Annotated in this window: 75 protein-coding genes, 2 tRNA genes and 1 riboswitch (1 of these 78 cut by a window edge); of the genes, 41 read left to right on the forward strand and 36 right to left on the reverse strand. The window is 72.1% G+C overall.

The genetic code is table 11. The annotated features are described in order from the left end of the window. The 3 genes from FFT09_RS20245 to cobN all read right to left on the reverse strand — a co-directional run. Positions 1 to 2,350: the 5' portion of an arabinosyltransferase domain-containing protein gene (locus tag FFT09_RS20245; RefSeq protein ID WP_138383672.1), read on the reverse strand. The gene continues 671 nt to the left of window position 1, outside the view; the window shows 2,350 of its 3,021 coding nt (coding positions 1-2,350); its start codon is at positions 2,348 to 2,350; its stop codon lies off the left edge, out of view. Between the two features lie 77 nt (positions 2,351 to 2,427). After that, a complete protein-coding gene (locus FFT09_RS20250) occupies positions 2,428 to 3,228 on the reverse strand; it encodes an adenosylcobinamide-GDP ribazoletransferase (RefSeq protein ID WP_138383673.1) in 801 nt (266 codons plus the stop codon). Beyond that, the gene (gene cobN / locus FFT09_RS20255; protein ID WP_138383674.1) at positions 3,218 to 6,814 is read right to left on the reverse strand and encodes a cobaltochelatase subunit CobN; all 3,597 of its coding nucleotides are present in this window, start codon (positions 6,812 to 6,814) and stop codon (positions 3,218 to 3,220) included. The genes FFT09_RS20250 and cobN overlap by 11 nt, the downstream gene beginning before the upstream one ends. 122 nt (positions 6,815 to 6,936) lie before the next feature. Between cobN and FFT09_RS20260 the strand changes: the two genes are divergently transcribed. The 5 genes from FFT09_RS20260 (at position 6,937) to FFT09_RS20280 (ending at position 11,109) form a co-directional block, all read left to right on the forward strand. After that, on the forward strand, positions 6,937 to 8,160 hold the full coding sequence (locus FFT09_RS20260; protein WP_244231434.1) for a precorrin-3B synthase: 1,224 nt from the start codon (positions 6,937 to 6,939) through the stop codon (positions 8,158 to 8,160). After that, on the forward strand, positions 8,157 to 8,810 hold the full coding sequence (locus FFT09_RS20265; RefSeq protein WP_244231435.1) for a precorrin-8X methylmutase: 654 nt from the start codon (positions 8,157 to 8,159) through the stop codon (positions 8,808 to 8,810). Before FFT09_RS20260 ends, FFT09_RS20265 begins: the two co-directional genes overlap by 4 nt. Then, positions 8,807 to 10,360, forward strand: coding sequence for a precorrin-2 C(20)-methyltransferase (locus tag FFT09_RS20270; RefSeq protein WP_081194269.1), 1,554 nt, complete (start codon positions 8,807 to 8,809; stop codon positions 10,358 to 10,360). Before FFT09_RS20265 ends, FFT09_RS20270 begins: the two co-directional genes overlap by 4 nt. 165 nt (positions 10,361 to 10,525) lie before the next feature. Continuing rightward, complete coding sequence (locus tag FFT09_RS20275) at positions 10,526 to 10,729, forward strand: ribbon-helix-helix protein, CopG family (protein WP_208544473.1); 204 nt, start codon at positions 10,526 to 10,528, stop codon at positions 10,727 to 10,729. Next, positions 10,726 to 11,109 (forward strand): type II toxin-antitoxin system death-on-curing family toxin, encoded by a 384-nt coding sequence (locus FFT09_RS20280; RefSeq protein ID WP_081194273.1) that lies wholly within the window; start codon positions 10,726 to 10,728, stop codon positions 11,107 to 11,109. Before FFT09_RS20275 ends, FFT09_RS20280 begins: the two co-directional genes overlap by 4 nt. 29 nt (positions 11,110 to 11,138) lie before the next feature. Here the strand turns inward: FFT09_RS20280 and FFT09_RS23385 are convergent, their stop codons facing one another. Continuing rightward, positions 11,139 to 11,888: a cobalt-precorrin-6A reductase gene (locus FFT09_RS23385; RefSeq protein WP_244231436.1), complete on the reverse strand. Its 750-nt coding sequence runs from the start codon at positions 11,886 to 11,888 to the stop codon at positions 11,139 to 11,141. A gap of 9 nt (positions 11,889 to 11,897) precedes the next feature. Here FFT09_RS23385 and FFT09_RS23390 point away from each other — a divergent pair, with 9 nt between their 5' ends. Further along, positions 11,898 to 12,968, forward strand: a complete 1,071-nt coding sequence (locus FFT09_RS23390) for a cobalt-precorrin-5B (C(1))-methyltransferase (protein WP_244231437.1) — start codon at positions 11,898 to 11,900, stop codon at positions 12,966 to 12,968. Positions 12,969 to 13,007: 39 nt separating this feature from the next. Here the strand turns inward: FFT09_RS23390 and FFT09_RS20295 are convergent, their stop codons facing one another. Further along, complete coding sequence (locus tag FFT09_RS20295) at positions 13,008 to 13,973, reverse strand: AraC family transcriptional regulator (RefSeq protein ID WP_138383677.1); 966 nt, start codon at positions 13,971 to 13,973, stop codon at positions 13,008 to 13,010. 80 nt (positions 13,974 to 14,053) lie between these two features. On the opposite strand from FFT09_RS20295, the gene FFT09_RS20300 reads away from it, so the two are divergent. Then, complete coding sequence (locus FFT09_RS20300) at positions 14,054 to 14,851, forward strand: NAD(P)H-dependent oxidoreductase (RefSeq protein ID WP_138383678.1); 798 nt, start codon at positions 14,054 to 14,056, stop codon at positions 14,849 to 14,851. 52 nt (positions 14,852 to 14,903) lie between these two features. On the opposite strand, the gene cobM is transcribed toward FFT09_RS20300, so the two are convergent. Both cobM and cbiE read right to left on the reverse strand, forming a co-directional pair. After that, positions 14,904 to 15,662 (reverse strand): precorrin-4 C(11)-methyltransferase, encoded by a 759-nt coding sequence (gene cobM / locus FFT09_RS20305; RefSeq protein WP_138383679.1) that lies wholly within the window; start codon positions 15,660 to 15,662, stop codon positions 14,904 to 14,906. After that, entirely contained in the window at positions 15,659 to 16,855 is a 1,197-nt protein-coding gene (gene cbiE, locus FFT09_RS20310; protein ID WP_244231438.1) for a precorrin-6y C5,15-methyltransferase (decarboxylating) subunit CbiE, read from the reverse strand. The genes cobM and cbiE overlap by 4 nt, the downstream gene beginning before the upstream one ends. Before the next feature lie 24 nt (positions 16,856 to 16,879). Next, positions 16,880 to 17,028, forward strand: a riboswitch (adenosylcobalamin (AdoCbl) riboswitch). 8 nt (positions 17,029 to 17,036) lie between these two features. Here cbiE and FFT09_RS20315 point away from each other — a divergent pair. The 4 genes from FFT09_RS20315 (at position 17,037) to cobC (ending at position 22,187) form a co-directional block, all read left to right on the forward strand. Next, positions 17,037 to 19,079 carry a magnesium chelatase subunit D family protein gene (locus FFT09_RS20315; protein WP_138383680.1) on the forward strand — a complete coding sequence of 681 codons (2,043 nt, stop codon included), beginning with the start codon at positions 17,037 to 17,039 and terminating at the stop codon, positions 19,077 to 19,079. Between the two features lie 141 nt (positions 19,080 to 19,220). Further along, entirely contained in the window at positions 19,221 to 19,823 is a 603-nt protein-coding gene (gene cobO, locus FFT09_RS20320; RefSeq protein WP_024876716.1) for a cob(I)yrinic acid a,c-diamide adenosyltransferase, read from the forward strand. Next, positions 19,817 to 21,160, forward strand: a complete 1,344-nt coding sequence (locus tag FFT09_RS20325; protein WP_081194283.1) for a cobyrinic acid a,c-diamide synthase CobB — start codon at positions 19,817 to 19,819, stop codon at positions 21,158 to 21,160. Before cobO ends, FFT09_RS20325 begins: the two co-directional genes overlap by 7 nt. Further along, positions 21,153 to 22,187 carry an Rv2231c family histidinol phosphate aminotransferase CobC gene (gene cobC / locus FFT09_RS20330; protein WP_138383681.1) on the forward strand — a complete coding sequence of 345 codons (1,035 nt, stop codon included), beginning with the start codon at positions 21,153 to 21,155 and terminating at the stop codon, positions 22,185 to 22,187. Before FFT09_RS20325 ends, cobC begins: the two co-directional genes overlap by 8 nt. 16 nt (positions 22,188 to 22,203) lie before the next feature. On the opposite strand, the gene FFT09_RS20335 is transcribed toward cobC, so the two are convergent. Then, complete coding sequence (locus FFT09_RS20335) at positions 22,204 to 23,211, reverse strand: magnesium transporter (RefSeq protein ID WP_138383682.1); 1,008 nt, start codon at positions 23,209 to 23,211, stop codon at positions 22,204 to 22,206. 335 nt (positions 23,212 to 23,546) lie between these two features. Here FFT09_RS20335 and FFT09_RS20340 point away from each other — a divergent pair, with 335 nt between their 5' ends. Then, positions 23,547 to 26,696: an ALF repeat-containing protein gene (locus FFT09_RS20340; protein WP_138383683.1), complete on the forward strand. Its 3,150-nt coding sequence runs from the start codon at positions 23,547 to 23,549 to the stop codon at positions 26,694 to 26,696. Positions 26,697 to 27,644: 948 nt separating this feature from the next. Here FFT09_RS20340 and cobT read toward each other — a convergent pair. Together cobT and FFT09_RS23170 are read right to left on the reverse strand one after the other, a co-directional pair. Beyond that, a complete protein-coding gene (gene cobT, locus FFT09_RS20345; protein ID WP_138383684.1) occupies positions 27,645 to 28,688 on the reverse strand; it encodes a nicotinate-nucleotide--dimethylbenzimidazole phosphoribosyltransferase in 1,044 nt (347 codons plus the stop codon). An 11-nt stretch (positions 28,689 to 28,699) separates the two neighbouring features. Beyond that, complete coding sequence (locus FFT09_RS23170) at positions 28,700 to 29,326, reverse strand: bifunctional adenosylcobinamide kinase/adenosylcobinamide-phosphate guanylyltransferase (RefSeq protein WP_081194293.1); 627 nt, start codon at positions 29,324 to 29,326, stop codon at positions 28,700 to 28,702. Positions 29,327 to 29,362: 36 nt separating this feature from the next. Between FFT09_RS23170 and FFT09_RS20355 the strand changes: the two genes are divergently transcribed. After that, entirely contained in the window at positions 29,363 to 30,307 is a 945-nt protein-coding gene (locus FFT09_RS20355) for a cobalamin biosynthesis protein (protein ID WP_138383685.1), read from the forward strand. A gap of 41 nt (positions 30,308 to 30,348) precedes the next feature. Here FFT09_RS20355 and FFT09_RS20360 read toward each other — a convergent pair whose 3' ends face one another. Next, positions 30,349 to 31,803, reverse strand: a complete 1,455-nt coding sequence (locus tag FFT09_RS20360; protein WP_138383686.1) for a glutamate synthase subunit beta — start codon at positions 31,801 to 31,803, stop codon at positions 30,349 to 30,351. Next, positions 31,796 to 36,328: a glutamate synthase large subunit gene (gltB, locus tag FFT09_RS20365; RefSeq protein ID WP_138383687.1), complete on the reverse strand. Its 4,533-nt coding sequence runs from the start codon at positions 36,326 to 36,328 to the stop codon at positions 31,796 to 31,798. The genes FFT09_RS20360 and gltB overlap by 8 nt, the downstream gene beginning before the upstream one ends. Positions 36,329 to 36,753: 425 nt before the next feature. Here gltB and FFT09_RS20370 point away from each other — a divergent pair, with 425 nt between their 5' ends. Then, a complete protein-coding gene (locus tag FFT09_RS20370; protein WP_138383688.1) occupies positions 36,754 to 37,938 on the forward strand; it encodes an acyl-CoA dehydrogenase family protein in 1,185 nt (394 codons plus the stop codon). 120 nt (positions 37,939 to 38,058) lie between these two features. On the opposite strand, the gene FFT09_RS20375 is transcribed toward FFT09_RS20370, so the two are convergent. The 9 genes from FFT09_RS20375 to FFT09_RS20415 form a co-directional block, all read right to left on the reverse strand. Beyond that, positions 38,059 to 38,328: a hypothetical protein gene (locus FFT09_RS20375; protein ID WP_138383723.1), complete on the reverse strand. Its 270-nt coding sequence runs from the start codon at positions 38,326 to 38,328 to the stop codon at positions 38,059 to 38,061. Between the two features lie 106 nt (positions 38,329 to 38,434). Further along, positions 38,435 to 41,296: an FAD-binding and (Fe-S)-binding domain-containing protein gene (locus FFT09_RS20380; protein ID WP_425273072.1), complete on the reverse strand. Its 2,862-nt coding sequence runs from the start codon at positions 41,294 to 41,296 to the stop codon at positions 38,435 to 38,437. Positions 41,297 to 41,301: 5 nt separating this feature from the next. Further along, a complete protein-coding gene (locus tag FFT09_RS20385; RefSeq protein ID WP_138383690.1) occupies positions 41,302 to 42,579 on the reverse strand; it encodes a hydroxyacid-oxoacid transhydrogenase in 1,278 nt (425 codons plus the stop codon). Positions 42,580 to 42,678: 99 nt separating this feature from the next. Next, entirely contained in the window at positions 42,679 to 43,395 is a 717-nt protein-coding gene (locus FFT09_RS20390; RefSeq protein ID WP_081194307.1) for a GntR family transcriptional regulator, read from the reverse strand. A gap of 45 nt (positions 43,396 to 43,440) precedes the next feature. Then, complete coding sequence (locus FFT09_RS20395) at positions 43,441 to 44,250, reverse strand: class I SAM-dependent methyltransferase (RefSeq protein WP_138383691.1); 810 nt, start codon at positions 44,248 to 44,250, stop codon at positions 43,441 to 43,443. Beyond that, positions 44,247 to 44,453 (reverse strand): 50S ribosomal protein L32, encoded by a 207-nt coding sequence (locus FFT09_RS20400; protein WP_138383692.1) that lies wholly within the window; start codon positions 44,451 to 44,453, stop codon positions 44,247 to 44,249. The genes FFT09_RS20395 and FFT09_RS20400 overlap by 4 nt, the downstream gene beginning before the upstream one ends. A 43-nt stretch (positions 44,454 to 44,496) precedes the next feature. Next, positions 44,497 to 45,714, reverse strand: a complete 1,218-nt coding sequence (gene mrf, locus FFT09_RS20405; protein ID WP_208544474.1) for a ribosome hibernation factor-recruiting GTPase MRF — start codon at positions 45,712 to 45,714, stop codon at positions 44,497 to 44,499. A 40-nt stretch (positions 45,715 to 45,754) separates the two neighbouring features. Next, positions 45,755 to 46,636: a phosphotransferase family protein gene (locus FFT09_RS20410; protein ID WP_138383694.1), complete on the reverse strand. Its 882-nt coding sequence runs from the start codon at positions 46,634 to 46,636 to the stop codon at positions 45,755 to 45,757. Positions 46,637 to 46,800: 164 nt separating this feature from the next. Further along, on the reverse strand, positions 46,801 to 46,968 hold the full coding sequence (locus FFT09_RS20415; RefSeq protein WP_138383695.1) for a toxin-antitoxin system HicB family antitoxin: 168 nt from the start codon (positions 46,966 to 46,968) through the stop codon (positions 46,801 to 46,803). 17 nt (positions 46,969 to 46,985) lie between these two features. Between FFT09_RS20415 and FFT09_RS20420 the strand changes: the two genes are divergently transcribed. The 4 genes from FFT09_RS20420 to mnmA are packed head-to-tail and all read left to right on the forward strand — an operon-like array spanning position 46,986 to position 51,963. Beyond that, entirely contained in the window at positions 46,986 to 48,131 is a 1,146-nt protein-coding gene (locus tag FFT09_RS20420; protein WP_138383696.1) for an RNA-guided endonuclease InsQ/TnpB family protein, read from the forward strand. Between the two features lie 16 nt (positions 48,132 to 48,147). Continuing rightward, positions 48,148 to 49,605 (forward strand): MFS transporter, encoded by a 1,458-nt coding sequence (locus tag FFT09_RS20425; RefSeq protein WP_138383697.1) that lies wholly within the window; start codon positions 48,148 to 48,150, stop codon positions 49,603 to 49,605. Between the two features lie 48 nt (positions 49,606 to 49,653). Then, positions 49,654 to 50,868, forward strand: a complete 1,215-nt coding sequence (locus tag FFT09_RS20430; RefSeq protein WP_138383698.1) for a cysteine desulfurase family protein — start codon at positions 49,654 to 49,656, stop codon at positions 50,866 to 50,868. 3 nt (positions 50,869 to 50,871) lie between these two features. Then, positions 50,872 to 51,963: a tRNA 2-thiouridine(34) synthase MnmA gene (mnmA, locus tag FFT09_RS20435; RefSeq protein ID WP_138383699.1), complete on the forward strand. Its 1,092-nt coding sequence runs from the start codon at positions 50,872 to 50,874 to the stop codon at positions 51,961 to 51,963. 22 nt (positions 51,964 to 51,985) lie between these two features. On the opposite strand, the gene rpsR is transcribed toward mnmA, so the two are convergent. Genes rpsR through rpmB form a run of 4 tightly spaced genes read right to left on the reverse strand, consistent with a single transcriptional unit; the run spans position 51,986 to position 52,940 of the window. After that, positions 51,986 to 52,225 carry a 30S ribosomal protein S18 gene (rpsR, locus tag FFT09_RS20440; protein ID WP_081194323.1) on the reverse strand — a complete coding sequence of 80 codons (240 nt, stop codon included), beginning with the start codon at positions 52,223 to 52,225 and terminating at the stop codon, positions 51,986 to 51,988. 7 nt (positions 52,226 to 52,232) lie between these two features. Continuing rightward, positions 52,233 to 52,538 (reverse strand): 30S ribosomal protein S14, encoded by a 306-nt coding sequence (gene rpsN, locus FFT09_RS20445; RefSeq protein WP_138383700.1) that lies wholly within the window; start codon positions 52,536 to 52,538, stop codon positions 52,233 to 52,235. Continuing rightward, on the reverse strand, positions 52,538 to 52,702 hold the full coding sequence (rpmG, locus tag FFT09_RS20450; protein ID WP_024876695.1) for a 50S ribosomal protein L33: 165 nt from the start codon (positions 52,700 to 52,702) through the stop codon (positions 52,538 to 52,540). Before rpmG ends, rpsN begins: the two co-directional genes overlap by 1 nt. A gap of 1 nt (position 52,703) precedes the next feature. Next, positions 52,704 to 52,940 (reverse strand): 50S ribosomal protein L28, encoded by a 237-nt coding sequence (rpmB, locus tag FFT09_RS20455; protein ID WP_138383701.1) that lies wholly within the window; start codon positions 52,938 to 52,940, stop codon positions 52,704 to 52,706. Between the two features lie 133 nt (positions 52,941 to 53,073). Between rpmB and FFT09_RS20460 the strand changes: the two genes are divergently transcribed. Further along, on the forward strand, positions 53,074 to 54,603 hold the full coding sequence (locus tag FFT09_RS20460; RefSeq protein ID WP_138383702.1) for an acyl-CoA synthetase: 1,530 nt from the start codon (positions 53,074 to 53,076) through the stop codon (positions 54,601 to 54,603). A gap of 17 nt (positions 54,604 to 54,620) precedes the next feature. On the opposite strand, the gene FFT09_RS20465 is transcribed toward FFT09_RS20460, so the two are convergent. Next, on the reverse strand, positions 54,621 to 55,658 hold the full coding sequence (locus tag FFT09_RS20465) for an MBL fold metallo-hydrolase (RefSeq protein ID WP_138383703.1): 1,038 nt from the start codon (positions 55,656 to 55,658) through the stop codon (positions 54,621 to 54,623). 67 nt (positions 55,659 to 55,725) lie between these two features. Next, the gene (locus FFT09_RS20470) at positions 55,726 to 56,559 is read right to left on the reverse strand and encodes a nitrilase-related carbon-nitrogen hydrolase (RefSeq protein ID WP_081194333.1); all 834 of its coding nucleotides are present in this window, start codon (positions 56,557 to 56,559) and stop codon (positions 55,726 to 55,728) included. Between the two features lie 130 nt (positions 56,560 to 56,689). Here FFT09_RS20470 and FFT09_RS20475 point away from each other — a divergent pair, with 130 nt between their 5' ends. Genes FFT09_RS20475 through ligA form a run of 3 tightly spaced genes read left to right on the forward strand, consistent with a single transcriptional unit; the run spans position 56,690 to position 60,614 of the window. Continuing rightward, positions 56,690 to 57,742 (forward strand): methionine synthase, encoded by a 1,053-nt coding sequence (locus tag FFT09_RS20475; RefSeq protein WP_275528151.1) that lies wholly within the window; start codon positions 56,690 to 56,692, stop codon positions 57,740 to 57,742. Between the two features lie 11 nt (positions 57,743 to 57,753). After that, complete coding sequence (locus tag FFT09_RS20480; protein ID WP_138383704.1) at positions 57,754 to 58,449, forward strand: hypothetical protein; 696 nt, start codon at positions 57,754 to 57,756, stop codon at positions 58,447 to 58,449. Positions 58,450 to 58,475: 26 nt separating this feature from the next. After that, positions 58,476 to 60,614 (forward strand): NAD-dependent DNA ligase LigA, encoded by a 2,139-nt coding sequence (gene ligA, locus FFT09_RS20485; protein ID WP_425273073.1) that lies wholly within the window; start codon positions 58,476 to 58,478, stop codon positions 60,612 to 60,614. An 89-nt stretch (positions 60,615 to 60,703) separates the two neighbouring features. On the opposite strand, the gene FFT09_RS20490 is transcribed toward ligA, so the two are convergent. Both FFT09_RS20490 and FFT09_RS20495 read right to left on the reverse strand, forming a co-directional pair. After that, positions 60,704 to 61,303: a hypothetical protein gene (locus tag FFT09_RS20490; protein ID WP_081194337.1), complete on the reverse strand. Its 600-nt coding sequence runs from the start codon at positions 61,301 to 61,303 to the stop codon at positions 60,704 to 60,706. A gap of 150 nt (positions 61,304 to 61,453) precedes the next feature. Next, positions 61,454 to 62,113, reverse strand: a complete 660-nt coding sequence (locus FFT09_RS20495) for an ACT domain-containing protein (RefSeq protein ID WP_024876686.1) — start codon at positions 62,111 to 62,113, stop codon at positions 61,454 to 61,456. Between the two features lie 216 nt (positions 62,114 to 62,329). On the opposite strand from FFT09_RS20495, the gene gatC reads away from it, so the two are divergent. Genes gatC through FFT09_RS20515 form a run of 4 tightly spaced genes read left to right on the forward strand, consistent with a single transcriptional unit; the run spans position 62,330 to position 66,190 of the window. After that, positions 62,330 to 62,629, forward strand: coding sequence for an Asp-tRNA(Asn)/Glu-tRNA(Gln) amidotransferase subunit GatC (gene gatC, locus FFT09_RS20500; protein WP_024876685.1), 300 nt, complete (start codon positions 62,330 to 62,332; stop codon positions 62,627 to 62,629). Beyond that, the gene (gene gatA / locus FFT09_RS20505) at positions 62,626 to 64,134 is read left to right on the forward strand and encodes an Asp-tRNA(Asn)/Glu-tRNA(Gln) amidotransferase subunit GatA (protein WP_081194339.1); all 1,509 of its coding nucleotides are present in this window, start codon (positions 62,626 to 62,628) and stop codon (positions 64,132 to 64,134) included. Before gatC ends, gatA begins: the two co-directional genes overlap by 4 nt. Then, positions 64,131 to 65,636 carry an Asp-tRNA(Asn)/Glu-tRNA(Gln) amidotransferase subunit GatB gene (gatB, locus tag FFT09_RS20510; protein WP_138383706.1) on the forward strand — a complete coding sequence of 502 codons (1,506 nt, stop codon included), beginning with the start codon at positions 64,131 to 64,133 and terminating at the stop codon, positions 65,634 to 65,636. The genes gatA and gatB overlap by 4 nt, the downstream gene beginning before the upstream one ends. Positions 65,637 to 65,638: 2 nt before the next feature. Beyond that, on the forward strand, positions 65,639 to 66,190 hold the full coding sequence (locus FFT09_RS20515) for a hypothetical protein (protein ID WP_244231439.1): 552 nt from the start codon (positions 65,639 to 65,641) through the stop codon (positions 66,188 to 66,190). On the opposite strand, the gene FFT09_RS20520 is transcribed toward FFT09_RS20515, so the two are convergent. Continuing rightward, positions 66,150 to 67,334 (reverse strand): PQQ-dependent sugar dehydrogenase, encoded by a 1,185-nt coding sequence (locus tag FFT09_RS20520; protein WP_081194343.1) that lies wholly within the window; start codon positions 67,332 to 67,334, stop codon positions 66,150 to 66,152. The two genes, FFT09_RS20515 and FFT09_RS20520, sit on opposite strands and share 41 nt — an antisense overlap. A 72-nt stretch (positions 67,335 to 67,406) precedes the next feature. On the opposite strand from FFT09_RS20520, the gene FFT09_RS20525 reads away from it, so the two are divergent. Both FFT09_RS20525 and FFT09_RS20530 read left to right on the forward strand, forming a co-directional pair. Then, positions 67,407 to 68,327, forward strand: coding sequence for an NAD(P)-dependent oxidoreductase (locus tag FFT09_RS20525; protein WP_138383707.1), 921 nt, complete (start codon positions 67,407 to 67,409; stop codon positions 68,325 to 68,327). 75 nt (positions 68,328 to 68,402) lie between these two features. After that, positions 68,403 to 69,032: a DoxX family protein gene (locus FFT09_RS20530; RefSeq protein ID WP_138383708.1), complete on the forward strand. Its 630-nt coding sequence runs from the start codon at positions 68,403 to 68,405 to the stop codon at positions 69,030 to 69,032. A 49-nt stretch (positions 69,033 to 69,081) separates the two neighbouring features. Here the strand turns inward: FFT09_RS20530 and FFT09_RS20535 are convergent, their stop codons facing one another. From FFT09_RS20535 to FFT09_RS20560, 6 genes are all read right to left on the reverse strand, one after another. Beyond that, positions 69,082 to 69,549 carry a hypothetical protein gene (locus FFT09_RS20535; RefSeq protein ID WP_138383709.1) on the reverse strand — a complete coding sequence of 156 codons (468 nt, stop codon included), beginning with the start codon at positions 69,547 to 69,549 and terminating at the stop codon, positions 69,082 to 69,084. Then, on the reverse strand, positions 69,546 to 70,004 hold the full coding sequence (locus tag FFT09_RS20540) for a hypothetical protein (RefSeq protein WP_138383710.1): 459 nt from the start codon (positions 70,002 to 70,004) through the stop codon (positions 69,546 to 69,548). Before FFT09_RS20540 ends, FFT09_RS20535 begins: the two co-directional genes overlap by 4 nt. Positions 70,005 to 70,022: 18 nt before the next feature. Further along, positions 70,023 to 74,513: a DUF6531 domain-containing protein gene (locus FFT09_RS20545; protein WP_138383711.1), complete on the reverse strand. Its 4,491-nt coding sequence runs from the start codon at positions 74,511 to 74,513 to the stop codon at positions 70,023 to 70,025. Next, complete coding sequence (locus tag FFT09_RS20550) at positions 74,513 to 74,866, reverse strand: type VII secretion target (RefSeq protein WP_081194355.1); 354 nt, start codon at positions 74,864 to 74,866, stop codon at positions 74,513 to 74,515. The genes FFT09_RS20545 and FFT09_RS20550 overlap by 1 nt, the downstream gene beginning before the upstream one ends. A gap of 97 nt (positions 74,867 to 74,963) precedes the next feature. Continuing rightward, entirely contained in the window at positions 74,964 to 76,808 is a 1,845-nt protein-coding gene (gene ilvD, locus FFT09_RS20555; RefSeq protein ID WP_081194357.1) for a dihydroxy-acid dehydratase, read from the reverse strand. A 52-nt stretch (positions 76,809 to 76,860) separates the two neighbouring features. Then, on the reverse strand, positions 76,861 to 77,517 hold the full coding sequence (locus tag FFT09_RS20560) for a PH domain-containing protein (RefSeq protein ID WP_244231440.1): 657 nt from the start codon (positions 77,515 to 77,517) through the stop codon (positions 76,861 to 76,863). 286 nt (positions 77,518 to 77,803) lie between these two features. On the opposite strand from FFT09_RS20560, the gene FFT09_RS20565 reads away from it, so the two are divergent. The 13 genes from FFT09_RS20565 to FFT09_RS20625 all read left to right on the forward strand — a co-directional run bounded on the left by FFT09_RS20565 (position 77,804) and on the right by FFT09_RS20625 (position 90,566). Next, positions 77,804 to 79,666 (forward strand): acetolactate synthase large subunit, encoded by a 1,863-nt coding sequence (locus FFT09_RS20565; protein WP_081194361.1) that lies wholly within the window; start codon positions 77,804 to 77,806, stop codon positions 79,664 to 79,666. Between the two features lie 55 nt (positions 79,667 to 79,721). After that, positions 79,722 to 80,228 (forward strand): acetolactate synthase small subunit, encoded by a 507-nt coding sequence (gene ilvN, locus FFT09_RS20570; RefSeq protein WP_081194363.1) that lies wholly within the window; start codon positions 79,722 to 79,724, stop codon positions 80,226 to 80,228. Positions 80,229 to 80,276: 48 nt separating this feature from the next. Beyond that, a complete protein-coding gene (gene ilvC / locus FFT09_RS20575; RefSeq protein ID WP_138383712.1) occupies positions 80,277 to 81,290 on the forward strand; it encodes a ketol-acid reductoisomerase in 1,014 nt (337 codons plus the stop codon). 111 nt (positions 81,291 to 81,401) lie between these two features. Then, entirely contained in the window at positions 81,402 to 81,686 is a 285-nt protein-coding gene (locus FFT09_RS20580) for a DUF397 domain-containing protein (protein ID WP_024876669.1), read from the forward strand. A 213-nt stretch (positions 81,687 to 81,899) separates the two neighbouring features. Further along, a complete protein-coding gene (gene serA / locus FFT09_RS20585; RefSeq protein WP_081194369.1) occupies positions 81,900 to 83,495 on the forward strand; it encodes a phosphoglycerate dehydrogenase in 1,596 nt (531 codons plus the stop codon). 268 nt (positions 83,496 to 83,763) lie between these two features. Further along, the gene (locus tag FFT09_RS20590) at positions 83,764 to 84,804 is read left to right on the forward strand and encodes a 3-isopropylmalate dehydrogenase (protein WP_024876667.1); all 1,041 of its coding nucleotides are present in this window, start codon (positions 83,764 to 83,766) and stop codon (positions 84,802 to 84,804) included. Between the two features lie 53 nt (positions 84,805 to 84,857). Then, positions 84,858 to 85,106, forward strand: a complete 249-nt coding sequence (locus FFT09_RS20595) for a hypothetical protein (protein ID WP_024876666.1) — start codon at positions 84,858 to 84,860, stop codon at positions 85,104 to 85,106. A gap of 189 nt (positions 85,107 to 85,295) precedes the next feature. Beyond that, positions 85,296 to 86,903 carry a citramalate synthase gene (gene cimA, locus FFT09_RS20600; RefSeq protein WP_081194373.1) on the forward strand — a complete coding sequence of 536 codons (1,608 nt, stop codon included), beginning with the start codon at positions 85,296 to 85,298 and terminating at the stop codon, positions 86,901 to 86,903. Positions 86,904 to 87,081: 178 nt separating this feature from the next. Continuing rightward, positions 87,082 to 87,861 carry a fumarylacetoacetate hydrolase family protein gene (locus FFT09_RS20605; protein WP_081194589.1) on the forward strand — a complete coding sequence of 260 codons (780 nt, stop codon included), beginning with the start codon at positions 87,082 to 87,084 and terminating at the stop codon, positions 87,859 to 87,861. Positions 87,862 to 87,912: 51 nt separating this feature from the next. After that, entirely contained in the window at positions 87,913 to 89,394 is a 1,482-nt protein-coding gene (gltX, locus tag FFT09_RS20610) for a glutamate--tRNA ligase (RefSeq protein ID WP_081194375.1), read from the forward strand. A 176-nt stretch (positions 89,395 to 89,570) separates the two neighbouring features. Continuing rightward, positions 89,571 to 90,269: an HAD family hydrolase gene (locus FFT09_RS20615; protein WP_081194591.1), complete on the forward strand. Its 699-nt coding sequence runs from the start codon at positions 89,571 to 89,573 to the stop codon at positions 90,267 to 90,269. Between the two features lie 101 nt (positions 90,270 to 90,370). Then, positions 90,371 to 90,442: transfer RNA gene (locus tag FFT09_RS20620), tRNA-Gln, on the forward strand. 51 nt (positions 90,443 to 90,493) lie between these two features. Continuing rightward, positions 90,494 to 90,566: transfer RNA gene (locus FFT09_RS20625), tRNA-Glu, on the forward strand. Positions 90,567 to 90,754 lie beyond the last annotated feature (188 nt).

The raw sequence follows: 90,754 nt of genomic DNA on the forward strand, positions 1-90,754 counted from the left end.
CCCCGTCGGTGTCGTCGGTGTCGCCGGCTCGGTAGCTGCTCCACATCGGTGTGGCCTCGGCCGTGAACCCGTGTGGAGGGCCGTCCAGCGGGTCGTCGGTGCCGACCGGGCGGGAGTGGAAGCCGTTGCCGGTGGCGGTGGAGCCGGGCAGCGGATCGGCCACCCCGGCCGCCGGGTCCCGCTCCACCATCACCTCGTCGCCGAGGCCGCACCGCTGGCCGGTGAGGTGGGCGAGGTTGGCGGCGCCGAGGCTGTAGGTGCCCCGTTGCTCGGCCATCACCTTGACCATGCTGCCGATCTCGGCGAGCACCACCAGCCCGCAGATCACCACGATGGCCGCCGAGCCCCGGCCCAGTGCCGCGCGCCTGCGTTCCGGGCGGGCCGGGGCGCCGGGTCTGCCCGCGCGCACGTGCTCCGCGAAGGCGATCAGCCCGGCGAGCACGGCGGCGATGGTGAGCAGGGTGGCCAGCGTGACGCCGCCGAGTTCCGGTGGCCGGTCGAACCAGGGCACGCCGATCTGGGAGACGAACCAGTACGCGTTGGGCCCGGTCGCCGAGGCCGCCGCCACGAGCAGCAGCCCCGCGAGGAACGCGGCGCGGTTGCGGCGCGAGCGCAGGACCGAGGCGCTCGTGGCCAGCGCGGTCAACGCGGCCATGGCGGCGCCCACGGCGGCGAACGCGCCGAAGTGGTGGGTCCACTTCGTCGGGGTGAGCGCCAGCAGCACGAAGAAGACGACGACCGTGCCGATGAGCCTGCGGCTGGGCCCCAGCGCGGCCCCGGGAATGCGGCCCCGCCGCAGCAGCACGGCCAGGCACGTCGCCGTACACAGCACCAGCAGCAGCACGGGAAAGCGCCGGGTCAGCGCGCCGTCGGCGCCCTGGCCGAACAACAGCTGGTAGCGGGCCAGCTCCTCGTACCACGACATGCTCGGCCCCACCCGGTCGCGCAGCCGGATGGCCTCGGTGACGCTCGCGTAGGTCTGGTCGGCGAACACCACCAGCAGCACGAGCAGCCCGGACGCCGCGAGCGGGACCAGCGTGGCCGCCCGGCCGTGCCGGGTGTGGTGCCGCACCAGCGTCAGCAGTGGCCGCGCCGCGACGAGGAAGGGCGCCACGGCGATGAGTCCGGTCGGGGTGGCGGCCAGGGTGAACGCGGCCACCGCCACCCCGAGGCAGACGGGCAGCAGTCGCCGGGTCGCGAGCGCGCGCTCGACCGCGCAGAGGGCCAGCAGCGAGCCGACCACGGCGACCGGTTCGGGTCGCACGCCGTTGTCGTACGGCAGCCACCACACGCAGAACACGGTGGCGGCGGCCCAGCCCGCCGCGCGGCTGCGGCGCACGGGCGCGCCCAGCCGGGGCAGCACCGCCCTGCTGACCAGCAGCCAACTCACCACCCCGAGCAGGAACGACGGCAGCCGGATCCACGGTGGCGCGACACTGACCCGCGCCAGGAGCTCGTAGACGTGGTAGAACCAGCCGAACGGTGCCTCGGCCACCCCGAACCAGCGGTGGTAGTTGGTGAGGTAGCCCGCGTCCTCGGCGACGCGCGCCATCGTGAGGATGTAGCCGTCATCCGAGGTGACCGGGCCGATGAACACCCATGCGCCGAGCACCCCGATCACCGCGAGGTCCCGGCCGGTGGGCCGCCACCAGCCGCCGGCCGCCCACCGGGGCGCGCGGCGGGCCAGCAGGGCGTCGCGCCGGTTCACCGCACCGAGACACAGCAGGGCCGCGACGACGCCGAGCAGGGCGACGGCGCCCTTCGTCGGCGTGGGCGACGACTGGTACCGCGTGTCCGGGGTGATCGACACGGTGGTTCCGGCCACGGGATCGCGCGCGCCGTCGAGATCGGAGTAGACGCCGATGATCCGGGGCCGCACGTCGCCGTCCTGCCGGGAGGCCGGGACACCGCCGACGGTGATCGTCGTGCTCCCCGGGTCGGAGAGCACCCCGACGTCACAGCCCCGGTCGGGCAAGGTCAGCCGCACCACCTGCTCGCCCCGGTTGACGGCGGCGAGTTCGCCGTCGCTGACGGTCAGCCGCAACCCCACCCCGGAGTCCTCGCGCGCGGGCGGGACCGTCGCCAGCAGCAGCGCGGAGCCGGAGGTGCGCGCGTCGAGTGAGCGCACGGCGGCGCAGGGCAGCTCGGCGCGCGCGTCGAGCGCCCAGTACCCGGCCAGCGGTGTGTTCACGGCGGTGGTGTCACCGCCGGTGGGCCAGGTGATGCGGGCGCTGTCCTGCACGACGGGCAGGAACGGGAACGCGAGCGCGCACAGCACGGCGACGAGCCCCGAGACGGTGGCCGTCCGTCGCAGGCGGCCGTCCCGGACGGCGGCCTGCGACAGCTCCATGGCAGTTCACGCTAGCCGCGCGCTTCCGGGTTTTCGGCGCGACGGACACCGCCCGGGTGACCCTCGTCAGGTGCGGGTCAGGTGCTGAGCCCGACGAACATCGCCAGCGCGGCGGCTTCGATGCACGCCCCGAGGACGTCGCCGGTGATGCCGCCGAACCGCGTCACACAGCGGTGCAGCAGCGCGCCGGCCGCGGCGAACCCGAGCACGACCGCGACTGGTCCCTGCCACCACGGCAGGCCGGGCAGCAGCGCGGCCACTGCCGCGAGCACCACGCCGACCGTGACCGCGACGAGCGGCGGCACGGTGCCCGCGACCATCACGCCCAGCCCGGAACGCTGGGCGGCTGGCACCCCGCGCGCGCAACAGGCCGGTACCACCGCGCGGCTGGCGACCAGTGCCAGCACGACGGCGGCGACGCCGTGCCCGGACGCGACCGCACCGGCCAGCGCGGCGCACTGCGCCAGCAGGACGAGCACCAGCGTCGCGGCGCCCATCGGGCCCGCGTCGCCGCGGTGCATGACCTCCAGCGCGCGTTCGCGGTCGTAGGACGCGGCCAGCGCGTCGGCGGTGTCCGAGAGCCCGTCGAGGTGCAGGCCCCGGTTGCCGAGGCAGACCGACCCCACGGCGAGGGCGGCGGTGAGCAGCGGCGGCAGACCCAGCACGTCGCCGGTGTACACCACCAGGCCCGCGAGCACGGCGAGCGGAATCGCCGCCATCGGTGCCAGCAGCATCGCGACGCCGCCCACCGCGCGGTCGATGGCACGCGGCGCGGGCACGCGCCACGCGGTCAGCGTGCCCAGTGCCATCAGGGCGCCGTCGGCGAGGACCCGCCTGCCCGGGGCGGACGTTGCGGCGCGCGGCGCCTCAGCGGCCATCTTCGAGATCTCCCTCGATCCGCAGGTACACCTCGCGCATCGCCTCGAGCAGCTCGGGATCGGGTTCGGACCACAGTCCGCGCTCGGCCGCCTCGGACAGCCGTTCCACGATGCCGCGCAGCGCCCACGGGTTGGACTGCGCCAGGAAGTCCTGGTTCTGCTTGTCCAGCACGTAGTCGCGGGAGAGCCGCTCGTACATCCAGTCGTCGACGACCCCGGCCGTGGCGTCGAAGCCGAACAGGTAGTCCACGGTGGCGGCCATCTCGAACGCGCCCTTGTAGCCGTGCCGCCGCATGGCCGCGAGCCAGCGCGGGTTGACCACCCTGGCGCGGAACACCCGTGCCGTCTCCTCGGCCAGCGACCGGGTGCGCACCGAGTCGGGGGTGGTGCTGTCACCCACGTAGGAGGCCGGTGCGCTGCCGGTGAGGGCCCGCACCGTGGCGACCATGCCGCCGTGGAACTGGAAGTAGTCGTCGGAGTCGGCGATGTCGTGCTCGCGGGTGTCGGTGTTCTTGGCCGCCACCACGATCCGCCGGTAGGAGCGCTCCATGTCCTCCCGCGCCGGGGCACCGGCCAGCCCGCGCCCGTAGGCGTAGCCGCCCCAGGCGGCGTAGACCTCGGCGAGGTCGGCGTCGTCGCGCCAGTTGCCCGCGTCGATGAGCTGCAGCAGGCCCGCGCCGTAGGTGCCGGGCTTGGAGCCGAAGATCCGGGTGGTCGCACGCCGCTCGTCGCCGTGCGCGGCGAGGTCGGCACGGGCGTGGGCGCGCACGAAGTTCTCCGAGTCCGGCTCGTCGAGCCCCGCCACCAACCGCACGGCGTCGTCGAGCAGGTCGACCACGTGCCCGAAGGCGTCGCGGAAGAACCCGCTGATCCGCAGTGTGACGTCCACGCGCGGCCTGCCCAGCTCCGGCAGCGGGATCGCCTCGATGCCCGTGACGCGGCGCGAAGCCTCGTCCCACACCGGCTGCACGCCGAGCAGGGCGAGCACCTCGGCGGCGTCGTCGCCCGCCGTGCGCATGGCCGAGGTCCCCCACGCCGACAGTCCCACCGAGCGCGGCCACTCGCCGTGTTCGGCGCGGTAGCGCTCCAGCAGCGAGTCGGCCAGCGCCCTGCCGGTCTCCCAGGCGAGCCTGCTGGGCACGGCCTTCGGGTCGACGGTGTAGAAGTTGCGTCCCGTGGGCAGCACGTTGACCAGCCCGCGCAGCGGTGACCCGCTCGGTCCCGCCGGGATGTAGCCGCCGTCGAGCGCGTGCAGCACGGCGTCGAGTTCGCCGGAGGTGCCAGCCAGCCGGGGCACCACCTCGGTGGCGGCGAAGCGCAGCACGTCGGCCACGGCGGCGGGGTGCCCGGCCGCGACGCCGTCGACGCCGTCGACGGCCTCGACGGCCCAGTCGCGGGCCTCCATGCCCTCCACCAGCGACCGTGCGGTGGCCTCCACGGCGTCGACCTCGGCGGTCGCCGCGCCGTCGGCCAGCCCGAGTGCGCTGCGCAGTCCCGGCAACGCGGCGTGGGTGCCGCCCCAGATCTGCTGGGCACGCAGGATCGCCAGCACGAGGTTGACACGCGGCTCGCCGGTGGGCGCCTCGCCGAGCACGTGCAGGCCGTCGCGGATCTGCGCGTCCTTCACCTCGCACAGCCAGCCGTCCACGTGCAGCAGGAAGTCGTCGAACTCGGCGTCGTGCGGGCGCTCGTCGATGCCGAGGTCGTGGTCCAGTTTCGCCGCCTGGATCAGAGTCCAGATCTGCTGCCGGATCGCGGGCAGCTTCGGCGGGTCCATCGCGGCGATGTTGGCGTGCTCGTCGAGCAGTTGCTCCAGCCGGGCCATGTCGCCGTAGGTCTCGGCGCGCGCCATCGGCGGCACGAGGTGGTCGACGATCGTGGCGTGGGCCCGCCGCTTCGCCTGCGCGCCCTCGCCCGGGTCGTTGACGAGGAACGGGTAGATCATCGGGAGGTCGCCGAGCACCGCGTCGGGCGCGCAGGCGGCCGAGAGCCCCGCGTTCTTGCCCGGCAGCCACTCCAGCGAGCCGTGCTTGCCGAGGTGGACCACGGCATCCGCGCCGAACTCCTCCTCCAGCCAGCGGTAGGTGGCGAGGTAGTGGTGGCTCGGCGGCAGGTCGGGGTTGTGGTAGATCGCCACCGGGTTCTCGCCGAACCCACGCGGCGGCTGGATCATCAGCAGGACGTTTCCGGCCCGCAGGGAGGCCAGCACGATGTCGTCGCCGTCGACGTACAGCTCGCCGGGCGGCGGGCCCCAGTGCTCGACCATCGCCTCGCGCAGCTCGTCCGGCAGGGCGGCGAACCATTCCCGGTAGCGCGCGGCGGGAACGCGGATCGGGTTGCCCGCGAGGTGCTCCTCGGTCAGCCACTCCGGGTCCTGACCCCCCGCTTCGATGAGGGCGTGGATCAGCGCGTCGCCGTCGGGCTGGTCGGTGCCAGTCGGTGCGACGCCGGGTAGCGCGGCGACACCGTCCTCACCGAAGTCGTAGCCCCGCGCGTGCATGCGGCGCAGCAGCTCCACGGCCGATGCGGGCGTGTCCAGCCCGACCGCGTTGCCCACGCGGGAGTGCTTGGTCGGGTAGGCCGACAGCATGACGGCCACCCTGCGCCGTTCGGGTGATGTGTGCCGCAGCCGGGCGTGGGCCAGTGCGATCCCGGCGACCCGGGCGGCGCGCTCGGGGTCGGGCACGTAGCGCGGCAGGCCGTCGGTGTCGGTCTCCTTGAAGGAGAACGGCACGGTGATGAGCCTGCCGTCGAACTCGGGCACCGCCATCTGGTTGCCCGCGTCCATCGGGGACAGACCGTCGTCGTTGTCCTCCCAGGTGGCGCGGTCGCTGGTCAGGCACAGCGCCTGCAACGTCGGCACGTCGAGCGCGGCCAGCTCGGCCACGTCCCACGACTCGTCGTCCTCGCCCGCCGAGGCGCCAGCGGGGCGGGTGCCGCCCGCGGCGAGGACGGTGACCAGGAGCGCGTCGGCACCGCGCAGCTCGGCCATCATCTCCGGCGGGCGGGACCGCAGCGACGCGCAGTAGATCGGCAGCGGCCTGCCGCCCTTGGAGCGCACCGCCTCGGCGAGCGTCTCGACGAACGCGGTGTTGCCCGCCAGGTGGTGTGCCCGGTAGTACAGGATCGCGACCACCGGCCCCTGGCCCGCGTCGGCCGGGTAGCCGTCGAGAATCCCCCAGTCCGGCTGCGGCACGGGCGGGGCGAAGCCCTCGCCCGAGAGCAGCAGCGTGTCGGACAGGAACCGGTGCAGCTCGGTGAGGTTGTCCGGACCACCGTGGGCGAGGTAGGCGTGCGCCTCCGTCGCGATCCCCGCCGGCACGGTGGACAGCGCCATCAGCTCCGCGTCGGGGGCCTGCTCACCACCGAGGACGACGACGTGCGCGCCGCTGTCGCGCACCGCGCGAAGGCCCTCCTGCCACGTGCGTTCGGTGCCGAGGATGCGCACCACCACGATCGGGGCATCCCGCAGCAGCTCCGGTAGCTCGGCGAGGTCCAGCCTGGCGGGATTGGCCAGGCGGTATCCGGCACCGCTGGCACGCGCACTGAGCAAATCGGTGTCCGATGTGGACAGCAGAACAAACACGTCGGCCCTCCCTTATCCGCTTCACTGTCGTGGCTGCGCAGTCGTGGCGTCAAGGTGATCTCGGTGGGTGACGGCTCACGCGCGGCCCCGGCGCCCCCATCCGACGCTCTACAGTGGGGGCCGTGATCCCTGTCCCCCGATCGCGTGACTCGCGCGCCGATGCCTGCCCCGGTGTCGTCGCCACGCACGACGCCGCTGACGGAGCCCTGGCGAGGGTGCGGTTGCCGGGCGGCGTGCTGACGCCCGCGCAGGCCGGGCTTCTCGCGGAGTGCGCCGACGAGTGCGGCGACGGTGAGATCCACCTCACGTCGCGGGGCAACCTCCAGCTGCGCGGCGTGCGCGACGCGAGCGAGCTGGCCGGGCGGCTCGCGGCGGCGGGGTTGCTGCCCAGCGCAACCCACGAGCGGGTGCGTAACGTCCTGGCCTCCCCACTCAGCGGCCTGGCCGGGGGCCGGTGCGACGTCCGCGCGCTCGTGCCACGCCTGGACGCGGCGATCTGCGCCGCACCCGGCCTCGCGGAGCTGCCGGGGCGCGTGCTGTTCGCGCTCGACGACGGGCGTGGCGACGTGGCCGCCGAGCGTCCCGACGTCGGCTGGCAGGCGGTGTCTCCTGGGGCGTCGCCCGGGGGCACTCTCGGTGCGCTCCTGCTGGCGGGGCAGGACTGCGGGCTGCGCGTCCGGTGCCCGGACGCGGTGGCGGCGCTCGTGCGGGCGGCCTCGGAGTTCGCCGTGGTGCGCGGGACGGCATGGCGGGTGGCCGAACTCGACGACGAGGCCCGCGCGGCGGTGCGCGAGGCGGTACGGCCGCTGGCCGCCGGAGCGTCGCAGCGGCCGGGCGGGCTCGCGCGAACGGAGCCGCCGCCACCCGGGCCCGTCCGTGTCGCCGACGACGCCGGTGACGCCGGTGACGCCGTGGTGGCGGCTCCCGCGTTCGGGCGGCTGAGCGCGGAGACGGTGCGGCGGCTCGGCCGCCGCTGTGCCACGCCGCTGCTGGTGACTCCGTGGCGCTCGCTCGTGGTGCGCGGTGTGCCCGCCGCCGAGCTCGCCGCCCTCGGTTTCGCGGTCGACGCCGCCGACGCCCGTGCGAGGGTGAGCGCCTGCGTCGGCGCACCCGCCTGCGCGAAGTCGCGGCGCGACGTGCGCACGGAAACCGCCGCCGCGTTGCCCGAGCTGGGTGACGCGGGCGCGGTCCCCGCTCACGTGAGCGGGTGCGAGCGGCGCTGCGGGCGGCCCCGGGGACCGCACGTCGACGTCCTCGCCGAGGACGACGGATACCGGATCGACGGGCTTCTCGTCGGAGTGGACGAACTCGCCGCAAGGCTGAAGGGAACGAGGGACACGCTGTGACCGACCCGACTGACGCGATCGGCTCGATCGACTACCTCCGCGACGGCGCGGAGATCTACCGCCACTCGTTCGCGACGATCCGGGAGGAGGCCGACCTGGCCGCGCTGCCCGGCGACGTGGCCACCGTCGCGGTCCGCATGATCCACTCGTGCGGGATGGTCGACCTGGTCGGCGACCTCGCCTACACCGCCGACGTCGTGGCGGCGGGCCGCGCCGCGCTGGAGGCGGGCGCCCCGGTGCTCTGCGATGCGCAGATGATCGCCAGCGGCATCACCCGCAAGCGGCTGCCCTCGGACAACGACGTGGTCTGCACCCTCTCCGATCCCCGCGTACCCGCGCTGGCCGAGCGCCTGGGCACCACCCGGTCGGCCGCCGCGCTGGAGTTGTGGCGCGACCGGCTCGACGGCGCGGTCGTGGCCATCGGCAACGCGCCCACCGCGCTGTTCCGGCTGCTCGAACTTCTCGGTGAGGGCGCGGGCGTCCCTGCCGCGATCATCGGGGTTCCGGTGGGCTTCGTCGGAGCCGTGGAGTCCAAGGAGGCGCTGGCCGGGGCCGCGCCCGCGCCGTACCTCGTGGTGCGCGGGCGGCGGGGCGGCAGCGCGATGGCGGTCGCGGCCGTGAACGCGATCGCGACGAAGGAGGAGATGTGAGCACCGGCACGCTCTACGGGGTCGGACTCGGTCCCGGTGATCCCGAGCTGCTGACCGTGCGCGCGGCGCGCCTGATCGGTGCGGCCGACGTGGTCGCCTACCACTGCGCCCGGCACGGCCGCAGCATCGCCCGCTCGGTGGCCGAGCCGTACCTGCGGGAGGGCCAGCACGAGGAACGGCTGATGTACCCGGTGACCACCGAGACCACCGACCATCCCGGCGGCTACGAGGGCGCGATCGCGGACTTCTACGAGTGGGCGGCGAAGCGGCTCGCCTCGCACCTCGACGCGGGCCGCGACGTGGTGCTGCTGTGTGAGGGCGACCCGTTCTTCTACGGCTCCTACATGCACATGCACGAGCGGCTGGCCGGGACCTATCCCGCCGAGGTGGTGCCCGGCGTGACGTCGGTGAGCGGGGCGGCGGCGCGGATCGGCGCGCCGCTGGTGGAGCGCGACGAGGTGCTCACCGTGCTGCCCGGAACGCTGCCCGCGCCGGAGCTGGCCCGGCGGCTGGCCGACACCGACGCCGCCGCCGTGCTCAAACTCGGCCGCACGTTCGGTGGGGTGCGCGACGCGCTGGCCGAGGCGGGCAGGCTCGACGAGGCCGTCTACGTCGAGCGCGCCACCTGGCGGGCGGAACGGGTGGAGCCGTTCGCGGAGGTGGACGCGGGCAGCGTGCCGTACTTCTCCGTGGCCGTGGTGCCCAGCCCCGCCGCCGCCGCGAAACGGCGTGGCGAGACCGTGGGTGCGCCGGAGTCGGCGGCTGCCGCGGCCTCGAAGACGTCGACGACATCGGAGACGGCGGGCGAGGTCGTGGTCGTCGGCCTCGGCCCGGCGGGGCCGGACTGGGCCACGCCCGAGGCGGAGCGCGAACTCTCCCGCGCCGAGCACCTGGTGGGCTACGGCCCGTACCTGGCGCGGGTACCGCAGCGGGCGGGGCAGCGGCGGCACGCCTCGGGTAACCGCGTGGAGGCCGACCGCGCGGCCGAGGCACTCGACCTCGCGCGCGACGGCGCGACGGTGGCGGTGGTGTCGTCGGGCGACCCCGGCGTGTTCGCGATGGCCTCGGCCGTGCTGGAGCGGGCGGAGGACCCGCGCTGGGCGGACGTGGCGGTGCGGGTCGTGCCCGGCATGACCGCCGCCTCGGCAGCCGCGTCGCGCGTGGGTGCCCCGCTGGGCCACGACTACTGCGTGCTGTCGCTGTCCGACCGGCTCAAGCCGTGGGAGGTCATCGAGCGCAGGCTGCGGGCGGCGGGGGAGGCCGACCTGGTGGTGGCGCTCTACAACCCGGCCTCCCGCAGCCGCCGCGACCAGGTGGAGACCACCCGGCGGGTGCTGCTGGAACACCGTGATCCCGGCACGCCCGTGGTGCTCGCCCGCGCGGTCGGCACCGACGAGGAGTCGGTGCGGGTGGACACCCTGGCCGGCTTCGACGCCGAGGCCGTGGACATGCGGTGCCTGGTCATCGTCGGGTCGTCCCGCACCCGCGTCCGCGAGCAGCGCGACGGCACCCGGCTGGTGTGGACGCCGCGCAGCTACCCTCCGGAGTGAGGAGGTGGCGATGAGCGAGGACGACGCGGATGCTACGGAGCCGAGGTCCAGCAGAAACGCCCCGTGTCCGACTAGCCCGCGAATGTGGGCGAACTGAAGTGGTTCGGCCTGCGATTCGCTCCCTGACTGACACCCTCGCGGTATCAGATCTGATACCATTGTGCTATGCCTATGACATTGCGTCTCACGGAAGACGAATCGGTGGCGCTGCGCCAGCAGGCCGAGCTCGAGTCACGGTCGATGCACGAGGTCGCTCGGGAGGCAATCCGCGAATACGTGGAGAACCATAGTCGAGCTGAACTTCTCGACCGGGTGCTCGACGAGGGACTGCCGCGCTACGCCGAAGCGCTGGAGCGCCTAGGTCGATGATCTATCTGCGGATGCCCGAACTGTTGCACGTGCTACGGCGAACACTCGGTCACGATGTGACGGTCCGCGATCACGGGCTGCTGGAGGCGGCATTGGCAAGGCCGCAAGCCACCGTTTTCGGCAACGATGCCTACAAGACGCTGGCGGAGAAGGCTGGGGCGTTGCTGCACTCGCTCGCCCGCGATCACGCCCTGATCGATGGGAACAAGCGCCTCGCCTTGGCTGCCACCGTCGCGTTTCTCGGTGTCAATGGTCGCATTATGACCCTGTCCAATGACGAAGCGTACGAACTCGTCATGTCGGTGGCTACTGGTGAACTTGACGATGTCGCAGTGATCGCCAAGCACCTCGAACAGGGGAGCCGAACACACAGGTGGTGAGCGCCACACCGTCCCCGCCCGGGTCGATCTCAGCGCGCCGGGGTCGCGGCCCACGTGCGGGCGGCCTCGACGTCGGCCACGGTCGGCACCTCCGGGCGTGGCGGGCGGCGCACCACGACCACGGGCAGGCCGAGCCGCCGGGCCGCGACGAGCTTGCCCTCGGTAAGGGTGCCGCCGCTGTCCTTGGTGACCAGCACGTCGATGCGGTGCTCGCGCAGCAGCGACTCCTCGTCGTCGGCGTGGTAGGGGCCACGGCGCAGCAGCACCTCGGCCTGGGGTGGCAGCGGCGGGCCGGGCGGGTCGACGCAGCGGACGAGAAACCACACGCCGGTGACGCCCGCGAACGCCGCGAGTCCCTGCCGACCGCTGGTGAGAAACGCGCGCGAACCGAGGCGGGGCACGAGCGCCGCCGCGTCGGCCAGCGCGTCGACCCAGTGCCAGTCGTCGCCGTCGGCCTGCCGCCAGCCCGGTCGTGCGAGCCGCAGCAGCGGCACGCTCGTGCTCGCGCACGCGGCGGCGGCCGAGGCGGAGATGCGGTCGGCGAACGGGTGGGTGGCATCCACCACCGCCGTCACGCGGTGTTCGTCCAGCCACCGTGCCAGCCCGTCCGGGCCGCCGAAGCCGCCCACCCGCACCGTGCCCTCCGGTAGCCGGGGCGCGGCCACCCGGCCTGCCAGGGACGACGTCACCGGGACGCCGTCGGCCACGAGCGCGGCGGCGAGCGCGCGGGCCTCGGAGGTGCCGCCGAGGACGAGGACGTGCTGGGCGATACTGGACACGGTGAGAGTGTGACCGAACTGCGCTACGGCTGGACCACCGGTGCCTGCGCGACGGCGGCGACCACGGCCGCCTGGACCGCGTTGCTGACCGGTGAGTTCCCCGACCCCGTGCCGGTCGAGCTGCCGAAAGGCAGGCGGCCGGGTTTCGCGCTGGCCACCGAGGAACTGCGCGGTGACCACGCCAGTGCCGGGGTGATCAAGGACGCGGGCGACGACCCGGACGTCACCCACGGCGCGCTGGTGGTCTCCACCGTGCGGCGCGGTGAGCCCGGCACCGGGGTGACGTTCCGCGCGGGCCCCGGCGTGGGCACCGTCACGCTGCGTGGCCTGCCGCTGGCGGTGGGCGAACCGGCGATCAACCCGGTGCCGCGCGAGCTGATGACCGACGCGGTGCGCCGGGTCGCGGCCGAGCACGGCGCCGCCGCCGACGTGGTGGTGGAGATCTCCGTGCCGGACGGCGAGGAGCTGGCACGGCACACCTGGAACCCGCGCCTCGGCATCGTGGGCGGGCTGTCGGTGCTCGGCACCACGGGCGTGGTGGTGCCGTACTCGTGCTCGGCGTGGATCGACAGCATCCGCCGAGGTGTGGACGTGGCGCGGGCGCTCGGGCACGAGCACGTCGCCGCCGCCGTGGGCAGCACGTCGGAGAAGGTGGTCACCGAGCTGCACGGCCTGCCGGACACGGCGCTGCTCGACATGGGCGACTTCGCGGGCGCGGTGCTGAAATACCTGCGCCGTCATCCGGTGCCGAGGCTGTCGCTGGCAGGCGGGTTCGCCAAGCTGTCCAAGCTCGCCGCGGGCCATCTCGACCTGCACTCGAAGCGCTCGCAGGTGGACCTCGGCGTGCTCGCGGCGCTCGCGCGGCAGGCGGGGGACGACGCGCTGGCCGACGCCGTGGCCGGGGCCAACACCGCCCTGCACGCACTGGAACTCGCAGGCGAGCGCGGGGTGCCACTGGGCGACCTCGTCGCCGAGGGCGCGCGCGCCACCGCGCTGGACGTGCTGGCCGGAGCGCCCGTCGCGGTGGACGTGGTCGCGATCGACCGCGCGGGCACCATCGTCGGCCGCGCCGGACCGTGAGCGTCAGGAACCCGGGAACCGGAAGGTGCGACGGCGCCACTATCCGGCTTGGGCCACGAGCTCGCTTCGCCTGGCGATGTCGCGACGGTACTGGCTGGGGCGCACTCCGTACTCGCGATGGAAGGCCGCGCTCAGGGCGTAGGCGCTGGAGTAGCCGACCTCGCGCGCGACGGATTCGACCGTGATGTCGCCTCGCTCGAGAAGATCGGCGGCCACGCACAGCCGCCACCCGGCCAGATAGGACATCGGCGGCTCTCCCAGCAGCTCGGTGAACCGCCGTGCCAGCGTCGCTCGCGAGACGTGCGCCTGACGAGCCAGCAGCTCGATGGTCCACGGCTGGTCATACGTGTCGTGGATGGCCGCGAGCGCGGTCCCCACGACCGGATCCGAGGCCGCCTGGTACCAGCCGGGGGCCTGCACGTCGGGGAGCGCGAACCAGTCCCGCAGGGCGCCTACCAGCACCAGATCCAGCAGCCGGTCCAGAACCGCCTGTTGACCGGGCTCCTCGCGGGCGATCTCGGCTTCCAGCAGTCGCAGTCCCGCGGTGCGCTGGGCGCCCCGCGGTACGACGACCACTCGCGGTAGGGCGCTCAGCAGCCGGTCGGCTACGCGTCCCGCGACGGTGAAGGATCCCGTCAGCATGGCGTCATCGGCATCCAGTTGGGTTCCGCAGGTGCGCGTGCCCAGCCCGATGCTGTCGGCGGTATCGCCCGCATCGTCGAGGCAGATCCCGGCCTCGGTCTGGATGTACAGGGGCGCGGGGCTTGCGTCGGGGTCGCTGGTCACATCGAAGGCAGCAGGCCCCACGACGATGGCGATGTCGTGTGGCTCCAGCCGGTAGGAAGCGCTGCCGTCCACGATCCATGCCTCGCCGCGCAGCATCGTGACCAGGGAAAGGGAGGCCCGTTCCGCGAACGTGGCCGACCAGGGTGGGTTCGCCAGAGTCCGGCCCAGCAGTGCTCCGGACGAGCGGATGTGGTTGAGCACATCGGTCAGGGTGTCCACGACGCCAGCTTAGACGCTGGATTATCGATCTGATACCACAGGCCATTCTCCGTCTCACGGAATTCAGGTGTGCTGGACGCATGACCACGTTCCACGCACCGACCCCCGGCCGTGCTCACTGGGTCTACACCCACCCCCGACAGGATTCGCTGAACCGGCACCTGCTCCGCGCGGGACGTGCTGCGCTGGCCGAGCAGTATGAGGTGACCGTCTCCGACCTCTACGCCGACAAGTTCAGCCCGGTGCTCGGCGAGCGCGACCTGGGAAGCCTCTCCGAAACCCCCGGCAACCTCGCCGAGTTGACGGGCAGGGCCTATGCGCGGGGAGAGGTGGAACCCGAAGTGCGACGGGAACAGGAGCGGCTGGCCGCCGCCGAGCTGCTGGTACTCCAGTTTCCCCTCTGGTGGTATGGACCTCCGGCGATGCTGAAGGGGTGGCTGGATCGCGTGCTGCAAACCGGATTCGCCCAGGGCGAGTTCGACGAGACCACAGGTCTGCCGCGTCGATACGGGGACGGACTTCTGCTGGGTCGCAAGGCGCTGATCATCGTCACCGCCGGCGATGATCAGCGCACCCTGGGACCGCGCGGTGTCAGCGGTGACCTGGAATCGCTGCTGTTCCCCCTGACTCACGGGGCCCTCTGGTACGTGGGAATCGAAGCGCTGGACCTGCACGTGGTCCACGACGCGGACGGCGTCGACAGCGCGGGACGTCATAAGCAGGCCGAGCGACTCGGCAAGCGGATCATCGGCCTGTCCGGCGAGCGAGGCCGACCGTATCGCCGGCTGCTGGACGGCGACTACGGCCGACAGAGCCGCGCCCTGCGTGAGGACATCCACCCTGGACGCACCGACCTGTCCATCCACTACGCGGACTGAGAATCCAGAGCCACAGGCAGACGCGCCGCTGACGGTTCCGGGGTCCGGGTCCTCAGCCCGCCTCGCGGCCCGCCCGCTCCCGGCCCACCGAGTACAGGAAGCTGTCGGGGAACTTCTCCGCGGCCAGCACCGCGCCCACGATGATCACGGCAGAGCGGGTGATACCCGCCTCCCGCAGGCGGGGTGCGATGTCGCCGAGGGTGCCGCGCACCACGATCTCGCCGGGCTGGGTGGCGTGGGCGACCACGGCGGCCGGGCAGTCGGCGCCGTAGTTCGGCAGCAGCTCGGACACGGCCTGCTCGATGCGGTTGACGGCGAGGTGCAGCACCAGCGTGGCGCGGCTGGCGCCCAGCGTGGCGAGCGTCTCGCCGTCCGGCATCGACGTCGATCGCGCCTGGGCCCGGGTGAGGATCACGCTCTGGCCCACGGTCGGCACGGTCAGCTCACGGCCCAGCACCGCCGCGGCGGCGGCGAACGCGGGCACGCCCGGCGTGACGTCGTAGGGCACGCCCGCCGCGTCGAGGCGGCGCATCTGCTCGGCTACCGCGCTGTAGACGGCGGGATCACCCGAGCACAGCCGGGCCACGTCGTGCCCGTCGGCGTGTGCCCGCGCCAGCTCGTCGATGATCTCGTCGAGAGTCAGGTCGGCGGTGTCGATCAGCCGCGCGTCGTCGGGGCAGTGCGCGAGCAGGTCGGTCGGGGTCAGGCTCCCCGGATACAGGCACACTCCGCAGCGCGCGAGCTGCTCGCGCCCTCGCACGGTGATCAGGTCGGCGGCTCCGGGGCCTGCACCGATGAAATGCACGGTCATACACGCACGCTCCACTGGGTCACGGGGCGCGCGGGTTCCCAGCTCGTGAAGGTCCCGAGTGGGGCCGCGCGCTGAACGGACAACCTGGTCAACTCGCCCCCATAGGCGGTGTGGGCCTCGGCCAGCGCCCGCTCCGCCTCGATGGTCACGCCGTGGGCGACGATCCTGCCGCCCGGCCCGAGGACGTCGTGGCACGCGGGCAGCAGGCCCGGCTCGCTCACCCCGCCCCCGACGAACACCGCGTCCGGCCGGGGCAGCTCGCCCAGCACGCCCGGGGCGCTGCCGTGTGTGACGCGGACAGCCGCGCCGTGCCGTTCGGCGTTGTGGCGGATGCGCTCGGCCCGGTCGGCGCGCGCCTCGACGGCCACGGCGCGGTTGGCGGGATGCAGCCGCGCCCACTCGACGGCCACGCTGCCGGAGCCGGACCCCACGTCCCACAGCAACTCGCCCGGCCGGGGCGCCAGTGCGGCGAGTGCCGTGGCGCGCACGAGCGACTTGGTGAGCTGGCCGTCGTGGGCGAAGGCGTCGTCCGGCAGGCCGGGTGTCAGCGGCGGGGCTTCGGGCCCCGCGACGGCGACGGCCAGCACGTTGAGTGGTGCGACGGGCTGGTGGGCCCAGTCGCGCGCCAGGCCGTCCAGCCTGCGTTCGTCGGCCGCGCCCAGGTTCTCCAGCACCGTGAGCCTGCTGTCGCCGAATCCGTGGCGCGCCAGCAGGTCCGCCACCGCACCCGGCGTGTCGCCGTCGGCGCTGAGCACGAGCACCCGGCCGCCGTCGCCCGCCGCGCGCAGCACGGGTGACACGTCGGTGCCGGTGATCCGCACGACCTCGGCTGTCTCGGCACCGTCGGCCGGCCAGCCCAGCCGGGCCCGTGCCAGCGCCACGGATGACACCGACGGCACCACCCGCACGGCCTTTGCTCCGAGGCGGCGCACGAGCGTGCCGCCGATGCCCGACAGCAGCGGATCACCGCTGGCGAGCACCCCGACCCGGCGCCCGGCGTACTCGCGGAGCAGGCCGTCCAGCGCGGGCAGCAGGGGACTCGGCCACGGCACCTGCTCGGCGCCGGTGTCGGGGACGAGGTCGAGCTGGCGCCGCCCGCCCAGCAGCACGTCGCAGCGGGTGAGTTCCGTGCGCGCGGCCGGGGGCAGTCCCGCCCAGCCGTCCGCCGGAATCCCCACTACGACAATCGTCACGATCGGCCACTGTAGTTCAGGTGTGTGCGATGATCGGTGCGCGGTCGTCGTGGAACCCGGTGTGAATCCGGGACGGTCCCGCCACTGTGACCGGCCTCGCGCCGGGAGTCAGAGCTTCGGCGTCCGCCTTGGAACTGCTGGTGACGTGGGCGAGGACACCCACGCTGGCGTTGGGAGAGCTGTGCGGCCGTATCCCTTCACCGCCGTGGTCGGCATGGCCGATCTGCGGCTGGCTCTGGTGCTGTCCGCCGTGGCGCCCGCCGTGGGCGGCGTGCTCGTGCGGGGCGAGAAAGGCACCGCGAAATCGACGATGGTGCGCGCGCTCGCCGGGTTGCTGCCCGACGTGACCGTGGTGCGCGACTGCCGGTTCTCGTGTGATCCGGCGGAGCCCGACGCGGAGTGCCCGGACGGGCCTCACCCGGACGGCGCAACCGGGAGGACCCGGCCCGCGCGGCTGGTGGAGCTGCCGATCGGCGCGGCCGAGGACCGCGTCGTGGGATCGCTGGATCTGGAACGCGCGTTGCGGGACGGCGTGACCGACTTCCAGCCGGGACTGCTCGCCGCCGCGCATCGCGGACTGCTCTATGTGGACGAAGTCAACCTGCTGCCCGACCACCTGGTCGACACGCTGCTCGACGCCGCCGCGATGGGGCGCGTCACGGTGGAGCGCGAGGGTGTGTCGGTGACCCACCGGTCGCGGTTCGTCCTGATCGGCACCATGAACCCGGAGGAGGGCGAGCTGCGACCGCAGCTGCTCGACCGGTTCGGGCTCACCGTGGACGTCGCCGCCAGCCGCGAGCCCGCCGAGCGTGCCGAGGTGGTGCGCCGCAGGCTCGCCTACGAGGCCGACCCCGACGGCTTCGCCGCCCGCTACACCGGCAGCGAGGCCGCGCTGGCCGCCGAGATCGCGGCCGCCCGTGCCCTGCTGCCGTCGGTGGAGCTGACCGACGACGTGCTGGTGCGCGTCGCGGAGGTGTGCGCGGCGTTCGAGGTGGACGGCATGCGGGCCGACATCGTCACCGCCCGCACCGCCGCCGCCCACGCCGCGTGGTGCGGGCGCACGCACGTGACCACGGAGGACATCCGCGTCGCGTCGCGCCTGGCCTTGCCGCACCGGCGCAGGCGCAACCCGTTCGACGCGCCCGGGCTCGACGAGGACACCCTCGACGACGCCCTCGGTGCCGACCCCGAACCGGACCCCGACCCCGACCCGCCCGGTGGCGGCCAGGACGACTCCGGGCCGGGGGAGCCGGGTTCCGACACCGGGAACTCCGGTGACGCCGGTGATGCCGGTGACTCTGGTGACGCTGCCGGACCTCCGCCGCCCGACGACGGTGAGGCCGGGGGCGGTGGCGAACAGCGCGTCGGGTCCGGCTCGCCGTATCGGTCGAAACTGTTCACCGTGGACGGCACCGGAACCGGAGCCCACGGCCGTCGCTCCCGCGCCACCACCGACGACGGCCGCGTCGTGGGTGTGTGGCCCGGACAGGTGCGGCCCCGCGGTGCGCGCCCGCACCTGGTGGCCACCGTCGCCGCCGCCGCGCCGCACCAGCGGGCCCGCGAGCACACCGGACCGGGGCCCGCGCTGCGGGCGCAGGACCTGCGCTGGGCGCGCTGCGAGGGCAAGGAGGGCAACCTCGTGCTGTTCTGCGTCGACGCCTCCGGTTCGATGGGCGCGAGGTCGCGGATGCGCGAGGTGAAGTCCGCCGTGCTGTCGCTGCTGCTCGACGCCTACCAGCGGCGCGACAAGGTGGGACTGGTGACCTTCCGCGACCGGGGCGCGCGGCCCGCCGAGCTGGTGCTGCCGCCGACCGCCAGCGTGGAGGCCGCCGCGGCGCGGCTGGAGGACGTGCCCACCGGAGGCCGCACCCCGCTGGCCGAGGGGCTGCTGCGGTCGGCCGAGGTGCTGCGGGTGGAGGCGTTGCGTGATCCGCGCCGCCGTCCGTTGCTGGTCGTGGTCACCGACGGGCGAGCCACCAGTGGCCCCGACGCGGTGGCGCGCTCCCAGCAGGCTGCGGCGCTGCTGGCCGAGTCGGGCGTGGCGAGCGTGGTCGTGGACTGCGAGAGCGGGCGGATGCGGCTCGGCCTGGCCGCCCGGCTGGCGGACCATCTCGGCGCGGAACACGTGCCGCTGGGCGACGTCCGCGCCGACGCACTGGCGGGCGAGGTGCGGCAGCGGACCGAGCGGACCGAGCGGACTGAGCGATACAGGAGGGCTTCGTGACGAGGATGGTGTGGTCGTCGGGAAGCCCGACCGGGTGCGGGTGTCCCGCAAGTGACAGGAGGGCTTCGTGACGAGGATGGTGTGGTCGTCGGGAAGCCCGACCGGGTGCGGGTGTCCCGCAAGTGACAGAAAGGCTTCCTGATGCCGCAGGGCAAACCGGAGTACGTGCCCGACGACGGGCTCACGACCCGCCAGCGCCGCAACCGGCCGATCCTCGCCGTCCACACGGGAGAGATGAAGGGCAAGTCCACGGCCGCGTTCGGCATGGCGTTGCGGGCGTGGAACCAGGGCTGGAACATCGGCGTGTTCCAGTTCGTGAAGTCCGCGAAGTGGCGCGTGGGCGAGGAGGCCGCGTTCCGCGCGCTCGACGCGAGCGGCGAGGGCGGCCGGGTCGAGTGGCACAAGATGGGCGAGGGCTGGAGCTGGGCCCGCAAGAAGGGTTCCGAGGACGACCACGCCGCCGACGCCCGCGAGGGCTGGGCGGAGATCAAGCGCAGGCTCGCCGACGAGCGCCACGACTTCTACGTGCTCGACGAGTTCACCTACCCGCTGCACTGGGGCTGGATCGACACCGACGACGTCGTGGACACGCTGCTCGCCCGGCAGGGCAGGCAGCACGTCGTGATCACCGGCAGGCGGGCGCCGCAGCGGTTGCTCGACGCCGCCGACCTGGTGGCCGAGATGACCAAGGTGAGGCACCCGATGGACGCGGGACAGAAGGGTCAGCGGGGCATCGAATGGTAGCCAGGATCGTGGTCGCCGCGCCCGCATCGGGCCACGGCAAGACCACGGTGACCACCGGGCTGCTGGCGGCGTTGCGGGAGCGCGGGGTCGCGGTGACCGGGCACAAGGTGGGGCCGGATTTCATCGATCCGAGTTATCACGCCGTGGCGACGGGCACGCCGCCGCGCAACCTCGACCCGTTCCTCCAGGGTGAGCACCGGTTGGTGCCGCTGTTGCGGCACGGTGCGCGCGGAGCAGACCTCGCCGTGATCGAGGGCGTGATGGGGATGTTCGACGGCGCGCTCGGCACCGAGGGCTATGCCTCCACCGCGCACGTGGCCAAGCTGGTGTCCGCGCCGGTGGTGCTGGTGGTGGACGCGAGCGCGGCCAGCCGCAGTGTGGCGGCGCTGGTGCTGGGCTTCGCGCGCTACGACCCGGACGTCGAGCTGGCCGGGGTGATCCTCAACAAGCTCGGTTCGCAGCGGCACGAGGACGAGATCCGCGCCGCACTGCGCCCGACCGGCATTCCCGTGCTGGGGGCGTTGCGGCGCAGCGAGGACGTCCACGCGCCGGGGCGGCACCTCGGGCTCGTGCCCGCCGGGGAGCGGGAGGGCGAGGCGCGGCGACTGTCACCTCGGCTGGCCGAGTGGGTGCGCGGTGGCGTGGACCTCGACGCCGTGGTGCGGGTGGCGCGGTCGGCCGCGCCGCTGGGCGGGCCGCTGTGGAATCCCGCCGACGAGGTGGGTGCGGTCGCGTCCGGGCCGCGCCCGGTGGTGGCCGCCGCCGCGGGGGAGGCGTTCACCTTCCGCTACACGGAGACGGCGGAATTGCTGAGCGCTGCGGGTGTCGACGTGGTGGAGCTGGACCCGATCCGCGACAGCGCGCTGCCCGAGGGCTGTGCCGGGCTCTACTTCGGGGGCGGGTTTCCCGAGATGCACGTGGCCGATCTCTCCGGCAACACCGCGTTGCGTTCGGCGGTGGGAGCCGCGATCGCGCGGGGGATGCCGGTGGTGGCCGAGTGTGCCGGGCTGCTGTACCTGTGCCGGGAGTTGGACGGCCTGCCGATGGTGGGGGCGCTGGACGCGACCGCGCGCATGACCCGGGGCGGGGCGCTGGGCTACCGGCGTGCCACCGCCCCGGCGGACTCGGTGCTGGCCGCACGCGGCGTGGCCGTGACGGGGCACGAGTTCCACCGCACCGTCGTGGAACCCGCGCACGGCGAGACGGCCGCGTGGGAGTGGGACGACCGGGCCGACGGGTTCGCCACGCCCACCCTGCACGCCTCCTACCTGCACGTCCACTGGGCGGGGCACCCGGAGCTGGCAAGGCGCTTCGCCACGGCGGTCCACAGTGGATGAGCACGGATTCGACCTGCATCATCACGGTGACCGCGAGGTCGGCGACGGCCTGGTGGATCTCGCGGTGAACGTGCGGCTGCCCCGGCCGCCCGAGTGGCTGCGCCGCGAGCTGGCGGACTGCCTGGCCGACCTCGCCGCCTACCCGGACCCGGGGGCCGCCACCGAGGCCGTGGCCGCGCGGCACGGACGCGAGGCGGCCGACGTGCTGCCCACGGCGGGTGCCGCCGAGGCGTTCACGCTGCTGGCCACGGCGCTCACCCCGCGCGAGGCGGTGGTGGTGCATCCGCAGTTCACCGAGCCCGAAGCCGCGTTGCGGGCGGCGGGGCACCCGGTGCGCCGGGTGGTGCTGGACGCCGACGACGGTTTCGTGCTGCACCCGGACGCCGTGCCGGACACCGCCGACCTGGTGTTCGTCGGCAATCCCACCAACCCCACGTCGGTGCTGCACCCGGCGGGCACGCTGCGTGCGCTGGCGCGGCCGGGACGGCTGCTTGTGGTGGACGAGGCGTTCCTCGACGCGGTCCCCGGCGAGCCGGAGAGCCTGGCGGGGCGGCGCCTGCCGGGCGTGGTGGTGTTGCGCAGCCTGACGAAGACATGGGGAATCGCGGGCCTGCGCGCGGGATACGTCCTGGCCGAGCCGGACGTGATCGACACGCTGCGGGCGGTGCAACCGCCGTGGTCGGTCTCCACGCCGTCGGCCGTGGCGCTGGCGGCATGCAGCCGCGCCGACGCCGTGGCCGAGGCCGAGGCGCTGGCCGAGGACGCGCAACGGGACCTCGGTGCGCTGGTGGCCGGGTTGGGCGAGCTGGGCGGGTGCGGTGTCGAGGTGCCCGGTACCCCGCGTGGCCCGTTCGTGCTGATCCGCGTGCCGGACGGCGCCCGCGTCCGGCTGCGGTTGCGAGACGAGGGCTACGCCGTGCGCCGGGCCGACACCTTCCCCGGACTGGGCCCGGACTGGCTGCGCCTGGCCGTGCGAACGGATATGGCCCCGTTCCTGAAAACCCTGCGCGCGGTGCTGGAGGACTGAAGGCTCGCCACCGCAGTCAGGTCACGACCGCCGTGGCGGCGGCCAGGTACACCAGGATCGACAGCAGGTCCTGCACCACGGTGGCCAGCGGGCCCGAGCCGTAGACCGGGTCAACGCCGAGCCGGGACAGCAGCCACGGCAGGATCATCGCGACCACGGTCGCGATCGAACACGCGGCCACCAGCGCGATGCCCACCGCGACGGCCACCTGCCCGTCTCCCCAGAGCCAGAGCGTGAGCGCCGCCGCGGCGGCGGCCAGGCAGACACCGATCAGTAGCCCGGTGACCGACTCCCGCACCGCGACCCGGCGCACCGGCACCCCGACGGACAGGCCCCGCACGACCAGGGTCTCGGTCTGCGTGCCGACCGCGTCGGCGAGGTAGACCACGGCGGGCACGAAGAACGCCAGCAGCACCTGCCGTTCGAGAACGTCCTCGAACGCGCCGACCACCCCGGCCGCGAGCATCGCGCCGAGCAACCCGACCACCAGCCACGGCAACCGGTGCCACAGCCGCCGACGGACCCGCTCGCCGCTGGCCGCCCGCGCGGCCGAGGCGGTGCCGAGGAAACCACCGAGCCGCGCGAGGTCCTCGTCGTGCTCGGCGAGCAGCACGGCCATCAGCCGATCGGGGGGAACGAGACCGCGAAAGACGCCGTCGTCGTCGACCACGGCGAGCCCGGGTTCGGCCCGGTGCACCGCCCTCCACGCGGCCGTCTCCTGTGTGGTCCGGGGAGTGACCACGGGCGGATCGGCGTCCATCACCGCGGCCACCGCTGTCCCCGGTGTGGCGCCCAGCAGTCGTTCGATCGAGGCCAGCCCGACCAGCCGCTCGTCGCGGCACACCGCCACGACGGCCGCACTGTCGAAGCGGTGCCCGCGCAGGTTCGACAGCACGGTGTCGACCGGCTCGTCCGGCCGGGCGGTGGGCACGGCGAGCGTGGCGTGCGCGGCGGCGGTCCCGACGAACTCTCCCGCGCTGATGCGCTCAGTCCCGGACTCGGCGGGACCAGGCTTGGCACTCATGCCGCCGTTCTACGGCAGCGATCGTGATCCCGCGAGTCGCGACGGTGCGATCGGAAACAGCTCGTCTCTGGTCATTGCTCGTTTCACGATCTTTTCTACAGAGGGTGCTGCGACGCAGGCCACGATGCCGTCCACTATGTCGTCAATTGCCCTGAAAAGCCGATTGTGTGTGCTTCTCGCGGTCTGGAAGGGTGGGCGATCGATTAGCGGGGGTAACTATCGCTGGGGAGAGTGCGCGCGTGGTCGAACGGAATCAGCAGCGTCGAAGACGACGCCGTCAGCTTCGGGCCGGATCGGTGTCGGGGCTCGTGGTCGGCGTTCTCGCGAGTAGCGCCATGTCGGCGCCCGTCGTCGGGGCGGACGAGCAGCTGGTGACCCCGCAGGACCGGTCCGAGGTCATGCGGATGTGGCTCGACGGCGGGGACGCGCTGCGTGCTGCCGCCGGGCAGGCCCTGGCGGGCACCGCGGACGAGCTCAAAGAGTTCCTGGACGGCGGGTCCGAGCGCGCCCGGCACCAGGATCTCCGAGTCCGGGTCGGCTGGATGATGGACAGCAGCGGCCCAGCCCTGCGATTCGCGGCGAACGAGGTGCTGGAGGTCGGCACCACCGAGGCGCTGGAATCCTTCCTGGACGGGGGGTTTCGCTCGTCCTACCGAACAGACCTGCGGTTCCGGACCGCCCGCGCCAAAGCGACCGGTGGCGAGGCGGTGCAGCTGGCCGCCGAGACCGCGCTGGACGCCGACACCGAGGAAGCGCTGGAGGAGTTCCTGCGGCAGGGATGGGCGCAGCGGCACCACACCGATCTCAGGTTTCAGGTGACCCGCGCCAAAGCCACCGGTGAAGAGTCCGTACGGGAGGCGGCTGAGGCGGCACTGGACGCCGACACTGTCGAGGCACTCACGCTGTTTCTCCAGCATGAGTGGGAGGTGGCCCGGGCCCGCGACGGCGAGCCGGCCACGGTGACCGAACTGGTCGAGCGTGCCGACAGGGCCGGTCAGCAGGCCCGGGAACACACTGTGACAGCAGAGTGGGCCACCAGTCGTGCCGTCGCGGCGGCGGAGCGGGCCGAGGACGCCGCGGAGCGCGCCAGAGCGGAGACCGAAGCGGCCCAGGGTGATGACTCGCTCGCTTCCGCCACTGCGGGCGAGGCCGCGCGTGCCGCGCGGCAGGCAGTCGTGGCCGCGCGCACGGCGATCGGCGCGGCGATCGCGGCGATCGATGCGGCGCGGGTGGCGGCCGACGCGGCCTCGCACGCGGCCTCGGCGGCGGGCCTGGCGGAGCAGGCGGCGGCGCAGGCGTACTCGGCCGCGTCCGCTGCGGCGCTGGATGCCGCCCAGGCTCCGGCCGCACGCGACGCCGCCGAGATCGCCCGCACCGCGGCGACGGGCGCGAACCGGGCGGCGGACGCGGCGCGCGACGCCGGGAGCGCGGCGCGGGACGCGGCCTCGGCGGGCGGGACGGCCGCGAGTACCGCGGCCCACGTCGCCGCTGCGGGTGCCGCCGCGACGCAGGCAGGCCAGTACCCCGGGGTTTCCGACGAGCAGGCACACCGTGCTGCCGCTGCGGGCGACGAGGCGCGGGCGCAGGCGCAGCAAATTCAGCGCGCGGTGGACGAGGCCACCACCCTGGCCGACCGTTCGGCCGCCGCAGCCGACAGCGCGGCCGACACGGCCACCTCGGCTTTCGAGGACGCGAACGACGCGGCCGCCGCTGCCGAGCACGCGGCCGAGCACGCGGGCGACCAGGCGGGCGGACCGGAGGACGCGGCCAGCCATGCCGACAGCGCCATCGACGCGGCGCACGCCGCGGTGGCTGCCGCCGAGCAGTCCCAGGAAGCCCTCGGGGCGGCCCGGGATGCAGAGGCGGAGCGGGTCGAGCAGGACGAGCTGGCGCTCGTCCACACCGCCCAGCAGGCACACGATTCGTGGGAGGCCCACCAGGACCGTCAGGCGTGGGACCGGGCCGAGGAGGCCCGGATCAGCGAGCGGACCCGGCAGTTGCTGGAGGCGGCCACCGCGCCGGATGCGGATGACCAGACAGTGTTGACCAGCGGCCGACAGGCGGCGGTCGACATCCTGACCACCGGGGGAACGTGGAGCCGCCAGGCGGCCCAGCTCGCGTTGACGGGGACGGACGCCGACATCCGGCTTTGGCTCAGCGCTGGCCGGGAGGCCGCCGCGATCCAGGACGACCGCGCGACCGTGGCGACTATCGCGGAGCAGGGCGAGCCGGGGGAGCTGCGGGCGGCGGCCGAGGCGGCGCTGGACGGTACGGACGAGCAGGTGCGCGAGTTCCTAGCCGATCGCGACTACGAGGGCCGCGTCACCTACGAGCGGTTACAGACCACGAAGATCAAGGCTGCCGCGATCGGGCCTGCGGTCACCGAGGCCGCCGAAGCCGCGTTGGACGGCACGCCGGAGGACGTGCGTCAGTTCCTGGAGGTCGGTCAGCATGAGGCGCGACAGATCGACATGAGGTTCGCGACCGCCCGGATCAAGTCCGCCGGTGGTCCGAGGACTCAGAGCGCGGCCGAAGCGGCTCTGCACGGGCCACCGCCATGGACGGAGAACTTCGTGTCGTCCGGGCATCAGCTCTCCGTGCAGCGCGATGAGCAGGCAGCCACGCACGCCGACGAGATGGACCGCCTGGCCGTCCTCGGCCTGCAGGGGGCAGCCGAAGCGGGCTGGGACGCGAACACGGCGGCGGAGTCGGCCGCGCTGGCGCGTGGCGCGACGGACGAAGCGGCCGATTACGCGAGAGAAGCCGAGGACTCGGCGGCACGCGCCGCCGACTACGCCGAGCAGGCCGGGACGGCGGCGGACGAGGTCCAGGCGTCGGCGGAACGGGCCGAGGTGGCGATGGCGAGCGTCAAGGAGGCGGCGGACGACGCGAGACGGGCCGCGAGCGACGAGACGGAGTCGGTCGTCGGTCACCATCGTTCGGCTGCCGACGCGCGCGACTACGCTGGCGGCGCCTACACCGCAGCCGAGCAGGCCCGTGCGGAAGCGCTGGCGGCGGGTCTCGGCGACGAGGCGGCGGCGCTGGCCGCCGACGACGCTCGCCGGGCCGAGGTCATGCTCCGAGCGCAGGAGTACGAGGACAAGCGCCGAAATCGTCCGGAGATCACCGAAACGGACGTCGAACTGGCGTCGCGGGAATTCTCCTCCGACGAGCCTTCGGATCGGTGTCTTCCCCTGGTCGGTTTCCTGGGGGTCTACTGCTGGGACAACGTCGGCGCACCGTATGCGACCTCGGAGGAAGACCGGATCGACCGGATCGAACAGCGAGTCGCGGCACTCGATCGGAATCGGGACGGTCTTGGGCACTGTGCGGCTGTCCCGGTTGTGTCCGACGCGAGATCCGGTGTCACCGGGGGCTGGCTGGGAGGCACGCTCGGCGGTGGCGGGGGACTGTCGGACGGAAGCGTCCTGGGACGCACCGGTGGCGCGTTCTCGGAGACCGTCGTCGGTGCGCTCGTGTGCTAGCGGTGGATGACCCAGTCAGCGCCCCATGAGGTCTGAACCTCTGGCCAGGCAGGTGTAGACCCGCCTGGCCAGAGGCGCACGCCAGATCGGCCGGCGTCCCGTTACGGTGGCTTTCGCTTAGAGAGTTGCGGAGATGCCCTTCGAGTTTGTGTTCCCCGACAACGTCGAGCCCTTGGCTGGCGAGCGAGTGTTCGCCAGGTATCCCGCGAATCGGAGGCAAGGTGCGAACAACGCGGTCGGCGGGCTTTTATGGCTGACAAGTCATCGCGTATTGTTCACATCTCACGCGCTCGACTCTCGCTTGGGTGGGAAAAATTGGTCAACATCGCGCGACAATGTTGTGTCCGCTGATGTTGTTGCGTGAATTTGTTGGAGTTTTTTGGCGGAGGTCTGCGGAGGCGGCTGAAACTGGAATTTCGCGTTGGAAAGCCTGAAATATTCGTCGTAGGTCAGTTCTCCGGTCCAGGCAACGTGAATCACGTCGTACTGGAATTCAGGTCCTGGATTCTTCGATGATTGAGCATCGTCTGACCAGGCAGGTGCGAGCTCGCTGGGTCAGAGGCTTGCACCAGATCAGTCAAGCGTTCCGTTCATCCGAGTGCTTGGAGGGCGATTGAGATTTCCGGATGACGGCGCGTTGACAGGTGCGGCGGGGAGTGAGTTTCTCGATTGCCTCTAGTGCAGATAGGTGTGACTGTTGAGCAGAGAGCAAGTCGTCAAAGCGTTAGCGTTGGTCGGCGTTGCGTGTTGTTTGACCGCTGTTATTGGAGGGTTAATAATAGGATTCTACTATATCGTGGTTTTGTCCGCTATTGGTGTAGTGATCAATTTGTCGCTCTTTTTTATGCAACAGAAGTAGGGTTGCTTGGAGTTGGCTCTTCCGAAAGTACCGCATTCTCGGGTCGATTCACCCTGGCCAGGCAGGTGTGAGCCCGCCTGGCCAGCGGCTCACGCCAGATCGGCCAGCAGTCCCATCTCGCTGATCACGGCCTGCGCCGAGCGCAGTAGTGGTACCGCCTGGACGGCTCCGCTGCCTTCGCCGAGCCGCAGGCCGAGGTCCAGCAGCGGCGTCAGCCCGAGTGCCTTCAGCGCGAACGCCTGGGACGGCTCCGTGGAGCGGTGGCCCGCGAGCCACCAGCGCGGCGCTTCCGGGGCCAGTTCGGCGCCCACCAGCGCCGCCGCGCACGAGAACACGCCGTCGAGCAGCACGGGCGTGCGGCGTTCGGCGGCGCGCAGCACGAAACCCGCCGTGGCCGCCGCGCACGCGCTGCCCAGCGCCGTGAACGTCGACAGCGGGTCGCTCGCGCGGTCGGCGGTCCTGGCGAGCGCGGCGCGCACGGCCGCGACCTTGCGGGCGCGCCCCGCCTCGTCCACACCGGTTCCGGTGCCCACGACGTCCTCGGCCGGCAATCCGAGTACGGCCGCCACCAGTGTGGCGGCGACCGTGGAGTTGCCGATGCCCATGTCGCCGGGGATCAGCAGGTCCGCCCCGGCGTCGATCTCCGCGTCGGCCACCGCCATGCCCGCCGCCAGGGCGCGTTCGGCCTCGCCGGGCGCGAGCGCGTCGGTGACGTCGATCGAGCCGGAGCCGCGCCGGATCTTGTGGGCGGTGACCTCGGCGGGGACGTCCGCCAGCTCGCCGTCCACCGCGATGTCCAGCACCCGCACCCGCGCGCCGACCTGGCGTGCCAGCACGGTGACGCCGCTGGTGCCCGCGAGGAACACGCGCACCATCGACGCCGTCACCTCGCGCGGGTAGGCCGAGACGGCGCCGTGGGGGCCTGCCGGGTCGGACACGCCGTGGTCACCGGCGAACACGACCACGCGCACGTCGTCCAGCGGGCGGGGCGGCATGCTGCCGTGGGCGGCGGCCAGCCAGGCGGCCAGCTCCTCCACCCGCCCCAGGGAACCGACCGGCTTCACGAGGCCGTCGAGGTGGGCCAGCGCCTCCAGGCGGGCGGTGTCGTCGGGCAGCGGGATATCGAAACGCACAGTACGTCCTCTCACAGGTGCAGGACCCGGCCCGCGACCACCAGTCGCACCGAGTCGGAGTTGGCGGCCACAGCGGTGTTCAGGGCACCGAGCACGTCGCGGAACAGTCGCCCCGACACGGTGGAGGGCACGATGCCCGAACCGACCTCGTTGCTCACCGCCACCACGGGCACGCGGGCGGAGCGCCACGCCTCCACCACGTCGGCGAGCCGGTCGTCGACCCGCTGCTGCCATCCCCGGCGTTGTTCCCACGCGCCGAGCTCGTCGAGTTCCCGGGTCAGCCACGTGCCCAGGCAGTCCACGAGCATCGGCGCGGTGGAGCGGCGCAGCGTGTCGGCGAGGTCGGCGTTCTCGATCGTGCGCCACGCCAGCGGTCGCCGGGCCCGGTGCGCCGCGACCCTGGCCGTCCACTCCGGGTCGTCGTCGCTGGGTGGGCGGCTGCCCGCGAAGTAGACGACGTGCCCGTGCCGGGACATCAGCTCTTCGGCGTGGCGGGACTTGCCTGAGCGCACACCGCCCAGGACGAGCACCCGGCCACCGCCGGCGACCTGGCGGGTGTAGCGGCGGAGTGCGCGAGCTCCGGACTCGAGCCCGTGCGCCACGAGCCCGGCCGCGCGCCGCGTCGGATCGTTTGTCATGCCTGGCATTGTTGCCCACCGGATAAGGTCTGTGCCGTGATCTCGTCGGGGAATCTCGTGGCTGTCGGCATCGTCGCTGGGTACGCGATCGACACGATCGCGGGTGATCCTCGCCGGGGACATCCCGTGGCGGCGTTCGGGGCCGCGGCCGGGGCCCTCGAGCGGCGGTGGTGGGCCGACTCGCGTCGCCGCGGAGCCTGCTACACCGCGCTGTGCGTGGGGACGATGGCCGGAGCGGGCGCGCTCGCGCAGGCGGCCACCGCGCGCAAGCCCGCGGCGCGCGTGGCGCTGACCGCCGTCGCGACCTGGGCGGTGCTCGGCGGGCGCGGGCTCGCCGCCGAGGGCGAGCGCATGGCCGACGTGCTCGACGCGGGGGACCTTGCCGCGGCCCGGCGGCGGCTGCCGCACCTGTGCGGGCGCGACGCCACCGGCCTCGACAGCGAACAACTGGCCAGGGCCGCCACCGAGTCCATTGCCGAGAACACCTCCGACGCCGTCGTGGCGCCGTTGGTGTGGGGCGGGCTGGCCGGAGTGCCGGGGCTGGTGGCGTACCGGGCGGTGAACACGCTCGACGCGATGGTGGGTCACCGCACGCCGCGCCACGAACGGTTCGGCTGGGCCTCGGCGCGCCTCGACGACCTCGCCAACAGCGTGCCCGCGCGGCTCACCGCCGCGCTGGCCGGCGTGCTCGCACCCGCCGTCGGGGGCCGCCCGCGCGATGCCGTGCGGGCATGGCGGCGTGACGCGCACCGGCACCCCAGCCCGAACGCCGGGCCGGTCGAGGCCGCCTTCGCGGGCGCGCTCGGGGTGCGGCTCGGTGGGACGAACACCTACGGCGCCCGCGTCGAGCACCGGGGCACGCTGGGCGACGGCCCGCCGCCGGGCTCCCGCGACCTGCGCCGCGCCGTCCGCCTGTCCCGCCTGGTGGGTGCGGCCTCGGTGGCCGTGGCGGCCGGGCTCGCGGTGCGCGCGGCCGGGTGATGCGGTGCGGATTCCCGTCACCGCATCACCCGGCACCCGGCTCAGCTGATCGGCCGGTCCGTGGGCGCGATCGGGGTTGGCAGCACGTCGCGGCCGGTGAGGTAGGCGTCCACGCCCGCAGCCGCCGAACGGCCCTCCGCGATGGCCCACACGATCAGCGACTGCCCACGGCCCATGTCGCCGGCCACGAACACCTTGTCCAGGCTCGTCGCGAACGACGCGTCGCGGGCGACGTTGCCCCGCTGGTCCAGCTCGACGCCGAGCCCGTCCAGCAGGCCCTCCTGCTGCGGGCCGACGAAACCCATCGCCAGCAGCACCAGCTGCGCCGGAATCTCCCGCTCGCTGCCCTCGACGGGAACGAACCGGCCGTCGTCGTCGCGCTGCACCTCCACGAGCCGCAACGCCGCCAGCTGGCCGTCCTGCCCGGCGACGAACTCCTGGGTGTTCACCGAGTAGAGCCGCTCGCCGCCCTCCTCGTGCGCCGACGACACCCGGTAGATCATCGGATACGTCGGCCACGGGTGGGCCTCCGAGCGCGACTCCGGCGGCTTCGGCATGATCTCCAGCTGCGTGACCGACCGCGCACCCTGCCGGTGCGCCGTGCCCACACAGTCGGCGCCCGTGTCACCGCCACCGATCACGACGACGTCCTTGCCCGCCGCGTCGATCGGCGACGACTCCAGCGCCCCGCTCGCCACCCGGTTCGCCAGCGGCAGGTACTCCATCGCCTGGTACACACCGGGCACGTCGCGGCCCGGCGCGGGCAGGTCCCGCCACGCCGTCGCGCCACCGGCCAGCACCACCGCGTCGTGGCCGTCCAGCAGCTCCCGCGTGGACAGGTCCACACCCACGTTCACGCCCGCACGGAACTCCGTGCCCTCGGCGCGCATCTGTTCCAGCCTGCGGTCCAGCCGGAACTTCTCCATCTTGAACTCGGGAATGCCGTAGCGCAGCAGCCCGCCGATGGCGTCCGCCCGCTCGTACACCACGACGTCGTGGCCCGCGCGCGTCAACTGCTGCGCCGCCGCCAGCCCCGACGGGCCCGAACCGACGACCGCCACCCGCTTGCCGGTCTTCGACTCCGGCGGCTGCGGCGTGACCCAGCCCTCGTCCCACGCCCGGTCGATGATCGAGATCTCGACCCGCTTGATGGTGACGGCGTCGTCGTTGATGCCCAGCACACACGCGGTCTCGCACGGCGCGGGACACAGCGTGCCCGTGAACTCCGGGAAGTTGTTCGTGGCGTGCAGGCGCTCGATCGCGTTCTGCCAGTCGTCGCGCCACGTCAGCGTGTTCCACTCCGGGATGAGGTTGCCCAGCGGGCAACCCTGGTGGCAGAACGGGATGCCGCAGTCCATACAGCGGCCCGCCTGGGCGGTGAGCTTCGACTGCTCGAACTCCTCGTAGACCTCCCGCCAGTCCCGGAGCCGGAGGTCGACCGGCCGGGATCGCGGAGTCTGTCGCTTGGTGGTGAGAAAACCCTTGGGGTCAGCCATGCGCCGCCTCCATGATCGCAACGTTCACGTCCCTGCCCTCGCGCTCCGCCTGGGCGCGCGCCTGCAGGACCCGCTTGTAGTCCTTCGGCATGACCTTCGAGAACCGCGCGAGGCCCGGTTCCCAGTCGGCCAGCAGCGCGTGCGCCACCGCCGACCCGGTCTCCGTGTAGTGCCGCTCGACGGCGTCGCGCAGTGTCTCCTCGTCCTCGTCGTCGAGGGGATCGAGGTCCACCATCTCGGGATTGACCCGGCCCGGCTGGAGGTCGAGCACGTAGGCCACGCCGCCCGACATTCCGGCCGCGAAGTTGCGGCCCGTGCGGCCCAGCACCACGACCTGTCCGCCGGTCATGTACTCGCAGCCGTGGTCACCGACACCCTCGACGACGGCGAGCGCGCCCGAGTTGCGCACGCAGAACCGCTCGCCGACCTGGCCCCGCAGGAACAGCTCGCCGCCCGTGGCGCCGTAGCCGATCACGTTGCCCGCGACGATGTGGTCCTCCGCGGCGAACTGCCCGTCGTGCGGAGGGCGCACCACGATCCGGCCGCCGGACAGGCCCTTGCCGACGTAGTCGTTGGCGTCGCCGAGCAGGCGCAGCGTGATGCCGCTGGGCACGAACGCGCCGAACGACTGGCCAGCCGTGCCCGTGAACGTGACGTCGATGGTGTCGTCGGGCAGGCCCTCGCCGCCCCACCGCTTGGTCAGCTCCGCGCCGAGCATGGTGCCGACCGTGCGGTTGACGTTGCGCACCGGCAGCTCCAGCCGCACCCGGTCGCCCGAGTGCAGCGCACCCTCGGCGAGCTGGATCAGCGTGTTGTCCAGCGCCTTGTCCAGCCCGTGGTCCTGCGCCACCACCTGGTGCCGCGCGGCGCCGGACTCCACCTCGGGGACGTGGAACACCGGCGACAGGTCCAGCCCCGCCGCCTTCCAGTGGTCCACGGCCTGGCGCATGTCCAGCACCTCCGCGTGCCCGACGGCCTCGGCGATCGACCGGAAACCCAGCTTGGCCAGGTACTCCCGCACCTCCTGGGCGATGAACTCGAAGAAGTTCACCACGTACTCGGCCTTGCCGGAGAACTTGGCGCGCAGCTCGGGGTTCTGCGTGGCCACCCCCACCGGGCAGGTGTCCAGGTGGCAGACCCGCATCATGATGCAGCCCGACACCACCAGCGGCGCGGTGGCGAAGCCGAACTCCTCGGCGCCCAGCAGTGCCGCGATCACGACGTCGCGGCCGGTCTTGAGCTGCCCGTCGGTCTGCACCACGATGCGGTCGCGCAGCCGGTTGGCCAGCAGCGTCTGCTGCGTCTCCGCCAGCCCCAGCTCCCACGGGCCGCCCGCGTGCTTGATCGACGACAGGGGCGAGGCGCCCGTGCCGCCGTCGTGGCCCGAGATCAGCACCACGTCCGCGTGGGCCTTCGACACGCCCGCCGCGACCGTGCCGACGCCGACCTCCGACACCAGCTTCACGTGGATGCGGGCGTCCGGGTTGGCGTTCTTGAGGTCGTGGATGAGCTGCGCCAGGTCCTCGATGGAGTAGATGTCGTGGTGCGGCGGAGGCGAGATCAGCCCCACCCCCGGCGTGGAGTGCCGGGTCTTCGCGATCCACGGATACACCTTGCCGCCGGGCAGCTGCCCGCCCTCGCCGGGCTTGGCTCCCTGCGCCATCTTGATCTGGATGTCGTCGGCGTTGACCAGGTACTCGCTGGTCACCCCGAACCGGCCGCTCGCGACCTGCTTCACGGCGCTGCGCCGCTGCGGGTCGTAGAGCCGTTCCGGGTCCTCGCCGCCCTCCCCGGTGTTGGACTTGCCGCCCAGCCGGTTCATCGCGATGGCCAGCGTCTCGTGCATCTCCTGCGAGATCGAACCGTACGAGATGGCGCCGGTGGCGAACCGCTTGACGATCTCCGAGACCGGTTCCACCTCCTCGACCGGCACCGGCGGGCGCACGCCCTCCTTCAACTCGAACAGGCCGCGCAGCGTCATCAACTGCTGCGACTGGTCGTCGACCGCGCGGGTGTACTCCTTGAAGATCTCGTACTTGCCCGAGCGGGTGGAGTGCTGCAACTTGAACACCGTCTGCGGGTTGAACAGGTGCGGTTCGCCCTCGCGCCGCCACTGGTAGTCGCCGCCGATGGCCAGTTCGCGGTGCGTCGCGTGGACGCCGTCGGCCGGGAACGCCAGCCGGTGCCGCTCGGTGACCTCGCGGGCCAGCAGCGGGAAGCCCACGCCGCCCAGCCGGGACGTGGTGCCCGCGAAGCACTCCTCGACGACCTCCGAACCCAGCCCGACGGCCTCGAAGATCTGCGCACCGGTGTAGGAGGCGACGGTCGAGACGCCCATCTTGGACATCGTCTTGCGCACACCCTTGCCCAGCGCCTTGATCAGGTTGCGGGTCGCCTGCTTCGGCGTGGCCGTGCCCAGCCTGCCGCGCTCGGCCATCTCCTCGACGGTCCCCATCGCCAGGTACGGGTTCACGGCGGCGGCGCCGTAGCCGATGAGCAGCGCGATGTGGTGGACCTCGCGGGCGTCACCGGCCTCCACGACCAGCCCCACCTGCGTGCGCGTCTTCTCCCGCACCAGGTGGTGATGCACGGCGCCGGTGAGCAGCAGCGACGGGATGGCCGCGTGCTCGGCGTCCACACCCCGGTCGGACAGCACGATCAGCCGCGCTCCGCCCGCGATGGCCTCGCTGACCTCGGCGCGGATCTCGGCCAGCCGCCGTACGAGCGCCTCGCCGTCGCCCGCGACCTCGAACGTGCCGTGCACGGTGTGGGACTGAAACTCGGGCAGGTCGCCGTCGTCGTTGACGTGCACCAGCTTGGCGAGCTCGTCGTTGTCCAGCACCGGGAACGGCAGCACGATCTTGCGGCAGTGCTGCGGGCCCGCCTCCAGCAGGTTGGGCTCCGAGCCCAGCTGGGTGCCCAGCGCGGTCACCAGCTCCTCGCGGATGGCGTCCAGCGGCGGGTTCGTCACCTGCGCGAACAGCTGGGTGAAGTAGTCGAAGATCTGCCGGGGCCTGCTCGTGAGCGGCGCGAGCGGGGAGTCGTTGCCCATCGAGCCGATCGGCTCCGCACCCGTGCGGGCCATCGGCTCCAGCAGAACCCCCAGCTCCTCCTCCGTGTAGCCGAACGCCTGTTGCCTGCGCACCAGCGATGCGTGCGACGGCACCTCGCGCTCGCGTTCCGGCAGCTCACCGAGCCGCAGCAGGCCGGACTCCAGCCACTCGCCGTACGGGTGCTCCTCGGCCAGGCCGCTCTTGATCTCCTCGTCGTCGATGATGCGGCCCTCGGCGGTGTCCACCAGGAACATGCGGCCCGGTTCGAGCCGCCCCTTGCGCACGATGGTGGCCTGATCCAGTTCCAGCACCCCGACCTCGCTGGCCAGCACCACAAGGCCGTCCTCGGTGACCCAGTAGCGGGCGGGGCGCAGCCCGTTGCGGTCCAGCACCGCGCCGATCTGCGTACCGTCGGTGAACGACACCAGCGCGGGGCCGTCCCACGGCTCCATCAGCGTCGCGTGGAACTCGTAGAACGCGCGGCGCGCCGCGTCCATCTCGTCGTGGTTCTCCCACGCCTCCGGGATCATCATGAGCACCGCGTGCGGCAGCGGGCGCCCGCCCAGGTGCAGCAGCTCCAGCACCTCGTCGAACGACGCCGAGTCGCTCGCGCCGCGGGTGATCACCGGGTAGAGCCGGGACAGCTCACCGGAGAACAGGTCCGAGTCGAGCTGCGACTCCCGCGCGTCCATCCAGTTGCGGTTGCCCTTGAGCGTGTTGATCTCACCGTTGTGGGCGACGTAGCGATACGGGTGCGCCAGCGGCCACGACGGGAACGTGTTGGTGGAGAACCGCGAATGCACCAGCCCGATCGCGCTGTGGACGCGCTCGTCGGCCAGGTCGGGGAAGAACCGCTCGACCTGCGGCTCGGCGAGCATTCCCTTGTAGACGATGGTGCGAGACGACAGGCTGGGGAAGTAGACGTCCTGCTCGGCCAGCGTGTGCTCGGCGCGCTTGCGCACACAGAACGCGGCACGCTCCAGTGCGAGTCCTGTCACATCGTCGCGCTGCGGGGCCAGAAACACCTGCGCGAAGTGCGGCATCGTCGCCGCCGCCGTGGGGCCGACGTGCGCGGTGTCGACGGGCAGCTCGCGCCAGCCCAGCACCCGCATGCCCTCCTCGGCGGCGATGCGCTCCACTGTCGAGATCGCCTTGCCGCGCACCTGCTCGTCACGCGGCAGGAACGCGGTGCCCACGGCGTAGCCGCCGGGTTCGGGCAGGTCGAAGCCGGTCACCTCACGGTAGAAGGCGTCCGGGACCTGGATGAGGATTCCCGCGCCGTCGCCCGTCTCGGGCTCGGCGCCGCGGGCGCCGCGGTGTTCCAGGTTGCGCAGCGCCACCAGAGCCTTCGCGACGATGTCGTGGTTGGCACGGCCCGCGAGATCGGCGACGAAGGCCACACCACAGGCGTCGTGCTCGTACTGCTCGTCGTACAGGCCCTCGGTGGGCCTGTGCGGTACGGGACGGGTCACGGCTGGCGGCCCTCCTCTTGCTCGGCACAACCGGGCCGGGCGGAAAGTCGGCTGGCGCGCGAGTTCGTCGCACCAGTCGGCTAACGGCCCGGCCCGATGTTGCGATGGTCAGATCAGGAAAGGTCGATGTCGCTACAGCGCGAACGGTTGCAGGCACATCGGGTGACCACACGGCGTTGTGCGGCGGGCGGAGCATCACGCGGTCCTCGGGACCGCCCACGGTTCGGCGGTTCCGGCGCGCGACAATGGGACTCCCGGGTTCGCCGGTCTTACGACACTAATGTGAACTTCGGGTTAGCCAAATAGGCGCGAGGTTTCGCGTGGGAAACAACACGCCGGGATTGACGATCAGCGCGGAACTGTGCTTTCGCCGGTCTACCACGCCGTGACCTGGTCAAACCTGGGGCGGCGGTAGGGTCTGGCTCATGGTTGAGACCGGTACGGACCCAGGAGATTTCCTCGACGTCGACGGCGAGCTGACCGCCGACGAACGCGACATCCGTGACACGGTGCGACGGTTCGCGAACGCGGAACTGGCCCCTCACGTGGCGGATTGGTATGAAAACGCAACCCTTCCGGCACGCGATCTCGCGCGCGAATTCGGCCGGCTGGGGGTACTCGGCATGCACCTGTCGGGCTACGGCTGCGCGGGCTCGTCCGCCGTGGCCTACGGCATCGCCTGCCGCGAGCTGGAGGCCGTCGACTCGGGGCTGCGCAGTTTTGTGTCGGTGCAGGGCTCGCTGGCGATGTACGCGCTGCACCGGTTCGGCAGCGAGGAGCAGAAACAGCGCTGGCTGCCGTCGCTGGCGTCGGGGGAGGCGCTCGGGTGCTTCGGGCTGACCGAACCCGAGGCGGGCAGCGACCCGGCGTCGATGCGCACGCGCGCGCGGCGGGACGGGAGCGACTGGGTGCTGGACGGCACCAAGCTGTGGATCACGAACGGCACCGTGGCCGACGTCGCCGTGGTCTGGGCCCGCACCGACGACGGCGTGCGGGGCTTCGTGGTGCCCACCGACACGCCCGGCTTCTCCGCCCGCGAGGTCCCGCGCAAGCTGTCACTTCGCGCGTCGCTGACGGCCGAGCTGGTGCTCGACGGCGTGCGGCTGCCCGCCGACGCGGTGCTGCCCGGCGTCACCGGGCTCAAGGGGCCGCTGTCGTGCCTCAACGAGGCGCGGTTCGGCATCGTGTTCGGCGCCGTCGGGGCCGCACGCACCTGCTGCGAGACGGCCGTGGAGTACACCACGACACGCAGCCAGTTCGGCCAGCCGCTGGCGGCCTACCAGCTCACTCAGCGCAAGCTCGCCGATCTCGTGGTGGAGACCACGCGGGCCGGGCTCGTCGCGCTGCGGCTCGGCCGGTTGAAGGATTCCGGCGCGCTGCACTACAGCCAGGTCAGCTTCGGCAAGCTCGCGAACGTGCGGGCGGCACTGGACGTGGCCCGCACCGCCCGCTCACTGCTGGGCGCCAACGGCATCTCGCTCGACTACCCGGTGATGCGGCATGCCAACAACCTGGAGACCGTGCTCACCTACGAGGGCACGGAGGAGATGCACGCGCTGTCGGTTGGTCAGGCCGTGACGGGCATCTCGGCGTTCCGCGTGTCGCCCTGACACATCGTGTCCGCAGCCTGCGTAGGGATGTCCGCACCGCACGATGCGGACATCCCTACGTGAAGTGCGGACACGGCTACGCAACCTGCGGACACGGCTACGTGGCCTGCGGACACGGCGTCAGGCCAGGGCGGGCAGGGTGCCGAGGGCTCGCTTGCCCGCGTCCGTGAGGACGGCGGGCACGCGCCCGCCGGGAGTGCCGGGGTGGGCGGGGGCGATGAGGCCCGCTCGCGCGAGCCGGTGGACCGTGGTCTGGTCACAGCACGCGAGTCCGTCCACGAAGAGGTCGGGCTCGCAGCTGCAGGTGAGTTCCGCGCCGCCCTGCGCCACGGCGAACAGGGTCGCGCGTTCGCGATGGTTCAACTCGGGATCGTTGCCGTCCTGAGGCACCTGAGGCACCTTCGCCTCCTTGCGTCATCGACCGGGTCCTGCACCGGTCGTTTCCGTTCGATTCAACCTCGCGACACCCGAATGGCGCAAAGCTGTGAGGCGTATCTCATTCTTTGGTGGGGGGTCTCGACCACGTTCGCGTACCCAGGGCGTGATCGAGCACCTGCGCCAGGTGAAGGGAGCGCCGTCCGGTGAGGTCGGTGATCTGGGTGCGGCAGCTGAACCCGTCGGCGAGGACCAGCGTGCCGGGTGACGCGGCGCGCACGGCGGGCGCGAGCACCCGTTCGGCGGCGGCGACCGACACGTCGTAGTGGCCCCGTTCGACGCCGAAGTTGCCCGCGAGCCCGCAGCACCCGGAGTCGAGGGTCACGTTGTCCACACCGGCGCGCCGCAGCACCCGTTCGTCGGCGTCGTGGCCGAGGACGGCGTGCTGGTGGCAGTGCTGCTGTGTCACGGCGGGCACGTCGAGCCGGGGGAACTCGACGCCCTCGCGGTCGAGGAACTCCGCGAGGGTCAGCGCGGGCACGGGTGGCGTGTCGAGCAGGTCGTGGACGTCGTGCCGGAGTACGGCGAGGCAGCTCGGTTCGAGACCGATGACCGGCACGCCCTCGGCGAGGTCGTCGGCCAGCACCCGCAGGGTGCGCCGCAGCACCCGCCGCGCGATGCCGAGCTGTCCCGTGGAGATCCAGGTCAGCCCGCAGCACACCGGTGAGCGGGGCAGCGTGACGTCGAAACCCGCGTAATCCAGCACGCGGGCGGCGGACACGCCGATCTCGGGCGCGAAGTGGTCGGTGAACGTGTCGGGCCACAGCACGACGCGGGGCCGCTCACCCCGGGATGGTGTGGGTCTGCGCCGCCACGCGCGCCGCAGCGTGGTGCGGGCGAAGGACGGCAGTGCGCGTTCGTCGGCGATGCCGCCGAGCCGCTTGGCCAGCCGTGCGGCACCGGGGGCGCGCAGCGCCGCGTTGACCAGCGACGGCGCGTGCGAGGCGAGCCGGGCCCACAGCGGCAGAAACCCGAGGGAGTAGTGGCTGGCGGGGCGCACCCGGCCCGCGTAGTGCTGGTGCAGGAACTCGGCCTTGTACGTCGCCATGTCCACATCGACCGGACAGTCCGACAGGCACCCCTTGCACGCCAGGCACAGATCGAGTGCGTCGCGGACCTCGGTGGAGTCCCACCCCTCGGTGATCGTCTCGCCGCGCATCATCTCGGCCAGCAGGCGGGCCCTGCCGCGCGTGGAGTGCTCCTCCCGGCCGGTGACCATGTAGCTGGGGCACATGACGCCGGTGGTGGTGTCCACGCACTTGCCGACGCCGACACACCGGCGGGTGGCGGTGGCGAGGCTGCCCCCGTCGTGTGGGTAGCGCAGCGTGAGCGGTAGATCGCGCACCGGCCCGGAGAAGCGGAGGTCGGCGTCCAGCGGCCGGGGCCGCACGAGCGTGCCCGGGTTGAGCAGGCCGTCCGGGTCCCAGATCGCCTTGAACGCCTCGAACAGGCGCAGCATGTCCGCCGAGTACATCCGGGGCAGGAGTTCGGCCCTGGCCTGCCCGTCGCCGTGCTCGCCGGACAGCGACCCGCCGTGGGCGACGACCAGATCGGCCGCGTCGGTGAGAAAGCGCCGGAAGGTGCGAAGGCCGTCGTCGGTGAGCAGGTCGAAGTCGATGCGCACGTGGACGCAGCCCTCGCCGAAGTGCCCGTACGGGATGCCGCGCAGCCCGTACTCGGCGAGCAGCGCGCGGAAGGCGCGCAGGTAGGAGCCGAGACGCTCCGGGGGCACGGCGGCGTCCTCCCAGCCGGGCCACGCCTCCGAGCCGTCGGCCATGCGGGTGGCGATGCCCGCGGCGGACTCGCGGATCGACCACAGCTGCCGCTGCCGTGCGGCGTCGGTGGTGACCGACGTCGTCGCTGCAGTCTCGCGAGCCAACGCCGCGGCCAGGGCCTCGGCCGAGTCCCGCGCCTCGGCGGGATCGTCGCCACCGACCTCGACGAACAGCCACCCGCGCCCGGCGGGCAGCGCGTCGAGCGCGCTGGGACGGCGGCCCCGGGCCAGCAGAATGTCGATGAGGTCGGCGCCCATGCCCTCCACGGTCAGGGGCGCGTGCGGCAACACCTGCGGCACGGCGTCGGCGGCGGCGATGTCGTCGGCGAACCCGGCCACCACGAGTGCCCTGGCCGCGGGCGAGGGCACGAGCCGCACGGTGGCCTCGGTCAGCAGCACGCAGGTGCCCTCGCTGCCCACCAGCGCCCTGGCGACCTCGCCGCCGCGTTCCGGCAGCAGAGCGTCGAGCGCGTAGCCGGACACGCGCCGCGGCAGGGTGGGAAACCCGGTGCGCAGCAGCGCGAGGTGCTGCCGGGTCAGCGTGCGCAGTGCCTCCCGGATGCGCTCGGCGCCCTCGGTGTCGTCGGGGTCGAGCGGGTCGAGCGGGGTGACCGCGTCGCCCGGTCCCACCGTCAGCCGGGTGCCGTCGCCCGCGACGACGTCGAGTGAGACGACGTTGTCCGCCGTGCGTCCCCACGCCACCGAGTGCGACCCGCAGGCGTCGTTGCCGAGCATCCCGCCGAGCGTGCAGCGGCTGTGGGTGGAGGGGTCGGGACCGAAGGTCAGCCCGTGTTCGGCGGCGGCGGCACGCAGCGTGTCGAGCACGACACCGGGCTGCACCCGCGCCACTCTCCGCTCGGGATCGATCTCCAGCACGCGGTTGAGGTGGCGGCCGTACTCCAGCACGACGCCCTCGCCGAGTGCCTGGCCGCCGATGCCGGTCCCGGCGCCGCGCGCGGTGACGGGCACGCCGTGGTCCCGGCAGACGCGCAGGGTCGCTGCCACGTCGTCCGCGTCGCGAGGGAAGACGACGGCCTTCGGGACGTGCCGGTAGTTCGACGCGTCCATGCTGAACATCGCGCGGGCGGCGGCGCTGTCGTCGACCTCGCCCGACACCGCGCCGGTGAGGTCGTCGACGAGGGAACGCATGGTCGTCACCAATTCCGCACCGAGTCGGTGAGGATGGCCTCCAGGTCGGTGTCGCGCACGGTCCGGGGCGCGACCGCCAGCAACCGCTGCTGCTGCAGCGCACCCGCCACCAGCGCGGGCACGTCGGAGGTCCCGTACCCGACGCCGTCGAGCCCGGCCGGCAGGCCGATGTCGCGCATGAGCGCGGTGAGCGCGGCCGGAAGCTTCTCGCTCGGCTCGTGCTCGGCGGCCACGGCGGGGTCGAGCAGGGTCGCGGCGTGGACGTGCTTGTCCGGGGCGGTGGGGAAGGTGAACCGGAAGGCCGCAGGCGCGGTCAGCGCCACGGACTCGCCGTGCGGGACGAGCGCCTCCTCGGGCGGGTAGTCGGCGGGCCGGTAGTCCCGCACGCGGCCGGCGATCGGGTAGGCGCAGGCATGGGGAATGTGGACGCCCGCGTTGCCGAATCCCATGCCCGCGAACGTGGCGGCCAGCATCATGTCGGTGCGCGCGTCGAGGTCGCCGCCGTTGAGGACCGCCCTGCGGAACGAGCGCGCCAGCAGCTGCAGGGCTCGCTCGGTCCACGCGTCGGAGATCGGGTTGGCGCCGTTGTAGGCGACCCGGGTCTCGGGGGTGTGGCGGGCGAAGGAGTGGAACGGCTTGGCCGTGTAGGACTCCAGCGCGTGACACAGCACGTCCATCCCGCTGGCGGCGGTCACTCTCGGCGGCATCGACAGGGTGAGCAGCGGATCGATGACGGCGGTGGTGGGCCGCAGCCGGGGGTGGCTGATGCCGGACTTAACCTTGAGGTCGAGGAAGTCCATGATGCAGACCGGGGTGGTCTCCGAGCCGGTCCCGGCCGTGGTGGGCACCGCGACGAGCGGCTTGAGCGGGCCCGGCGGTGCCGCCGCTTCACCGAGTGGTTTGTTGACGTAGGTGAACAGGTTCGCCGGGTAGGTGGTCAGCAGGTTGACGGCCTTCGCCGTGTCGATCGCGGAGCCCCCGCCCACGCCGACGAAGCCGTCCCACTCGGACTGGCTCGCGAACGCGACGGCGTCGAGCACGCTCACGTCGGTGGGCTCGACGTGGACCCCGTCGAAGATCTCGGCGGTGATCCCGGCGGCCTTGGCGGCGTCGGCGACCCGCTCGGGGACTCCGGTGGCCGCGACGCCGGGGTCGGTCACGATCAGCACCCGCCGAGCGCCCTGCTGGGCGAGGTCGTGGCCGATCTCGTCGGCGGCACCCGCGCCGAACTTCAGCGGGGTGGCGCCCCACGTGAACACGGTCTCGTGCAGGTAGGCGGTCATGGACCCTCCCCGGTGAGCGTCGGCAGCACACCGAGAGTGGCATGTGGCATGCTACTCGTCAAGGCGGGCGCCCGGCCGCCGGGACGGGCGCGGTCCCGGTCAGTTCGCGAGGCGGGTCCAGTCGTAGGACACGGGCGGGACCTGCTCGCCGGCCCCGGAGAACTCGGCGGATTCCTGGGCGATGAGCAGCCGCGCGGTGGTGAGCAGGTGCTGCCGCATGGCGTCGGCCGCCTCGTCCGCGCCGCCCGTCTCGATCAACTCGGCGATGGCCTCGTGCTCGGCCAGGATGTCGCCGAGTCCCCTGCTGGTGTCCACAGTGGAGCTGCCACGCAGCAGCACCATGTCCCGCAGCGAGTCGACGTAACGCGCGAGGCGCAGGTTGCCCGACGCCATGTTGATCGCCTCGTGGAACCTCCGATCGGCCGCCATGAAGGCCGTCTCGTCGTGCTCGGCCGCCGCGCGCCGCATCTCGTCGAGCCGGCTGCGAAGGTCGGCGACGAGGCCGGGGGTGCGCTGCCCGGTCGCACGGAAGGTCGCGGGCACCTCCAGCAGCAGGCGGATGGCGAAGACCTCTTCCAGGTCGTGCAGCGAGGTCTGCAACACGCGGATGCCGCGGTTGCGTTCGAACCGCACCATGCCCCGCTCGGCGAGCTGGATCAGGGCCTCCCGCACGGGTGTGCGGGAGACCCCGAGCCGCGCGGCGAGATCGTGTACCGAGTACAGCGTGCCCGGCACGAGTTCCCCGCTGACGATCGCGCCCCGCAGTTCGTCGAGGATGGCCTTCGCGAGGTTACGGTCGGTGTCGATCTGCCGCATCGGCTCATCTTCGCACGTCGGGGCGGCGATGCGGCCGCACCCGCGTCAGGAGGGCACGCGCCCGGTGCCGACCAGGCTGCTCGCGTCGAGGGTGCCGAGGTCCGCCTCGCGCAGCCCCGCCTCGAACCGTGCCCGCACACGCTCCAGCGCCTCGGGCGGCAAGCCCTGCACGAACCCGCGCAGGGCAGCGCCGAGGTAGAACGTCCAGGCGTCGTCGGGATGCAGGGGGAAGCGGTAGTCCACCGGGTGGACCTCGACGTCGACCAGTCCCAGCGACAGCAGCCAGGACCGCATCTTCTCCTCGGAGTTGAGGCGGTCGCTCGCGCTCGGCCGCTGCCCGTGGGCCAGCTCGGGTCGTTCCGGCACGGCGGCGGCGTGGCCCACCGGCACGATCCGGTCCATCCCACCCGCGAGCCACGAGCTGACGGCGAACCGGCCACCGGGCCGCAGCCGCCGGAGCAGCGCCCGCGCGCCCGCGTCCATGTCCGGGAAGAAGAACACCCCGTAGCCGCACTGCACGACGTCGTAGGGTTCGGCTCCGCCGTCCCAGGTGAGCACGTCACCGGTGTGGAAGCGCGCCTGGGCGAGCCCGGCGGCTTCGGCCTGTCGTGCCGCGTCGGCGACGAGACCGGCCGCGGCGTCCACAGCGTCCACGACTCCGCCGGGCCCGACGGCACGGGCGGCGGGCAGTGCCGAGGCCCCCGCGCCGCAGCAGGCGTCGAACACGCGCTCGCCCGGTGCGGGCCGGGACACGGCCGTGAGCAGTTCACCGAGCGGGCGCCACAGCCGGGCCGACCACAGCGCGAACTCGTCGCGCGCGGCGTGGAACACGTGTCCCGCGGTCTCGGGATTCACCGTCGGCCACCTCCGTTTCCCGACTCGGTAGCGGCGCTGTGCGCGCTGTGAAAGTACCGGACCAGCCTGCGGGGCACGAGCATCCGCTCGCCGTCGACGGTGATGGGCACCAGGCCCGGATCGGCCCGCCGCGCGCCCGCGATCCAGCGGGCCTTGCGGGCGCGGGTGTTCGCCCGTGACGTCCTGCGCTTCGGGACCGCCATCAGCTCTGCCGCCTTCCGTCGCGTCGGTGGAACCTGCCGAAGTTCACGCGTTGTCCTTTCCGGTCGTGGTGACGGGGTGCTCGCCGTGGTGGGCGAACGGGTCTGGGTAGGCCGCCCACGCCTCGCGTCCCTCGGCGAGTTCGGCATCGGTGAGCAGCGCGCCGGACAGTGCCTCGCGGATCTCGCGCGGTTCGGCGAGGTGGCTGACGACGACGAGTTCCTGTGCCCGGTCGCCCCACACGGGGTGCCAGCGCAGCGACGCGAGTGCGCTTCGCTCGTCGGTGACCTCGTCCCAGTCCGGCGAGTCGGGCGCGTCCAGCCAGGGGCCGAGCACGGCGAGTCCGAGACCGCCGCCCGCCGATTCCAGCCACAGCGCGCTGTCGGGCCTGCTCGCGACCCACAGCCGTCCCCGGGTACGCACGACGCCGTCGAGCAGCACGTCGAGCGCGTCGTACAGCCTGCCGGGGTGGAAGGGCCGCTGCGCCGAGAACGTCGTGAGCTCGACACCGCAGTCGGCGTCGAGCGGCGGTTCGCCCCGCACGAGCGCGCCGTGCGGGTCCACGGGGGCGCCCCGGCGCGCGGTCCGGGGTGCCTCGGCCAGCGTCCGCAGCAGGGCGTCACCGGTCAGTCCCGGCAGGTCGAGCAGGGGCGCGGACGGTGCCACCCTGGCGCGCACGGCGCCGGTGCGCGCGGCGGTCCACGGGTCGGGGGCGTGGCCCGCGAGCACGAGGACGTCGGCGAACTCCACCTGCGACAGTGCCACCTGCGCCACGGTGCGGCCGTCGTCGCCCGCTCCGTGCCACCCGCGCTCGGCCAGCAGGTCGTCGCCCGTGGCGTCGGCGAGCCAGGTGCCTGCGTCGAGCACCGTGACGACCCCGGCGATCTCCACGTCGGAGAGCACGGTCTCGCCGTCTACGGGCGTGCGGTGCAGTTCCCAGCACACGCGGTCGGGTTCGAGCACGCGGTCGAGGTGGCACACGAGGCGGTCCACGCCCGCGGTGCGCGCGAGCCGGCGCAGCAGCGGCAGCAGGTCGTGGCGCAGCGTGCAGGAGACGCAACCGTGGTCGAGTCGCACGATGGCGGTGTCCGCTGTGCCGTGGACTCGCACCGTGCGGTGTACCACGCCGTCGGCGACGTCGCGCAGGTCGTGGTACACCACGGCGGTGTTCGGTTCGTCGGCGAAGCGGTCGGCGAGGTGCCGGGTGCCGTGGGCGGGCAGACCGCCGATCAGGACGAGGGGAACGCGGTGCTGGTCGATCACACCGAACAGGCTAGATGAAAATGATTGTCAATACTAATAGTCAGGTGTGCATGGACGTGCCGAACCACAGCCGTGCCAGCGCGTCGAACGACGGGGTGCCCGGCACAGGCATCCACGTCAGATACGTTCGTAGCGACGAGTACCGGTGCAGCAGCGTGTAGGCCAGGCAACGACGCGCGAACTCCTCGTCGGCGCTCAGGCCGTACCCGCGCAGGAACCCCCGCCACAACCCGGCCTCGCCCCCTGCGAGGTAGACCGACGCGGCCACGAACTCGTACTCCCTGGCGCCGGTCATCGCGGGCTCGAAGTCGATGAGCCCCGACACCGACCACCGCTCGCCGTCACGTCGCACGAACACGTGCTCGCGCAGCAGTTCGGTGTGCAGGAGCACGGTGGGCGAGGCGGGCAGCGAGACGGAGTCCAGGAAATCCGGGATACGGGCCAGCCACTCAGGGGCCAGCTCCTGCGACCGGTGATGGGCTTCGACGGCCTCGCACCGCTGCGCCACGAACTGCGCCCAGTCGGCGGGGCCGAGTTCGGCGCAACGGGAGTCGGTGACCGCGTGCAACTCCGCCGCCACCGCTCCGATCCGCTCGCACAGCCGCAGCCGCTCCGCCGGTGACAGCGACGGCCACACCTCGTCCAACCCCCGGCCCGGCACCCGCCGCATGAGCAGGTAGTGCCAGTCGTCGACGCCACCGTGGGCGACGGGTTCCGGTGTGGCCACGGGCAGCCTGCCGTCGAGCACGTCGAGCGCGGTCGCCTCGATCCGCGCCTCGTCGGCGTCCTCGGCGGGATAGAACTTCAACACCAGCTCGTCGCCGATGGCGTAGACGGGAAGTGAGCCGGTCTCGAACCGCTCGACGGCGCGGTCCGGCAGAGACAGGCGCGTGAGCGTCGCGCCGACGGGAGGCTGTGTCATGGCGGCACCCTAGAAAGGACTCCCGGTTCGGTGCGAGTGATTTCCGTGCTCCACAGTGGATCGCCGCTGCGGGCTTGATCTCCACCGCGGTCGAGGTTGCAGGCTGCTCGCATGACCGTGGAATGTAGCGCGCAGGCCCCGTCCTTCGGGGCGGGGTTAGTGCATCAACTGCGTGTGTCGCGTGCCCAGCGGTGTACCTCTTCCACCGGGGCGGCGTTCGCGGCGGTGAGTAGGTACACCAGGTGCGCGTTCAGTGACCGGCCTTCTGTTTCGGCGGCGTCGGTGAGTTCACGGTGTAGTTCGTCGGGGAGGCGCAAACCAAGTCGAATCATGGTGCTATTATGGCACTATGCAGCTTCGGTACAACTTCCGCGTCTACCCGACGCCCGGCCAGCGCACCGCGCTGGCCAAGGTGTTCGGATGCGCGCGGGTGGTGTACAACGACGCGCTCCGCGCACGCCAAGATGCCTACGAAGCGGGCGAGCGTTTGTCGGACACCGAGGTGCAGCGTCGTGTCGTCACCGAAGCGAAGAAGGTTTGCGCCCGCGCGTGGCTGTCGGAGGTCGCGTCGGTAGCGCTGGTGCAGGCGTGTCAGGACGCTCGCGCGGCGTACCGCAACTGGTTCGACTCGATGTCCGGCAAACGCAAGGGCCGCAAGGTTGGGCGTCCCCGGTTCCGGTCCCGCAAGGACAACCGGCAGGCCATCCGGCTCACCCGCAACGGATTCTCGGTGAAGCCGAACGGGAAGCTGTACGCGGCGAAGATCGGGGACCTGGACGTTCGCTGGTCGCGCGACCTGCCCTCGGTCCCGTCGTCGGTCACGTTGGTCAAGGACGCGTCCGGACGGTACTTCGCGTCGTTCGTGGTCGAGGTCAACGACGAGCCGCTACACGAGACCAGCAGCGAGGTCGGCATCGATCTCGGGCTGGTCACGTTCGCGGTGTTGTCGAACGGGAAGACGATCGAGTCTCCGAAGTTCCTGCGCCGCGCGGAACGCAAGCTCCGCAAAGTGCAACAGGACTTGTCTCGCAAGCAGCGGGGCAGCAACAACCGCGCCAAGGTCGGCCTGCGGGTGGCCAAGGCGCACGCCAAGGTCCGCGACTCGCGCACCGACTGGGCACACAAGAACACGACGGCGTTGATCCGCGACAACCAAGCGATCTACGTCGAGGACCTTGCCGTGTCCGGCCTCGCGCGCACGAAACTCGCGAAGTCGGTGCACGACGCCGCGTGGGGCCAGTTCGTCCGCATGTTGGAAGACAAAGCCCAGAGGCACGGGCGTGTCGTGCACGAAATCGACCGCTGGTACCCGTCGTCGCAGGTCTGCCATGTGTGCGGCCGGATCGACGGACCCAAACCGCTGTCGGTTCGGGAGTGGTCGTGCCCGTGCGGCGCGCACCACGACCGGGATGTGAACGCCGCGAAGAACATCCTCGCCGCCGGACGGGCGGAGAGGTTAAACGCCTGCGGAGAGACGGTCAGCCTCTCCGCCTAGCGGGGAGCACGTCTTGATGAAACAGGAACCCACCGGAGCCGCACACGCGGCAGGAGGAATCTCCCGCCTTCAAGCGGGAGAGGACGTCAAACACACCGGGCAACGCCGGGCAGGCGTGCTGTGGACCCCCGAGCACCGGCGCACCACGGTGGGGTTGTTGCTGGTCGTCACCCTGCTCGCGTTCGAGAACATGGGTGTGGCCACCGCGATGCCCACGATGGTCGCCGATCTCGACGGCGGTGAGCTGTACTCGTGGCCGTTCACCGCGTTCCTGGTCGCCAGCGTCGCCGCCACCGTGTTGTCCGGGCGGATCTGCGACCACAGGGGTCCAGCGCTCCCACTGCTGATCGGACCGTGGATCTTCTTGGCGGGGCTGCTCACGGCCGGGCTGGCCCCCGGCATGGCGGCCCTGCTCGTGGGCCGTGCCCTCCAGGGCTTCGGAACGGGTGTGCTGCTGGTGGCGACGTCGCTGCTCATCGCGCTCGTCTACGACGACAGGGAACGGCCGGTGATCTACGCGGCCAACGCGGCGGCGTGGGTGCTGCCCGCCGTCCTGGGCCCGCCGATCGCGGGGCTCGTGACCGAGACGGCGGGCTGGCGCTGGGTGTTCCTCGGGCTCGTCCCGGTCCTGCTGGCGGGTGTGGCGATGCTGGTCCCCGTGGTCCGCGGCCTGCCCGGCCACGTCGCCGACGAGCACGTGCGGCGCGCGAGCATCGCGGCGGCCGTGGCGGTGGCGGTGGCCGTGGCCGCGCTGACCTGGGCGGCGCAGCGGCCGTCGGCGACCGCCGTCACCGTCGGGCTCGCCCTGGCGGCGCTGACGGTGCTGGCGGTCTCGCTGCGCGCGCTGCTTCCCGTCGGCACGCTGACCGGCAGGCCGGGCCTGCCGACCGTGGTCGGCTCCCGCGCACTGCTGGCCGGGGCGTTCGCCGGGCTGGAGGCGTACCTGCCGCTGACGATGTCCCGGGTCCACGGTCACGGCCCCGCGCTGGCCGGGCTGCCCCTCACGGTGGGCGCGCTGAGCTGGTCGGCGGCGTCCGTCGTGCAGGGCAGGAATCCTGACTGGAGCAGGCGGGCGCTGCTGCGAGCGGCGTTCGGGTTCGTCGCGGCGGGGTTGGCGCTGTTCGCCCTCGTGGCGTGGGCGGGAGCGCCTGCCTGGGTGGCGTTCGCCGCGTCGGCGTGCGCGGGCGCGGGCATGGGGCTGGGGATGCCGTCCATCTCCGTGCTGCTGCTGCGCCTGTCACCCCCGGCCGAGCGCGGCTTCAACACCTCGGCCACCCAACTCGGCGACTGGATCACCTCGGCGCTGACGATCGGGGCCGGTGGCGTGTTGCTCGGCCTGCTGGGCGGCACGGGACGTCCGTCGGCGGCCGTCGCACTGCTGGCCGCCGCGCTCGCGCTGATCGCCGTCGTCGGTGGCCTGCTCGTGCACCGGGGGCTGCGCGAGCGCACACGGGACGTCCACCCCACGACGTGAGCGACACCGCGGCTGTGGTCGACGCCACGCGACTACCCTGGTGTGACGATGACCTACCTCGATCACGCGGCCACCACGCCACTGGTGCCCGAGGCCCTCGCGGCCCTGACCGACGCGCTGCCCATGCTGGGCAACGCCTCGTCACTGCACTCGTCGGGCCGCCGGGCGCGGCGCATGGTCGAGGAGGCCAGGGAGACCGTCGCGGAGTCGATCGGCGCGCGCCCCTCCGAGGTGATCTTCACAGCCGGGGGCACCGAGAGCGACAACCTCGCCGTCAAGGGCCTCTACTGGGCCCGCCGCGCCGCCGACCCGCGCCGCACGAGGGTCCTCGCGTCGGCGGTGGAGCACCACGCCGTGCTCGACGCCGTGCAGTGGCTCGCCGATCACGAGGGCGCCGAGGTGACCTGGCTCGACGTCGACCAGCACGGCCGCGTCTGCCCCGACGTGCTGCGCGCGGCCGTGGCGGCCGAGGCGGACACCGTCGCGCTCGCGACGGTGATGTGGGCCAACAACGAGGTCGGCACGATCAACCCCGTGCCCGAACTGGCCGCCGTCTGTGCCGAGTACGACGTACCGCTGCACACCGACGCCGTGCAGGCCGTCGGTGCGGTGCCGCTCGACGTCGCCGCCAGTGGCGTCGACGCGCTGACCCTGACCGGGCACAAGCTCGGCGGCCCCTACGGCGTGGGCGCGCTGGTGCTGGGGCGGGACACGACGTGTACCCCGCTGCTGCACGGTGGGGGCCAGGAGCGCGAGGTGCGTTCCGGCACACTGGACGTCCCGGCTATCCATGCGCTGGCCACGGCCGTGCGGAGCGCGGTCGCGCGCAGGGCCGAGCACGTCGCCCAGCTCACGAAGCTGCGCGACGAGCTGGTGGCCGCCGTGCGCGCGCAGGTGCCGGACGTGGTGCTCAACGGGCCGCCGCTGGACGCGGGCGACCGCCTGCCCGGCATCGCCCACCTGACGTTTCCCGGCTGTGCGGGCGACAGCCTGCTGATGCTGCTCGACGCCAAGGGCATCGAGTGCTCCACCGGCTCCGCCTGCACCGCGGGAGTGGCCGAACCGAGCCACGTCCTGCTGGCGATGGGGGCCGACGCGGCCTCGGCGCGCAGCTCTCTGCGATTCTCGCTGGGGCATTCGTCCACCCGCGCCGACGTGGAGGCGCTCGCGGCCGAGGTCGGCGGCGTCGTGACCCGCGCGCGGCAGGCGGGGCTGTCGGGAATGCGCAAGACCCGAACCGGGCAGACCGAGCAGGAGGTGTAGGCGGTGCGGGTACTGGCCGCGATGAGCGGGGGAGTGGACTCGGCGGTGGCCGCCGCCAGGGCCGTCGCCGCGGGACACGACGTCGTCGGTGTGCATCTGGCGCTGTCCGCGAAGCCCGGCACGCTGCGCACGGGCTCGCGCGGCTGCTGCACGATCGAGGACGCGGGCGATGCCCGCAGGGCCGCCGACATGCTGGGTATCCCGTACTACGTGTGGGACTTCGCCGAGCGTTTCACCGAGGAGGTCGTCGAGACCTTCGTCGGCGAGTACGCGGCGGGCCGCACTCCCAATCCGTGCGTCACCTGCAACGAGAAGATCAAGTTCGAGGCGCTGCTGGAGAAGGCGGTGGCGCTGGGCTTCGACGCGGTGTGTACCGGGCACTACGCCCGCCTGTCCGTGGTGGACGGCGTACCCGAACTTCGCCGCAGCGCCGACGAGGGCAAGGACCAGTCCTACGTCCTCGCCTCGCTCACCCCGGACCAGCTCCGGCACGCGATGTTCCCGCTCGGCGACTCGCGCAAGTCCGACGTGCGCGCGGAGGCCGCCGAGCGGGGCCTGTCCGTCGCGGCCAAGCCCGACAGCCACGACATCTGCTTCATCCCGGACGGCGACACCAAGTCGTTTCTGGAGAAGCGGCTCGGGCAGCGGCCCGGTGACCTCGTCGACGCCGAGACCGGCGCTGTGCTCGGGCAGCACACGGGCGTACACGGGTTCACCGTGGGCCAGCGCAAGGGCCTCGGCATCGACGCGCCCGCGCCCGACGGCAGGCCCCGCTACGTGCTGGGGCTGGAGCCGGTGTCCGGCGCGGTGAAGGTCGGCTCCGCCCGCGACCTCGCGGTGCATCGCATCGAGGCGGACCGGCCCATCTGGCCGGGCGAGCCGCTCCGGCCGGGGCCGACGGAGTGCGTGGCACAGGTCCGCGCCCACGGTGGCATGGCCCCCGCCGTGGCCGAGGTCGTCGACGGCGGCGTGGTGGTCGAACTGCGCGAGCCCCTGAGTGGCGTGGCGCCCGGCCAGGTCGTGGTGCTGTACCGGCCGGACGCCGACGGGGGCGACGTCGTGCTGGGCAGCGCGAAGATCGCCGCAACGGCGTGAGATGGGCGCGTTCTCGGCCGTGTCACCCCCGCTGTGACGCCGGATAGGGCAGCAACGCCATCTCGCGGGCGTTCTTGATCGCGGTGGCGACCTGCTTCTGCTCCTGCGGGGTCAGCCCGGTCACCCGACGGGAGCGGATCTTGCCCCGGTCCGAGATGAACTGCCGCAACAGAGCGGCATCCTTCCAGTCGACCTCCTCGATTCCGTTGGCTCGCAGCAGGTTGCGCCTGCGCTGACCGGGGCGCGGAACTCGCTTCACCATTGCTCTCCTACCAGCTCGACTTGGTGACACCGGGCAGTTCGCCGCGGTGCGCCATCTCGCGCAGCCGGATGCGCGACAGCCCGAACGCGCGGTAGTACCCGCGCGGACGGCCGTCGACCGTGTCCCGGTTGCGGATGCGCGTGCGGCTCGCGTCGCGCGGCATCGCCGCCAGCGCCGACACGGCGGCGGCCTTCTCCTCCGGCGTGGACCGGGGGGAGCGGATCGTGGCCTTGAGGGCGGCCCGCCGGTCCGCGTACCGCGCGGCGATCACCTTGCGCCGCTCGTTGCGCGCGATCTTCGACTTCTTGGCCATCACCGCTCCTCGCGAAACTCGACGTGGCGCCGCGCCACCGGGTCGTACTTGCGCAGCACCATGCGGTCCGGGTTGTTGCGGCGGTTCTTCCTGGTCACGTAGGTGTAGCCGGTCCCTGCGGTGGACCGGAGCTTGATGATCGGCCGCAGCTCGTCGCGAGCCATGTCAGCGAAGCACCCCTTTCGCGCGCAGCTCGGCGACCACCGCGTCGATGCCGCGCCTGTCGATGGTCTTCATTCCCTTCACCGACACCCGCAGCCGCACCCAGCGGCCTTCGCTGGGGACCCAGTACCGGCGTGACTGCAGGTTCGGGTCCCACCGGCGCGACGTCCTGCGGTGCGAGTGCGACACCTGCTTGCCGAAACCCGGCCTGCGGCCGGTGACCTGGCAGACAGCGGACACGGACACCTCCTAGTTGAAACTGATTGTCATTATCGTAAAAGCTAGACTAGCGCGCGTCGTGCGGGAAGCTCGACAGTGGGGGCGCGGTCGCGTCTAATGGCGGAACCCGTCGAGCACTTCCCGGAGGACACCGATGACGCCTGTCCGCTCCAGCACGGTCGCCGACATCCTGCGCCGCAGCGCCGCGCGGCACCCGGACCGGATCGCGCTGCGGTTCAACGCGGGCCCCGGTCGGGAATGGACCTACGCCGAACTGGACGAGGCGGTCACCCGTACCGCCGCGCACCTGCTCTCCCTCGGGCTCGCCCCCGGCGACCGCGTGGCGGCGTACGGGAAGAACTCCGACGCCTACCTGCTCGGATTCCTCGCCTGTGCCCGCGCCGGTCTCGTCCACGTGCCCGTGAACTTCAACCTCACCGGCGACGACCTCGCCTACCTGCTGGAACAGTCGGGCAGCCGGGCGGCGCTCGTGGACCCCGTGCTGGCGGGCAACCTCGCGGACGCGGGCGTGGAGCCCGAACACGTGCTGGCTTTGCGCGACGCCGAGGGCAGCCTGCTGGAACAGGCGAGCACGGGCCCGGTGCCGGAGGTCGAGGTGGACGTCGCCGACACCGATCTCGCCCAGTTGCTCTACACCTCGGGCACGACGTCGCGGCCCAAGGGCGCGATGATGACCCACCGGGCCCTGGTACACGAGTACGTGTCCTGCGTCGTGGACCTCGACCTCGCGCCCGACGACGCCCCGCTGCACGTGATGCCGCTCTATCACAGCGCGCAGCTGCACGTGTTCCTCATGCCGTGGCTGGCTGTCGGTGCCACGAACACGGTGCTGGAGACGCCCGACCCCACCGAGATCCTGCGCAGGCTGGCCGCCGACCGGCACGGCGCCTTCTTCGCCGCCCCGACACTCTGGGTGGCGCTGGCCAACCACGACCACTTCGACCGCTCGGACCTGTCGTCGCTGCGCAAGGCCTACTACGGCGCGTCCATCATGCCGGTGCCGGTGCTGAACCGGCTCCGCGCGGCGATGCCACAACTCGGCTTCTACAACTGTTTCGGGCAGTCGGAGATCGCGCCGCTGGCGACCGTGTTGCGCCCCGAGGAACACGACCGGCGTCCCGATTCGGCAGGCAGGCCGGTGCTGTTCGTCGAGGCGCGCGTGGTGGACCCGGACGGCCGCGACGTGGCCGCGGGGGAGCAGGGCGAGGTGATCTACCGGTCACCGCAGCTGGCGACCGGCTACTGGGACAAGCCGGAGGAGACCGCGGAGGCGTTCCGCGACGGCTGGTTCCACTCCGGCGACCTCGTGCGCGTCGACGACGAGGGCTACCTCTACGTGGTGGACCGCATCAAGGACGTCATCAACACCGGTGGGGTTCTCGTGGCGTCGCGCGAGGTGGAGGACGCCCTCTACACGCATCCCGGCGTCGCGGAGGTCGCTGTGGTGGGCCTGCCCGACGATCGGTGGATCGAGGCGATCACCGCCGTGGTGGTGCCGAAGGGTGAGGTCAGCGCCGACGAACTGCTCGCGCACGTGCGCTCGGCCCTGTCGCACTTCAAGGTCCCGAAGGCCGTCCACTTCACCGACGACCTGCCCCGCAACGCCTCCGGCAAGATCCTCAAGCGGCAGCTGCGCGACGAGCTGGCCGCACCGCCGGGGTAACGCACGGCACCGTTCGCTCAGGCGCGGTAGGTGCGCAACACGCCGTCGTCGGTGCCCGTCAGCGTCGCCCTGGCCACCAGCAGGTCCAGGTGTGCCGCCACTTCCAGCACGGCCAGCGCCTGGTTGAACGGGTCGAGATCGGACAGCGCCGTCTCGTGCCGGGTCCACGGCAGGCGCAGCGCCACCTCGTAGGCCGTGTGGGCGCCGAGCGACACGGTGTGCGCGATGTCGTCCAGCCTGCGGTCGTGGTGGCGCAGCAGCTCGTCCACCCGCGCGTGCACGCTCGCGCCGGTGGGGCCGTGGGCGGGCAGCATGCGGGCGTCCGGCAACGCGCGAACCCGGCGCAGCGACTCCAGGAAGTCCCGCAGCGGCAGCGGAACGGGGGCGGCGTGCAGGCCCACCGACGGGGTGATGTGGGGCAGCACGTGGTCGCCGGTGAACTGCAGGCCCTCGGTGCGGTCGGCGAACACCACGTGCCCCGCCGTGTGGCCGGGGGTGGCGAGCACGTCGAGAGTCCTGCCTCCCACGGTGCTGCGGCGGCCCTCTCGCAGCCACTCGTCGGGCTGCTCCCACACCGTGTCGTCGGTGGGCGGTGGGGTCGCGGCGAACGCCTCGGTCAGCAGGGTGATCACCGCGTCACCGCCCGCGCGCCGCAGCAGCGGGAGCTGGTCGGCCATCGGCGGACGGCCCGGCGTCGCCACGGCGCGCAGAGCCGGTTCCTCCCGCGCCCCCAGCGCCACCGGAGTGCCGTGCTCTCGCCGCACCGGCAGCGCCAGCGTGTAGTGATCGCGGTGGACGTGGGTGATCAGGAACTCGCCGACGTCGCCGAGCCCGGCGCCGAGTCCGGACAACGCCTTCTCCAGCGCCTCGTGCGCCTCGTCGCACGCCCAGCCCGAGTCGATGAGGGTGAGCGCGTCGCCGTCGGTGATCGCGTAGACGTTGACCGCTTTCAGCCCGGAGTTCGGCATCGGGAGCGGGATGCGGTGAACGCCGGGCGCCACCGAGTAGATCCCTGGTTCGGTCCAGTGCCGGGCCCCGTCGTCGAGCGGTCGCATCCCGTGATGACACCAGGTTCGGACCACCCGCAGGAGGCCCGTGAGAGTCAGATCACTGAGCGGGCGCTCAGTCGTGGCCGCTCTCGGTGATCAGCCGCTCCAGCTCCCGGCGCAGCAGCCCCATCCGTGCGTCCGCCAGCAGCGGCATCTCCCGCCGCCGCCTGCGCACCGCCGTGAGGTCGATGTCGATCATCGTCAGCGACTCCTCCCAGGTGGGCGCCGTCGCCACGGCCGAGCCCCACGGGTCGACCACCCGGGAGCCACCCCAGAACCGCACCCCGGCCTCGTCGCCCACCCGGTTCACGAACACCACCCAGCACTGCTGCATCCGGGCGGTGAAGGTGAGCAGGTCGTGCCAGTACTCCGCCGGGTCGAACGAGCCGCCGGTCAGCTTCGCGGCGCTGTTCGCGGGCACGATCAGCAGTTCGGCGCCGTCCTGTGCGGCGAGCCACGGCAGCATCGGTTGCCAGGCATCGTTGCAGATGAGCGTGGCGAACCGGCCGTGCCCCGCCTCGAACGCCCGCATGTGCTGGCCGGGGCTCGCGTGCTTGCGTTCCTCCCAGATCAGGTAGTTCGGGAGGTAGAGCTTGCGGTGGTTGTGGACGAGCCTGCCGCCGGACAGGTACAGCGCCGAGTTGTGCCTGCGGATGCGGCCGTCCTCCAGCAGCCCGATCACCACGTCCGGCCCGTGCCGCGACAGCGTGGCCAGCCGAGGGTCGTCGGGCCACAGCGAGATGTCGTCGGCCAGCTGGCCCAGCGCGTACCCGGTGAGGCTGAGCTCGGGAAACACCACCAGCTCGGCGTCCGCCTCGGCGGCGTCCTTGACGATCCGCTCGGCCGACGCGAGGTTGCCGTCCACGTCGCCGAGCCTGCAGTCCGTCTGCGCCAGCGCCACCCGCACCGGGGCTCACCTCCCTCACCGACACCCCCGACGGTACGCACGTCGCCCCGGTGCTGCGACGGCGAACCGTGTGGTGAGCCGGGCGGACCCCGTCGTGAACCACGGTGTCCGCGGCGGGACAATCGGTGCCGTGACCAGTGGTGTGACACAGCGTTCGCTGCGGCCGTGGCCGACCGGCGCGGCGACCGGGGTCGGCTCGATGCCGGGCACCGACTCCGGCGAGGCCGCCGCCGTCGTCTTCGGCGAGCTGCCCGAGTTCCCCCACCTGCCCGAACTGCCCGCCCGAGGGGTGGGGGCCGACCTGCTCGGCCGCACCGCGGCGGTGCTCGTCGACCTGGCCGTGGACGTCGTGCCGTCCGGTTACCGCGTGGCCGCCCGCCCGGGGCGTGACCAGCGCCGGGCGGTGGACCTGCTGCGGTGGGACATCGACGCCGTCACCGAGGCAGCGGGTCGCGGCGCGCCCGAGGTCGTCAAGACCCAGCTCGCGGGGCCCTGGACGCTCGCGGCGGGCGTGGAACTGGCCCGGGGCCACCGCGTGCTCACCGACCGGGGCGCGGTGCGGGACTTCACCGACTCGCTCGTGGAGGGACTCGCCGCCCACGTCGCCCAGCTCGCCGAGCGCACGGGCGCCCGCGTGGTGGTGCAGTTCGACGAACCCAGCCTGCCGGACGTGCTCGCCGGGGCGCTGTCCACACCGTCCGGCTACGGCACGGTGCCCGCCGTGCCCGAACCGGAGGCCAGGGACCTGCTCGGCACGGTCATCGAGGCGGCGCGCGAGCGCACCGGTGCGGCCGTGGCGGTGCACTGCTGCGCACGCCGTCCCCCGGTGGGGCTGCTGCGGGCGGCCGGCGCCGACGCCGTGTCGCTCGACGCGACGCTGCTGACCGGCGCGGGTGGGGCGTTGCTCGACGAGATCGGCGAGGCCTACGACGCGGGCACGACGCTGTTGCTCGGACTCGTGCCCAGCACGGCGCCCGCCACGCCGCCCGAACTGAAGACCCTGGCGCGCCCCGCGTTCGACCTGGTGGACCGGCTCGGCTTCGCCCGCGCCACGCTGGCCGAGCAGGCCGTGCCCACACCGACCTGCGGGCTCGCGGGCGCGACGGCCGACTGGGTGCGCCGGGCCCTGTCGCTGACCCGCGATCTCGGCAAAGCCTTCGTCGAGCCCGTCGAGGGCTGGTAGGACTGGGCGGCATGCGGCTCTTTCGCAGGCGCGGCTCCGCCGAGCCGGTCCCCGCCGACCCACGCACGCCCTGGCCGGAGCGGCCGGTCCGGGACGAGCCCGGTGCGGCGGCGGCCGAGTTCTGGCGCCACTGGCACGACGTGCTGCCCGACGTCAGCGCGGCGCTCGGCGAAGGACAGCCGCAGGCCGCCGAGACGTTGCTGTGCGATGCGGTCGCCCGTGTGCATCCCGACCTGCACTTCTCCCTCGAACGCGGGCAGCGCGCCCTCTACGCCCTCGTGGTCAGCGGCCAGGAGGACCCCGCGCTGCGGCCCTACACCGACGCCTGGAAGGCCGCCGCTCCGCCCGACGACACCATCTGGGAGTACCACGACTCGGTACCGCCGGTTCCCGATCCCGCCGGAGTCACGGTGAATCTGGGTCCGCGCCGCCTCCCGCTCGCCGACGTGCGGGTCGTGGCGCAGGTGGACGACGCCGACGGCGTGGTCGACGTCGCCGTCCACCACCCGGAGTTCGCCGCGCTCACCGAGGCCGAGCGCACCGCGATGACCTTCCTGCCGCTGGACGCCACGCTGGGCGAACGGCTCGCCGCCGAGCGGCTGCGCCGCGTCGAGACCGCCGTCGACGAGCCCGAGGGCACCATCAGCCTCGGTGAACTCCGTGCCCTCGTTCGCGGCCTGACCGGCGATGTCGGTGATGCTGACTAGGCTGCTCTCCTGTGAGCAGTGACGAGCTGACGGCCTCCGCCGAGGGCGCTGAGGGCCTTGCCGAGATCGAGGGCATCCAGGACGTCCCCGCCGACGTCCGGGAGCGGCACGGCGAGCTGGCCGAGGAGGTGCGGGGGCACCAGTTCCGCTACTACGTGCTGGACGCGCCCACCGTCTCCGACGGCGAGTTCGACCGGTTGCTGCGCGAACTGGAGGACCTGGAGGCGCGGCACCCCGGCCTCGCCTCGGCGGACTCGCCCACCCAGCGCGTCGGCGGCATGTTCTCCACGGAGTTCCGCGCCTACGACCACCTCCAGCGCATGCTCAGCCTCGACAACGCGTTCGACCTCGACGAACTGCGGGCGTGGATCGACCGGGTCGAACGCGAGATCGGCGGCGGCACCCGCTACCTGTGCGAGCTGAAGGTCGACGGGCTCGCCATCAACCTGCTCTACGAGCACGGCAGACTCACCCGCGCCCTGACCAGGGGCGACGGCCGCACCGGCGAGGACGTCACCCTCAACGTGCGCACGCTGCAGGAGGTGCCCGAGCAGCTCACGGGCACCGAGCGGTTCCCCGTGCCCGCCCTGGTGGAGGTGCGGGGCGAGGTGTACTACCGGGTGGCGGAGTTCGCCGACCTCAACGCCCACCTCGTCGAGGCGGGCAAGTCCCCGTTCGCCAACCCGCGCAACGCCGCCGCGGGCTCGCTGCGGCAGAAGGACCCGCGCATCACGCGCAGCAGGCCGCTGCGGTTCATCAGCCACGGCCTCGGTCAGCGCACCGGCTTCGACCCCACGCGGCAGTCCGAGGCCTACGACGCGCTCACCGCCTGGGGCCTGCCCGTCTCCCCGTACAGCACGGTGATCGAGTCGGCCGAGGGGCTGGTGGAGCACATCCACTACTGGGGTGAGCACCGCCACGACGCGGCGTACGAGATCGACGGCGTCGTCATCAAGGTCGACGACGTGTCGTTGCAGCGCAGGCTGGGCGCGACGTCCCGCGCACCGCGCTGGGCCATCGCCTTCAAGTACCCGCCGGAGGAGGCCAACACCACGCTGCTCGACATTCAGGTCAACGTGGGGCGTACCGGCCGGGTCACCCCGTTCGCGGTCATGGAACCCGTGAAGGTCGCCGGGTCCACGGTCTCGATGGCCACCCTGCACAACGGCGAGGAGGTCCGGCGCAAGGGTGTGCTGATCGGTGACCGCGTGGTGATCCGCAAGGCGGGCGACGTGATTCCCGAGGTGCTCGGGCCGGTGGTCGACGTCCGCACCGGGGCCGAACGCGAGTTCGTCATGCCCACTCACTGCCCGGAGTGCGGCACCCTGCTCGCCTACGAGAAGGAGGGCGACGTCGACATCCGCTGCCCCAACGCGGGGTCGTGTCCCGCGCAGCTCCGGGAACGGCTGTTCCACCTCGCCGGCCGGGGAGCCTTCGACATCGAGGTGCTGGGCTACGAGGCGGCGGGAGCGCTGCTGCGCTCCGGCGTGATCACCGACGAGGGCGACGTGTTCGACCTCGACGAGGAGAAGCTGAGCCGGGTCGACCTGTTCGTCACCAAGGCGGGTGAGCTTTCCGCCAACGGCAGGCGGCTGCTGGACAACCTCGACGCCGCGAAGGACCGTCCGTTGTGGAAGGTTCTCGTCGGGTTGTCGATCCGGCACGTCGGCCCCACGGCCGCACAGGCGCTCGCGCGGGAGTTCGGGTCCGTCGACGCCGTCGACCAGGCCGACGAGCAGCGACTCGCCGACGTCGACGGGGTCGGCCCCACCATCGCCACGGCCGTCCGGGAGTGGTTCGCGGTCGACTGGCACCGCGAGATCGTGGAGAAGTGGCGCCGCTCCGGGGTCCGCATGGAAGCCGAGCGCGACACCTCCATCCCGCGTCACCTCGAAGGGTTGTCCATCGTGGTCACCGGCTCGTTGCAGGAGTTCTCCCGGGACGAGGCCAAGGAAGCGATCATGGCTCGCGGCGGGAAGGCGGCCGGATCGGTGTCCAAGAAGACCGCGTTCGTCGTGGTGGGCGACACGCCGGGGTCGAAATACGACAAGGCCGTCCAGCTGAAGGTCCCCGTGCTGGGGGAGGACGCTTTCCGCGTCCTGCTGGAACGCGGGCCCGAGGCGGCGGCCGACCTGGCCGAGGCCCCGCCCGACGAAACGCGGTGACCGTGTCCGCAGCCTGCGTAGCCGTGTCCGCAGCTTATGGAGCCGTGTCCGCAGGTTGTGTAGCCGTGTCCGCAGCGCGCGTAGCGGTGTCAGTCTCGAACCCGGAGTAGCACCGCCACGACCAGGGCGAGCGTCAGCACCCCGAGGGCGGCGACCACCGTGCCGCCCACGCCGAGGTGATCCACCACCCAGGCGAGGGTTCTCCGGCTGCGGGACCGTGGGTTGGCGAGGACGACCGCGGCGAACCCGGCGGCTGCGACTCCCACCCCCGCCAACACCCATCGTCCCCGTCGACCGTCAAGGCCGGCGCGATGCACGATCACCTGTCCCGCCCGCAGGATGCGCCGTACGCGCAGGATGCGAAACGCCCCGAGTGCCAAGAACACCCGCAGCACCTGCACCGGGCCGACCACGAACACGACCGCAGGCACGGTCAGTCCCACGATCAGCAACTGTGCCCGGTATCGCTGTGCGAACACCCGGACACTGCCGCTGAACCAGAGCAACACCGCTGATTCCCCGGTCAGCACAGCCAGTGACCCCCAGTTGAGGGCCGCGCCGATGAGGCCGGTGACTCCGGGCGTGGCGGCGAGGAAGACCGCCGGAACCGACACGAGTGCCGCCGCCAGTACCGGAACCGCCAGGCGGTCCTGCCAGCGGCGAGTGCGCTCGTCGTGGATGTCGGGCATCAGCCCACGACGGTACGCGGTGTTCGTCCGGTTCGGCCGGTGTGGCCGCAACCTGCGGACTCGGCTACGCAGTCTGCGGACTCGGCTACGCAGACTGCGGACACGACTACACAGCCTGCGGACACGGCTACGTAGGCTGCGGACACGGCGTCAGCCGTCCAGGACCACCGCCACGATGCCCGCGAGGTGGGCCAGCCGGGCGACTTCGGCGGCCCGGAACATCGGGCCGCCGGGCCTGCCGACGAGCAGGGCCCTTCCGGGCTTGCCGATGGGGGTCGCGGCGAGCTCCGTGCCCAGCTCACGCCACATCTCCGGCACCCACGGCGCCTCGGCGTCGAGCACCGTGGCGCGCTCCAGCGGCAGCCACGGCAGGTCACCCAGCGGTGCCTCGGGCGCCGCGGTGGAGGACGCGAGGCGGATGGTGCCACCGGAGTCGGCGCCGAGTTGCACGACGAGCGACCAACCGGACCGCACGATCCGGGGAACGCCGTCGGCCAGGAGTTCCAGCCCCGACGCGGGCTTGGCGGCGATCTCCTCGACGAGTTCGAGTTCCCGGTGGGTGTCGAGCACTCCCGCGTACGGCCGGACGGCGTCGACTTCGACGCCGTCGACGCTCTCGGCCGCGGTGATGAGGCTGTCGGGCAGCCTGCCGGAGGGGAGTTCCACCACCAGGTCGTCGATCGCCACGCCGTTGCCGCGCTCGACGACGTCGACACTGAGAATGTCGGCTCCCGCCAGGCCCAGGGCACCGGCCACGGCACCGAGAGTTCCGGGGCTGTCCGGGAGTTGCACCCGGATCAGGAACGACAACGTGAACCCCTTTCCTCGGCCAGCGTCCTCACCTCGTCCACTCCTCACGCGATTGCCGACCGATGATTGTGACAGTTCCGGCCGTGCTGTGGGTAGTCGCCGCCGGGCCAGGACCCGGGACGAGCGATCGGGTTCGTACGCCATAGACTGCCCTGGGTAACACCCGAATCGACAACGGCTGAGTTGAGAATCGAGAACACCCCGGGAGTCGCCCGCGTGTCGAATATTTCCCGCGACGAGGTCGCGCATCTGGCCAAGCTTGCGAGGATGGCCGTCACCGACGAGGAACTAGACGTCTTCGCGGGCCAGCTCGATCAGATCCTCGACGCCGTCGCGAAGGTCGGTGAGGTCGCGTCGGACGACATCCCGCCCACGTCGCACGCCGTGCCGCTGACCAACCGGTTCCGCACCGACGAGGTGCGGCCGGGGCTGAGCCAGCAGGAAGCGCTGGCGGGTGCTCCCGCGGCGGAGGAAGGCCGGTTCCGGGTACCGCGAATTCTTGGGGAAGAGCAGTGACCGATCTGACGCGGCTGTCCGCCGCCGAACTGGCTGACAAGATTCACTCCCGCGAGGTGTCCGCCGAGGACGTGACCAGGGCGCATCTCGACCGGGTGGCCGAGGTGGACACCGACCTGCACGCTTTCCTGCACGTCGACGCCGACGGCGCGCTCGCCGCGGCCCGTGCCGTCGACTCCGGGCTGGCACGGGGTGAGCGCCCCGCGTCGGCGCTGGCGGGTGTCCCGCTCGCGCTCAAGGACGTGTTCACCACTCGTGACATGCCGACGACGTGTGGTTCGCGGACGCTGCGGGACTGGACCCCGCCGTACGACGCGACGGTGACGCGCAGGCTGCGTGAGGCCGGTGTCCCGATCCTCGGCAAGACCAACATGGACGAGTTCGCGATGGGTTCGTCCACGGAGAACTCGGCGTTCGGCCCGACCCGGAACCCCTGGGACCGCGAGCGCATTCCCGGCGGCTCGGGCGGAGGGTCGTCGGCCTCGGTGGCGGCCTTCGAGGCGCCGCTGGCCATCGGCACCGACACGGGTGGCTCGATCCGCCAGCCCGCGTCGGTCACCGGGACGGTGGGCGTGAAGCCGACGTACGGCGGCGTGTCCCGCCACGGCCTCGTGGCGTTCTCGTCGTCGCTGGACCAGGGCGGGCCGTGTGCGCGCACGGTGCTCGACGCCGCGTTGCTGCACGAGGTGATCGCGGGTCACGACCCGCTCGACTCGACGTCGATCGACGCGGCCGTGCCGCCGGTGGTCGAGGCGGCGCGGCGCGGCGGCGACGGCGACCTGTCCGGCGTGCGGGTCGGCGTGGTGCGGGAACTGTCGGGTGAGGGCTACCAGCCGGGTGTGCTCGCCTCGTTCGAGGCCGCGGTGGAGCAGTTGCGGCAGCTGGGCGCCGAGATCGTCGAGGTCTCCTGCCCGCACTTCACCTACGGCCTGTCGGCCTACTACCTGATCGCGCCGAGCGAGTGCTCGTCCAACCTGGCGCGGTTCGACGCCATGCGCTACGGGCTGCGGGTGGCCGACGACGGCGACCACAGCGCCGAGGAGGTCATGTCGGCCTCCCGCGAGGCCGGGTTCGGCGCCGAGGTCAAGCGCCGCATCATGCTCGGCACCTACGCGCTGTCGTCGGGCTACTACGACGCCTACTACGGCTCCGCGCAGAAGGTGCGCACGCTGATCACCCGCGACTTCACCTCGGCGTTCGAGCAGGTGGACGTGCTGGTGTCGCCGACGACGCCGACCACGGCGTTCCGGCTGGGTGAGCGCGTGGACGACCCGCTGGCCATGTACCTGGCCGATCTGTGCACCATCCCGGCCAACCTGGCGGGAAACGCCGCGATGAGCGTGCCCAGCGGCCTGTCCGCCGACGACGGCCTGCCGGTCGGGTTGCAGATCATGGCGCCCGCGCTGGCGGACGAGCGGCTCTACCGGGTGGGCGCGGCCTACGAGACCGCGCGCGGCCCGGTGCTGGACCGGATGCCCGAGCTGAAGGGAGCGGCGGCGAAGTGACCGCGGTGGCCGATCTGATGGACTACGCCGAGGTCGTCGAGCGCTACGACCCGGTGCTGGGGCTCGAGGTCCATGTCGAGCTCAACACGAACACCAAGATGTTCTGCGGGTGCCCGAACCGCTTCGGCGGTGAGCCGAACACCCACGTCTGCCCGACCTGCCTGGGGCTGCCGGGTGCGTTGCCGGTGGTGAACGGCACGGCCGTGGAGTCGGCGATCCGCATCGGGCTGGCGCTGAACTGCGAGATCGCGCAGTGGTGCCGGTTCGCCCGGAAGAACTACTTCTATCCGGACATGCCGAAGAACTTCCAGACGTCGCAGTACGACGAGCCGATCGCGTTCGACGGCCACCTCGACGTGGTGCTCGACGACGGCGAGGTCGTGCGGGTGGGCATCGAGCGTGCCCACATGGAGGAGGACACCGGCAAGTCGCTGCACGTCGGCGGTGCCACGGGCCGGATCCACGGCGCGGAGCACTCGCTGCTGGACTACAACCGTGCGGGTGTGCCGCTCATCGAGATCGTCACCAGGCCGATCGTGGGCATGGGCGAGCGGGCGCCCGAGGTGGCGCGCGCGTACGTCACCGCGTTGCGCGACCTGTTGCGGGCCATGCACGTGTCGGACGTGCGCATGGACCAGGGTTCGCTGCGCTGCGACGCCAACGTCTCGCTGATGCCGAAGGGCACCGAGGAGTTCGGCACGCGCACGGAGACGAAGAACGTGAACTCACTGCGCAGTGTGGAGCGCGCCGTCCGCTACGAGATGACCCGGCAGGCGGCCGTGCTCGCGGCGGGCGGGGACATCGTGCAGGAGACCCGGCACTTCCAGGAGGCCGACGGCACCACCTCGGCCGGCCGGGTCAAGGAGACGGCAGAGGACTACCGCTACTTCCCCGAGCCCGACCTGGTGCCGATCGCGCCGTCGCGCGAGTGGGTCGAGCAGTTGCGCACCACGCTGCCGGAGCTGCCCTGGGAACGCCGCAGGCGGATCCAGCAGGAGTGGGGTCTGACCGACGAGGAACTGCGTGACCTGGTCAACACCGGCGCGGCCGACCTCGTGGCCGCCACGGTGGAGGAGGGTGCGACGCCGGGCGAGGCACGCAGCTGGTGGGTGCAGTACCTCAACCAGCAGGCGAGCGGCCGGGAGGTGGAGCTGGCCGCACTGCCGATCACGCCGGCGCAGGTGGCGCGGGTGATCGCGCTGGTCAACTCCGGGGAGCTGACCAACAAGCTGGCGCGCGAGGTCGTGCAGGGTGTGCTGGCCGGTGAGGGCGAGCCCGACGACGTCGTGGAGAAGCGCGGGCTCAAGGTCGTGTCGGACGACTCGGCGCTGATCACCGCCGTGGACGAGGCACTGGCCGCGCAGCCCGACGTGGCTGACAAGATCCGCGGCGGCAAGGTGCAGGCGGCGGGCGCCATCGTGGGCGCCGTGATGAAGGCCACGAAGGGCCAGGCGGACGCCAAGCGCGTGCGGGAGCTGGTCCTGGAGCGGGTCGGCGCCTGACCGTGGCCGCGCGGGCGCGCCGGGACCGGCGGGGCTGGTCACCGGCCCTGGTGTCGTGGCGCGAGTGGCTCGGCCTGGGTGCCGCGCTGCTCGCGGTGGTGTCGTTGTTCCTGCCGTGGACCCGGTTGAGCGCGGCTGATCCCGCGGTGAGCGCGGCGCTGGCCGAGCTGCCTGCCGGGGACGTGTCGCGCTCGGTGTGGCGGGGGACGTTCTTCGCGTGGCTGGCGCCGATGCTGGTCGTGCTCGCCGGGGTGGCCGTGGTCGTGGCGGGGCAGCGTCCCGCACTGCGGCGCAGTGGCCTGCCGCACTTGTGGCTGGTCGCGGCGGCGGTGGCCGCGTGCTCGGTGGTGTTCGCGTGGGTCTTCGCGGACTGGCAGTTCGGCGCCGAGCAGCGCGCCTTCCTCGCCGACAGCGGCGTGGCGGTGCAGGCCGCGCTCGGCCGCTACCTGGGTGCCGCGGCGGTGCTGGTGTCGCTGGTGGCCGCGGTGTGCGACGTGCGTGCCGAGGGCCCGGTCAGTCGCGGCCGGAGCCGGAAGCGGGCTGGCGCACGATGAGCACCACGCGGTCGTCGCTCGACACCGGGGTGCCGCCGTCCTTGTTGATCGTGCCCGCGACGGCGACGTCGCCGGTGACCTGGTCGAGGCTGCCCAGCAGACCGTAGCCGTTGTCCTCGCCGTCGAGCGTGACCTGCGGCTCGCCGCCGACGGAGCCGTCCTCGGTCAGCGGCAGGTTCTGGATGTTGCCCGCCTGCTCCGTGGACACGGCGAGCATGTCGGTCCAGTCGGCGCAGCCGCTCACCCCTGGCCGGTCCTTCCAGGTCCACGCCGGTACCGACAGTTCCTCGCCCGCCTCGATGCGGTACACCGCGTCGCGGTCGGCGGTCTGGTCGGTGACCCAGAGCCGGGAGCCGTCCTCCGTGCCGCACATCCCGCCCGGCGCGTGCAGGCCGCGCGCGTACACGGCGGAGTCCGCCGCGGGGTTGTCGCCCGCAGGCGCGCCCGAGGGGTCGATCCGCAGAATCTTGCCCGCCAGCGAGGTGCGATCGGCCGCGGCGGCGGCGTCTCCGGCATCGCCGGTGGCGACCAGCAGCGACCCGTCGGCCCCCGCGAGCAGGGCGCCGCGGTTGTGGTCGGCGCCCTTCGGGATGCCGGTGAGGACGGGTTGGGGCTCCTGTCCTTCGGCGAAGCGCACGATCCGGTTGTCCTCGGCGGTCGTGAGGTAGGCGAACACGAGCCCGTCCTCGGCGTAGGTGGGGGACAGGGCGAGCCCCGTCAGCCCGCCGTCGCCCGTGGGCTCGACGTCGAGGGTGGCGTACTCCTGCGGTTCACCGTCGCTGTTGACGAGGAACACCTCGCCGCTGCGGCGCTCACCGGCGAGCGCGGTGACGCTGGAGCCGTCCGAGGGCAGGGCGGCGACGGCCGACACGGTGTCGAGGCAGGTGGCGATGACGGCCTTGTCGTAGTCGGTGCAGCCCTCGGGGGGCGGTACCGGGGTCTGGGAGGTCGAGGGGCCGCCGGGTTCGGCACTGCCTTCGGCTTCGGGCAACTGGGGCTGCGGGCCGGCCTCGGCACTCAGTTCCGGGGCCGACCGCCAGTCCGTCTCGGCGGTCGAGTCGTCGAAATCGGCGCAGCCCGCGGGCACGACCACGGCGCAGGCCAGGACCACGGCCGACCACGAGCGTCTCGGACCCCTGCGCACAGTGGTCCAGCCTAGGCGGCGCCGGGTGAACCTGGGGTAAGCGGGTCTCGGCGGATCGGTCACGATGGTGGGGTGACCATCACGGTTCTGGTTCCCCACGACGAGGGTGTGCCGGTGCTGGCCGACGTGCCCGGCATCCGCCCCGTGCGCTACCGCGTCGAGGCGCTGGGCGACGCGCTGCCCGCCGAGGCCGCCGACGCCGAGGTGCTCATTCCGGGTGCCCGCTCGGCGGCGCTGCGGCCGTTGCTGGAGGCGATGCCGCGCCTGCGGCTGATCCAGTTGCTCTCGGCGGGCGCGGAGGACTGGACGGACACCGTGCCGTCCGGGGTCCTGCTCTCGACCTGCCGAGGCGCGCACGGCGGCAGCACGGCGGAGTGGGTGATGGCCGTCCTGCTGTCCGAGCTGCGCGGGCTGCCCGGGTTCGCCGAGGCGCAACGTGCGGGCACCTGGAGCCCCGAGACGACCCGCACCCTGCAGGGCAGGCGGGTGCTGGTGGTCGGTGCCGGGGACGTCGGACACCAGCTGCACCGGCGGCTCGCCGCGTTCGACGCACAGGTCACGATGGTGGGCCTGTCGCCTCGCGACGGCGTCGAGGGGGTCGAGCAGCTGCCCGCCCTGCTGGCCGACGCCGACGTCGTGGTGCTGCTGGTGCCGCTGACCACCCGCACCCGGGGCATGGTGGACGCGGCCTTCCTCGCCGCGCTGGCGGACGGGGCGTTGCTCGTCAACGCCTCGCGTGGCGCGGTGGTGGACACCGGCGCGCTGCTCGCCGAGCTGGGGTCAGGCAGGCTGCGTGCGGCACTCGACGTCACCGACCCCGAGCCGCTACCCCCGGAGCACCCGTTGTGGACGGCGCCGAACGTGGTCGTGACGCCCCACGTGGCGGGAGCGGTGTCCGGGGCGCGCTGGCGGTCGTACCGGGTCGCGGCGGCGGAGATCGAGCGCTACGTGCTGGGGGAGCTGCCGGACAACCTGGTGCAGGGCGAGTACTGACGACAGCCGTGTTTCGCGCGACAACCCGGGCGAAGTCCGCACCCACGGCCCCGGGGTGGCCTACGCTGCGCGGCCATGAGCGTTCACCAGGGTGACGACCAACCGACCACCACGCTGCGCACCTCGGACTTCGACGGTTCCGGGTTCACGGCGGCTCCCGCCGCGGCCTCGACCCCGACGGACGACACCGGCGGCCGTGCCGCCGTGGGAGATCGCTGGCACGGCGGGCTGGACTTCGGTCTGCTCGTGTTGCGGATCGCGGTGGCGGGCATCGTCATCGCCCACGGGCTCCAGAAGTTCGGGCTGCTCGGCGGGCCCGGCATCGGCGGGTTCGCCGAGGCGCTGACCGCGATGGGCTTCACGAGTCAGACGACGTTGCTGTCCTGGATCACCGCGTCGTCCGAGGTGGTGGGCGGTGTGCTCCTGCTCGTCGGCCTGTTCACCCCGCTCGGCGCCGCCGCGGTGATCGGCGTGATGGTCAACGTGGTGTACGCCAAGGCGGGTCAGGGGTTCTTCGCCGGAGACGGCGGGTTCGAGTTCGATCTGCTCGTCGCGCTGGCCGCGTTCGCGCTGCTGTTCACCGGCGCGGGCAGGCTGGCCCTGGACCGCAACACCCCGTGGCGGCGCAGGCCACTGCCGTTCGCTCTGGTCGCGCTCGTGCTCGCCGCCGCCGCGTCGGTGACGGTGATCGTGCTGTTCCGCTGACCGCCCGCCGGCCGGTGGTGCCGGCGGCGCCGCGAGCGAAAGGTGCTGTTCAGCGCAGTACCGGACCATCGAAGTAGTCGTCTCCGGGGTCGTCGTCCCGATCGTCCCGGTCCGCGGGGCGGTCGGGGGTCGACGGAGGTCCACCCGGTTCGATGATCTCGTCGAGTTCGTGCCCCTCGTTGATCATCACGTAGGCCTGGCGCATGCCTTCGACGCCGCCCTCCAGCGCCCTGCGTACCTGGGGGTCGTCGAGGAACCGGCCCTCGGCGATGTCGTTCCACGACACCTCGCCGCTGTCGATGCGGGCCTGGAGCTCGCGCAGTTCCTTCGGCGCGTCCTTGCTCCGGGCGTGCTGGGCGATCTGCTCGATGTCCTTCCGCGACAGCCCGGACTTCGGCATCCGGCTCTGTAGCTGCCTGGCCTGGCTGATGCTGCGGTCGAGCCCCGCCTCCGCCTGTTCGAGCTTCGCCATGGCCTCGGCGATGCGCGGATTGTTCGTCGGGTCCGTACCCGTCATGGTCGTGCTCCTTCGGGCCGTCCGGTGACGATCCAGTTCTCGTCCTCCTCCTCGAACACGCCGACGGCCGTGGAGCCGTCCTGGGCGACCGCCACGAAATCGGGTGAGCCGCATCGCTGCCGCAGCGTCGCGAGGAAGCCCGTTCCCTCGGGCGCGCGGACCACCACCCACGGCAGCCGGAACGCCCCGGGGCCGGTGACGCAGACGCAGAACACGCCGTCGTCGCCGAACAGGCCCACTTCGTCGGCGGTCTTGCGCCACGCCCGCTCGGTGGCGGCGTCGGCGGTGTCGGTGTCGGCGGCGTCGAGATCCACCCGCGCGCGCGGGGTGGCCGTCGCGGAGATCAGCGGCGTGGCGGCCTGCTCCGGGGTGACGCCAGCCGCGTCGTCGCGTTCGCCGAGCACCGGGAATCCCGCTGCCCGCAGGATGTCGACCCGATCGGCCTGACTCGTCATGCTTCGCGCTCCCTCGCGTCACGACCCCGGCGGGGCCACGCCGTAGAACATGTGGTGGCTGCCGCCGATCTGACTGTAGCGTTCGATCTCGCTGTTCGGCCGGTCGCTCCAGCCGAAGTCGACCATCTCGCGCGTCGGGTCGATCTTCGGTTGCCCCGCGTGGAAGTGCGGGCCGGGGGCGTTGGGGTCGCTGGTGTGCTCCGCGATCACCCGGGAGCCGTTGTCGGTTTCGAACTGCATGTAGCGGCCGTGGGTTCCGAGGTCCTCGGAGTGCCGGTAGTCGGGTTCGCCGTAGCGCAGATAGTCGTTGCCGACCTCCCACACCGCGTCCGGGTCGGTTCCCCGGGGGATACCCGCCCGGTCGTAGGCGGCGCCCAGCGCCTCGTCCCGCGTCTGGTAGTAGGTGTTGCACGCGGCGAGCCCCCACGGGTCGAGCCAGAGGGTGGGATTGGGCACGTAGGCGTGCGGGTTCGCGGCGGGCGCGAGGCCCAGCGGGTCGTTGCTGACATAGCGGCCGGTCTCGGGGTCGTAGTGCCGCTGGTAGTTGTAGTTCAGTCCGCTCTCGGGATCGTGGTACTGGCCAGGAAACCGCAGCGGGACGGACACCGCCGCGCGCTCCGACACGGTGGCGCCCCACACCGACCGTGCCGCGTGCCACGCCAGCCCGCCCTCGGCGTCCACCAGCTCCGTCGGGGTACCGGCCAGGTCGGTCACGATCGCGTGGAAGCGCTGGTCGATCCACTCCTGGGAGGCGGTGTCGGCGGGGTTGCGCCGCACCCGCGTCAGCTGGGTGAGCGGACGGTAGGAACCGGGCGCCCAGTCCCAGGTCGTCGCCGTGCCCGACGAGTGCACCTGTTCGGCGAGCACGGTGCCGTCCCAGGTGAACAGGACCTCCTCGGCGATCTCGCCACCGCCGTTCACGCGCTGCTTGGCGATCCGGCGGCCGAGCGCGTCGTAGCGGTAGCGCCAGCGCGCACCGTCCGGAGTGATCACCCCCACCAGCCGGTCCTCGGCGTTCCACGTGTAGTGCCAGACTCCGGGTTTGCGCGACAGGCGGGTCTTCTCGCGTCGCACGAGCCTGCCCTGCGCGTCGTAGTGGTAGCGGACCCCGCCCGCCGAGCGCACGAGGTTGCCCGCGAACTGCCGCGGTCCGGCGGCGTCGCCACCCGGCCACGACCCCGCCGCGACGTTGCCCAGCGCGTCGTAGGAGTACTGCTCGCGCCAGCCCGGTCCGGTGACATCGGTGATGCGCCCCACGGGATCGAGTTCGAACCGGCGTGGGCCCCCGACGCGGTCGTCGACGGCGGCCAGGTGGCCGTCGGCGTGGTAGTGGAACGTCCGCTCCTGTACCAGCCGCGCCGCCCTGCCACCGGGATTGCCCGCCGGGGTGCCCGCGCTCGTGGAGAGCGTCTGGGAGAGCAGGCGGTGGCCCGGCGTCCACGACTGGGCGAGCACGGTTCCGCCGTCGATGACGCGCTGGATCTCCCGGCCCGCAGCGTCGTAGCCGAACGTCACGTCCCGGCCCCCGGTGTGCAGCGCGGCGGGCCGGTGGTTCGCCGTGTAGCTCCAGCTCGACTCACTTCCCGTCGGGGTGCGTCGCAGAGTGCGTCTCCCCGCGGCGTCGTAGCCGTAGCCGCTGGTCCGCCCGTTGACCCGTTCCGCGAGAACCCTGCCGAGCGCGTCGCGGTGCAGGGTGACGTCCGCGTCGGAGTTCACCGCCCGCACGAGACGGCCCGCCGGGTCGAACTCGAACCGCGAGACCGCACCCTCGGCGTCGCGTTCCCGCACCCTGCCGAGTGCGTCGTAGGAGAAGCGGGTCGTCTCTCCCGCGCCGTTGGTCCTCGCCGTGAGCTGCCCCGCCGGATCGTACTCGTAGTGCAGCACCCTGCCGTTGAAGTCGGTCTCCCGCACGAGCCTGCCTGCCTCGTCGTAGACGTAGGTCCAGTCGAGCCCGTGCGACGTCGTCACGCTCGTGGGGCGGAGGTTGGCGTCGTAGCCGTACTGAAGCCACGACCCGTCGGGCAGCACCTGCCGTCTCGGCAGGTCGAAATGGGTCGTCTCGATGCGCGTGGCGCGTCCCATCGCGTCGGTGTAGGACACGGTGTTGCCCTCGCCGTCGTAGCGCCAGTGCTCCGTGGCACCGTGCGGGTCGGTCCGGGCCACCACCCTGCCCTCGACGTTGTAGCGGAAACGTGTGCGTCCCCCGAGCGGGTCGACGGTCTCCACGATGCGGCCGAACAGGTCCCGCACGTGGCGCATCGTGGCGCCGGCCGGGTCGGTGATCGCCACGGGGAGCCCGGCCGCGTCGGTGCGGACGGTGCGCCTCGCTCCGGTCTCGTCCACGGTCGCGACGTGGTGTCCGCGCTCGTCGTAGGTGTGCCTGCGGGTCGCGCCCGTGGGGTCGGTCAACGCGAGGAGGTTGCCGCGCTCGTCGTAGTCGTGGCGCCAGACGGCCCCGTCCGGGTCGGTCACGGTGACCGGCAGGCCGAGCTCGTTGTACTCGGCGCTCGACCGCGAGCCGTCGGGCCGGGTGACGGCGATGAGGTTGCCGTCCGCGTCATAGGTGTGGTGCGTGGTCCTCCCGAGTGCGTCGGTCCGCGTGACGAGCCGGTCGTGTTCGTCCCACTCGGACCGGACGCTTGCGCCGAGCGGGTCCGTCCGCACGGCGACGTTGCCCCGTTCGTCGAGCACGTAGGTGGTGATGTTGCCGAGCGCGTCGGTGAAGCGCGTGGTCCGGTTGCCGGGGTCGTAGGAGAAGGTTCCGTTCAGGAAGCCGCCGGAGCCCTGGTTGGCGACACAGCGGCCCTCGGAGTCGTAGAGGTAGCGGTACCACTCGCCGTTGCGGTCGATCCACCGCGTGAGGCGGCCCTCCGGGTCGTAGTCGAACCGCATCGCCCGGCCCGACGAGTTCACGACCTCGGTGAGCGCCCCGGTGTCGTCGTAGCCGTAGCGCAGAACCGTGGCCTCCCCGCCGCGCTGACCACGCAGGCGCAGCTCGGACACCCGACCCTGTTCGGTGGCCACGTCGACGTGGTAGCCGCCGTCGTGGCGCACAGCGGTGACGGCCCCGTCGGGGCCGCGGTCGATGTCGATGCGGTTGCCGTTGCGGTCGGCGATCGCGGCCAGCCGTGCGGTCCCCGACGCCGATGCGGCGGGGAAGTGCAGCACCCTGGCAGGCCCGCGGCGGGTCACCGTGTAGCCGTGCTCGGTGCGCCGCAGTGGCCACCGGGGGCCGAACCGGGGCAGCACCCGCCCGCCCCGTTCCGGCATCGGGTACACGAGGATCATGCCGTCGTCGGCGACGTAGACCACGCCGTCGGAGTCGAACTCCAGCCGCTGGTCCACTGTGGCCGCCCACGTGCGGCCGAACGACTCGCCCGCGCGGTATCCCGAGATGTGGGTGCGGCGGAGCACGAGCGGCAGGACGCCGGGCAGCGTCAGATCGGTCTGCCCCAGCACAACCTCGCCGCTGGCGATGTCGACCGGGTCGTTCTCGCACACCCGGAAGTCCTCCGGCGTGCGGGTCGTCTGCGGGTCCTGCGGGCGGGCGGGGTTGTCCGAGCCGGGGCGCGGACGGCCGGAGTCGCCGCCGTCACCGGACGACGCGCCGGTGCCCGTCGCCGAGCCGTCGCCACCCGACGACGGCGAGGTCTCCCGCGTGGCACCGCGTTCTTCGCTCAGCCCGCGCGCGTTGTCCACCGCGCTCGACGTCGAGGTGCGGACATCGCCTGCCGCGCTGGAGGCCTGGGTCGCGCCGTCGCGCACCGAGGACGCCCCGTCGCGGACGTCGGCCACACCCTGGCCGAGGTCGTTGGCGGAGTTCAGGGCGCTGTTGAGGTTGCCGGAACCGCCGAGCTGCGACAGCGCGGTGCCCACCGACGTGATGCCCCCGATGACCTGCTGGGCGCCCTCGATGATCGACCGGATGCCGTCGATCAAATCCATGATCGCGTTGTAGATCTGGATGCCGTCGTAGACGAGCTTGACGGCCCTGCCCCAGCCGACCACCGGGATCGGCAGCATCGCCGCGGCCTCGATCAGCTTGTTGACCAGCCGTTCGATCAGGTGGAGTGCCTGGTCACACGCGCGCTTGGACCCGTCGGCGACCTTGCTGAGCGCGACGCCGATGAGCTTCGCGGTCTGCGCGTCGGCCTCGATCCCGAGCGTCCACGTGGTCCCGATCAGCTCGGAGAAACTCTCGGCCGCATCACCCGCCCACGCGGGGCGTAGCTCCTCCAGCCCCGCGTTGAGGTTGTTGCGCACGGCCTGGAGGGCGTCACGCACGTTGTTCCACTGCGCCGCCGCCTCGGCGATCTTCTCGAAGTCACCCGTGATGGGCGTGATGATGGAGGACACGAGGTCCTCGCCGACCACCTTCTGCCACACCCAGTTGACCGCCTGCACCTGGAAGCCCGCGTCGGCGATCGCGTCCTCGATCGAGGATCCGCCCGCGAGGCCGGGGTCCTGCGCCAGCAGTGCCGCCGGGTCCTCCACGTCCGCGTACGCCATCACGCACCCCCGACGGTCACGTCGCGGGCGCCCTCGACCAGGCCGCCGAGCCTGCCCAGTTCGGCGCTCGACGCCTCCTCACGCGCGTCGTACCGGTCGGCCGCGGTGAGGAGGTCGTCGCGGACCTCGGTCATCCGGTCGTGGGCGAACTCCACCGTCTCGGTGTAGAGGCCGACCACGCCGGTGACGACGGGCGCCAGCAGTTCGAGCAGTCCGGTGTAGCCGCTCGTGTCGCCGCCGCGTTCGGCGGCGTGCCGTCCGATGGCGGTGAAGTGCCGGGCCTGCCGATCCGCGAGGTCCGCATACCCTCGAAGTTCGCCGGTCTCTACCTGGTGTCCTCCGCCGTCCGGCATAGCCAACCCCCCACTCGTCCGCCGAATTGCCGATCTGACGTACGAGCGGTGTGTCCGGTTCCGGGCGTCCACGCCCGGGGAGGGGAAGGGGGCTGGCTCAGCGGTTCGGGTCGCGCACCGCGCCCGTGTCGGCCGAGGTCGCCATGCGGGCGTAGGCGCGCAGCGCCCCGGTGATCGGGCGGTCCCGGTCGGCGGGCTGCCACGGCCGCTCGGCGGCCTCCATCTTCGCGCGCCGCTCGGTGAGCACGTCGTCGTCGACGAGCAGCGACAGCGTGCGCTCGCGCACGTCGATCAGGATGCGGTCGCCGTTGCGCACGAGCCCGATGGCACCACCCGCGGCGGCCTCGGGGGAGATGTGTCCTACCGAGATGCCCGACGAGCCGCCCGAGAAGCGCCCGTCGGTGATCAGCGCGCACTTCGCACCGAGGCCCGCGCCCTTGAGGAAAGCAGTGGGGTGCAGCATCTCCTGCATTCCCGGTCCACCCGAGGGGCCCTCGTAGCGCACCACGATCACCTCGCCGGGGCGTACCTCCTTGTTGAGGATCGCCGAGACGGCCTCCTCCTGGCTCTCGACCACGCGGGCGGGTCCCTCGAAGTGCCACAGTGCCTCGTCGATGCCCGCCGACTTGATCACCGCGCCGTTCTCGGCGAGATTGCCGCGCAGCACGGTGAGTCCGCCGCTGGCCGTGTAGGCGTGGGCGACGTCGCGGATGCAGCCCTCGGCGGCGTCGGTGTCCAGGGAGGACCACCGGTTACCGGTCGAGAACGCCTCCGTGGTGCGGACCCCGCCCGGGGCGGCGTGGAACAGCTCCCAGGCGCGCTCCGACACGGTCTCGGCTCGGATGTCCCAAGTGGACAACCAGTCGGACAGCGAGGAAGCGTGGACCGCGTGAACGTCGGTGTTGAGAAAGCCGCCCCGGTACAGCTCACCGAGGATCGCGGGAATTCCACCGGCCCGGTGGACGTCCTCCATGTGGTAGTCCGAGTTCGGTGCCACCTTGGACAGGCACGGCACCGTCCGCCCGATGCGGTCGATGTCGTCGAGCGTGAAGTCGATCTCGCCCTCCCGCGCGGCGGCGAGAACGTGCAGCACCGTGTTGGTGGACCCGCCCATCGCCATGTCGAGCGCCATCGCGTTCTCGAACGCCTCGCGCGACGCGATGGACCTCGGCAGCGCCGACTCGTCGTCCTCTCCGTACCAGCGGTGGCACAGTTCCACGACCGTGCGCCCCGCGTCGGTGAACAGGTCGCGCCGCGCGGCGTGGGTGGCGAGCGTGGAGCCGTTGCCGGGAAGTGAGAGGCCGAGTGCCTCGGTGAGGCAGTTCATCGAGTTGGCCGTGAACATGCCGGAGCACGAGCCGCAGGTCGGGCACGCCGAGCGTTCCACAACGGACAACCCGTCGTCGTCGACGGCCGAGTTCGCGGACGCCGCGATGGTGGTGATGAGGTCGGTGGGTGCCTGAGCCACGCCGTCGACCACCACGGCCTTGCCCGCCTCCATGGGGCCGCCGGAGACGAACACGACCGGGATGTTGAGCCGCATCGCGGCGTTGAGCATCCCCGGCGTGATCTTGTCGCAGTTCGAGATGCACACCAGCGCGTCGGCCTGGTGTGCGTTGGCCATGTACTCCACCGAGTCGGCGATGATCTCGCGCGACGGCAGCGAGTAGAGCATCCCGCTGTGGCCCATCGCGATGCCGTCGTCGACCGCGATCGTGTGGAACTCGCGCGGCACACCACCGGCCTCGCGCACGGCCTCCGCGACGACCTCGCCGAGGTCCTTGAGGTGGACGTGTCCCGGCACGAACTGGGTGTACGAGTTGGCGATCGCGACGATCGGCTTGCCGAAGTCGCTGTCGGTCATGCCGGTCGCGCGCCACAGGGAGCGGGCTCCCGCGGCGTTGCGGCCGTGGGTCGTGGTTCGGGAACGCAGAGCAGGCATGGGCGAGAGCGTACGCCCGTCGTGCGGGCCCCCGTGCGCCGGTCGTGCCCGGTCAGCCGGACTTCTCGCCACCGCCGGGCTCGTCGCGGGTGGCCGTGTCGTCCGCAGTGTCGTCCGCGGATTCGTCGGTGGCGTCCCCGGTGGCTTCCGCCGGGACGGCGCCGGCGCGGCCGGGTTCCGGCTCGGCACCGGGCTCGGCATCGGACTCGGCAGCGGGCTCCGTGGGCTCGTCGAGCACGCCCGACGGGTCGGGCAGCCTGCCCTCGCTCACCAGCGAGAGCACCGGGAGGTGGCGGGTGCGGACCGAGGGCAGCGCCACGGTGGTGTCGTCCTGGCACACCGCCGTGACCGTGGACTTCGGGGTGATGCGCAGCCCCTTCACCGCGGCCCACGGCAGCTCTTTGGTGCCCAGCAGGGTCCGCACGGTGAGGCCCTCCCGCGTCGCGACGGTGCGCGTCCGCATGATCCAGACGGCGGCCACGATCGGGATGAGCAGGAACACCATCAGGTACGGCGCCGAGGCCGCGAAGGGAAACACACCCATGAACAGCATCAGGACCCCGATGAGGGCGGTCCCGGGAACGCGGAACACCGCCGTCTGCCCGCGCGAGCCGGAGCTGCCGGTGCTGCCGGTGCTGCCACTGTCTGGAGTCCCGCTGTCCGGCCGCCGTGTCGCCGTCATCGTCGCGTCCTGCCTTCCCTGCGCCACGTATCGATGGTGCACCGCAGGTCGGCGGCCGTCTCACGCGGGGGCGTCCGACGGTCGGACGGTCCAGTATCCGGGATCACGATCCCGCAGAGTTGACACCGCTGACCGGGGGCGATTAACGTCGTCGCCGTGACACCGCAGATTCTCGTACTTCCCCAGCGCATCGGCGCGTAGGGAACGTCTCTGCGTCGATGCGCGACCCTCGTGCGACCACTCCTGGTCGGCGGGGGTTTTTTCATGCGAAGACCCCGACAACCCGCACACCGAGACCACGAGGCGAGAACCGATGACAAGCGCCACCTCGCGATCGGACACGAACGCCGGGTCGACACCGGACACGGCGTCGTCCGGCCACTCTGGCCCCCGTCCCAAGCCCGCGCCACCGGCAGGAACACCCGTTCGGGTGACGGGTGCGCAGTCGCTCGTGCGGGCGCTCGAGGCCGTCGGCGTCGAGGTGGTCTTCGGCATTCCCGGCGGCACCATCCTGCCCGCGTACGACCCGCTGCTGGACTCCACGAAGGTCCGGCACGTGCTCGTGCGGCACGAGCAGGGCGCAGGGCACGCGGCGACCGGCTACGCCCAGGCCACCGGCAAGGTCGGCGTCTGCATGGCGACCTCGGGGCCCGGCGCCACGAACCTCGTGACCCCGCTGGCGGACGCGCACATGGACTCGGTGCCCCTCGTGGCGGTCACCGGGCAGCAGTCCCGGGCCCTCATCGGTACCGACGCCTTCCAGGAAGCCGACATCTGCGGCATCACGATGCCGATCACCAAGCACAACTTCCTCGTCACCGATCCCGCCGACATCCCCAGGGCGATCGCCGAGGCGTTCCACCTGGCGAGCACCGGCAGGCCGGGCCCCGTTCTCGTGGACATCCCCAAGGACGTGCTGCAGGAGACCACGTCTTTCGCCTGGCCGCCGGACATGAACCTGCCCGGCTACCGGCCGACGCTGCGCCCGCACGGCAAGCAGGTCAGGGAGGCGGCGCGGCTGATCCGCGACTCGCGCCGTCCCGTCCTCTACGTGGGCGGCGGTGTGCTCAAGGCCAAGGCGTCCGAGCACCTGCGGGAACTGGCCGAACTCACGGGCATTCCGGTGGTCACCACGCTGATGGCGCGTGGAGCCTTCCCCGACTCGCACCCGCAGCACCTGGGCATGCCCGGCATGCACGGCTCGGTCGCCGCCGTGGCCGCCATGCAGCGGGCCGATCTGCTGCTGGCGCTGGGCGCCCGGTTCGACGACCGCGTCACCGGCAGGCTCGACTCGTTCGCGCCCGACGCCACCGTGGTGCACGCCGACATCGACCCCGCCGAGATCTCCAAGAACCGCAAGGCCGACGTGCCCATCGTCGGCGACTGCGCTGAGATCATCACCGAGTTGATCGCGGCGGTGAAGGCCGAGGTCGCGGATACCGACGAACCCGACCTGTCCGCGTGGTGGACCCAGCTGGACTCGTGGCGGGGCACCTTCCCCGCCGGGTACGAGTGGCCCTCCGACGGCACGCTGTCGCCGCAGTACGTCATCGAGCGGATCGGGGACATCGCCGGGCCGGACGCCGTCTACGCGGCCGGTGTCGGCCAGCACCAGATGTGGGCGGCGCAGTTCATCAAGTACGAGAAGCCGGCGACGTGGATCAACTCCGGCGGCCTCGGGACGATGGGCTTCGCGGTGCCTGCCGCGATGGGAGCCCAGTTCGGCAGGCCGGGCACCCCGGTGTGGGCCATCGACGGCGACGGCTGCTTCCAGATGACCAACCAGGAGCTGGCGACGTGCGCCATCGAGGGCGCGCCCATCAAGGTCGCCGTGATCAACAACGGCAACCTCGGCATGGTCCGCCAGTGGCAGAACCTGTTCTACTCCGAGCGCTACTCCAACACCGACCTCGGCACGCACAAGCACCGCATCCCCGACTTCGCGCTGCTCGCGGAGGCGCTCGGGTGCGCGGGCCTGCGCTGCGAGACGAAGGACGGGGTCGACGACGTCGTGCGCAGGGCGATGGAGATCAACGACCGGCCCGTCGTCATCGACTTCGTCGTCGGCAAGGACGCGCAGGTGTGGCCGATGGTCGCCGCCGGAACCGGCAACGACGAGATCATGGCCGCGCGGGGGATCCGGCCGCTGTTCGACGACGACGAGGTGGCGCCATGACCGCAGGCGGTGCGGCACACGCGGGATCCGAGAACCAGAAGGAGCGGCAACGACCATGAGCAACCACACGCTGAGCGTCCTGGTCGAGAACGTCCCGGGCGTGCTCGCCAGGGTGTCCGGCCTGTTCTCCCGCCGTGGCTTCAACATCGAGTCCCTCGCCGTCGGACCCACGGAGAACCCGGAGGTGTCCCGGATGACGATCGTGGTCGCCGTCGAGCAGCAGCCGCTCGAACAGGTGACCAAACAGCTCAACAAGCTGGTCAACGTCATCAAGATCGTCGAACTGAACCCGGCCCAGTCGGTGCAGCGCGAACTGCTGCTCGTCAAGGTCAGGGCCGACGCCACGGTCCGCAGCCAGGTGCTGGAGACCGTGCAGCTGTTCCGCGCCAAGGTCGTCGACGTCTCACCCGAGGCGCTCACGATCGAGGCCACCGGCACCAGCGACAAGATCAGCGCACTGTTGCGCATGCTGGAGCCGTACGGCGTGCGTGAACTCGTGCAGTCGGGCATGGTCGCGGTGGGCCGGGGCGCCCGCTCGATCACGGCGACGGCGACCCGCTGACGCCGCTCGCTCGCCCAGCTCTCTCAACGAAAGGAAGTACCACCCCTCATGTCAGTCGAAATCTTCTACGACGCCGACGCCGACCTCGGCATCATCCAGGGTCGCAAGGTCGCCGTGATCGGGTACGGCAGCCAGGGGCACGCGCACGCGCTGAGCCTGCGGGACTCGGGTGTCGACGTCCGGATCGGGCTCGCCGAGGGGTCGAAGTCGCGGGCCAAGGCCGAGGACGAGGGCCTTCGGGTGTGCACGACCGCCGAGGCGGCCGCCGAGGCCGACGTCATCATGATCCTGACGCCGGACACCAAGCAGCGGGCCATCTACGAGCAGGACATCGCACCCCACCTCAAGGACGGTGACGCGCTGTTCTTCGGGCACGGCTTCAACATCCGGTACGGCCTCATCAAGCCGCCGGCCAACGTGGACGTCGCGATGGTGGCTCCGAAGGGCCCGGGGCACCTGGTGCGCAGGCAGTTCGTCGACGGCAAGGGGGTGCCGTGCCTGATCGCCGTCGAGCAGGACCCGAGTGGCGGCGCCCAAACGCTGGCGCTGGCGTACGCCGCGGCGATCGGCGGCGCGCGGGCCGGTGTGATCAAGACGACCTTCACGGAGGAGACCGAGACCGACCTCTTCGGGGAGCAGGCCGTGCTGTGCGGCGGCGCGTCGGCGCTGGTGCAGACGGGCTTCGAGGTGCTGACCGAGGCGGGCTACGCGCCGGAGATCGCCTACTTCGAGGTGTTGCACGAGCTGAAGCTGATCGTGGACCTCATGTACGAGGGCGGCATCGCCCGCATGCGCTACTCGATCTCGGACACCGCCGAGTACGGCGACCTCACCCGCGGTCCGCGGGTCATCACGCCCGAGGTCAAGGAAAACATGAAAGCGATTCTGCGTGAGGTTCAGGACGGCACATTCGCCAAGGAATGGGTCTCCGAGGACGAGCAGGGTCGCCCGCAATTCAGCAAGTTGCAGAAAGCAGGTGAGCAGCACTCGATCGAGGAGACCGGTCGCAAGCTGCGCGGCCTGATGTCGTGGGTGGACCGGCCGATCACCGAGACCGCCTGACCAGGTTCGATCCCGGTCCTCGGCAGCGCGGCGGCTGCCGGGGACCGGATTCGAATCCGTGCCTATTCGACAATGGCGGGAATGTCCGGCGGTGTCCTACGCTGGCCCCCCATGAAGAATGACTCTCCCGTCGTCGACGACAAGTTCTCCCTCCGCGACGAACTCGACCTTTCCGGTGCGGAGTGGAAAAGCCTGCCCGGCGCCACGCCCGGCGCCCCGGCAACGGTCGAGTACGCCTTCGTCACCCACGGCGATGTCACCTCCGTCACCCCCGTCACCTATGTCCTGCTGAGACAGCACACGTCGGACGGGCCCACGGTCCTCGTGTTCACGCCGTCCGAATGGGACGCCTTCCTGCTCGGAGCCAGGGACGGCGAGTTCGACCGCCCCGAGTAGCCGTGTCCGCAGCTCCGGTAGCCGTGTCCGCATCCTGCGTCGTCGAGTCCGCAGTCCCCGTCGTCACCCAGGGCACACGCCCATCTCCCTCTGTGGACGCATTGCTATTGGGGGCGTCGGGACTAGACTCCGGTCTCTGAGGCCACAGTGTCGTGGCCGGTCTGTGAGCGCGTCCGCGAACGGTTCCCCATCTTCAGAGACGAAAGGCGCATCGTGAGCAATTCCAGCCAGCCCGTCGTTCTCCTCGCCGAGAAGCTCGCTCCCTCCGCGGTCGGCGTCTTCGGTGACGAGGTCGAGGTCCGGCACGTGGACGGCACCGACCGCCCCGCGCTGCTCCAGGCGGTGAAGGACGCCGACGCGCTTCTGGTGCGCTCCGCGACGAAGGTCGACAAGGAAGTCCTCGCCGAGGCCGAGAAGTTGAAGGTCGTGGGCCGCGCGGGGGTGGGGCTCGACAACGTCGACGTCCCCTCGGCGACCGAGCGCGGTGTCCTCGTGGTCAACGCCCCGACGTCCAACATCGTGTCGGCCGCGGAACACGCGGTCGCGCTGCTGCTCTCCGTGGCGCGCCGGGTTCCGGCCGCGGACCAGAGCCTGCGCGGCGGCGAGTGGAAGCGCAGCTCGTACACGGGTGTGGAGCTGTCCGGCAAGACGGTCGGCGTGGTCGGGTTCGGCAAGATCGGCCAGCTGGTCGCGACCCGCCTCGGCGCGTTCGACACGACCCTGATCGCCTACGACCCGTACGCCTCCCCGGCTCGGGCGGCGCAGCTCGGTGTCGAGCTCGTGTCGCTGGACGAGCTGCTCCAGCGGGCCGACGCGATCTCGATCCACCTCCCGAAGACGCCGGAGACGAAGGGCCTCATCGACGCCGCCGCGTTGTCGAAGGTCAAGGACGGCGTCATCGTCGTCAACGCAGCCAGGGGCGGACTCGTGGACGAGTCGGCGCTGGCCGACGCCGTCCGCGAGGGGCGGGTGGCCGGTGCGGGCGTCGACGTCTTCGCCGAGGAACCCACCACCTCCAGCCCGCTGTTCGAGCTCCCCAACGTGGTCGTCACGCCGCACCTCGGTGCCTCGACCCGCGAGGCGCAGGACCGCGCCGGCACCGACGTGGCACGGTCGGTGCTGCTGGCGTTGCGCGGTGATTTCGTCCCCGATGCGGTCAACGTCGCCAGCGGTGTCGTCGGCGAGGAGGTCCGCCCGTACCTCGCGCTGACGCAGAAGCTCGGCACGGTGCTGTCGGCGTTCAGCACGAAGGCTCCGGCGTCGGTGTCCGTGACCGCGAGCGGTGAGCTGGCCGCCGAGGACGTCAGCGTCCTGCAGCTGGCGGCGCTGCGCGGGGTGTTCTCAGGCGTCGTGGAGGACCAGGTCACGTTCGTCAACGCGCCCCGGCTGGCCGAGGAACTCGGCGTGCAGGTGAGCGTGACGACCGAGCCGGAGAGCCAGAACTACCGCAGCCAGGTCACGGTGCGCACCGTCCATGCGGACGGCAGCGCGCACTCGGTGGCCGGAGCCGTGACCGGCAAGGACGAGGTGCCCAAGCTGATCGAGGTGAACGGCAGGCACTTCGACATCCGTGCCGAGGGCCACATGCTGCTGCTGGAGTACCCGGACCGCCCGGGCATCATGGGCCGGGTCGGCACGCTGCTGGGTGAGGCGGGCATCAACATCGAGGCCGCCCAGATCAGCCAGACCACCGACCGTTCCGACGCGGTGATGCTGCTGCGCGTGGACCGTGCGGTGGACAGCCACATGCTGGAGCCCATCGGAGCCACCGTCGACGCACGGCGCATCCGCGCGGTGACGTTCGAGTAGGCACGTCGGTACGGGGCGCGTGCCGGGCCAGGGTCCGGCCGGCTCCACTATGGAACGACTCCGGCGGGGCGTCGCCTCCGCCGGGGTCGTCGTCAACGGCCCGATTCCGCCTGCTGGTATGACACGATTGAGTGACGGGTTGCCCGCCGACTGCGGCGTATGGGTGGTCGTGCTTCGGCCGATTGTCCACCACCGGTAACCTGCCGTCGCTGGAGTTCGATCGCGGAGGGCTTCCGGAACGCCGGGTGCCTGACTGACGGAGGTGTGAATGCGGCTCGCTGTGATCCCCGGTGACGGGATCGGGCCCGAGGTCGTGACCGAGGCGCTGAAGGTGCTGGCCGAGGTCGTCCCGAATGCCGAGATCACGAAGTACGACCTCGGCGCGGCCCGGTGGCACTCCACGGGCGAGTTGCTGCCCGAGTCGGTGCTGGGCGAGCTTCGCCAGCACGATGCCATCCTGCTCGGCGCCGTCGGCGACCCGAGCGTGCCCAGCGGCATCCTGGAGCGCGGGCTGCTGCTGCGGCTGCGGTTCGAACTCGACCACCACGTCAATCTCCGTCCCGGGCGCCTGTACCCGGGCGTGCGGGGTCCCCTGGTCGACCCCGGGGACGTCGATCTCCTGGTGGTGCGCGAGGGCACGGAGGGCCCGTACGCGGGCAACGGCGGGCTGCTGCGCAAGGACACGGAGCAGGAGATCGCCACCGAGGTCAGCGTCAACACGGCCTTCGGTGTGCGTCGCGTCGTCGCCGACGCCTTCGCCCGCGCCCAGGAGCGCCCGCGCAAGCACCTCACACTCGTCCACAAGACCAACGTCCTCGAACACGCGGGCTCGCTGTGGTCACGCATCGTCGAGGAGGAGTCGCTGCAGCACCCCGAGGTGACCGTGGCGTACTCGCACGTCGACGCCGCCACGATCCACCTCGTGACCGATCCCAGCCGATTCGACGTGATCGTCACCGACAACCTGTTCGGCGACATCATCACCGATCTCGTCGCCGCGGTGACCGGCGGTATCGGCCTCGCCGCGAGTGGCAACCTCGACATCACCCGCCGTAATCCCAGCATGTTCGAGCCGGTCCACGGCAGCGCGCCCGACATCGCCGGGCAGAGCCTCGCCGACCCCACCGCCGCCGTCCTGTCGGTGGCGTTGCTGCTCGACCACCTCGGCGAGAAGGAAGCCGCCCGCCGGATCGAGGCCTCGGTGGCGTTCGACCTCGCCACCCGCGACCAGAACTCGCCAGGGAGCACCCAGGGGATCGGCGACCGCCTCGCCGCGCTGGTCTCGTCGAACGCGCGACAGGCGAGCTGAGCGACCCGGGGCGCGCGTCGTTTCCGCGCGTGGCTCCGGGGTACTCGCCGCTCATGCGTACCTGGTTGAGAAAGCTGCTGGGGCGCCGGGAACCGGCGTCGTCCAGCGCTCCGGAGGCCGACGCCGCCGACGACCCCGCCGTGTCGCGGGCACGACCCACCGGTGGCCGACCCGGTGACGAGCGGGGTGACAACCAGTCGAGCACCGGGCCCGGGCACAACGACACCGTCGTGGGCAGGATCTCGGGCGACGATCTCGGCTACGCGGGTGAAACGGGCGCCGAGCGGCGCAGCGAGGACTAGATTCACCGGCGTTCTCGACGGCGGCTGGGAGAACTGTGGCAGGATGGCGGGCGTGACCACCACTCACGTGATCATTATCGGCAGGCGCGCCGGGTAGTGCTGACAGCTTCGGCACCCGGCGCGCAGACCTCTCGCATTCAGCGGGGGGTCTTTTTTTGTTGGTCCGCTCAACCGTCGCAAGGAGACACCGTGAGTCGCACGGAACCCGCAGGCACCCCGCTCGGGGACCAGTTCCACCTCTACGACACGACACTGCGCGACGGGGCCCAGCGGGAGGGCATCGCGTACTCCGTGGCCGACAAGCTCGCCGTCGCGAGGCTGCTCGACGAGCTGGGTGTCGGTTTCATCGAGGGCGGCTGGCCCGGCGCGCTGCCGAAGGACACAGAGTTCTTCGCCAGGGCGGCGAGCGGGGAGCTTTCGTTGCGGCACGCGGTGCTCGTGGCGTTCGGCGCCACCCGCCGGGCCGGACTGGCCGTCGCCGAGGACCCGCAGGTGCGGGCGCTGCTGGACTCGCAGGCACCCGTCGTGACGCTGGTGGCGAAGTCGGACGTGCGCCACATCGAGCGCGCCCTGCGCGTGGACGTGGCCGAGGCGTGCGCGATGGTGCGGGACACGGTGTCGTTTCTCGCCGGAGAGGGCCGCCGCGTGTTCGTGGACGCGGAGCACTTCTTCGACGGCTACGCCCACGATCCGGACACCGCGCTGCGCGTGCTCGACGCGGCGGGATCGGCGGGCGCGGACGTGGTGGTGCTGTGTGACACCAACGGCGGCCGGCTGCCGCTGGGCGTGGCCGACACGGTGCGGGAGGTCGCCGAACGCACGGGGCTGCGACTGGGCATCCACTGCCAGGACGACACGGCGTGCGCGGTGGCCAACAGCGTCGCCGCGGTGCAGGCCGGTGTCACCCACGTCCAGTGCACCGCCAACGGCTACGGCGAGCGCGCGGGTAACGCCGACCTGTTCGCCGTGGCGGGCAATCTCGCCGCGAAGCTGGGGATGCCGGTGCTGCCGGAGGGGCGGGCCGCCGAGCTGACCCGCACGGCCCACGCGATCGCCGAGATCGCCAACATCGCCCCCGACCCGCACCAGGCGTACGTGGGCTCGTCGGCGTTCGCCCACAAGGCCGGGCTGCACGCCAGCGCCATCAAGGTCGATCCGCTGCTCTACAACCACATCGACCCCGGCGTGGTGGGCAACGACATGCGGGTGCTGGTCACGGAGATGGCGGGCAGGGCGAGTCTCGAACTCAAGGGTGCCCAGCTCGGCATGGATCTGGCCGACAGGCCCGAGGTGCTGAACTCGGCGCTGAAGAAGGTCAAGGCACTGGAGGCGGAGGGCTGGTCGTTCGAGGCCGCCGACGCCTCGCTGGAGCTGCTGCTGCGCTCGGAGGCCGACGGTGCTCCCGCGGACTCGCCGTTCCTGCTGGAGTCCTACCGGGTGGTGCTCGACCACCGCTCCGGCGGCGACGTCGTGTCGGAGGCGACGGTCAAGGTGCGGGTGGGCGGTGAGCGGGTGATCGCCACCGCCGAGGGAAACGGTCCCGTACACGCGCTGGACGCCGCACTGCGGCAGGCGCTGCGCGGGCACCTGTCCTGGTTGGACAGCGTGGAGCTGGCCGACTACAAGGTGCGCATCCTCGCCTCGACACCGGGAACCGACGCGGTGACACGGGTGCTGGTGGAGTCCCGGGACGGGGAGCGCACGTGGACGACCGTGGGAGTGCATCCGAACATCGTCGAGGCCAGTTGGCTGGCCCTGTGCGACGCGCTGGTACACAAGTCTCAGCGGCAACGCTGACGCCGTGTCCGCAGCCTGCGTAGCCGAGTTTGCACCGCACGATGCGGACACGGCTACGCCAGCTGCGGACACGGCTACGCCAGCTGCGGACACGGCTACGTAACTTGCGGACACGGCTACGCCAGCTGCGGACACGGCTGCGGGGCGGGCTTCGGGGCGTCACGTTAGGATGGCGGTCGTGCGTCTGGCTCGAATCGCTCATCCTGATGGCGTCGCGTTCGGCTCGATCGAGGCCGAGGGCGACAACGACGAGGCGGCCCAGGTCCTGGAGATCGCCGACCACCCGTTCGGGCAACCGAACTTCACCGGGCGGCGGTGGCCGCTGGCCGATGTCCGGGTGCTGGCTCCGATCCTGCCGACCAAGGTCATCGCGGTGGGCCGCAACTACACCAAGCACGCCGAGGAGTTCGGCAACGAGGTCCCGGCCGACCCGATGATCTTCCTCAAGCCGTCGACGAGCGTGATCGGGCCGAACGCGCCGATCAAGCTGCCGCCCGCGTCCTCGCGGGTCGACTTCGAGGGCGAGCTGGCCGTGGTCATCGGTCAGCCGGTCAAGAACGTCCCGGCCGACCGGGCGGGCGCGGCGATCCTCGGTTACACGGTCGCCAACGACGTCACCGCGCGGGATCTCCAGTCCGCCGACGGCCAGTGGGGCAGGGCGAAGGGCTTCGACACCTTCTGCCCCGTCGGGCCGTGGATCGCCACCTCGGTCGATCCGGCCGACCTCGCGTTGCGCTCCGAGGTCGACGGCGTGGTGAAGCAGGACGGCCGTACCTCGGATTTGGTGCACACGGTGCCCGAGCTCGTCGCGTTCGTGTCGTCGGTGATGACGCTGCTGCCCGGCGACATGATCCTCACCGGCACGCCGGAGGGAGTCGGCCCGATCGAGGCGGGGCAGAGTGTGTCGATCACCATCGACGGCATCGGCACCCTGACCAACCCGGTGCAGTCCGCCTGAGCAAGGCACCGCGCTGCGGGCTTCGCCGAGGGCGATACCCTGAACCCTGCTATGAGTGAGACCAAGGCCGTCCGCGCCCGCTTCTGCCCGTCGCCCACCGGAACCCCGCACGTCGGGCTGATCCGCACGGCGCTGTTCAACTGGGCGTTCGCCCGCCACCACGGCGGTTCGCTCGTGTTCCGCATCGAGGACACCGACGCGGCCCGGGACAGCGAGGAGTCCTACGCCGCGTTGCTCGACGCGCTGCGGTGGCTGGGCCTCGACTGGGACGAGGGGCCCGAGGCGGGCGGCGAGTACGGCCCGTACCGGCAGAGCGAGCGCGGTGCGGTCTACACCGATGTGGCGCGCCGGTTGCTCGACGCGGGGGAGCTGTACGAGGCGTTCTCCACCAACGAGGAGGTGGAGCAGCGTCGGCGGGCGGCGGGCCAGGACCCGAAGCTGGGCTACGACAACGCCGACCGCGACCTCACCGCAGAGCAGAAGCAGCGCTACCGGGACGAGGGCCGGGCGCCGGTGCTGCGCCTGCGCATGCCCGACGAGGACCTGACCTGGAACGACCTCGTGCGCGGCGAGATCACGTTCAAGGCGGGCACGATCCCCGATCCCGTGCTGGTGCGTGCCAACGGGCAGCCGCTGTACACGCTCACCAACCCGGTGGACGACGCGCTCATGCGGATCACACACGTGCTGCGCGGCGAGGATCTGCTGCCCTCGACACCGCGGCAGCTCGCGCTCTACGCCGCCCTGCGGCGCATCGGCGTCACGGACTTCACGCCCGAGTTCGGCCACCTGCCTTACGTCATGGGCGAGGGCAACAAGAAACTGTCCAAACGCGACCCGAAGTCGAACCTGTTCAACTACCGCGAGCAGGGATTCGTCCGGGAAGGGCTGCTGAACTACCTCGCGCTGCTCGGCTGGTCCATCGCCGACGACCGCGACGTCTTCACGGTCGACGAACTGGTCGACGCCTTCGAGATCACCAAGGTGAGCGCGAACCCGGCGCGGTTCGACCCCAAGAAGGCCGAGGCCATCAACGCCACCCACGTGCGCGCGCTGCCCACCGACGAGTTCGTGCGGCGCACGCTGCCCTACCTCAGCGCCGAGGGCGTCTTGCCGGAACAGCCCGATGCCGACCAGATCGAGCGGTTCCGCACGATCGCCCCACTCGTGCAGGAGCGCGTGACCGTGCTCGGCGACGCGGCCGGGCTCGTGCGTTTCCTGTTCGTCGACGAGGCGGCCTTCGCCCCGGAGGAGGCCGCCGCGACCAAGGCACTCGGCCCGGACTCCGAGCCCGTCCTGCGCGCCTCGATCGACTCGCTGGAGAACCTGGAGCAGTGGCGGGCCGACGCCATCGAGGCCGCGCTCAAGGAGGCCCTCGTCGATGGCCTGGGCCTCAAGCCCCGCAAGGCGTTCGCTCCCGTGCGCGTGGCGGTGACCGGGCGCACGGTGTCGCCGCCGTTGTACGAGTCGATGGAGCTGCTCGGTCGCGAGATTTCACTCGGGCGGTTGCGTCGCGCGCTGCCAGGCCACTGAGCGTAGACGACCTGGACCGAAACAGAGGCCGGTTTATCACCTACTCAGCAGAGTTGGCGAAGGCGAATCTGACCTAGCCTCGCGGAGTGGCTTCTGCGCTTGGCTCCCCATCGGCATCACACCCAGTCTCCGAATTCGACGGTGCTCCGCCCTGGACACCGCCGGAGCTGCGGTTGGTGTGCCTGGACATCGACGACACGCTCATCAACTTCACGGCGGCGGGCCGAAGATCGCTGGAAGGGCTCATCGGCCGGGCCGACATGTGGCCGTTGTGGGAGCGGGTGACCGATGACCACGTCGCGCGCGTCGTGGCGGGGGAGCTGGCCTACGCCGAGATGCACCGCAGCCGTACGGCGGCGTTCCTGGCCGAACTCGGCGTCCACGTCGATCCCGAGCAGGCCCTCGACTTCGAGGATCGCCGCACCGCGCTGCTGCGGCGGTCGTGGCGGCTCTTCGACGACGTGCTGCCGTGCCTGGAATGGCTCGCGACGGCGGGAGTGACGCTTGCCGCCGTGACCAACGCCTCCGGTGGGCATCAGCGGGAGAAACTGGCGCGCCTCGGGCTGGGGACGACGTTCGACTACGTCGCCATCGCGGGGGAGATGGGCGTCGCGAAGCCCGATCCCGTGATGTTCCACAAAGTCTGCTCCGCCGTGGGCTGTGATCCCGACCATGCCGTCCACGTCGGCGACAAGCTGACCACCGACGCCGTCGGAGCACGCGACGCGGGCCTGACGGGGGTGTGGCTCGACCGGCACGACACCGGCCCGGACGGCGGGGTGCCGGAGGGAGTGCAGGTCGTCCACACCCTTGCCGAACTTCCTGAGCTGCTGGTTTCGGAGTTCGCTCGGGTGGGGGTCCCGGCTCAGCGCTGAGCCCGTGCGCGACGGGGGGACCCCGTTGCCGGGCGAGTGCGGGCATGCTCTACTATTTCTTTCCAGCGGCGCCGAGCCGGAGAGATCCGGGGAAGCGCTGGTGGGGTATGGTGTAATCGGCAGCACGACTGATTCTGGTTCAGTTAGTCTAGGTTCGAGTCCTGGTACCCCAGCGCGAAGCGGAAAAACCAGTCTGGTAAGGTTCACTTCGCACACAACGACAAGCCCCCGTCGTCTAGCGGCCTAGGACGCCGGCCTCTCACGCCGGTAGCGTGGGTTCGAATCCCATCGGGGGTACAGAAAGAGCGGGAGAGCCCTCTCTGCGGACAGCGCAGAGGGGGCTCTTTCATTGTGTCTTGTGGGGGCCCAGCCCCCACACCCCAGCCGGGGGTCCGGGGGCGAGCCCCCGCGCACCCACAGTGCGAGCGAGGCGCGGGAGTGATCGGAGGAGCGGCGTGGCGCGCACGAACCACGGCACGGACGGT

It is taken from the genome of Saccharomonospora piscinae, from assembly GCF_005862235.1.
Taxonomy (GTDB): Bacteria; Actinomycetota; Actinomycetes; order Mycobacteriales; family Pseudonocardiaceae; genus Saccharomonospora; species Saccharomonospora piscinae.

Bases quoted from the DNA above. Each gene is read 5' to 3' on its own strand.
- FFT09_RS20250 (WP_138383673.1), bottom strand. From the start codon at position 3,228: ATGGCCGCTGAGGCGCCGCGCGCCGCAACGTCCGCCCCGGGCAGGCGG.
- FFT09_RS20275 (WP_208544473.1), top strand. From the start codon at position 10,526: ATGCCTATGACATTGCGTCTCACGGAAGACGAATCGGTGGCGCTGCGC.
- FFT09_RS20280 (WP_081194273.1), top strand. From the start codon at position 10,726: ATGATCTATCTGCGGATGCCCGAACTGTTGCACGTGCTACGGCGAACA.
- FFT09_RS20300 (WP_138383678.1), top strand. From the start codon at position 14,054: ATGACCACGTTCCACGCACCGACCCCCGGCCGTGCTCACTGGGTCTAC.
- cobM (WP_138383679.1), bottom strand. From the start codon at position 15,662: ATGACCGTGCATTTCATCGGTGCAGGCCCCGGAGCCGCCGACCTGATC.
- cobO (WP_024876716.1), top strand. From the start codon at position 19,221: ATGCCGCAGGGCAAACCGGAGTACGTGCCCGACGACGGGCTCACGACC.
- FFT09_RS20325 (WP_081194283.1), top strand. From the start codon at position 19,817: ATGGTAGCCAGGATCGTGGTCGCCGCGCCCGCATCGGGCCACGGCAAG.
- FFT09_RS20335 (WP_138383682.1), bottom strand. From the start codon at position 23,211: ATGAGTGCCAAGCCTGGTCCCGCCGAGTCCGGGACTGAGCGCATCAGC.
- FFT09_RS20340 (WP_138383683.1), top strand. From the start codon at position 23,547: ATGTCGGCGCCCGTCGTCGGGGCGGACGAGCAGCTGGTGACCCCGCAG.
- FFT09_RS23170 (WP_081194293.1), bottom strand. From the start codon at position 29,326: ATGACAAACGATCCGACGCGGCGCGCGGCCGGGCTCGTGGCGCACGGG.
- FFT09_RS20360 (WP_138383686.1), bottom strand. From the start codon at position 31,803: ATGGCTGACCCCAAGGGTTTTCTCACCACCAAGCGACAGACTCCGCGA.
- FFT09_RS20370 (WP_138383688.1), top strand. From the start codon at position 36,754: ATGGTTGAGACCGGTACGGACCCAGGAGATTTCCTCGACGTCGACGGC.
- FFT09_RS20380 (WP_425273072.1), bottom strand. From the start codon at position 41,296: ATGCGTTCCCTCGTCGACGACCTCACCGGCGCGGTGTCGGGCGAGGTC.
- FFT09_RS20385 (WP_138383690.1), bottom strand. From the start codon at position 42,579: ATGACCGCCTACCTGCACGAGACCGTGTTCACGTGGGGCGCCACCCCG.
- FFT09_RS20390 (WP_081194307.1), bottom strand. From the start codon at position 43,395: ATGCGGCAGATCGACACCGACCGTAACCTCGCGAAGGCCATCCTCGAC.
- FFT09_RS20400 (WP_138383692.1), bottom strand. From the start codon at position 44,453: ATGGCGGTCCCGAAGCGCAGGACGTCACGGGCGAACACCCGCGCCCGC.
- FFT09_RS20410 (WP_138383694.1), bottom strand. From the start codon at position 46,636: ATGACACAGCCTCCCGTCGGCGCGACGCTCACGCGCCTGTCTCTGCCG.
- FFT09_RS20415 (WP_138383695.1), bottom strand. From the start codon at position 46,968: ATGATTCGACTTGGTTTGCGCCTCCCCGACGAACTACACCGTGAACTC.
- FFT09_RS20420 (WP_138383696.1), top strand. From the start codon at position 46,986: ATGCAGCTTCGGTACAACTTCCGCGTCTACCCGACGCCCGGCCAGCGC.
- FFT09_RS20425 (WP_138383697.1), top strand. From the start codon at position 48,148: ATGAAACAGGAACCCACCGGAGCCGCACACGCGGCAGGAGGAATCTCC.
- FFT09_RS20430 (WP_138383698.1), top strand. From the start codon at position 49,654: ATGACCTACCTCGATCACGCGGCCACCACGCCACTGGTGCCCGAGGCC.
- rpsR (WP_081194323.1), bottom strand. From the start codon at position 52,225: ATGGTGAAGCGAGTTCCGCGCCCCGGTCAGCGCAGGCGCAACCTGCTG.
- rpsN (WP_138383700.1), bottom strand. From the start codon at position 52,538: ATGGCCAAGAAGTCGAAGATCGCGCGCAACGAGCGGCGCAAGGTGATC.
- rpmG (WP_024876695.1), bottom strand. From the start codon at position 52,702: ATGGCTCGCGACGAGCTGCGGCCGATCATCAAGCTCCGGTCCACCGCA.
- FFT09_RS20460 (WP_138383702.1), top strand. From the start codon at position 53,074: ATGACGCCTGTCCGCTCCAGCACGGTCGCCGACATCCTGCGCCGCAGC.
- FFT09_RS20465 (WP_138383703.1), bottom strand. From the start codon at position 55,658: ATGCGACCGCTCGACGACGGGGCCCGGCACTGGACCGAACCAGGGATC.
- FFT09_RS20480 (WP_138383704.1), top strand. From the start codon at position 57,754: ATGCGGCTCTTTCGCAGGCGCGGCTCCGCCGAGCCGGTCCCCGCCGAC.
- FFT09_RS20490 (WP_081194337.1), bottom strand. From the start codon at position 61,303: ATGCCCGACATCCACGACGAGCGCACTCGCCGCTGGCAGGACCGCCTG.
- FFT09_RS20530 (WP_138383708.1), top strand. From the start codon at position 68,403: ATGAGCGTTCACCAGGGTGACGACCAACCGACCACCACGCTGCGCACC.
- FFT09_RS20535 (WP_138383709.1), bottom strand. From the start codon at position 69,549: ATGACGGGTACGGACCCGACGAACAATCCGCGCATCGCCGAGGCCATG.
- FFT09_RS20540 (WP_138383710.1), bottom strand. From the start codon at position 70,004: ATGACGAGTCAGGCCGATCGGGTCGACATCCTGCGGGCAGCGGGATTC.
- FFT09_RS20545 (WP_138383711.1), bottom strand. From the start codon at position 74,513: ATGGCGTACGCGGACGTGGAGGACCCGGCGGCACTGCTGGCGCAGGAC.
- FFT09_RS20550 (WP_081194355.1), bottom strand. From the start codon at position 74,866: ATGCCGGACGGCGGAGGACACCAGGTAGAGACCGGCGAACTTCGAGGG.
- ilvD (WP_081194357.1), bottom strand. From the start codon at position 76,808: ATGCCTGCTCTGCGTTCCCGAACCACGACCCACGGCCGCAACGCCGCG.
- FFT09_RS20565 (WP_081194361.1), top strand. From the start codon at position 77,804: ATGACAAGCGCCACCTCGCGATCGGACACGAACGCCGGGTCGACACCG.
- ilvN (WP_081194363.1), top strand. From the start codon at position 79,722: ATGAGCAACCACACGCTGAGCGTCCTGGTCGAGAACGTCCCGGGCGTG.
- ilvC (WP_138383712.1), top strand. From the start codon at position 80,277: ATGTCAGTCGAAATCTTCTACGACGCCGACGCCGACCTCGGCATCATC.
- FFT09_RS20580 (WP_024876669.1), top strand. From the start codon at position 81,402: ATGAAGAATGACTCTCCCGTCGTCGACGACAAGTTCTCCCTCCGCGAC.
- FFT09_RS20590 (WP_024876667.1), top strand. From the start codon at position 83,764: ATGCGGCTCGCTGTGATCCCCGGTGACGGGATCGGGCCCGAGGTCGTG.
- FFT09_RS20595 (WP_024876666.1), top strand. From the start codon at position 84,858: ATGCGTACCTGGTTGAGAAAGCTGCTGGGGCGCCGGGAACCGGCGTCG.
- gltX (WP_081194375.1), top strand. From the start codon at position 87,913: ATGAGTGAGACCAAGGCCGTCCGCGCCCGCTTCTGCCCGTCGCCCACC.